This is a genomic window from Sphingomonas lutea (genome assembly GCF_014396785.1).
Lineage (GTDB): Bacteria > Pseudomonadota > Alphaproteobacteria > Sphingomonadales > Sphingomonadaceae > Sphingomicrobium > Sphingomicrobium luteum.
Genome location: NZ_CP060718.1, coordinates 392501 through 505355 on the forward strand (window position 1 = coordinate 392501; position 112855 = coordinate 505355).

The 112855-nt window shown below is 65.8% G+C and carries 104 protein-coding genes, 1 tRNA gene, 2 rRNA genes and 3 pseudogenes (2 of these 110 cut by a window edge); 64 read left to right on the top strand and 46 right to left on the bottom strand.

The features are described 5' to 3' along the window. From H9L13_RS02050 to H9L13_RS02065, 4 genes are all read left to right on the top strand, one after another. A 23S ribosomal RNA gene (locus tag H9L13_RS02050) occupies window positions 1-2692 on the top strand; it begins 101 nt to the left of the window's first position. Window positions 2693-2814: 122 nt separating this feature from the next. Continuing rightward, a 5S ribosomal RNA gene (gene rrf, locus H9L13_RS02055) occupies window positions 2815-2929 on the top strand. A gap of 206 nt (window positions 2930-3135) precedes the next feature. Continuing rightward, window positions 3136-3212: transfer RNA gene (locus H9L13_RS02060), tRNA-Met, on the top strand. A 218-nt stretch (window positions 3213-3430) separates the two neighbouring features. Then, on the top strand, window positions 3431-4189 hold the full coding sequence (locus tag H9L13_RS02065; protein WP_223176466.1) for a potassium channel family protein: 759 nt from the start codon (window positions 3431-3433) through the stop codon (window positions 4187-4189). Here the strand turns inward: H9L13_RS02065 and H9L13_RS13005 are convergent. The 3 genes and pseudogenes from H9L13_RS13005 to H9L13_RS02075 form a co-directional block, all read right to left on the bottom strand. Then, window positions 4186-4449: a hypothetical protein gene (locus tag H9L13_RS13005; protein WP_425326496.1), complete on the bottom strand. Its 264-nt coding sequence runs from the start codon at window positions 4447-4449 to the stop codon at window positions 4186-4188. The two genes, H9L13_RS02065 and H9L13_RS13005, sit on opposite strands and share 4 nt — an antisense overlap. 141 nt (window positions 4450-4590) lie before the next feature. Further along, window positions 4591-5588: pseudogene (locus tag H9L13_RS13010) on the bottom strand (RNB domain-containing ribonuclease); the annotation flags it as partial. Then, window positions 5567-6730, bottom strand: coding sequence for a M48 family metallopeptidase (locus H9L13_RS02075; protein WP_235091082.1), 1164 nt, complete (start codon window positions 6728-6730; stop codon window positions 5567-5569). The gene H9L13_RS02075 and the pseudogene H9L13_RS13010, both read right to left, overlap by 22 nt. A gap of 78 nt (window positions 6731-6808) precedes the next feature. Here H9L13_RS02075 and H9L13_RS02080 point away from each other — a divergent pair, with 78 nt between their 5' ends. Genes H9L13_RS02080 through H9L13_RS02100 form a run of 5 tightly spaced genes read left to right on the top strand, consistent with a single transcriptional unit; the run spans window position 6809 to window position 12128 of the window. Next, a complete protein-coding gene (locus tag H9L13_RS02080; RefSeq protein WP_187538588.1) occupies window positions 6809-7606 on the top strand; it encodes an N-formylglutamate amidohydrolase in 798 nt (265 codons plus the stop codon). Beyond that, a complete protein-coding gene (locus H9L13_RS02085) occupies window positions 7603-9459 on the top strand; it encodes a flavohemoglobin expression-modulating QEGLA motif protein (protein WP_187538590.1) in 1857 nt (618 codons plus the stop codon). Before H9L13_RS02080 ends, H9L13_RS02085 begins: the two co-directional genes overlap by 4 nt. 7 nt (window positions 9460-9466) lie before the next feature. Then, window positions 9467-10513, top strand: coding sequence for a glutathione synthetase (locus tag H9L13_RS02090; RefSeq protein ID WP_187538592.1), 1047 nt, complete (start codon window positions 9467-9469; stop codon window positions 10511-10513). A gap of 14 nt (window positions 10514-10527) precedes the next feature. Further along, window positions 10528-11541: an ATP-dependent DNA ligase gene (locus H9L13_RS02095; protein WP_187538594.1), complete on the top strand. Its 1014-nt coding sequence runs from the start codon at window positions 10528-10530 to the stop codon at window positions 11539-11541. Beyond that, window positions 11538-12128 (top strand): alpha-ketoglutarate-dependent dioxygenase AlkB, encoded by a 591-nt coding sequence (locus H9L13_RS02100; protein WP_235091085.1) that lies wholly within the window; start codon window positions 11538-11540, stop codon window positions 12126-12128. Before H9L13_RS02095 ends, H9L13_RS02100 begins: the two co-directional genes overlap by 4 nt. Here the strand turns inward: H9L13_RS02100 and H9L13_RS02105 are convergent. Beyond that, window positions 12113-12991 (bottom strand): arginase family protein, encoded by an 879-nt coding sequence (locus tag H9L13_RS02105; RefSeq protein ID WP_187538599.1) that lies wholly within the window; start codon window positions 12989-12991, stop codon window positions 12113-12115. The genes H9L13_RS02100 and H9L13_RS02105 overlap by 16 nt on opposite strands. Window positions 12992-13031: 40 nt before the next feature. On the opposite strand from H9L13_RS02105, the gene hutI reads away from it, so the two are divergent. The 6 genes from hutI to hutH all read left to right on the top strand — a co-directional run bounded on the left by hutI (window position 13032) and on the right by hutH (window position 19643). Continuing rightward, window positions 13032-14234, top strand: coding sequence for an imidazolonepropionase (gene hutI / locus H9L13_RS02110; protein WP_408022118.1), 1203 nt, complete (start codon window positions 13032-13034; stop codon window positions 14232-14234). Window positions 14235-14246: 12 nt separating this feature from the next. Further along, on the top strand, window positions 14247-14642 hold the full coding sequence (locus H9L13_RS02115; RefSeq protein ID WP_187538603.1) for an MAPEG family protein: 396 nt from the start codon (window positions 14247-14249) through the stop codon (window positions 14640-14642). Between the two features lie 75 nt (window positions 14643-14717). Continuing rightward, window positions 14718-16394, top strand: coding sequence for a urocanate hydratase (gene hutU, locus H9L13_RS02120; protein WP_187538606.1), 1677 nt, complete (start codon window positions 14718-14720; stop codon window positions 16392-16394). Between the two features lie 97 nt (window positions 16395-16491). Next, window positions 16492-17268 carry a hypothetical protein gene (locus H9L13_RS02125; protein WP_187538608.1) on the top strand — a complete coding sequence of 259 codons (777 nt, stop codon included), beginning with the start codon at window positions 16492-16494 and terminating at the stop codon, window positions 17266-17268. Between the two features lie 74 nt (window positions 17269-17342). Further along, window positions 17343-18053, top strand: coding sequence for a hypothetical protein (locus tag H9L13_RS02130; RefSeq protein ID WP_187538610.1), 711 nt, complete (start codon window positions 17343-17345; stop codon window positions 18051-18053). Window positions 18054-18134: 81 nt separating this feature from the next. Beyond that, window positions 18135-19643, top strand: coding sequence for a histidine ammonia-lyase (hutH, locus tag H9L13_RS02135; RefSeq protein WP_187538612.1), 1509 nt, complete (start codon window positions 18135-18137; stop codon window positions 19641-19643). On the opposite strand, the gene H9L13_RS02140 is transcribed toward hutH, so the two are convergent. The 9 genes from H9L13_RS02140 to serS form a co-directional block, all read right to left on the bottom strand. Then, the gene (locus H9L13_RS02140; protein ID WP_187538614.1) at window positions 19640-20047 is read right to left on the bottom strand and encodes a DUF2147 domain-containing protein; all 408 of its coding nucleotides are present in this window, start codon (window positions 20045-20047) and stop codon (window positions 19640-19642) included. The two genes, hutH and H9L13_RS02140, sit on opposite strands and share 4 nt — an antisense overlap. Window positions 20048-20118: 71 nt before the next feature. Then, complete coding sequence (locus H9L13_RS02145) at window positions 20119-20502, bottom strand: DUF2147 domain-containing protein (RefSeq protein WP_187538616.1); 384 nt, start codon at window positions 20500-20502, stop codon at window positions 20119-20121. 17 nt (window positions 20503-20519) lie between these two features. Continuing rightward, window positions 20520-24128 (bottom strand): error-prone DNA polymerase, encoded by a 3609-nt coding sequence (locus H9L13_RS02150; protein WP_187538618.1) that lies wholly within the window; start codon window positions 24126-24128, stop codon window positions 20520-20522. 98 nt (window positions 24129-24226) lie between these two features. Then, a complete protein-coding gene (locus tag H9L13_RS02155) occupies window positions 24227-25813 on the bottom strand; it encodes a Y-family DNA polymerase (RefSeq protein WP_187538620.1) in 1587 nt (528 codons plus the stop codon). Then, window positions 25737-26348, bottom strand: coding sequence for an ImuA family protein (locus H9L13_RS02160; RefSeq protein ID WP_187538622.1), 612 nt, complete (start codon window positions 26346-26348; stop codon window positions 25737-25739). Before H9L13_RS02160 ends, H9L13_RS02155 begins: the two co-directional genes overlap by 77 nt. 227 nt (window positions 26349-26575) lie before the next feature. Then, on the bottom strand, window positions 26576-26953 hold the full coding sequence (locus tag H9L13_RS02165) for a hypothetical protein (protein ID WP_187538624.1): 378 nt from the start codon (window positions 26951-26953) through the stop codon (window positions 26576-26578). Beyond that, a complete protein-coding gene (locus tag H9L13_RS02170) occupies window positions 26947-27384 on the bottom strand; it encodes an esterase/lipase family protein (RefSeq protein WP_187538625.1) in 438 nt (145 codons plus the stop codon). The genes H9L13_RS02165 and H9L13_RS02170 overlap by 7 nt, the downstream gene beginning before the upstream one ends. A 48-nt stretch (window positions 27385-27432) precedes the next feature. Continuing rightward, the gene (locus tag H9L13_RS02175; protein ID WP_187538627.1) at window positions 27433-28128 is read right to left on the bottom strand and encodes an alpha/beta fold hydrolase; all 696 of its coding nucleotides are present in this window, start codon (window positions 28126-28128) and stop codon (window positions 27433-27435) included. Between the two features lies 1 nt (window position 28129). Next, window positions 28130-29389: a serine--tRNA ligase gene (gene serS / locus H9L13_RS02180; RefSeq protein WP_187538629.1), complete on the bottom strand. Its 1260-nt coding sequence runs from the start codon at window positions 29387-29389 to the stop codon at window positions 28130-28132. 151 nt (window positions 29390-29540) lie between these two features. On the opposite strand from serS, the gene H9L13_RS02185 reads away from it, so the two are divergent. Continuing rightward, on the top strand, window positions 29541-30500 hold the full coding sequence (locus tag H9L13_RS02185) for a DUF808 domain-containing protein (protein ID WP_187538631.1): 960 nt from the start codon (window positions 29541-29543) through the stop codon (window positions 30498-30500). Here H9L13_RS02185 and H9L13_RS02190 read toward each other — a convergent pair. Next, window positions 30497-31012, bottom strand: a complete 516-nt coding sequence (locus H9L13_RS02190) for a flavin reductase family protein (protein ID WP_187538633.1) — start codon at window positions 31010-31012, stop codon at window positions 30497-30499. The two genes, H9L13_RS02185 and H9L13_RS02190, sit on opposite strands and share 4 nt — an antisense overlap. An 84-nt stretch (window positions 31013-31096) precedes the next feature. Next, window positions 31097-31759: a phenylalanine 4-monooxygenase gene (locus tag H9L13_RS02195; protein ID WP_187538635.1), complete on the bottom strand. Its 663-nt coding sequence runs from the start codon at window positions 31757-31759 to the stop codon at window positions 31097-31099. 375 nt (window positions 31760-32134) lie between these two features. On the opposite strand from H9L13_RS02195, the gene H9L13_RS02200 reads away from it, so the two are divergent. After that, the gene (locus H9L13_RS02200) at window positions 32135-32476 is read left to right on the top strand and encodes a PilZ domain-containing protein (RefSeq protein WP_187538637.1); all 342 of its coding nucleotides are present in this window, start codon (window positions 32135-32137) and stop codon (window positions 32474-32476) included. A 21-nt stretch (window positions 32477-32497) separates the two neighbouring features. Here the strand turns inward: H9L13_RS02200 and H9L13_RS02205 are convergent. Then, window positions 32498-32739 (bottom strand): annotated as a pseudogene (locus H9L13_RS02205) (4a-hydroxytetrahydrobiopterin dehydratase). A 171-nt stretch (window positions 32740-32910) separates the two neighbouring features. Here H9L13_RS02205 and hppD point away from each other — a divergent pair. From hppD to paaD, 3 genes are all read left to right on the top strand, one after another. Continuing rightward, complete coding sequence (hppD, locus tag H9L13_RS02210; RefSeq protein WP_187538639.1) at window positions 32911-34011, top strand: 4-hydroxyphenylpyruvate dioxygenase; 1101 nt, start codon at window positions 32911-32913, stop codon at window positions 34009-34011. A 153-nt stretch (window positions 34012-34164) separates the two neighbouring features. Next, window positions 34165-35367 carry a 3-oxoadipyl-CoA thiolase gene (pcaF, locus tag H9L13_RS02215; RefSeq protein WP_187538641.1) on the top strand — a complete coding sequence of 401 codons (1203 nt, stop codon included), beginning with the start codon at window positions 34165-34167 and terminating at the stop codon, window positions 35365-35367. Continuing rightward, window positions 35367-35804: a 1,2-phenylacetyl-CoA epoxidase subunit PaaD gene (paaD, locus tag H9L13_RS02220; RefSeq protein ID WP_187538644.1), complete on the top strand. Its 438-nt coding sequence runs from the start codon at window positions 35367-35369 to the stop codon at window positions 35802-35804. Before pcaF ends, paaD begins: the two co-directional genes overlap by 1 nt. On the opposite strand, the gene dgoD is transcribed toward paaD, so the two are convergent. The 3 genes from dgoD to H9L13_RS02235 are packed head-to-tail and all read right to left on the bottom strand — an operon-like array spanning window position 35805 to window position 39114. Beyond that, complete coding sequence (dgoD, locus tag H9L13_RS02225) at window positions 35805-36956, bottom strand: galactonate dehydratase (RefSeq protein ID WP_187538646.1); 1152 nt, start codon at window positions 36954-36956, stop codon at window positions 35805-35807. Continuing rightward, complete coding sequence (locus H9L13_RS02230; RefSeq protein WP_187538648.1) at window positions 36949-38211, bottom strand: family 1 glycosylhydrolase; 1263 nt, start codon at window positions 38209-38211, stop codon at window positions 36949-36951. The genes dgoD and H9L13_RS02230 overlap by 8 nt, the downstream gene beginning before the upstream one ends. A gap of 15 nt (window positions 38212-38226) precedes the next feature. Continuing rightward, a complete protein-coding gene (locus tag H9L13_RS02235; protein WP_223176467.1) occupies window positions 38227-39114 on the bottom strand; it encodes an SMP-30/gluconolactonase/LRE family protein in 888 nt (295 codons plus the stop codon). 73 nt (window positions 39115-39187) lie between these two features. Here H9L13_RS02235 and H9L13_RS02240 point away from each other — a divergent pair, with 73 nt between their 5' ends. From H9L13_RS02240 to H9L13_RS02255, 4 genes are all read left to right on the top strand, one after another. Next, a complete protein-coding gene (locus tag H9L13_RS02240; RefSeq protein ID WP_235091092.1) occupies window positions 39188-40087 on the top strand; it encodes a 2-dehydro-3-deoxygalactonokinase in 900 nt (299 codons plus the stop codon). Further along, the gene (locus H9L13_RS02245) at window positions 40084-40713 is read left to right on the top strand and encodes a 2-dehydro-3-deoxy-6-phosphogalactonate aldolase (protein ID WP_187538650.1); all 630 of its coding nucleotides are present in this window, start codon (window positions 40084-40086) and stop codon (window positions 40711-40713) included. Before H9L13_RS02240 ends, H9L13_RS02245 begins: the two co-directional genes overlap by 4 nt. Beyond that, a complete protein-coding gene (locus H9L13_RS02250; protein WP_187538652.1) occupies window positions 40710-41639 on the top strand; it encodes a Gfo/Idh/MocA family protein in 930 nt (309 codons plus the stop codon). Before H9L13_RS02245 ends, H9L13_RS02250 begins: the two co-directional genes overlap by 4 nt. A 63-nt stretch (window positions 41640-41702) precedes the next feature. After that, window positions 41703-42452 (top strand): Crp/Fnr family transcriptional regulator, encoded by a 750-nt coding sequence (locus tag H9L13_RS02255; RefSeq protein WP_187538654.1) that lies wholly within the window; start codon window positions 41703-41705, stop codon window positions 42450-42452. Here the strand turns inward: H9L13_RS02255 and pyrC are convergent. Next, window positions 42449-43471 carry a dihydroorotase gene (gene pyrC, locus H9L13_RS02260; RefSeq protein ID WP_187538656.1) on the bottom strand — a complete coding sequence of 341 codons (1023 nt, stop codon included), beginning with the start codon at window positions 43469-43471 and terminating at the stop codon, window positions 42449-42451. The genes H9L13_RS02255 and pyrC overlap by 4 nt on opposite strands. 23 nt (window positions 43472-43494) lie before the next feature. Between pyrC and ygfZ the strand changes: the two genes are divergently transcribed. Both ygfZ and H9L13_RS02270 read left to right on the top strand, forming a co-directional pair. Beyond that, on the top strand, window positions 43495-44217 hold the full coding sequence (gene ygfZ, locus H9L13_RS02265; protein WP_187538658.1) for a CAF17-like 4Fe-4S cluster assembly/insertion protein YgfZ: 723 nt from the start codon (window positions 43495-43497) through the stop codon (window positions 44215-44217). A gap of 2 nt (window positions 44218-44219) precedes the next feature. Beyond that, complete coding sequence (locus H9L13_RS02270; protein ID WP_187538660.1) at window positions 44220-45491, top strand: M20/M25/M40 family metallo-hydrolase; 1272 nt, start codon at window positions 44220-44222, stop codon at window positions 45489-45491. On the opposite strand, the gene H9L13_RS02275 is transcribed toward H9L13_RS02270, so the two are convergent. The 5 genes from H9L13_RS02275 to H9L13_RS02295 all read right to left on the bottom strand — a co-directional run bounded on the left by H9L13_RS02275 (window position 45488) and on the right by H9L13_RS02295 (window position 49982). Beyond that, window positions 45488-45775 carry a CBU_0592 family membrane protein gene (locus tag H9L13_RS02275; RefSeq protein WP_187538662.1) on the bottom strand — a complete coding sequence of 96 codons (288 nt, stop codon included), beginning with the start codon at window positions 45773-45775 and terminating at the stop codon, window positions 45488-45490. The two genes, H9L13_RS02270 and H9L13_RS02275, sit on opposite strands and share 4 nt — an antisense overlap. Beyond that, window positions 45772-46119: a GFA family protein gene (locus H9L13_RS02280; protein WP_187538664.1), complete on the bottom strand. Its 348-nt coding sequence runs from the start codon at window positions 46117-46119 to the stop codon at window positions 45772-45774. The genes H9L13_RS02275 and H9L13_RS02280 overlap by 4 nt, the downstream gene beginning before the upstream one ends. Further along, the gene (locus H9L13_RS02285; protein ID WP_223176468.1) at window positions 46119-46610 is read right to left on the bottom strand and encodes a GNAT family N-acetyltransferase; all 492 of its coding nucleotides are present in this window, start codon (window positions 46608-46610) and stop codon (window positions 46119-46121) included. The genes H9L13_RS02280 and H9L13_RS02285 overlap by 1 nt, the downstream gene beginning before the upstream one ends. Before the next feature lie 2 nt (window positions 46611-46612). Further along, window positions 46613-49291: an aconitate hydratase AcnA gene (gene acnA, locus H9L13_RS02290; protein WP_187538666.1), complete on the bottom strand. Its 2679-nt coding sequence runs from the start codon at window positions 49289-49291 to the stop codon at window positions 46613-46615. 97 nt (window positions 49292-49388) lie between these two features. Next, on the bottom strand, window positions 49389-49982 hold the full coding sequence (locus H9L13_RS02295) for a low affinity iron permease family protein (RefSeq protein WP_187538668.1): 594 nt from the start codon (window positions 49980-49982) through the stop codon (window positions 49389-49391). 41 nt (window positions 49983-50023) lie between these two features. On the opposite strand from H9L13_RS02295, the gene H9L13_RS02300 reads away from it, so the two are divergent. The 3 genes from H9L13_RS02300 to H9L13_RS02310 all read left to right on the top strand — a co-directional run bounded on the left by H9L13_RS02300 (window position 50024) and on the right by H9L13_RS02310 (window position 51389). Further along, on the top strand, window positions 50024-50221 hold the full coding sequence (locus tag H9L13_RS02300) for a hypothetical protein (RefSeq protein ID WP_187538670.1): 198 nt from the start codon (window positions 50024-50026) through the stop codon (window positions 50219-50221). Between the two features lie 63 nt (window positions 50222-50284). Next, window positions 50285-50839, top strand: a complete 555-nt coding sequence (locus H9L13_RS02305; protein WP_187538672.1) for a DUF2585 family protein — start codon at window positions 50285-50287, stop codon at window positions 50837-50839. 31 nt (window positions 50840-50870) lie between these two features. Beyond that, a complete protein-coding gene (locus H9L13_RS02310) occupies window positions 50871-51389 on the top strand; it encodes an acyloxyacyl hydrolase (RefSeq protein WP_187538674.1) in 519 nt (172 codons plus the stop codon). A 4-nt stretch (window positions 51390-51393) separates the two neighbouring features. Here the strand turns inward: H9L13_RS02310 and H9L13_RS02315 are convergent, their stop codons facing one another. The 3 genes from H9L13_RS02315 to H9L13_RS02325 all read right to left on the bottom strand — a co-directional run bounded on the left by H9L13_RS02315 (window position 51394) and on the right by H9L13_RS02325 (window position 53774). Further along, window positions 51394-51801: a hypothetical protein gene (locus tag H9L13_RS02315; RefSeq protein ID WP_187538675.1), complete on the bottom strand. Its 408-nt coding sequence runs from the start codon at window positions 51799-51801 to the stop codon at window positions 51394-51396. Window positions 51802-51808: 7 nt separating this feature from the next. Then, window positions 51809-53200, bottom strand: coding sequence for a class II fumarate hydratase (gene fumC, locus H9L13_RS02320; protein ID WP_187538677.1), 1392 nt, complete (start codon window positions 53198-53200; stop codon window positions 51809-51811). Window positions 53201-53291: 91 nt separating this feature from the next. Further along, window positions 53292-53774 (bottom strand): SspB family protein, encoded by a 483-nt coding sequence (locus H9L13_RS02325; protein WP_187538679.1) that lies wholly within the window; start codon window positions 53772-53774, stop codon window positions 53292-53294. A gap of 48 nt (window positions 53775-53822) precedes the next feature. On the opposite strand from H9L13_RS02325, the gene H9L13_RS02330 reads away from it, so the two are divergent. Next, a complete protein-coding gene (locus tag H9L13_RS02330) occupies window positions 53823-54200 on the top strand; it encodes a histidine triad nucleotide-binding protein (protein WP_187538681.1) in 378 nt (125 codons plus the stop codon). 78 nt (window positions 54201-54278) lie between these two features. Further along, window positions 54279-55883, top strand: coding sequence for an amino acid permease (locus tag H9L13_RS02335; protein WP_187538683.1), 1605 nt, complete (start codon window positions 54279-54281; stop codon window positions 55881-55883). Window positions 55884-55937: 54 nt separating this feature from the next. Here the strand turns inward: H9L13_RS02335 and H9L13_RS02340 are convergent, their stop codons facing one another. Next, complete coding sequence (locus H9L13_RS02340) at window positions 55938-56933, bottom strand: adenosine kinase (protein ID WP_187538685.1); 996 nt, start codon at window positions 56931-56933, stop codon at window positions 55938-55940. 96 nt (window positions 56934-57029) lie between these two features. On the opposite strand from H9L13_RS02340, the gene H9L13_RS02345 reads away from it, so the two are divergent. Continuing rightward, window positions 57030-57386, top strand: a complete 357-nt coding sequence (locus tag H9L13_RS02345; protein WP_187538687.1) for a hypothetical protein — start codon at window positions 57030-57032, stop codon at window positions 57384-57386. On the opposite strand, the gene queG is transcribed toward H9L13_RS02345, so the two are convergent. Next, entirely contained in the window at window positions 57347-58420 is a 1074-nt protein-coding gene (gene queG / locus H9L13_RS02350; RefSeq protein ID WP_187538689.1) for a tRNA epoxyqueuosine(34) reductase QueG, read from the bottom strand. The genes H9L13_RS02345 and queG overlap by 40 nt on opposite strands. Window positions 58421-58465: 45 nt before the next feature. On the opposite strand from queG, the gene H9L13_RS02355 reads away from it, so the two are divergent. Genes H9L13_RS02355 through H9L13_RS02365 form a run of 3 tightly spaced genes read left to right on the top strand, consistent with a single transcriptional unit; the run spans window position 58466 to window position 61325 of the window. Next, a complete protein-coding gene (locus H9L13_RS02355; protein ID WP_187538691.1) occupies window positions 58466-59431 on the top strand; it encodes an ABC transporter ATP-binding protein in 966 nt (321 codons plus the stop codon). Further along, window positions 59428-60642: an ABC transporter permease gene (locus tag H9L13_RS02360; protein WP_187538693.1), complete on the top strand. Its 1215-nt coding sequence runs from the start codon at window positions 59428-59430 to the stop codon at window positions 60640-60642. The genes H9L13_RS02355 and H9L13_RS02360 overlap by 4 nt, the downstream gene beginning before the upstream one ends. A 29-nt stretch (window positions 60643-60671) precedes the next feature. Next, window positions 60672-61325 carry a hypothetical protein gene (locus H9L13_RS02365; RefSeq protein ID WP_187538695.1) on the top strand — a complete coding sequence of 218 codons (654 nt, stop codon included), beginning with the start codon at window positions 60672-60674 and terminating at the stop codon, window positions 61323-61325. On the opposite strand, the gene H9L13_RS02370 is transcribed toward H9L13_RS02365, so the two are convergent. After that, the gene (locus tag H9L13_RS02370) at window positions 61322-62065 is read right to left on the bottom strand and encodes an isocitrate lyase/PEP mutase family protein (RefSeq protein ID WP_187538697.1); all 744 of its coding nucleotides are present in this window, start codon (window positions 62063-62065) and stop codon (window positions 61322-61324) included. The genes H9L13_RS02365 and H9L13_RS02370 overlap by 4 nt on opposite strands. A 139-nt stretch (window positions 62066-62204) precedes the next feature. Between H9L13_RS02370 and H9L13_RS02375 the strand changes: the two genes are divergently transcribed. The 11 genes from H9L13_RS02375 (at window position 62205) to H9L13_RS02425 (ending at window position 74028) form a co-directional block, all read left to right on the top strand. Then, complete coding sequence (locus H9L13_RS02375; protein ID WP_187538699.1) at window positions 62205-63248, top strand: substrate-binding domain-containing protein; 1044 nt, start codon at window positions 62205-62207, stop codon at window positions 63246-63248. A gap of 20 nt (window positions 63249-63268) precedes the next feature. Continuing rightward, window positions 63269-64648: a phosphate ABC transporter permease subunit PstC gene (gene pstC / locus H9L13_RS02380; protein ID WP_187538701.1), complete on the top strand. Its 1380-nt coding sequence runs from the start codon at window positions 63269-63271 to the stop codon at window positions 64646-64648. After that, on the top strand, window positions 64641-65894 hold the full coding sequence (gene pstA / locus H9L13_RS02385; protein ID WP_235091094.1) for a phosphate ABC transporter permease PstA: 1254 nt from the start codon (window positions 64641-64643) through the stop codon (window positions 65892-65894). Before pstC ends, pstA begins: the two co-directional genes overlap by 8 nt. A 221-nt stretch (window positions 65895-66115) precedes the next feature. Next, window positions 66116-66862: a phosphate ABC transporter ATP-binding protein PstB gene (pstB, locus tag H9L13_RS02390; protein ID WP_223176495.1), complete on the top strand. Its 747-nt coding sequence runs from the start codon at window positions 66116-66118 to the stop codon at window positions 66860-66862. Between the two features lie 13 nt (window positions 66863-66875). Continuing rightward, window positions 66876-67571, top strand: a complete 696-nt coding sequence (phoU, locus tag H9L13_RS02395) for a phosphate signaling complex protein PhoU (protein WP_187538703.1) — start codon at window positions 66876-66878, stop codon at window positions 67569-67571. Between the two features lie 3 nt (window positions 67572-67574). Continuing rightward, a complete protein-coding gene (gene phoB, locus H9L13_RS02400; RefSeq protein ID WP_187538705.1) occupies window positions 67575-68267 on the top strand; it encodes a phosphate regulon transcriptional regulator PhoB in 693 nt (230 codons plus the stop codon). An 85-nt stretch (window positions 68268-68352) separates the two neighbouring features. After that, window positions 68353-69000, top strand: a complete 648-nt coding sequence (locus H9L13_RS02405) for a DUF47 domain-containing protein (protein WP_235091095.1) — start codon at window positions 68353-68355, stop codon at window positions 68998-69000. Between the two features lie 12 nt (window positions 69001-69012). Next, window positions 69013-70026 (top strand): inorganic phosphate transporter, encoded by a 1014-nt coding sequence (locus H9L13_RS02410; RefSeq protein ID WP_187538707.1) that lies wholly within the window; start codon window positions 69013-69015, stop codon window positions 70024-70026. A 124-nt stretch (window positions 70027-70150) separates the two neighbouring features. Beyond that, window positions 70151-71185: a substrate-binding domain-containing protein gene (locus H9L13_RS02415; RefSeq protein ID WP_187538709.1), complete on the top strand. Its 1035-nt coding sequence runs from the start codon at window positions 70151-70153 to the stop codon at window positions 71183-71185. Between the two features lie 95 nt (window positions 71186-71280). Further along, on the top strand, window positions 71281-72888 hold the full coding sequence (locus H9L13_RS02420; protein WP_187538711.1) for an OprO/OprP family phosphate-selective porin: 1608 nt from the start codon (window positions 71281-71283) through the stop codon (window positions 72886-72888). Window positions 72889-72957: 69 nt separating this feature from the next. After that, window positions 72958-74028, top strand: a complete 1071-nt coding sequence (locus H9L13_RS02425) for a sensor histidine kinase (RefSeq protein WP_187538713.1) — start codon at window positions 72958-72960, stop codon at window positions 74026-74028. Here the strand turns inward: H9L13_RS02425 and H9L13_RS02430 are convergent. The 3 genes from H9L13_RS02430 to H9L13_RS02440 form a co-directional block, all read right to left on the bottom strand. Continuing rightward, complete coding sequence (locus tag H9L13_RS02430) at window positions 74025-74387, bottom strand: response regulator (RefSeq protein WP_187538715.1); 363 nt, start codon at window positions 74385-74387, stop codon at window positions 74025-74027. The genes H9L13_RS02425 and H9L13_RS02430 overlap by 4 nt on opposite strands. A gap of 61 nt (window positions 74388-74448) precedes the next feature. After that, the gene (locus H9L13_RS02435) at window positions 74449-74820 is read right to left on the bottom strand and encodes a VOC family protein (RefSeq protein ID WP_187538717.1); all 372 of its coding nucleotides are present in this window, start codon (window positions 74818-74820) and stop codon (window positions 74449-74451) included. Window positions 74821-74825: 5 nt separating this feature from the next. Next, window positions 74826-76502: a dipeptidyl-peptidase 3 family protein gene (locus H9L13_RS02440; RefSeq protein WP_187538719.1), complete on the bottom strand. Its 1677-nt coding sequence runs from the start codon at window positions 76500-76502 to the stop codon at window positions 74826-74828. Between the two features lie 82 nt (window positions 76503-76584). Here H9L13_RS02440 and H9L13_RS02445 point away from each other — a divergent pair, with 82 nt between their 5' ends. Continuing rightward, window positions 76585-78378, top strand: coding sequence for a M14 family metallopeptidase (locus H9L13_RS02445; RefSeq protein WP_187538721.1), 1794 nt, complete (start codon window positions 76585-76587; stop codon window positions 78376-78378). On the opposite strand, the gene H9L13_RS02450 is transcribed toward H9L13_RS02445, so the two are convergent. Continuing rightward, on the bottom strand, window positions 78375-79181 hold the full coding sequence (locus tag H9L13_RS02450) for a LytR/AlgR family response regulator transcription factor (protein ID WP_187538723.1): 807 nt from the start codon (window positions 79179-79181) through the stop codon (window positions 78375-78377). The two genes, H9L13_RS02445 and H9L13_RS02450, sit on opposite strands and share 4 nt — an antisense overlap. Then, complete coding sequence (locus H9L13_RS02455) at window positions 79178-80251, bottom strand: sensor histidine kinase (protein ID WP_187540069.1); 1074 nt, start codon at window positions 80249-80251, stop codon at window positions 79178-79180. Before H9L13_RS02455 ends, H9L13_RS02450 begins: the two co-directional genes overlap by 4 nt. 169 nt (window positions 80252-80420) lie before the next feature. On the opposite strand from H9L13_RS02455, the gene H9L13_RS02460 reads away from it, so the two are divergent. From H9L13_RS02460 to H9L13_RS12570, 5 genes and pseudogenes are all read left to right on the top strand, one after another. After that, window positions 80421-81791: an alpha/beta hydrolase gene (locus tag H9L13_RS02460; protein ID WP_187538725.1), complete on the top strand. Its 1371-nt coding sequence runs from the start codon at window positions 80421-80423 to the stop codon at window positions 81789-81791. A gap of 84 nt (window positions 81792-81875) precedes the next feature. Next, complete coding sequence (locus H9L13_RS02465; protein WP_187538727.1) at window positions 81876-83810, top strand: M1 family metallopeptidase; 1935 nt, start codon at window positions 81876-81878, stop codon at window positions 83808-83810. A gap of 845 nt (window positions 83811-84655) precedes the next feature. Further along, window positions 84656-86214 (top strand): annotated as a pseudogene (locus tag H9L13_RS12675) (putative bifunctional diguanylate cyclase/phosphodiesterase). 65 nt (window positions 86215-86279) lie between these two features. Further along, entirely contained in the window at window positions 86280-87824 is a 1545-nt protein-coding gene (locus tag H9L13_RS12565; protein ID WP_223176469.1) for a M16 family metallopeptidase, read from the top strand. A 44-nt stretch (window positions 87825-87868) separates the two neighbouring features. Continuing rightward, entirely contained in the window at window positions 87869-89104 is a 1236-nt protein-coding gene (locus H9L13_RS12570; RefSeq protein WP_244954831.1) for a M16 family metallopeptidase, read from the top strand. Between the two features lie 3 nt (window positions 89105-89107). Here H9L13_RS12570 and H9L13_RS02485 read toward each other — a convergent pair whose 3' ends face one another. From H9L13_RS02485 to H9L13_RS02500, 4 genes are all read right to left on the bottom strand, one after another. Then, the gene (locus tag H9L13_RS02485; RefSeq protein ID WP_187538734.1) at window positions 89108-89749 is read right to left on the bottom strand and encodes a response regulator; all 642 of its coding nucleotides are present in this window, start codon (window positions 89747-89749) and stop codon (window positions 89108-89110) included. Further along, window positions 89746-91329, bottom strand: a complete 1584-nt coding sequence (locus H9L13_RS02490) for a sensor histidine kinase (protein ID WP_187538736.1) — start codon at window positions 91327-91329, stop codon at window positions 89746-89748. The genes H9L13_RS02485 and H9L13_RS02490 overlap by 4 nt, the downstream gene beginning before the upstream one ends. A 251-nt stretch (window positions 91330-91580) precedes the next feature. Then, window positions 91581-91889: a hypothetical protein gene (locus tag H9L13_RS02495; RefSeq protein ID WP_187538738.1), complete on the bottom strand. Its 309-nt coding sequence runs from the start codon at window positions 91887-91889 to the stop codon at window positions 91581-91583. A gap of 65 nt (window positions 91890-91954) precedes the next feature. Continuing rightward, on the bottom strand, window positions 91955-94339 hold the full coding sequence (locus H9L13_RS02500; RefSeq protein WP_223176470.1) for a PAS domain-containing protein: 2385 nt from the start codon (window positions 94337-94339) through the stop codon (window positions 91955-91957). A gap of 44 nt (window positions 94340-94383) precedes the next feature. Between H9L13_RS02500 and H9L13_RS02505 the strand changes: the two genes are divergently transcribed. The 7 genes from H9L13_RS02505 to H9L13_RS02535 all read left to right on the top strand — a co-directional run bounded on the left by H9L13_RS02505 (window position 94384) and on the right by H9L13_RS02535 (window position 98530). Next, entirely contained in the window at window positions 94384-95358 is a 975-nt protein-coding gene (locus tag H9L13_RS02505; RefSeq protein ID WP_187538742.1) for a hypothetical protein, read from the top strand. Then, entirely contained in the window at window positions 95355-95561 is a 207-nt protein-coding gene (locus tag H9L13_RS02510; RefSeq protein ID WP_187538744.1) for a hypothetical protein, read from the top strand. The genes H9L13_RS02505 and H9L13_RS02510 overlap by 4 nt, the downstream gene beginning before the upstream one ends. A 64-nt stretch (window positions 95562-95625) precedes the next feature. Further along, on the top strand, window positions 95626-95919 hold the full coding sequence (locus H9L13_RS02515) for a type II toxin-antitoxin system RelE/ParE family toxin (protein WP_187538746.1): 294 nt from the start codon (window positions 95626-95628) through the stop codon (window positions 95917-95919). After that, complete coding sequence (locus tag H9L13_RS02520; RefSeq protein ID WP_187538748.1) at window positions 95919-96215, top strand: addiction module antidote protein; 297 nt, start codon at window positions 95919-95921, stop codon at window positions 96213-96215. The genes H9L13_RS02515 and H9L13_RS02520 overlap by 1 nt, the downstream gene beginning before the upstream one ends. Window positions 96216-96318: 103 nt before the next feature. Beyond that, window positions 96319-97650 carry a hypothetical protein gene (locus H9L13_RS02525; protein ID WP_187538750.1) on the top strand — a complete coding sequence of 444 codons (1332 nt, stop codon included), beginning with the start codon at window positions 96319-96321 and terminating at the stop codon, window positions 97648-97650. After that, window positions 97622-97984 (top strand): antitoxin Xre/MbcA/ParS toxin-binding domain-containing protein, encoded by a 363-nt coding sequence (locus tag H9L13_RS02530; RefSeq protein WP_187538752.1) that lies wholly within the window; start codon window positions 97622-97624, stop codon window positions 97982-97984. The genes H9L13_RS02525 and H9L13_RS02530 overlap by 29 nt, the downstream gene beginning before the upstream one ends. Further along, window positions 97985-98530, top strand: coding sequence for an RES family NAD+ phosphorylase (locus H9L13_RS02535; protein ID WP_235091100.1), 546 nt, complete (start codon window positions 97985-97987; stop codon window positions 98528-98530). A gap of 328 nt (window positions 98531-98858) precedes the next feature. Here the strand turns inward: H9L13_RS02535 and lepA are convergent, their stop codons facing one another. Continuing rightward, window positions 98859-100778, bottom strand: a complete 1920-nt coding sequence (lepA, locus tag H9L13_RS02540; protein ID WP_187538754.1) for a translation elongation factor 4 — start codon at window positions 100776-100778, stop codon at window positions 98859-98861. A 60-nt stretch (window positions 100779-100838) separates the two neighbouring features. On the opposite strand from lepA, the gene H9L13_RS02545 reads away from it, so the two are divergent. Continuing rightward, complete coding sequence (locus H9L13_RS02545) at window positions 100839-102050, top strand: hypothetical protein (RefSeq protein WP_187538756.1); 1212 nt, start codon at window positions 100839-100841, stop codon at window positions 102048-102050. A 393-nt stretch (window positions 102051-102443) separates the two neighbouring features. After that, window positions 102444-105236: a M16 family metallopeptidase gene (locus H9L13_RS02550; RefSeq protein WP_187538758.1), complete on the top strand. Its 2793-nt coding sequence runs from the start codon at window positions 102444-102446 to the stop codon at window positions 105234-105236. A gap of 120 nt (window positions 105237-105356) precedes the next feature. Here the strand turns inward: H9L13_RS02550 and H9L13_RS02555 are convergent, their stop codons facing one another. Continuing rightward, complete coding sequence (locus H9L13_RS02555) at window positions 105357-106421, bottom strand: 5-(carboxyamino)imidazole ribonucleotide synthase (protein ID WP_187538759.1); 1065 nt, start codon at window positions 106419-106421, stop codon at window positions 105357-105359. Then, window positions 106418-106900, bottom strand: a complete 483-nt coding sequence (gene purE / locus H9L13_RS02560) for a 5-(carboxyamino)imidazole ribonucleotide mutase (RefSeq protein WP_187538761.1) — start codon at window positions 106898-106900, stop codon at window positions 106418-106420. The genes H9L13_RS02555 and purE overlap by 4 nt, the downstream gene beginning before the upstream one ends. A 143-nt stretch (window positions 106901-107043) precedes the next feature. On the opposite strand from purE, the gene H9L13_RS02565 reads away from it, so the two are divergent. After that, the gene (locus H9L13_RS02565) at window positions 107044-107625 is read left to right on the top strand and encodes a GGDEF domain-containing protein (protein ID WP_187538763.1); all 582 of its coding nucleotides are present in this window, start codon (window positions 107044-107046) and stop codon (window positions 107623-107625) included. A gap of 106 nt (window positions 107626-107731) precedes the next feature. Here H9L13_RS02565 and gpmA read toward each other — a convergent pair whose 3' ends face one another. From gpmA to H9L13_RS02580, 3 genes are all read right to left on the bottom strand, one after another. Next, window positions 107732-108418, bottom strand: coding sequence for a 2,3-diphosphoglycerate-dependent phosphoglycerate mutase (gene gpmA, locus H9L13_RS02570; RefSeq protein WP_187538765.1), 687 nt, complete (start codon window positions 108416-108418; stop codon window positions 107732-107734). After that, window positions 108418-109587, bottom strand: coding sequence for a M14 family metallopeptidase (locus H9L13_RS02575; protein ID WP_187538767.1), 1170 nt, complete (start codon window positions 109585-109587; stop codon window positions 108418-108420). Before H9L13_RS02575 ends, gpmA begins: the two co-directional genes overlap by 1 nt. Window positions 109588-109663: 76 nt before the next feature. After that, window positions 109664-110935 (bottom strand): serine hydrolase domain-containing protein, encoded by a 1272-nt coding sequence (locus tag H9L13_RS02580; protein WP_187538769.1) that lies wholly within the window; start codon window positions 110933-110935, stop codon window positions 109664-109666. Between the two features lie 231 nt (window positions 110936-111166). Between H9L13_RS02580 and galE the strand changes: the two genes are divergently transcribed. Beyond that, complete coding sequence (gene galE / locus H9L13_RS02585; RefSeq protein WP_187538771.1) at window positions 111167-112165, top strand: UDP-glucose 4-epimerase GalE; 999 nt, start codon at window positions 111167-111169, stop codon at window positions 112163-112165. Then, window positions 112155-112855: the 5' portion of a glycerol kinase GlpK gene (gene glpK, locus H9L13_RS02590; RefSeq protein ID WP_235091102.1), read on the top strand. 778 nt of this gene lie beyond the right edge of the window; the window shows 701 of its 1479 coding nt (coding positions 1-701); its start codon is at window positions 112155-112157; its stop codon lies beyond the right edge, outside the window. Before galE ends, glpK begins: the two co-directional genes overlap by 11 nt.

A 112855-nucleotide genomic window follows, 5' to 3' on the forward strand; every position in this document is an offset into this window, starting at 1 on the left:
ACCCGCAGATTTCCGAATGGGGAAACCCATCCTCACTATTTACTCTCGCTGCTGAGCAGTCAGCATCGGGGCTAAATAGGAAGGATATCACTTTGCTGAATAAAATAGGCTTAGTGAAGCGAACCCGGGGAACTGAAACATCTCAGTACCCGGAGGAAAAGACATCAACCGAGATTCCGTTAGTAGTGGCGAGCGAAAGCGGACCAGGCCAGTGCCTGGTTGTTAGTTAGCAGAACAGTTTGGAAAGACTGGCCAGAGCGGGTGACAGCCCCGTATGCGAAAACAATCAATCAGGACTCGAGTAGGGCGGGACACGTGTAATCCTGTCTGAACATGGGGGGACCACCCTCCAAGCCTAAATACTCGTGTATGACCGATAGTGAACTAGTACCGTGAGGGAAAGGTGAAAAGCACCCCGATGAGGGGAGTGAAACAGTACCTGAAACCGGTTGCCTACAAGCAGTGGGAGGATCCTTGAGATCTGACCGCGTACCTCTTGCATAATGGGTCAGTGACTTAATGTATCAAGCAAGCTTAAGCCGATAGGTGTAGGCGCAGCGAAAGCGAGTCTGAATAGGGCGATTGAGTTTGATGCATTAGACCCGAAACCCGGCGATCTAGGCATGACCAGGGTGAAGGTGCGGTAACACGCACTGGAGGCCCGAACCGATTAACGTTGAAAAGTTACCGGATGAGTTGTGTTTAGGGGTGAAAGGCCAATCAAGCCGGGAAATAGCTGGTTCTCCGCGAAAACTATTGAGGTAGTGCCTCGGATGTTTTCCGATGGGGGTAGAGCACTGGATGGGCTAGGGGGTCGCGAGACCTACCAAACCTAACCAAACTCCGAATACCATCGAGTATAGTCCGGGAGACAGACGGCGGGTGCTAAGGTCCGTCGTCAAAAGGGAAACAGCCCTAACCTACAGCTAAGGTCCCCAAGTCATATCTAAGTGGGAAAGCATGTGGGAATCCCAAAACAACCAGGAGGTTGGCTTAGAAGCAGCCATCCTTTAAAGAAAGCGTAACAGCTCACTGGTCTAAATAAGGGTTCCTGCGGCGAAGATGTACCGGGGCTAAAGATATGCACCGAAGCTTAGGGTGTGCACTTTTGTGCACGCGGTAGCGGAGCGTTCCGTAAGTCAGTGAAGCCGAAGGGTAACCGACGGTGGAGATATCGGAAGTGAGAATGCTGACATGAGTAGCGATAAAGAGGGTGAGATGCCCTCTCGCCGAAAGCCCAAGGGTTCCTGCGCAAGGCTAATCCGCGCAGGGTGAGTCGGCCCCTAAGACGAGCCCGAAGGGGGTAGTCGATGGGAATCAGGTTAATATTCCTGAACCTGGTGATGTGTGACGGATCTCGTAAGTCGTCAGTCCTTATTGGATTGGTACTGGCGGCGAAGAGGTTCCAGGAAATAGCCTCACCATATAGACCGTACCCGAAACCGACACAGGTGGGCAGGTAGAGTATACCAAGGCGCTTGAGAGAAGGGTGTTGAAGGAACTCGGCAAATTGCCTCCGTACCTTCGGAAGAAGGAGGCCCCGGCTATGCGCAAGCACTGTCGGGGGCACAGGCCAGGGGGTAGCGACTGTTTAACAAAAACACAGGGCTCTGCTAAGTCGGCTTCAAGACGACGTATAGGGTCTGACGCCTGCCCGGTGCCTGAAGGTTAAGAGGAGGAGTGCAAGCTCCGAATTGAAGCCCAGGTAAACGGCGGCCGTAACTATAACGGTCCTAAGGTAGCGAAATTCCTTGTCGGGTAAGTTCCGACCTGCACGAATGGCGTAACGACTTCCCCACTGTCTCCAACACCTGCTCAGCGAAATTGAATTCTCCGTGAAGATGCGGAGTACCCGCGGTTAGACGGAAAGACCCCGTGCACCTTTACTGCAGCTTCAGAGTGGCTGTGGGAAACAATTGTGTAGAATAGGTGGGAGGCTTTGAAGCCCAGGCGCCAGCTTGGGTGGAGTCACCTGTGAAATACCACCCTGTTGTTTTCTACAGTCTAACCTCGCACCGTTATCCGGTGCAGGGACCCTCTGTGGCGGGTAGTTTGACTGGGGCGGTCGCCTCCTAAAGAGTAACGGAGGCGCGCGATGGTGGGCTCAGGACGGTTGGAAACCGTCTGTTAGAGTGCAATGGCATAAGCCCGCCTGACTGCGAGACTGACAAGTCGAGCAGAGACGAAAGTCGGTCATAGTGATCCGGTGGTCCCTCGTGGAAGGGCCATCGCTCAACGGATAAAAGGTACGCCGGGGATAACAGGCTGATAACCCCCAAGAGCTCATATCGACGGGGTTGTTTGGCACCTCGATGTCGGCTCATCACATCCTGGGGCTGGAGCAGGTCCCAAGGGTTTGGCTGTTCGCCAATTAAAGTGGTACGTGAGCTGGGTTCAGAACGTCGCGAGACAGTTTGGTCCCTATCTGCCGTGGGCGTCGATACTTGAGAGGAGTTGCCCCTAGTACGAGAGGACCGGGGTGAACATGCCTCTGGTGGACCTGTCGTGGCGCCAGCCGCGCAGCAGGGTAGCTATGCATGGACGGGATAACCGCTGAAAGCATCTAAGCGGGAAGCCTCCCTCGAGATAAGGTATCTTAGAGTCGTGGAAGACCACCACGTTGATAGGCCGGGTGTGGAAGCACAGTAATGTGTGGAGCTAACCGGTCCTAATTACTCATTTCGCGCTTGAGAGTCCCACCATCACCGACAGTCCTGCAAAGGAAGATCGGTTGGTTTGATCTCAGCTAGATGACGCTAAGAACAATGCCCAAGTGCACGATTTCTAGAATTTCGATCCGCGCCGTCACCATAGCTTGGTGACCATAGCGTCCGTGACCCACCCGATCCCATCCCGAACTCGGCCGTGAAACCGGACAGCGCCAATGGTACTTCAGCTTAAGCTGCGGAAGAGTAGGTCGTCGCCAGGCTTTGCTGGCGGCGTGGTTCGAAAACCCATTCACATGTTACGAAAAGCCGCTGCCGGCCTGCCGAGCGGCGGCTTTTTCGTTTACCGGGCAGAGGTCCCGAGGCCGCGAGGCTTCGCAAGGCCGAACGGCCGCCCGGACCGCCGCAAGGCGGGAGGAGCGCCAAGCCGGCGGATGCCGGCGCCGGCGCCTGAGGCCATCGTTAACGTCGCGGGGTGGAGCAGCCCGGTAGCTCGTCAGGCTCATAACCTGAAGGTCGTAGGTTCAAATCCTACCCCCGCAACCAACGCAATTTGTCGGCGCGCGCACTGGGCTTAGGGATTGCGCTGCCACCGCGAAGGCCGGCGCACCTTGCCGCCGACTTCAGCCGCGCCACCAGCAGCAGCCAATCAGCCCGCTTTCGAGCGGGCTTTTTTGTTGCCCCGGCCAGGCGCCAGCTTCCCGCGCGATGAACACTTCGACCCGTGCAAGCGTCTCCCTTCCGCATCAGGAATGGAGGGCGCGATGGCTTCGGCAAAGCTGCGATGGCGACTGCTTCGGGATCTCGACGAGTGGCTGGCCTGGCCGGCGGCTTTGCTCAGCCTCGCCTGGCTGGGGATTGTCATCTGGGAGCTCGTCTCGGGCACCAGCGCTTTGCTGGAAACGGTCGGCACCGCGATCTGGGCGATCTTCATCGTCGAATTCCTCGTCCGCTTTGCACTGGCGCCGGAAAAGCTCCCATTCCTCCGCTCGAACTGGCTGACGCTCATCGCGCTCGTCGTGCCGGCGCTTCGCCTGTTCCGCGCGGCGGCCTTCTTGCGCGTGGCGCGCGCCGCCCGCGGATTCCGGCTGGTGCGCATCGTCGGCACCGCCAATCGCAGCATGAACGCCCTTCAGGCGACCCTTGTCCGCCGCGGATTCGCTTACGTGCTGGGACTGACCTTGCTGGTCATCGCGCTTGGGGCAGCCGGCATGCTGAGCCTGGAGAATAGCAAGGAATCGACCGGCGGCTTTACCTCTTACGGGCATGCCCTCTGGTGGACCGGGATGCTCGTCGCCAGCCTTGGGACGGACTTCTGGCCGGTGACGAGCGAAGGCCGTTTGCTGGCCATGCTGCTCGCGCTCTACGGCCTGGCCGTGTTCGGCTACATCACCGCCACCTTCGCAAGCTTCTTCGTCGGCCGCGACGCCGAACGGCACAAGCGCACGACGCACGACGGCGATATGAAAGCGTTGCTGGATGAGGTGCGCGCGCTGCGCGAAGAACTCCGGCAGCGCGCCTAGCGCCGTGCGAAGAAGATGCGGCGCGTGCCCGGATCGGCCGACTGCAGAGCCACGTCGATCGCGTCCCCCGGGGTCACGCGCCCCGCCTCCAGCCGCGCGACCACCGGCAGCGCGCACAGCTGGATGCGGTCGCCGCGCGAATCCGCATCGGTGACCACGGCCGAGAAGGTGTCGCCGACGCGGTCCGCCAGCACTACCGCCTCGGCCAGGTCGATCACCGCACGCTCGATCTGGCCCGCCTGCGCCTCGGCGCGCGCCATGACCTTGGGCAGGCGTGCGAAGGCCTGTGCCGCGCCGTCCGGCAACGCTTGGCCATTCGCCAGCGCCAGTGCGGCCTCGATCACATAGCGGTCGGCCAGCCGCCGCAGCGGTGCCGTGGCATGAGCGTAGGTCGCAGCTACGGCCGCGTGCCATGGCGTGCGGTCCGCGACGAAGGGCTCATAGGCCGCGCCGCCGCCGGCGCGCCGGATCGCCGCCATCATTGCTGCCTGCTCGCGCACCTTCGGATCGAGCCCGCGTTCGAAGTCGACCAGCGACATCGTCTTGGGCCAGGCGATCCCGAACGCCTGCGCCGTGTGCCGAAGTCGTCGTACGGCGCCTTCATGCGGCTCGGAAAGCACCCGGAATAGCCCAGTCTGGTGCGCGACAAGCAGGTCCGCAACGGCGAGATTGGCGGCGAGCGACAGTGCGGCATTGCGATCCTCCGCCGTGCGGCGCGCGCGGAAGCGCAGGTCGAACCCGCCATCGGGGAGCGCGACCACCTCCTGCTCGGGCGGATCGACCCGTGCCGCACCGCGGCGCTGCTCGGCGGCGTTCAAGCGATCGGTCAGCTCGTCAAAGCCCGCTGGCAAGTCGTCATCGCGGACAGTCTCGTACGCCAGCTTGGCGCGGCTGCGGATGACCGCCCGCGTCACGCTGTCGAGCCGCACCTCCCCTTGCCGATCGACCCGCACGCTGAACACCACCGCCGGCCGCGGCACGTCGGGCAGCAGGCTCGCCGCGCCTTCGCCGAGCACGGGGGATAGAGCGGCGCCTTGCCGTCGGGCAGGTAGAGGGTCGTGCCTCGGTGCCATGCCTCCGCATCCAGCTGGCTGCCATCGGCCACGAACCAGCCGACATCGGCGATCGCATAATGCAGCACCATGTCCGGGCCGGCGCGCGCGATCGCGAACGCCTGGTCGAGGTCGGTCGCGCTTGCCGGATCGAGCGTGACGAAGGCGCGGTCGGTCCAGTCGGCATGATCCGTCGGCGGGCGCGCCGCGGCGCGCTCGGCCTCGGCGAGCACGTCCGCCGGAAACGTCGCCGGCACCTGATATTCGACGCGGATGTCCGCCAGCCCGCGGGCGAGGACGTTGGCGGGATCGGCAAGGACGCGCATCAGCGCTGGCGGAACTTCCATTCCATCGCCCGCCGCACGCGGCGCTCGACCGATGGGTGGGTGTAGAAGATCGCCTCCTGCACCGGGTTCGGCCGCGGGTAGCGATATTCGGCGGTCTTCACCAAGGCCGAGGACAGCGCGTCTGGCTTGTCCTCGGTACGCAGCGAATAAGCGTCGGCCTCGCTCTCGCTCATGCGGCTGAGCGTGTTCGTCACGGGCATGGCGATCAGCGCGCCCACGCCGACCATGAACATCAGCACCGGGACGCCGCGCGGCTCGCCGATCTTGGCGGTCGATCCAAAGGCACGGGCGAACACGGGAAACAGGCGGTCGGCGAGGAAGAAAAGGACGATCGCCAGCACTGACAGCACGATCAGGCTGCGCCAGATATGGCCCAGCACATAATGGCCGATCTCGTGCCCCGTGACCGCGCGCACCTCGTCGAGCGAAGCTTCCTTGAGCGCGACATCGGCGATGGCAATGCGCGCCGAGCCCAACACGCCCGAGACGTTGGCGGTGAAATTGTTCGACTGGCGCGATCCGTCGTACATGAAGATGCGGTCGCTCGGGATGTTCGCCTTCGCCGCCATCTCCTCCAGCGCGGCGCGCACCGGCCCCGCCGGCACCGGCTTATACTGATTGAACAAAGGTTCGATCAGGATCGGGGACAGCAGCATCATGAACGCGAAGGCGGCCGCGGTAAGGCCGCCGGACCAGATCCACCAGCGGCGCTCGGCGCGATTGATCAGCCAGTAGAGCGCGGCAAGGAACAGCCCGCCGACGACGACCGAAATGGCGAGCGAAATCGCGCCTTGCGAGAGGAAGTCGGCTAGCGGCTGGCTGGACCGGCCATATTCCTTCTCGCGCCACCAGTCGGTGTAGATCGCAAATGGCAGCGACAGCAGGCTGGAGATCAGCAGGAAGACCGCGGGGATGAGGAAGGTGCGCAGGAACCCGTTGCGACGCTCGAGCTTCGCCTGCATCCGGTCGAGCACGCCCGAACGAACAATCAGCCAGGTGACGATTGCCGAGACCACCAGGCTCCACAGCAGCAGCCAATGGTTGCCTGCGGTATAGGCTGCGGCCTTGGCCAGCGCCTCGGCGCCAAGGCCATCAATATAGCTTGCGGTTGCGGCGTCGACCTGCGGATTGGCTTGCATCATGTCCCCCTGTGGAAGCCGCCACCGTAACGACCCCCGGCCGCACGCAACCGAACCGCCCCCGGAACGCTTATCGTTTCGATGATTGACGCCACCCCCACCGAAAGCCAGCTGTGGACCGTCGCGCACGGTCCCGGACCGATCGTCGCGACCGCGATCCACGACGGGCACGACCTCAGGCCCGAAATCGCCGCCGCGATGAAGCTCCCCGACGCCGATCGCCTGCGGGAAGAGGACCCGTTCACGGGCCAGGCGGTGCTCGACGTGCCGACGCATGTCGTCGTCCACCGGTCGCGCTTCGAATTCGACCTCAACCGCGGCCCTGACGGCGCGGTCTATGAAACGCCCGAGCAATGCTGGGGCCTCGACGTCTGGCATCAGCGACCGGACAAGGCGCTCGTCCAGCGCTCGCTCGATCTTCACGCCAGCTACTATGCGATGCTCAAGGAATTGCTCGACGAGGTCGCCGCCGAACATCCGCGTTTCGTCGTGATCGACGTCCACAGCTACAACCACCGCCGCGACGGGCCCGATGGCGCCGCGACCCCGCAGGCCGATGCGCCCGACATCAACATCGGCACCTTCTCGATGCCGCGCGAGCAATGGGCGTTCCTGCTCGACCCGCTGATGGAGGCGATGCGCAGCTTCGACTTCAATGGCCGCCATCTCGACGTACGCGAAAATGTCGCCTTCCAGGGCAAGGGCGAGCAGACGCGCTTCGTCCATGAGACTTACCCGAAGCAAGGTTGCGCCGTCGCGCTCGAATTCAAGAAATTCTTCATGGACGAATGGTCGGGCGCGCCTCTGCCCGATGAGCTGGCCGCAATGCGCCGCCTAATCGACCATATCGCCAGGACGGCGGAGGGCTTGCTGGCGTGAGCACGCCCGCCGTGCTGCGCGAGGTGCCCATGGCGCTCGACATCGGGCCGGGCGGGGCGATCCGCCAGCAGATCGGCGAGGGCGGCCGGCTGCACATGGACCGGCACCTGTTTTTCCTGGTGCTCAACCGCACCGAGCGCGCCGGCGACAGCCTCGCGCGCAACGTCGCGCTGCACAGCTCCTCCTATCTCGTCTGGTCGCCGGCCGATGACGGCCCGGCGGAAGAGGCGCTGAAGCAGATTACCGAGGCCCTGCTGACGCGGTTCGACCGCATCATCCTCATCTCGCTCTACGATCAGCCGACGCCCGAATCGCGCAAGGAAGACGATCCCCACCTGCCGCCTTTCGTCGCCTGGATCGGCGCCAGCGACGACGCGCTGAGCGCCGACATCGCCGAGCATCTGGCGACAGCCATGAGCAAGATCGAGATCGACCTTCGCCATTGCGAGGTCGAGCATCGGTCGCGCGCCTATTTCGAGCCGGGGGTCGAGGCGCTCGTCGACCGCGACGACCGGGTGACGCAGATTTCGGTGGGATTGCCGCGCATCTATCTCTCGCCCGACGGCGACCTTTATCCGCAATTGTTCCGCGACCTGTCCGTTCGCACCGGCGATGCCTTGCTGCGCGCCGCTTGCGCCTTCGCCGACGAGACCGATCAAGGTCCGCCAGCCCATTATCGCTCGCTCGGCCGCAGTGCCTTCCTTGCCGCCGCGCTGGCCGCCGATCGCAAGCTCGATGCGGTCGCCACCAGCTTCGATTTCCTGCTGTCGGTGTCGCCGATCAACACCGCCGAGGCGCAGGCGGACTTCCTTGCGCAGGGCGCTCGGAAACCGCCGCGCTTCCGCTATCGCCCGCTGGAGGTCGACCCCGACGCCGCCAAGCGCCAGCTCTACGCCATCGACCTCGCCCAGCTCGAAGACCCCCTGCTCGAACATCTGTTCGCCGAAAAGCGGCAGGAGATCGAGCAGCAGCTGACGATGCTTGCGACCCGCAACACGCCCAGCTTCCGCGCGGCATCCATGCTGCAATATGGCGCGGTCGAGGAGGAGTTGTTGCGCGCCGCCGAAGCGATCCTCGCCGCGACGCCGCAACCGCGAAAATGCGGCCGCATGATCGGTGCCAGCGAAGTCGCCAAGGCCGCACAGCGCCTGATTCGCGACTATCGCAACGCGGGCGAAGGCTTCGATGCCGCGGTCGAGCTGCGCGACGATCTTGCCGCGGGGCTGATGGTATCGGGCGGGACGCTGATGATCTCGACCCACACGCGCATGGCCGATCATCGCCTCGATGCCTTGCTGTCGCACGAAGTCAGCATCCATCTGCTGACCTTCTTCAACGGCGCGGCGCAGGGGCTGGAGCTGTTCCGCACCGGCCTGGCGCAATATGAAGGGGTCCAGGAAGGGCTTGGCGTGTTCGCCGAATGGGCCGTGGGCGGCCTGACCGACGCGCGTTTCCGCCTACTCGCCGGCCGCGTGGTCGCGGTCGATGCCATGCTTCGCGGCGCCGACTTCATTGAAACCTACCGGCTGCTGCGCGACCGCGGCTTCCGCGAGCAGACCGCCTTCTCGATCACCGCGCGGGTGCATCGATCGGGCGGCCTGGCCAAGGACGCGATCTACCTGCGCGGCTTCAAGGCGGTGTGCGATTATGTCGCCGACGGCGTCCCGCTCGATCCCTTCTGGCTCGGCAAGATTGCGCCCGGGCACCTCGCGGCGGTCGAGGAACTGTTGCAACGCGGCCTCGTTAGCGCCCCGCGCCACCTGCCCGAATTCCTGGCGCGCCCCGATGCGCAAGCCAGGATCGCGCGCCTGCAAAGCGGCGTCCCCCTGGCATCAATGCTCAACATGGAGTGACGCCGCCGTGAACATCGCTTTCTTCGTCAACGATCTCGAGCGCGAATATGAGGGGTACACCACGACCATCCTCGCGCATCAGGCGGTCATCGCCGGGCACCGCGTGTGCTACATTACGCCATCGGATTTCGTCCTGACGCCCGACGACCATCTCCACGTCCACGGCCGCTTCCTGCCCAAGCGCAAGTACAAGGACCGCGCCGACTTTTTCGATACGCTGAAGTCGGGCAAGGCCAAGGTCGAACGCGTCGACATCGAGGAGATCGACGCGGTCATGCTGCGCAACGACCCTTCGCTCGACGCGCAAGCCTGCCCCTGGGCGGCGGAGGCCGGCATCCTGTTCGGGCGCGAGGCGACCAAGCGCGGCACGCTCGTCGTCAACGACCCCGACAGCCTCGGCCGCGCGGTCAACAAGCTCTATTTCCAGAGCTTCCCGGTCGAAGCGCGCGCGGAAACTTTGATCTCGCGCAACGAGGAGGACATCAAGGCCTTCGCGCGCGAGCATAAGGGCAACATCATCCTCAAGCCGTTGCAGGGCTCGGGCGGGTCGGGGGTGTTCAAGCTCGACGCCAAGACCAAGGCGAACATCAACCAGATCATCGAGGCGATTTCGCGCGACGGCTATATCATCGCGCAGGCCTATGTTCCCGCGGCCAAGAAGGGCGACATCCGCTTCTTCCTGATGAACGGCGAACCGCTGCAGATCGACGGCAAATATTGCGCGCTGCGCCGCGTCGCCTCGGCCGACGACATCCGCTCCAACATCCACGCCGGCGGCACCGCCGAATCGGTCGAGATCGGCGATGTCGAGCTTGCGGTGGCCGAACTCATCCGTCCCAAGCTCATCGCCGACGGCATGTTCCTCGTCGGCATCGACATCGTCGGCGACAAGATTCTGGAGGTGAACGTGTTCAGCCCCGGTAACCTGGGCAGCTGCTCGCGCATGGCCGGGGTCGATTTCTCGGTGCCGATCATCAAGGCGATCGAGCGCAAGGTCGAGATCGCGTCGCAATATGCGCAGACCTTCGACAACAAGCATCTGGCGGTGCTGTGACGCGTTAGCGGCGCATGGCGCCCACGCTCGCACCGATGGAAGCCCTGCTCGCGGCGGAATTGCCGAGCGGCGACGGCTGGCAGTTCGAGCCCAAGTGGGACGGGTTCCGCACCATCGCCCGGCGCGACGGTGACGCGGTCACGCTGACGTCCAAGTCGGGCAAGCCGCTCGCGCGCTATTTCCCTGAAGTGGTCGAGATGTTGCGCAGCGTGCGCGAGACAAGCTTCACGCTCGACGGCGAATTGGTGATCAATGTCGGCGACGCGCTGGCGTTCGACGCGCTGCAGATGCGGCTTCACCCCGCCGAGAGTCGCATCCGCAAACTATCCGCCGAGACGCCGGCCGAGCTGATGGCCTTCGACCTGCTCGAACTCGGCGGCAGCTCATTGCTCGACGACCCGCTGGCTCAGCGTCGCGACAAGCTTGAGCGTTTCCTCTCCAAGAACGCCGTCGATGGTCTGCACTTGTCGCCGATGACGCACGACCGCGACGCGGCGCTCGGCTGGCTCGCGCGCAGCGGCGGCGCGCTCGACGGCGTGATCGCCAAGCGCACCGACCAGTCGTACCGCGCCGGCGAGCGCGCAGTGGTCAAGGTCAAGCAGCAGCGCACCGCCGACTGCGTCGTCGGCGGCTTCCGCTACGCCGAAAAGCGCAAGGAGGTCGGCTCGCTTCTGCTTGGGCTCTACGACGACGGACTGCTGCACCACGTCGGCTTCACCTCCGCGCTCAGGGCAGAAGACCGGCCCGCGCTCACCGCGAAGCTCGAACAGCTCATCAAGCCGCCGGGCTTCACGGGCAACGCCCCCGGTGGGCCGAGCCGCTGGGCCAATGCGCGCTCCGCCGAATGGCAGCCGCTTGCGCCCAAGCTGGTGGTCGAAGTGCGCTACGACCAGGTCACCGCGCGCCGCTTCCGTCACGGCACCGGCCTCCTCCGCTGGCGGCCCGACAAGTCGCCCCAGCAATGCACCTTCGACCAGCTCGCGCCCGAGCTTCGCCCGTCCGAGCTCAAGGAGCTGTTCGGCACGTGACCGGGCTGTTCGACGCTCCGCTGATCCCCGGCCTCGACTATCGCGACGATGTCATCACCGCCGCTGAAGAGCACGCATTGATCGCCCACCTCGACACGCTCGACCTGTCGCCTTTCCGCTTCCAGGGCTGGCTCGGCAATCGCAAGACGATGAGCTTCGGCTGGTGCTACGATTTCGACGACGCCAGCTTCATGCCCACGGAGCCGATCCCGGACTGGCTCGAGCCGTTGCGGGACCGCGCCGCGGCGTTCGCCGGCGTCGGCCCGGACAGCATCCACCACGTGCTCGTCGCCCGCTACGATCCCGGCGCGGGGATCGGCTGGCACAAGGACCGCGACGTGTTCGACCAAGTGGTCGGCGTGTCGCTCGGCACGCCCGCCATGCTGAGATTTCGCCAGCGCACCGCCGACGGCTTCCGCCGCGCGGCGATCGAGGTCGCGCCGCGATCGGCCTATCTGCTGTCAGGCGAGGTGCGCCGCGATTGGGAGCATCGCATTACGCCGGGCGATCGGCTGCGCTTTTCGATCACCTTCCGCACGCTGTCCGACAAGGGGCGGCGGATCGCCGCTGTTCAGCGCGCCTCGTAACCGGCGATGCACTCGGCGACCCAACGCGCCGCGGTCAGCGCGCTGAGGTCGGTCGAGTCGAGCGGCGGATCCCATTCGGTGAGGTCGATCACGCGCACGCGTGGCTCGGCCGCCAGCCGGCGCGCGGCGGCGAAGAAATCATGCGCCGCCATGCCCCCGGCACGCCCGCCCGGCGCGGCGGGGAATTGAGCGCGGTCGATCACGTCGATGTCGCAATCGATCACCAGCGCCTGGCAATGCTCGACATGGCCGAGCGCGCGATCGATCGCCGCCGCGATTCCGTCACGGCGGACCTCGCCGATGCTCACCACCAGATTGCCCGCCGCTTGCGCATCGCGGTGCATGGCTTCGGTGTTGGCGAAGGGAGCAAGGCCGACTTGCGCGATGTTGGCGCCGGGCAGGCCATCCTCGATCAGCGCGCGCACGGGGTTGCCGTTGCTCAGGCCATCTTTTGTGTCGCGCATGTCGAAATGGGCGTCGAGCGTGATCAGCCCGACCTTGGCCAAATCACCGCCGAGCCCGAGCACCGCCGGCCGCGTGATCGCATTGTTGCCGCCGACCAGCAACGTCAGCGCATGCGCGGCGATGCTCGCCGCCACGGCTTCGGCGATGCGTGGGCTCGCTTCCTCGATCGACAGATCCTTGAGGTGGATGTCCCCGCGGTCGCAGATCGCGGTCGTCAGCTCGCGTCCCGTCTCGACATCATAGCGCCCGATCCGCCGCAGCGTCCGGTGCAGCAGCTCGGGCGCAAGATGGCACCCGCCGGGCGTCACCGATCCCGCGCCCAGCGGCGCGCCGAGGATCGCGACATCCGCATCGGGGTTGGTAGAAATCAGGTCGGTGATGTTGGGCCATCCTGCCATGCTTTGACCCTAGCAAGCGCCCTCGCCTAAGGCGATGTCCATGTGGGACCGCCTGCTCGTCGACTGCAACATCGCCACCATGGAGGGCGGCGGCCTCGGCGTGATCGAAAATGGCGCGATCGGCATATCCGACGGCAAGATCGTCCGCGCCGGCAAACGCACCGAACTGGCGGGCTATCGCGCGCGAAAAGTCGACGCGCTCGACGGCGCCTGGGTCACGCCCGGCCTGGTCGATTGCCACACTCACCTCGTCTTCGGCGGCACCCGTGCCGACGAACATGCGATGCGCCGCGCGGGGGCAAGCTATGAGGAGATCGCCAAGGCCGGCGGCGGGATCGCCTCGACCGTTGCGCGCACCGCCGCTGCCAGCGACGAGGGATTGCTCGCCCAAAGCCGCCGCCGCCTCCACGCATTGATGCGCGGCGGCTGCACCACGGTCGAGATCAAGTCGGGCTACGGCCTCGATCCGAAAAGCGAGCTGCGGCTGTTGCGGATAGCCAAGCAGCTCGGCGAGGACGAGGCGGTGCGCATCGTCCCCACCCTGCTCGCACTCCACGCCATTCCGGCCGACCAGCGCGACCGCCGCGCGCACTACGTGTCGGAGATGATCGACCAGCTCATCCCCGCCGTCGCCCGGGAAAAGCTCGCGATCAGCGTCGACGCCTTTTGCGAAGGCATCGCCTTCACTCCGGCGGAGGTCGATCGCCTGTTCAAGGCCGCCGCCGCGCACGGCCTCAGCGTCAAGCTCCACGCCGAGCAATTGTCGAATCAGAAGGGCGCGGCGCTCGCCGCGCAATATCGCGCGCTCAGCGCCGACCATCTCGAACATCTCGACGAAGCCGGCGCCAAGGCGATGGCCGCCGCTGGCACCGTCGCGGTGCTGCTGCCCGGCGCATTCTATGCGTTGCAGGAAACCCGCAAGCCGCCGGTCGACCTTCTGCGCAAGCACAAGGTGCCGATTGCGGTCGCGACCGACTGCAACCCCGGCACCTCGCCGATGCTGTCGCCGACGCTGGCGATCAACATGGCCTGCACCCTGTTCGGCCTGACCCCCGAAGAAGCGCTGGCGGGCATGACGATCAACGCCGCGCGCGCGCTCGGCCTCGCCCATGCCATCGGCAGCCTCGCGCCGGGCAAGGCGGCGGACCTCGCGGTGTGGCAAATCGAAAGCGTGTCCGAGCTCGCTTATTGGGTCGGCCTGCCCGGTCCCGAGCGACGCATTTTCGGCGGATCGGACGCGTAGGGGGAGAACACCATGCCAATCGAATTTATCTGCCTTGGCGCGCTCATCCTGCTCGCATTGGTCAACATCTTCTGGGCCGGGTCGACGCGCACGCGGCAATATGGGCGCGACTGGAACACCGGCGCGCGCGATGAGCAGATGCCGCCGCTCAACCCGCTCGCCGGGCGGCTTCTGCGCGCGCAGGCCAACCTCTTCGAAACGCTGCCGCTGTTCGTCGCCGCCTTGCTTGGCGCGGCTTTCCTCGACCGGCTGGGCTGGAAGACCGAGGTCGGCGCGCTGCTCTACGTGATCAGCCGCGCGATTTATCTGCCGCTCTACGCCGCGGGTACGCCGAAGGTGCGCACGCTGGTCTGGACCCTGGCGACCGCGGGCCTCCTGCTCGTCTGGTGGGCGTTGATGTTCGGCTGAGCCGCCCCCTTAACCTCCCCGCTCATCCTGAGTAGGGACGAAGCAAAGCGAAGGCCGCTGACGCGGCTACTCAGGATGAGCGGGGACGTTTTGACCACCGAACGACGCGACAACAGCCGCCGCATTCGCGCCCGCCGCGGGTCCGAGATCAAGGCGAAAGCCTGGACCACCGAAGCCGCGGTGCGGATGCTGATGAACAACCTCGACGATGAGGTTGCCGAGGACCCGCAGAGCCTGGTCGTCTATGGCGGCATCGGCCGCGCGGCGCGCAATTGGGCCTGCTTCGACAAGATCGTCGAGGTGCTCAAGCGGCTGGACGAGGACCACACCCTGCTCGTCCAGTCGGGCAAGCCCGTCGGCGTGTTCCGCACGCACAAGGATGCGCCGCGCGTGCTCATCGCCAACTCCAACCTCGTCCCCAAATGGGCGAATTGGGAGGTGTTCAACCAGCTCGATCGCGCGGGCCTCATGATGTACGGCCAGATGACCGCGGGCAGCTGGATCTACATCGGCACGCAGGGCATCGTCCAAGGCACCTACGAGACCTTCGCCGAAATGGGCCGCCAGCATTTCGGCGGCGACCTCACCGGCAAGTGGATCCTCACCGCGGGCTTGGGCGGCATGGGCGGCGCGCAACCGCTCGCGGCGGTCATGGCGGGCGCGCATTGCATCGCCATCGAATGCCAGGACAGCCGCATCGAGAAACGCCTCGAAACCCGATACCTCGACAAGCGCGCGACGAGCATCGACGAGGCGCTCGAGATCATCGCCGCGGCGACCGAACCGACCAGCGTCGGCCTGCTTGGCAACGCTGCCGAAATCCTGCCCGAAATGCTCAAGCGCGGGATCCGCCCCGACGCGCTGACCGACCAGACCAGCGCGCACGACCCCGCCAACGGCTATTGCCCCGCCGGATGGACCGTCGCCCACTGGCAGGACATGCGTGAGCGCGATCCCGCCGCGGTCGCCGCCGCCGCGCGCCAATCGATCGCGGTCCATGTCGAAGCCATGCTCGCCTACAAGGACATGGGCGTGCCCACCTTCGATTATGGCAACAACATTCGCCAGGAAGCCAAGGACATGGGCGTCGAACACGCGTTCGACTTTCCCGGCTTCGTCCCTGCCTACGTCCGCCCGCTTTTTTGCCGCGGCATCGGCCCGTTCCGCTGGGTCGCGCTGAGCGGCGATCCGGAAGACATCTACCGCACCGACCAGCGCGTGAAGGAGCTGATCCCCGACGATCCGCACCTCCACCGCTGGCTCGACATGGCGCGCGAGCGCATCGCCTTCCAGGGCCTGCCCGCGCGCATCTGCTGGGTCGGCCTCGGCCAGCGCCACCGCCTCGGCCTCGCCTTCAACGAAATGGTCCGCAACGGCGAAGTCAGCGCCCCGATCGTCATCGGCCGCGACCATCTCGACAGCGGCAGCGTCGCCAGCCCCAACCGCGAAACCGAAAGCATGGCCGACGGCAGCGACGTCGTCAGCGATTGGCCGCTCCTCAACGCGCTGCTCAACACCGCGAGCGGGGCGACCTGGGTCTCGCTCCACCACGGCGGCGGCGTCGGCATGGGCTATTCGCAGCACAGTGGCATGGTCATCGTCGCCGACGGCACCGACGACGCCGCGCGCCGGCTGGAGCGCGTGCTCTGGAACGATCCCGCGACGGGCGTCATGCGGCACGCGGACGCGGGCTACGGCATCGCCGTTGACTGCGCCAAGGAGCAGCGGCTGGATTTGCCTATGATCACCTAATGACCGGCGTGACGAGCCGTTCGACCCTCGACTTCAGGCGCTCTAGCGCAGTCGCCGCGAGGCGGTCATTATGCAGGTCTGAAGGAGCAGCGGCCCGATGGTCATTCGTCGCATTCGCGAGCATGCCGCGCAGCAAAATTGGTTCTCGGTCGCGATTGATCTCCTGATCGTCGGCGTTGGCGTCTTTCTTGGCATGCAGGCCAGCAACTGGAATGATGCGCGAATCGAACGCCAACAGAGTGAGAGCTACCGCATTCGGTTGGTCGAGGACTTGCGCGCCAACGAATCGGACCTTCAACAGCGCCGAGCCTATTATCGCCAGGTCAGAAGTCATGCGCTTGCCGCGCTTGAGGTGCTCGAGCTGCCGCCGCGGCCCGCGGGCGAGCAATTCTTGATCGACGCCTATCAGGCAACCCAGGTCGTTCCGCGCACTCTATCGCGGTTCACCTATGACGAGATGATCGCCGCTGGAGGTGTCGATCGGCTCGACGGCGCCGACCTGCGAAAGAGAGTGAAAAACTATTATTCCGGGATTGAAACGGCCGAGACGACGTTCCGGACGATCCCGCCCTACCGAGAACACCTCCGGCGGGTCATGCCCTACCTTTCGCAACGTCAAATACGGACCCACTGCCGTGAAGCCCTCGGAACAAGTTCCTCCGGCGAGCAAATGAACATCCTTCCAAAATCCTGCAGGCTTGCGCTCGATTCGTCTTCCATCAGCAAGGCCGTCGCTCAGGTCAGATCATCGCCCGGAATAACCGCTGACCTTACGCGCTATCTGATTGACCTCGAACTCAAGCTCGATCTCTTCGATTTGCTCGAAGGCCGCGCCCGGAATCTTCGGCAGGCGCTCCAGGAGCAGACAGCCTGACGGGCGCTGGTGACCTTACGCCGATTGGCGTGGGGCAATGCGTCTGGTAATCTGCGCGCCGCTTGGGGGCGCGAATGAGACTAGGCCTGCCAAAACCGCTGCGCGGCTGGCGGGCCTTCGCCGGCGAAGTGGGGATCATCGTTCTCGGCGTGTTGATCGCGCTGGGCGCGCAGGAGATCGCGGAAGACCTCAGCGACCGCGCCAAGGCCCGCGAGGCGCGCGAACTCATTCGCACCGAGCTTGCAACATATTTGGGACGGCTCGAATCGCGACTGTCCATCAACCAGTGCCTCACCAACCGGATCAACGAGATCCAGGCCTTGGTTGACACCGCCGCGCGTGGCGGACCGATCAAGCGACCGACATGGATTGGCCGCCCACAATTTTGGACGGCACTGTCGGTCAGCTGGGACGCCGCCGCGCAGTCGGGCCACGCGGCGCTGCTCCCGGCGGCGGAACTGGCTGAATATGCGACGATGTATGATTGGATGCAGAACAGCTATGATTCGATGCTGATCGAGCAGGCGAGCTGGGCGCGCATCCGCACGCTCGAACATCTCGACTATCTGACGCCCGAAACGGCCTTCCACATCAACGCCGCGCTTCAGGATGCCCGCTATCGCGCCTGGCGCATCCACAGTCAGACCAAGGATCTCCAACGGATCGCGAAGCGCGTGGGCCTACAGGCCAAGCGCAATGATATCGTCGGCACGCGGGGACCCTGCTATCCCATGACCACGCCGTGGGTGCAGGCGGCGCGGGTTAACCCGGCTGGGGAGCCCTAGTTCGTCCTGGACCGAGCGCGATTTCCGTCCGCCCTGAGCTTGTCGAAGGGCTGTTCTTGTCCGTAGGACAAACGCCACGGAATGACCCAGACACTCGACCCCCAAACAATCACCCTCGCCACCCTCCGCGAGCTCTGGTCCGGCGCACCCGCGCGTCTCGACGACGCGTCGATGCAGCGTGTCACGGAAGCAGCCGCCTCGGTCGACCGGATCGTCGCGGGCGGCGCCACCGTCTACGGCATCAACACCGGCTTCGGCCTGCTCGCCAACACGCGCATCCCGCACGACCGGTTGGCCGAGCTGCAGACTAACCTCATCCTGTCGCACAGCGCGGGGCTCGGCGAGCCGTTGCCGCGCCATGTCGTGCGGCTGATGATCGTCCTCAAATTGCTCGGGCTCGGGCGCGGCCATTCGGGCGTGCGCACCCTCGTCATCGACGCGCTGCAGCGGCTGCTCGATGCCGACGCGATGCCGCGCATTCCGAGCCAGGGAAGCGTCGGCGCCAGCGGCGACCTCGCGCCGCTCGCGCACATGATCGCCGCGCTGATGGGCTACGGCTGGTTCGACATCGCCGGGCAGGTCGTCGCGGCGAAAGACGCGCTGCCGCAACTCGGGCTCGATCCGCTCCAGCTCGCCCCGAAGGAAGGCCTCGCGCTCATCAACGGCACGCAGGCGAGCACGGCGCTCGCGCTCGACGCCTTGTTCACGGGTGAGCGCGTGTTCGCCGCCGCCATCGCCGCGGGCGCCATGTCGGTCGATGCCCTGAAGGGCAGCGCCAAGCCGTTCGATCCGCGCATCAGCGAACTCCGCGGCCAGCCGGGCCAGATTGCGGTCGCCGCCGCCATTTCCGGCTTGCTCGACGGCAGCGAGATCCTGACCAGCCATGTCGCCTGTGCCCGCGTGCAGGATCCCTACAGCTTCCGCTGCCAGCCGCAGGTGATGGGCGCCGCGCTCGACCTGCTGACCAATGCCGCACGCACGCTGACGATCGAGGCGGGCGCGGTGACCGACAATCCGATCCTCTTTCCGGATGACGACAGCGCGATTTCGGGCGGCAATTTCCACGCCCAGCCGGTCGCCTTCGCCGCCGACATCATCGCCATGGCGCTGTGCGAGGTCGGCTCGCTGTCCGAACGGCGCACCGCGGTGCTGGTCGATCCCAAGATGAGCGGACTGCCCGCCTTCCTGACGCAGGATTCGGGCGTCAATTCGGGGATGATGATCCCGCAGGTCACCGCCGCCGCTTTGGTTAGCGAGAACAAGACGCTCGCTTTCCCGGCAAGTGTCGATTCGATCCCCACCAGCGCTGGCCAGGAAGATCACGTGTCGATGGCCCCGATCGCCGCGCGCAAGGCGGCGCAGATCGCGCGCAACGCCGCTGGCGTCGTCGCGGTCGAGCTGATGGCCGCTGCCGAGGGCATCGAGTATCACGCCCCGCTCAAGACCTCCGCCGGGCTGCGGGCGATCCACGCCCGCATCCGCGAACTCAGCCCGCACTTCACCGCCGACCGCTATTGGGCGGACGAAATGGCGGCGTTGCAGACTGCCGTGCTGGCGGGGGAAATCGGCGCGGGGACGATCGCGCTTTAGCCGACGCGCGTCCAGCGCTGCGACTTGCACACGATCCCGCTGATCACGCAGCCCTTCACCGTAATCATGTTGGGGCCGACGACCTTGACCGTCGCGGGGGCGCGGATGTTGCGCTTGGGCTCGAACGCACGGCCCTTCCAGGTACCGCTGCCCGTGGGCTTGAGGTCGCTCAGGATCTGCGTTCCGATAAGGCGCGGGGTGCCGCCCTTGCGCGCGCCAGCCTTGGCCTTCTCCGACGCCTCGACGACCGTCGCGCAGTAGGCATTGCTGCCGCACGGCGTGACCTTGACGGTGACACTGCCCTTGGGGTTGCGCCATTGCCCCTCCAGCCCGCGCGCGTGCGCGGCGAGCGGCATGGCGGCAAGTGCCGCGACCATCAGGACTCGAGCGAGAATCCGTTGCATGTCACGGTGTTAGCCACAGTTTGCGGCAAGAATCGTGCAATTTCCTGTCGCTCAGATGAACGGAGCGCGGGTCATTGGCGGGTCCACACCTGCGTCTTGCACAGGGATTTGCCCAGCGCGCAGCCGGACACCTTGAGCTGGCCGGCATCGGTCAGCTGCAGCTTCGCCGTCACCCGCATCCGTTTGTCGGGCACGAACAACTTTCCCTGCCAGCGGCCGCTTGCGACGGGCCGGACCTCGGTCAACAACTGGGATCCGACCAGTTGCGCGGTGCCCTTGCGCGCGTCGGCCTTGGCCTTGTCGGACGCCTCTTCGACCGTGCCGCACAGCTGCGCGCCACATGGCGCGATGACCATGACCACGCTGCGCTTGGGGTTTGCCCATCGGCCTTCGATCCCGGGCGCGGCGGCCTGTGCGGCCAGCGCGAAAAGGTACGCGACAACCATGGCGGGCATCGTAGCGAAATCCGCGCCTAGTGAAAATCGCGGCTCTTGGGGATGATCTCGGCATCGCGCGGATGGCGCGCGGCGGGTGGGCGCCAACTGCCCCCGCCATCGCCGCGGCTGAGCGTCGAGGGCATCGAATCCTCGGCCAGGTGGCGCAGCATCCCGGTATCGTCCTCCAGTCCCGCGGCGACCACGTGGACCACCGCTTCGTCATGCTGGACCACGCCGTGCACGACCATCAGCCGCGCGCCCATTACGATCCGGCGGTTGGCGGCAAAGCGGTCAGGCCAGACGACGAGGTTGGCGACCCCGGTCTCGTCTTCCAGCGTGATGAAGCACACCCCTTTGGCGCTGCCCGGCCGCTGGCGGATCAGCACCAGCCCGGCCAGGCTGACGCGGCGGCCGTAGCGCATCTTGCGCAGGTCGCCCGCGGCGACGAACCCGCGCCGCGCATAATGATCGCGCAGGAACTGCATCGGATGGGCTTTCAGGCTGAGGCGCGTGGTCTGGTAATCGATCACCACCTGCTCGGCCATCGGCATGGCGGGCAGCCGCACCACCTCCGTCTCCCAGCCCTCATCGTCCATGTCGGCCTGCGCGAACAGCGGCAGGTCGGGCGCGCCTTTGAGCGCCCGTGCGTCCCACAGCGCGCCGCGCCGGTCGAGGCCGAGCGATCCGAACGCATCGGCTTCGGCCAGCCGCTCGATCGCCGCCACGCCCGCGCCCGACCGCCGCCGCACCTCCTCGATCCCGCTGTACGGCACGTCCCCACGCGCCCCGACGATCCGAGTGGCCGCATCCAGCCGCAGCCCCTCGACCATCCGCAACCCCAGCCGCAGCGCCATGCGCTTTTCGTTGGCGTCGGGCGGATGGACTTCGGCGGTCGCCGGCGCGGAGGTGGTCGCCCAGCCGTTGCGGCGGGGGGTTAAGGCAAAGTGCCCCACATCCGTTCGTCCTGAGCTTGTCGAAGGGCGCAGTTGAGACGGCTGTGCCAAGCGCCCTTCGACTTCGCGCTCTGCGCTCCGCTCAGGACGAACGGATGTCGGGTTGCTCTCAACCTCCTCCAACGTACAATCCCACTCGCTGCAATTGACGTCCACCGGCAGCACCTCGACCCCATGCGCCTCGGCATCGCGGACGATCTGCGCGGGCGCGTAGAACCCCATTGGCTGCGAATTGAGCAGCGCGCAGGCGAACGCCGCGGGGTAGCGCCATTTGATCCAGCTGCTGACGTAGACCAAATGCGCGAAGCTTGCCGCGTGGCTTTCGGGAAAGCCATATTCACCGAAGCCGCGGATCTGGTGGAAGCAGCGCTCGGCGAAGTCGCGGTCGTAGCCGCGCGTCACCATCCGCTCGACCATCTTGTCCTGCAGCAGGTCGATGTTCCCGCGGCTGCGGAAGGTGGCCATCGCCTTGCGCAGCTGGTTGGCCTCGGCGGGCGTGAACTTGGCCGCGTCGAGCGCGATCTTCATCGCCTGTTCCTGGAAGATCGGCACGCCGAGTGTCCGCCCCAGGATCCGCGCCAGCTCGTCGGGCTCGCCATGTTCGGGGTCGGGGCAGGGGAAGGTCACCGGCTCCTTGCCCTGCCGCCGCTTGAGGTAAGGGTGGACCATGTCGCCCTGGATCGGCCCGGGGCGGACGATCGCAACCTCGATCACCAGATCGTAGAATTCGCGCGGGCGAAGGCGCGGCAGCATGTTCATCTGCGCCCGGCTTTCGACCTGGAACACGCCCAGCGAATCCCCTTTGCACAGCATGTCGTACACTTGGGCGACCTCGCGCGGGACGGTCGCCAGTTCCCAGCGCGTATCGTGGTGCGCTTTGATGAGGTCGAACGCCTTGCGGCAGCAGGTCAGCATGCCGAGCGCGAGGACGTCGATCTTGAGGATGCCCAGCTCCTCGATGTCGTCCTTGTCCCATTCGATGAAGGTGCGGTCGTCCATCGCGCCATTGCCGATCGGCACCGTCTCGGTCAGCGGCCGCTCGGTGAGGATGAAGCCGCCGACATGCTGCGACAGATGGCGCGGCATGCCGATCAATTGTTCGGCCAGCTTCATCACCCGCTTGAGGTGCGGGTCGCTGAGGTCGAGCCCCGCGTCGGCGGCGCGCTCCTCGGCCACCTCGGCCTCCATGCTCCCCCAATAATTGGAAGCGATGGCGGCGCATACGTCCTCGCTCAGGCCCATCACCTTGCCCACTTCGCGGATCGCGCTGCGCGGACGGTAATGGATGACGGTCGCGGCGATTCCGGCACGGTCGCGGCCGTACTTCTGGTAGATGTGCTGGATCACTTCCTCGCGCCGCTCATGCTCGAAATCGACGTCGATATCGGGCGGCTCCTTGCGCTCTTCGCTGATGAAGCGCTCGAACAGCAGGTCGTTGACCGATGGGTCGACCGCGGTGATCCCCAGGCAGTAACAGACCGCGCTATTGGCCGCGCTGCCGCGCCCCTGGCACAGGATCGGCGGGTCGAGGCTGCGCGCAAACGCGACGATGTCGTGGACGGTCAGGAAATAGCGCGCGAAGTCGAGCTTGGCGATCAGCGCCAGCTCATGGCTGAGCTGGGTCAGCACCTTGTACGGCACCTTGTCGCCCCAGAAGCGCCGCGCACCCTCCCATGTCAGATGCTCCAGATGCTGCTGCGGGTTGCGCCCCTCGGGCACCGTCTCGCGCGGATATTCGTAGCGCAGCTCGTTCAAACTGAAGTGAAGCGCATCGGCGAACTCGCGAGTCGCCGAAATCGCGTGCGGCCAGCGCGCGAACAGCCGCATCATCTCGTCAGGCGATTTCAAATGCCGCTCGGCATTGGGGTTGAGCCGGTAGCCCGCGGTGACCAGGGTCACCTTCTCGCGGATGCAGCTCATCACATCCTGCAGCGGCCGCCGGTCGGGCGCGTGATAATGGACGTCGTTGGTCGCCAGGATGGTGCAGCCGTTCCGCTTGGCGATCCGGTCGAGCCGCTCGATCCGCGCCGCATCGTCACCGCGATACAGCCAACTCGCCGCGACATGGCCGAGCGAGGGCAGCGCCGCGCGCAACCGCGGCAGGTCCGCCTCGAATGCGTCGAGGTTGTCCTGCGGCCAAGCGATGAACGCGATGCCCTCCTGGTACATGGCGACATCGCCAAGCGACAGCAGGCATTCCCCCTTCTCCGCCCGCATCTTGCCCAGGCTCAGCAGCCGCGACAGCCGCCCATAGCCATCGCGGTCGATCGGGTAAGCGAGCAGGCTGACCTGACCAGCCTCATCACCCGTTGGTCCTGAGCTTGTCGAAGGGCCCTGGCACAACGTCGTTGCAGGACGCCCTTCGACTACGCGCTTTGCGCTCCGCTCAGGACGAACGAGTTCCAGCTCAATATCCAGCCGGCACCCGATCAGCGGCTTCAGCCCCGCGCCCTCACACGCGCTGTGCATCCGCACCACGCCGGCAAGCGTGTTGCGGTCGGCGATGCCGAGCGAATCATGCCCTTGGCGCAGCGCGGTCAGCGCCAGCTCGATCGCGTCCGACGCCCCGCGCAGGAAGGAGAATGGGCTGGTCACGCCCAGTTCGACATAAGCTGCGCGCGCGATGTCCGGCGCTGGCGCATCGGGGTCACGCTCCAGCTTTCGCCGCGCAAAGCCGTCATTCTGCGGCATCGCCGATCATCCTCCCCACGGGTTCGTGGGGAGGGGGACCGCACGCTTCGCGGCCACCTCCCCGGCAAAGGCCGGGGAGGATGTGATCAGGCGCCGCCTCACCCGAACAACCCATGGATGAACCAGCCGGGCAGGCCGCCGCGCCCGTCGCCGATCAGGCCTTCGCGATAGATCCAGTATCGCCGCCCGGCCTGGTCCTCGACGCGGTAATAATCGCGCAGGCGGCTGCTCGACGGCGCGCGCCACCATTCGGGCGCGATCCGCTCAGGCCCCGCGACGCGGATGATGTCGTGCACCGCCCGTCGCCACACGAACCGCCGCGGCAGGCCTTCGGGCGTGGCGTAGATGACGTCGATCGCCTCGGCCCGGTCGAGCAGGCGTTGGGGGCGCTCAAGCTCCTCCCCATCGCTGCGCGACAGGGGGGCGCTTATGGCAGCACCCCACCCGCTCGCGCGCTCGGGCATGTGGCTCTCGATCGCCACCGGCCGGCGCACGCGCTCGGGGCCGAGCTTGACCGTTAGCCGATCGACCAATCCGGCGAGCGCGCGCGTGCCCGATGGCGCCTCCACAAGCGAATCCTGGCCCGCGCGCAAATCCTCGGTCCAGTCGGCCTGCAACGCGAAAGCGTCGAATCCGAATTCGGGATTGAGCGCCGCCGCCTTGTCGGCGAGCAGACGGTGCAGATGCCTGGGCTCGCGGCTCGGGATCGAGGTTGCGACCGCGGCCACCGCCACGCTGCCGTCGACGCGATATCCCGCCAGCGACACCCGCCGCGCGCCGAGCCGCCGCTGCTCGAGCTGGCGGACGAGCGGCGCGATCAGCCGTTCGAGCGCTTGGCTCGGCGCCTCGGGGTGAGTCGCCGGCTCTTCCAGCCGAAGCAGCGCGCGCGGCGGCTGCTCGGCCGGCACCGCGGTCAGCGGCTCCGCCTTGCGGCCCAGCGCACGGTCGAGTGCGTCGACCGGATTGTCCGCCTCGCGAAACCGGCGCGCCAGGCTCCGCCGCTCGATTCCCGCGAGCTGGCCGATGGTCTTGAGCCCCAAGCGCTCAAGCGTCCGCACCGCCTCGGGCGGGAGGCGCAAGGCGGCGACGGGCAGCGGGGCGAGGGCGGCGCCAATTCCCCTCTCCCCGGCGGGGAGAGGGCGACTCGACGAAGCTGAGCGGGGTGAGGGAGAGGAAAATCTGGCGAGTGCCCATGCCGCGCCCGCCGTCGGCGCAATCGCCACCCGCGCCGTCAGCCCCGCTCCCGCGAACCGCTCGCGGATGTCTGCAACCAGCCCCGCCTCACCGCCGAACAGATGCGCGACCCCCGTGACATCCAGCCGCAACCCGTCCGCCCCGCCTGTCCCGAGCGAAGTCGAGGGGCCTGTCCCGAGCGAAGTCGAGGGCTCCACCTCGACCAACGGCGACCAGCGCCCCGCCCAGCGCGCCAGCCGCTCGAGCAAAGCCGCATCGCCCGCCGGATCCGCCAGCACCGCGACCAGTCCCGGGTCGATCGCCCGCGCATCGGTCAGCCGCGTTCCAGCATGCGCACCGCGCGCGGCGGCGGCGTCGGTGACGGCGTGGATGATCGGCCCGTGCGTGCCTTCGACGGTCAGGACGATCGGCTGGTCAGGCGCGGCGTCGCTCGTTTTCGCCCAGCGCTCGATCGCCAGGCGCGGCAACCAGATGGACGCGATCTGCCTCATGGAAAACGCTCCACCGCCCCGGCGGCGCCCCACGCGCGCGGAACAGCTCGGCGTCCCATGCCGGTGCGCCCGATGCCTTGGGGTCGAGCGGATTTGGCAGCGACGGCGCGCTCGCGATCCGCCAGCGCATGCGCGCCCCGCTGAGGTTGGCGGTGGCGCCCAGCCGGACCAGCCAGCACGGCACCCCGCTGCGTTCGGCCGCGACCGCCAGCCGGCGCGTGGCGGTGAAATCGAGCGCGCGCGGGTCGCCCCACAATTCGCCGATGACGCAGGACAAGGCCGCGCATCTTACGCCCTCCTCCATCGCCCACAGCGCGTCACGCGCATCGCGCGCCTCGACATGGAGCAGCGGGAAGCGCGGCAGCCCGGGCGGATAGATCCGCCCGCTTTCAAGGATCGCCATGCGGTCCTGCACCCACAGCACGGGCCGCGACTCATCGACCTGGGCGAGCAGGAACCCCGCCCACCCGCCGTCGCGCGGGTGAGCCGCGAACAGCTCGGACAAGGTTGGGCGCGGCGGCGAGGGCAGCACCATCCTCCCCACGAGTTCGTGGGAGGGGTTCTGTCGGCCCGCAAGATGGCCTCCCTCCCCGGCAAATGCTGGGGAGGATGAATCCGCCCATCCGGAGCGCGCCAAAGCACCTCCGCCGGCGACCAGGGACAAGCTTCCTGCCACACGACTCACAACGTTTTTGTTCTAGTTTTGTTCTTGTCTCTCGACTCCGCCTCGGGAGTCAATGGCGCGACTCGCGCCGCCCCAGATCAGCCGACGACGCGCGCTTCGGCGACCGGCATCGACGATGTCGGCCGCGTGACCGGCGGCTTGCCTTCCGCCTCGGTCAGGAAGGCCGAAATCTCCGCCACCACCCGGCTCAGCGCCGGGCGATAGACGGCAAATCCCATGTGATGGGTGTCGATCTCGACCGCCTTGTCGGCCTCACCCGGGCGCCCGCGCGCGGCGCTTGCGGCGACGATCCCGTCGCGCCGGCCCCACATTGCCAGCGTCGGCACCGGCGGCTTGTGCTGCAAATTGGGGAAGGGCGGCTCGTTGACGTCGTGCCCCGCGATCCGCTCGTACAATTGGCGCACGTTGGTGCTGGTCTTGAGGTCGCCGCTGAATGGCGATCCCAGTGTCACCACGCCGCGCACTTTCTGCGGGCAGCGATGCGCCACCTGGCGCGCGAACATGCCCCCAAGCTCCAGCCGACCACCAGCACGCCGCGCTGGTCGGCCAGCTCGTCAAGCCGCTTTTCGAGCAGTTCGAGCGTGTCGCGCTTGGCGCCGGTGTTGATGCCGAGCAACCACGGATGCGCGCACCAGCCTGCCCGGGCAAGCGCGCGGCGCAGCTCCATCGTCGTCCGGTCGGTCGCCAAGAAGCCGGGGATGACCAGCACGGGCGGCCCGTCTTCAGGGCCGCGCGGCCCCAGCGGACCAAGCCCCGACAGCAGCCGCGGAATGTGCCAAGCCACCTCGCGCAGGCGGTGCCATCCCGCCGGCGCCAGGTCGTCGGGATGAACGTCGTCACGGCCCGAGGCCGGGGCGCGCGCGGTGGGTGTCCGTTCCCACTTCATGACCGCAAAATGGGGTCTTTCCGTTGCCGGAACAATAACGTTCGGGAATCAGGCGTGATTTTTCAGGAAGCTATGGATTTCGCGCACCACTTCGCGCGCCGCTTTGGGCGACACCCCGAATGCCATGTGCGTGCATGTCAGCTCGACTTCGCAATCGCGCTCGTCGTCGAGCCCGCGCGCCGATCGCGGCGCGATCAGGCCGTCCTGCCGCGACCACAAGGCCAGGCATGGCACCGGCGGCTTGGCAGTGATCCGCGGCAGCGGCGGCTCATCGACCTTGTGGCCCGCGATCCGCTCGTACATCCGCCACACATTGTTCTGCTTGGGATCGCCGGAAAAGGGTGATCCGAGAGTCACCACCGCCCGCACCCGCTCGGGTGCCGCGCGTGCCAGCTCGCGTGCGAACAGCCCGCCCAAACTCCAGCCCACGACCAGCACCGGGTCCGTTGCGCCAATCGCGTCGAGCCGCGCCTTCAGCGTCTCGACCGTGTCGGCGCGCGCGCCCCAATTGATGCCATTCTCCCAGCCATGGACGCGGAAGCCCGCATCGGCCAGCGCGCGGCGCAGCGCCGCGGTCGACTGGTCGCGCGCCACCCAGCCGGGAATGACCAGCGCGGGCGCCCCGTCCTCGGGACCGCACGGCTTGGTCGATCCGAACGTCCGCCAGATGCGCGGCACGAACCACGCCGCCTCCCGCAGCCGCAGTCCCAGCGGCGGCGGCCGGTCGTCGCCCTGCCAGTCCATGTCAGAGGTACTCGCCGCCCATCAGCTCCTGCAGCGCCTTGGGCAATTTCACGCGCCCATCCGCCGTCTGGTGGTTCTCCAGCAGCGGCACAAGGATGCGCGGGCTCGCCAGCGCGGTGTTGTTGAGCGTGTGGGCGAACCGCACCTTGCCGTCGGCGCCGCGGTAGCGGATGTTGGCGCGCCGCGCCTGCCAGTCATGCAAGGTCGAGCAGCTGTGCGTCTCGCGATATTTGCCGAGCGAGGGCACCCAGCTCTCGATATCGTTCATGCGATATTTGCCCAGGCCCATGTCGCCGGTCGACGTCTCGATCACCTGATAGGGGATCTCCATCGCCTGCAGCAGCAGCTCGGCCTGTTGCAGCAATTGCGCGTGCCAATTGGCCGATTGGCCCTCGTCCGCCTCGCAGATCACATATTGCTCGACCTTGACGAACTGGTGGACGCGCAGCAGCCCGCGCACGTCCTTGCCCGCGCTTCCCGCCTCGCGCCGGAAGCAGGGCGAGTAACCCGCGTAAAGCACCGGCAGCTGCGCCCCGTCGATGATCTCGCCCGCGTGGAGCGAGGTCAGCACGACCTCCGCCGTCCCCGCCAGCCACGCGTCGTCATTGGGCAGCTCATAGGTCTCTTCGCGGTGACCGGGAAACTGGCCCTGGTTGAGGAACGCCTGTTCGCGCGCGATCGCGGGCACGGTGATCGGCGTGAAGCCCGCTGCCGCAATCCGCTCCAGCGCCCAGGCCATCAGCTTCATCTCGAGCAGCGCCAAGCGCCCCTTGAGGCAATAGGTGCGCGATCCCGACACCTGCGTGACGCGGCTGAGGTCCGCCCAGCCGTTCTTCTCGATCAGCGCGACATGGTCGATCGGTTCGAAGTCGAATTTCGGCGGCGCGCCCTCGGTGCGGATGACCGTGTTGAAGCTTTCGTCCGGCCCGACCGGCGCGCCCGCGTACGGAATGCCGGGCAGCTTCAGCATCAGCGCGTTGAGCTCGGCGCTTTTGGCGCCCAACTGTCCTTCCAGCTCGCTCGCCCGCGCCCCGGCGTCCTTCGCCTGCCGCCCCAGTTCGGCCTTCTCCTCGGGCGTTGCGTCCCTGAACCGCGCGCTGACTGCATTGCGTTCGGCGCGCAGGGCGTCGATCTCGGTCTTGAGCGCGCGCACCTCGCCGTCGAGGCCAAGCAAGGCGTCCAGATCAAGCTCGACCCCCTTGTCCCGAATCGCGCGCTCGACCGTTTCCCGGTCGCTCTTGATGAAGTCCATTGCCAGCATGGCGGGCTTGCTAGCGGAACCGACCAGTCGCGCAAACCTCGTTCGTCCTGAGCTTGTCGAAGGGCGCTGGCACGACGCCCTTCGACTACGCTGCGCTCCGCTCAGGACGAACGGGATTGTTCCTCCCGCACGGATCGGCCAAAGGCGCGCCATGCCCTCCGGCCTGATCGCGCTCCTCGACGACGTCGCCACCATCGCCAAGCTTGCCGCAGCGTCGGTCGACGACGTCGGCCTGGCCGCGACCAAGGCCAGCGCCAAGGCGGCCGGCGTGGTGATCGACGATACCGCGGTCACCCCGCGCTACGTCGTCGGCCTCGCACCCGAGCGCGAACTGCCGATCATCGGCAAGATCGCCATCGGCAGCCTGCGCAACAAATTGCTCGTGCTGCTCCCCGCGGCGCTGCTGCTGACCGCCTTCGCGCCCTTCCTGATCACGCCGTTATTGATGCTCGGCGGCGCCTATCTGGCGTTCGAAGCGACCGAGAAGATTATGGAAAAGCTGCTCCATGAAAGCCATCACGAGGAGGAGCTGGTCGATGCCATGGCCGACCCGGCCGAGCTCGAGAAGCTCCAGGTCAAGGGCGCGATCCGCACCGATTTCATCCTTTCGGCGGAAATCATGGCGATTGCGCTGGCCAGCCTCGGCCCGATGTCGCTGTGGACGACGGCCTTTGCGCTGTTCGTCGTCTCGCTGGGCATCACTGCGGGCGTCTATGGCGTCGTCGCGCTGATCGTGAAGCTCGACGACATCGGGCTGCACATGGCCGAGCGGCGCAATGCCGGCGCCCGTGCCTTCGGCAACGGCCTGGTCCACGTCGTCCCCAAGCTGCTCGCCGCTTTGTCGGTGATCGGCACCGCGGCGATGCTGTGGGTCGGCGGCGGCATCATCCTCCACGGCCTCGAAGAACTGCACCTGCTCGAAATCGTGCCGCACACCATCCATCACTGGTCGGAGGTTGCCGGCCATGCCGTGGGCCCGATTGGCCCGATCGTCGAATGGCTCGCTTACGCGCTCGGCTCGGCCGTCGCCGGGATTGTCGTCGGCGGCATCATCGTTGCCATCGTCCGCCGCTTCACCAAGCACCCCGAAGATCTGGTCGTCGACCTTTAGTCGAAGTGCAGCCGCCGGTACTTGCCGCGGAAATAGAGCAGGGGGTCGAGCCCGGCGTCGAAGCTCGCCTTGACCACGCGCCCGACGAGGATGTGGTGATCGCCACCGTCATAGACGGCGAAGCGCGCGCATTCGAACACGCCGAGCGATTCCTCCAGGATCGGCGCGCCGTCCTCGCCGCACGTCCAGCTGGTGGCGCCGAAGCGGTCTTGGTCGCGGGTCGAAAAGCGGATCGAATCGGGCTTTTGCCCGGTCTGCAGCACGTTGACCGCGAAGTGCGGCGCCGCGATCAGCGCCGCCGCGCTCGCAGCGGCCTTGGCCAGGCACACCAGCAGCAAGGGCGGGTCGAGCGAGACCGAAGTGAAGCTGTTGACCGTCAGCCCCGCCGGCTCTCCCTCGGGATTGAGGCACGTGGCCACCGTCACCCCCGTCGCGAAGCACCCCAGCGCATCGCGCAAGGTGCGCGGGTCGTGCCCGCTGCGATATTCCTGCCGGGTCGGCTGGTCGGCCATGGGAGGGCCTATAAGAGGCAAACGCCGCCGGAACACCCCTTCCTCAACGCTCGCTCGTCCCGGACTTCGCTCAGGACGAACGAATTAGAACGCGATCAAAGCTTCCGGCGTCAGCGCCATTACCTCGGCGATGGTCCGCTCGAGCGACTCCGACACCAGGTACAGCGGCTGGAAGACGTCATTGCGATAAGGCGTGGCCACCGCCCGCGCGACCGAGAAGGGCAGCCGCTCGACCTCGTCGCTCTCCAAACTGAAATGCGCCTCGCCAAGGCTCGAGGCGAGCCCCGCGCCGAGGATCTTGAGCTCGCCGCCTTCGCGCGCCAGCCCAAATTCGACGCTGTGCCAGTAGATACGGGACGCGCGCTCGCCCTGGCCCGCCGCGCTGCCCAGCTCGCCGATGTGCCGCGTCATCTCGGCAAAGTCGTGGTGCGCCAGCATCGGGATGTGCCCGAACATGTCGTGGAAGCAGTCGGGCGCCTCGAGATAGTCGAGCTGGTCGCGCGTACGAATGAAATTGCCGACCGGGAACACGCGCTCGCTGAGCATGGCGAAGAAGGTCTCGTCCGGCACCAGCCCCGGCACCGCCACCACGCGCCAGCCGGTGCGCGGGGTGAGGATCGCGTTCAGCCCATCGACATCGGGCACGCCCGGATGCGCCAGCTTGAGCAGGTCGATCCCGTCGAGGAACGGCGCCACCACGCGCCCGCCGAGCAGCTCGACCTGCCGCGCGAACAGCAGGTCCCACACCGCATGGTCTTCGGCGGTAAATGCCTCCCAATTCTGTGAAACGACGTAAGACGCCCACGCACTCCACTCCCCTTGATGGGAGGGGCCGGGGGTGGGGTGTGGTCTCCGCTTCGGTTAGGTTCGTCGAACATTTCTCATTCCTTCATCGAACAACAAAAAACCCGCCGAGCGGAAGCTGGGCGGGTCGAGGTCGGGTCGTCGTTTTATAACGCGCGCGTCAGCGTCTCCCAACCTCGTCGGGATAAGGATAAGCAAAGGTGATCGCGCGGCGCTTCATGTCGACCGTCCTATCTGCTGTTCCGCCTGAACGCGCAATGTCCGCCGTTCGTCCCGCGTTTACGCTATCGCAGCACCCTTGCGCCTAAAGGCTATGACATGGCCTCCGTCTCGCCTTCCGAAACCGCCTACGAGGATCGCCGCGCCTTCCCGCGCGTGTCGGTCGCCTTGCCGGCCTTCCTGCAGGCCAATGGCGGGCGGCATTCGGTCCAGCTGCTCGACCTTTCGGCCGGCGGCGCGAAGCTGGCCTGCGCCGCGCCCATCCCGGTCGGCACCGGCGTGATCCTCGACTGCGGAACGCTCGCCCTCGCGGCGGAGGTGCGGTGGGACGGTCCGGGGATCCTCGGCGTTGCCTTCGACCGGCCAATGGACGCGCGCGAAGTTGCCGCTATGGCCCGGCGCTCGACCGCGCTCGAAGCCCGGATGAACGCCGCGCGCTAAATCCGGTCAGCCCCCGGCTCGTCACAGCATTCCATTGATCGCTTGTGCAAGCTTCACGTCGCGCTCCGTCACGCCGCCTGCATCATGGCTCGTCAGCCGGAAATCGACGCGGTTCCAAACGCTCGTGAATTCGGGGTGATGATCGACCTTCTCGGCATGCATTGCGACGCGGGTCAGGAATGCAAACGCTTCGCTGAAATCCTGAACTTGAAGGTGCGGATCAGCGCCCTGTCGTCCAGCGTCCATCCGTCCGGCGTGTCCATGCCGATTCTCCTGTCCTACAGCCTTGCGATTCGTCTAGCGCAGCTTCGCGACGGCGTCGCCGCGCCCGCTTGGCGATCCTCGCGCGCATGATGAGCACGACCTTTTGTGACTTTCTGAACGGTTGAAATCACGAGCCGTCGAGCGCAGTTGGGCCGCAAAGGAGTTCTGACATGGCCACCGCAGTGGAAGAAAAGACCGTCACCGGCTTTGCCAACCCGATGGGCACCGACGGCTTCGAATTCGTCGAATATACCGCGCCGGATATCGAGCTTTTGCGCTCGCTCTTCACCAAGATGGGCTTCCCCGAAGTCGCGCGCCACAAGAGCAAGAACGTCACCCTTCACAAGCAGGGCGACTGCAATTTCATCATCAACGCCGAACCCGGCAGCTACGCCGAGGCCTATGCCCGCGACCACGGCCCCAGCGCCTGCGCGATGGCGTTCCGAGTCACCGACGCCAAGGCCGCGCACGCCCGCGCGCTCAGCCTCGGCGCCACCGACGTCCAGGTCGCCAAGGGCGATGGCGAACTCGACATCCCGGCGATCGAGGGCATTGGCGGATCGCGCCTGTTCTTCGTCGACCGCTATGCCGGCGCGAAGAGCGATCAGGGCAGCATTTACGACGTCGACTTCGACTTCCACCCCGATTGGCAGCAGCGGATGGCCGATGCCGACAGCAAGCTGACCTACATCGATCACCTGACGCACAATGTGAACCGCGGGCAGATGGCGACCTGGGCCGATTTCTACGAGCGGCTCTTCAACTTCCGCGAGATTCGCTACTTCGACATCGAAGGTAAGGTCACCGGCCTGTTCTCCAAGGCGATGACGTCGCCCTGCGGCAAGATTCGCATCCCGCTCAACGAAAGCCAGGACGACAAGAGTCAGATCGAGGAATTCCTGCGCGAATATAAAGGCGAAGGCATCCAGCACATCGCCCTCGGCACCACCGACATTTATCAGGCGGTCGACGTGCTGCGGGACCGCGGCATCCCTTTCCAGGACACGCCCGACACTTATTACGAGATGCTGCCCAAGCGCATCCAGGGCCATGACGAAAGCATCCCCGAGCTTGAGAAGCGCCGCATCCTGATGGACGGCGCCCCGACCGAAGGGCAGGGCCTCTTGCTGCAGATCTTCACCCAGAACGTGATCGGCCCGATCTTCTTCGAAATCATCCAGCGCAAGGGCAACGAAGGCTTCGGCGAGGGCAATTTCAAGGCGCTGTTCGAAAGCATCGAGCTGGATCAGATGCGGCGGGGCGTGATCTGATCCTTCGAGACGCGCTTTCGTCTCCGCTTCGCTCCGCTCAATCGCTCCTCAGGACGAGCGGAACATATTGATCTCATTCCCGCTCATCCTGAGGAGGGACTGAGCGAGCAAGGCGAGCCGAAGGCCCGTCTCGAAGGACGCACAACCTAAGCCATGACCGAAGCCTACGTCTGTAACGCCATCCGCACCCCCATCGGCCGCTACGGCGGGGCGCTCAGCAGCATTCGTGCGGACGACCTCGCGGCGATCCCGATCCGCGCGCTGATCGACCGCAATCCGGACGTCGACTGGGCCAGCCTCGACGACGTCATCCTCGGCTGTGCCAACCAGGCGGGGGAGGACAATCGCAACCTCGCGCGGATGGCGGGGCTGCTCGCGGGCCTGCCCGACAGCAGCGGCGGGGTGACCCTCAACCGCTTGTGCGGGTCGGGGCTCGATGCGGTGGCGATGGCCGCGCGCGCGATCCGCGGCGGCGATGCCGACCTGATCATCGCCGGGGGAAGCGAAAGCATGAGCCGCGCGCCCTTCGTTCTGCCCAAGGCGCAGAGCGCGTTCGACCGCAACGCCGAGATTTACGACACCACCATCGGCTGGCGCTTCGTCAACCCGAAGATGCGCGATGCCTATGGCGACGACACGATGCCGAGCACGGCGGAGAATGTTGCCGACGATTTCAACATCAGCCGCGCGGACCAAGACGCGTTCGCGCTGCGCAGCCAGGAGAAAACCGCCGCGGCGCAGGCCAGCGGCCGCCTGTCCGCCGAAATCGTCGCGGTCGAAATCCCGCAGCGCAAGGGAGATCCGCTGACCGTCGACAAGGACGAGCATCCACGCCTGACGAGCTTGGAAAAACTCGCCGCGCTCAAGCCCATCGTGCGAAAGGACGGCACGGTGACCGCCGGCAACGCCTCGGGCGTTAACGACGGCGCGGCGGCGATCATCGTCGCCTCGGAAGAGGCTGCCAAGCGCAATGGCCTGACGCCGCGCGCGCGCATTCTCGGCGGCGCGGTCGCCGGCGTTCCGCCGCGGATCATGGGCATCGGCCCCGCACCCGCGACCGAGAAACTGCTCAAGCGGCTCGGCATTGGCGTTGCGGACCTCGACGTCATCGAACTCAACGAAGCCTTCGCCGCGCAGGGCCTCGCAGTCCTTCGCCAGCTCGGCATCCCGGACGACGATGCGCGCGTGAACCCCAATGGCGGCGCGATTGCGCTCGGCCATCCGCTCGGCATGTCGGGCGCACGCCTCGCGCTGACCGCAACCGAGGAGCTTCAGAGGACCGGCGGCCGCTACGCACTCGCGACGATGTGCATCGGCGTCGGGCAGGGAATCGCGCTGGCGCTGGAGCGCGTGTGATGGATGAAGAAGCGATCTGGGCGCTGTTGAAAGGCGTTCCCGACCCGGAGATCCCGGTCGTGTCGGTGGTCGATCTCGGCATCGTCCGCGCGGTTGAAAAAGATCGCGTGCGGATCACGTCGACCTATTCGGGGTGCCCGGCCAGCGCCGTCATCGAACAGTCGATCCGCGATGCGCTCGACGCCGCGGGCTATCGCGACGTGACGATCGAAACGGTGATGTCGCCCCCTTGGACGACCGACTGGATCAGCGAGGACGGGCGCCAGGCGCTGCAACGCTACGGCATCGCCCCGCCCGACCTCGCCAAGGCCGCGACCTGCCCGCAGTGCGGATCGACCGACACGGAGGAGGTCAGCCGCTTCGGCTCAACCCCGTGCAAGGCGCAGTGGCGCTGCCGCAGCTGCCTGGAACCCTTCGACCGCTTCAAGTGTCACTAATCACCACTCGGCGAAGCAGCCGTCGTGTTGCCGCCACACGGGGTTGCGCCAGCGATGGCGGTCCTTGTCGGCGGCGCGTACCGCATCTTCGTCGATACTGATGCCGAGCCCCGGCCGGGTCGGGATCGGCAAATAGCCGTCCTGCGGCGTCAACACCTCGGGCGTCGTGGTGAAGTTCAGCAGGTCGTGCCCGCCGGCATTGTAATGGATGCCCAGGCTCATCTCCTGGATCGCGACATTGGGCGTGCACGCCGCGAGCTGCAGGCAGGACGCCAGCGCCAGCGGCCCGAGCGGGCAATGCGGCGCGACCGCGACGTCATAGGCTTCGGCCATCGCCGCGATCTTGCGGCATTCGAGCAGCCCGCCGGCATGGCTGAGGTCGGGCTGGATGATATCCACCGCGCCCATTTCGAAGAAGGGCTTGAAGTCCCAGCGGCTGAACAATCGCTCACCGAGCGCGATCGGCGTGCTGACCAGTTCCGCGATCTGCTTCAACCCTTCGGGGTTCTCGCTGAGCAGCGGCTCTTCGATGAACAGCAGGCCGAGGGGCTCGAGCACCTTGGCCAGCTGCTTGGCCATCGGGCGGTGCACCCGGCCGTGGAAGTCGAGCCCGACGTCGAGCCCCGCGCCCTGCGCCGCCTCGACGCGCTTCACCACCTCGTCGAACAGGCGCGGCGTGCCGATCCAGTCGAGTTCGGCAGTGGCGTTCATCTTGACCGCGGAAAAGCCCTGGCCGGCGCGCGCCTTCGCTGCCTCGGCAATCTCGTGCGGCCGGTCGCCGCCAATCCAGGCGTAGGCTCGCACCCGGTCGCGGACACGCCCGCCCAGCATCTCCCACGCCGGCACGCCCAGCGCCTTGCCTTTCAGGTCCCACAGCGCCTGTTCAAACCCGGCAAGCGCGCTCATCAGCACCGGCCCGCCGCGGTAGAAGCCGCCGCGATAGGCGATCTGCCAGATGTCCTCGATGCGGTTGGCGTCGTGGCCGATGAAGCGGTCCTTCAGCGCCTCGAACGCGCCCTCGACCGCTTCGGCATGGCCCTCCAGGCTGGGCTCGCCCCAGCCGACCGCACCATCGCTGGTCTCGACCCGGCAGAACATCCACCGCGGCGGGACGAAGAAGGTCTCGATCCTGGCGATCTTCAGCTCAGCCATCGGTCAGCGCCCGTTCGTTGAGGTCCCGTCCCGCGGCGTCATGCTCGTCATGTTCGGACAGTTTCTTGATCGGCACGACCAGGCACACGCTCTGCGCCGGAAGCACGTTTCGCCAGTCGGCGATGAGCTGCTTGTACGCCCGTCCAACGTTGCGGATCTTGCGGTCGAGATCGAACAGGCCGAGCGGGTTGACGTTGCCGTTCCGCTCCCGAAGCGCGGTGTCCCAGTCGACCTGGTCGGTCAGGCTGTACCAGGTGAAGCCGACGGTGGGGATGCCGACGTTGCGCAGGCGCAGCACGTTGGCCCATTCCTTCCACAGCCACTTGACCGCTTCGTCGCCGTGCGGGCCTTCGACCAGGTTGGTTTCGGTATGCATGACGGGCAGCTGGTAACGCTCGTAATATTGGCGCGTGATCTCGGAATAGCCGAAGGTTTCGCCGGCGGCGACGGTGTGGCCGTCTTCGAACACGCGATGCTCATTGGTCCGGTAATAATCATTGCCGAGGATACAGTGCTGCTTCAGCCGGTGCTCCAGGAACCACTCATATTCCTCCCGAGTGAAACCGTGGTCGAGCAGGTACTGGTACATCCCGCTGTCGACGCGCCGGCCGTAATTCAGGTCGAGGCTGAGAAAGCGCATCTGGTTGAGCACTTCGGCGCGGCCGATCGCGCCAGGGCTGTCGGCATGGAAATATTCCGAGGATTCGGACTGGATGAAGATGGCGTCGTGGCGGCGCTTGAGGATTTCGATCATCCCCATGACATTGGCTTTGACGATGTGCTTCAATGCGGTGACGAAGGATTTGTCGTCCTTCTTCTGCTCGTTCCACCAACCGTATTTCGCCGAGAAGACCGCGCAAATGAACATCTCGTTCATTGGGGTGTAGAGCTGGACCCAGGGGAAGCGCTCGGCGAATTCGCCGCAATAATGGGCGAACAGGCGCGGGAAATCGGGGTTCTGGAAGTTGCCGATCCAGTCGGGGACGCCGAAGTGGCACAGGTCGACGATCGGCGTGATGCCGCGGCGCTTCAAGTCGGCGAAGGTGAGATCGGAAAATTCCCAGTCGAATCGGTTGGGCGCAAGGAACGTGCGGTGCAGCGGCGGGCCGTAGCGCAGGTAGTTGATGCCGATCTCCTGGACGCAGTCGAAATCCTCGCGCCAGCGCTCGTAGTGGCCGCACTCCGCCATTTCGTCGCGGCGGGTCTTGCCATGGTCGATGGTCGGGATGCTGTTTTCGATCCCGGTCGCAAACATGAAGTTGGCGATGAGTTACTCTCCCAAGGTCTCGTCAGCCCGCGAAGGGGATGTCGGGCAACCCGCGCACGCCCGGCACGCACATAAACAACCCCCGGCATTTGGTTGCATCACACGAGCTTCGGCATCGAGCCCGATGCTTGCGGAAGTGATGTAGAGATTCTCGAAGTTCGGTCCGCCGAAGGCACAGCTGGTCGGGCGGGCGACGGGCGTGCGGATGGTCTCCAGCCACGCGCCGCCCGGTGAATAACGCCGGACGCACCACCCGTCCCAGAAAGCGACCCACAGGCACCCTTCGGCATCGACCGTCATGCCGTCGGGATAGCCTTCGCCGGGCCCGAACTGAAGGAAGCTGCGGCGGTTGGCGACACCGCCGTCGGCGCCGATGTCGAAGGCATAGGTCACCGCACGTGCCGAATCATTGTGGTACATGACGTTGCCCGCCGGGCTGAACGCGGGGCCGTTCGTCACCTGATATTCACGGTCGATGGGGACGGGAGCGGAATCGCCGCCGAGAACATAGAGTGTCCCGGTCGCGGCGGCTTCGCGGTCGTCCATCGATCCGGCCCAGAAGCGCCCGCGGCGGTCGACCTTGCCATCGTTGAAGCGATTGTCGGGCAAATGCGCTTCGGGATCGTGGAGGATGTCGTAGCGGCCGGCGGCCGGGTCGATCAGCGCGATCCCGTCCTCGGTGCCGCCGATGAACCCACCGTTGGCGCAGGGGGCCAGCGACCCGACGCGGAGCGGTGTCTCCCACGACGTCAGTTCGCGGTCGCCGGTCAGCCGGAAAATCCTGCGGCCCTTGATGTCGACCCAGTAAAGCGCGTTCTCGCGCGCGACCCACACCGGGCCTTCCCCGAGCACGGCATGGACATCGGCAACGCACTGAACCTCGATCGGCATCGCGGCGACGTTAGTGAGCGCGGGCCAAAAGAAAACCACGGAGCTAACTTGCGCGGCTTCGGTTGTACCGCGCATGGGCGACACGATGCGCTGGGCGGACGGCTTGATCGCGGTGGATTGGGGCACGAGCAATCGGCGTGCCTATCTGCTCGATGCCTCGGGCTCATGTGTCGATGAACATGAAGACAGCCAGGGCATCCTGTCGGTCCCGGCCGGCGGCTTCCCCGCCGCGATTGCCGAGATCCGCCAACGGTTAGGCGATCAGCCGCTGCTGCTTGCCGGCATGATCGGCTCCAACCGCGGTTGGGTCGAGGCGCCCTACGTGCCATGTCCCGCGGCCATTGACGATCTCGCGGCGGCGCTGGTGCGGCCCAGCGACCGCGAAGCGATCGTCCCCGGCGTTTCCTACGTCGGCGAAGGCCGCGCCGATGTGATGCGCGGCGAGGAGGTGCAACTGCTGGGCGCGGTCGCTGACGAGACGATTCCGCCCGACGCCCTGGTCTGTCATCCGGGCACGCACAACAAATGGGCGCGGGTCGCGCGTGGCAGGATCGCCGAATTCCGCACCGTGATGACCGGCGAGCTGTTCAACCTGCTCAAGGAACACAGCATCCTCGCCGACTTGCTCCAGCCCGATGTCGAGCCCGATGACGGTGCCTTCCGCACCGGGGTCGATCACGGCCTCACGCATGACGACATCCCCGCCGAGCTATTCGCGGTCCGCGCCCGCACCCTTCTCGGCCAGGCGCCGCACTCGTCACCGGCATCCTTTACCAGCGGGCTGCTGATCGGCGCCGACCTGCGCATTGGCCTGGCGGGGACGGTCCCTGCTGAGGTCGTCGTCATGGGCCGCCCCGAGTTGACCGAACTTTACGCCGCTGCCCTTGCCCAGGCTGGGATTCAGGCGCGCGAGCTCGACGGCGAACGCTGCTTCCTTGCCGGAATAAAAGCTATTGCGGAGCGCATCGAATGACCCCCGCCGAAATCTTCCGCCTGTACCTCGACGCTTGCCCGCTGATCGCAATCCTGCGCGGCGTCACGCCGGACGAGGTCGAGCCCATCGGCCAGGCGCTTTTCGATGCAGGCATTCGCATCATCGAAATTCCCGTCCAGTCGTCGGAAGCCTTGCCGGGCGTGGAGCGCCTTGTCGCGCACTTCGGGAATGATGCGCTGATCGGCGCCGGCACCGTGCTCACCGAGCAGGTCATCGCGCCCGTCGCTGCGGCGGGTGGGCGCCTGATCATTTCACCGGCGTTCGACCCCTCGGTTGTCAGCGCGACGGTCGCGGCCGGCCTGATTTCCTGCCCCGGCTACTTTACCCCGTCGGAGGCGGTTGCCGCGCTTAAAGGCGGCGCGCATGCACTCAAGTTCTTCCCGGCCGAGGGGGGCTCGCCGGCAGTGCTGAAGGCGCAACGCGTGATCCTTCCCAAGAAAGTGCCGCTAATCGTCGTTGGAGGGATCACTCCGGGCGACATGGCGCAGTGGCTCGACGCGGGGGCCGATGGATTTGGCCTTGGATCCGCGCTCTACAAGCCGGGACAGTCCGCAGCTGAAACGGGCGAAAAGGCGCGGGCCTTCATCGAAGCACTGCCCGCATGACGCCGATCCGCACGGCGATTCTTGGCTTCGGCAAGATCGCGGCGGACCAGCATGTGCCGGCTATCACCGCCAACCCGCGCTTCGATCTGGTCGCATCGTCGAGTCGCTCGGGACAGGGCGTGGGCCAGACCTTCACCGATTGGCGCAAGCTCATCCGCGAGGTTGACGGACTCGAAGCGGTGGCGATCACTACGCCGCCCGGCCCGCGCTATGAAATTGCGCGCGAATGCGTGCTCGCCGGGCTCCACTGCCTGCTTGAAAAACCGCCGACTGCAACGCTGACCGAAATCGCCGACCTCGCCTGCCTGGCCGAAGCGCAGCGCGTCAGCCTGTTCGCCACCTGGCACGCACAGCACCATCGCACGGTCGATGCCGCAGCGCGGGCGCTCGCCGGCAAACGCATCGCACGGCTCGACATCCGCTGGCACGAGGACGTCGACAAATGGCATCCGGGCCAGGACTGGATCTGGCAGCCCGGCGGCTTTGGCGTGTTCGATCCCGGCATCAACGCTTTCTCGATTCTCACGCGGATCTTTCCCGGGTCCTTGTTCGTGCGCAGCGCGGAGCTCCACGTCCCGCACGGCGCGCAAACCCCGATCGCGGCCGACATCGCTTTCTCCAGTCCGCAGGCCGACGGGCCGCTTCGCTGCAGCCTCGACTGGCGACGCACCGAGGGTGAGGAATGGACGATCGCGGTCGACACCAGCGACGGTACCCGCGTCAGGCTGGAAAACGGCGGCGCCCGGCTGGCGATCGACGGCCAAGCAAGCAACGACGAAGGTCCTGGCGAATATCCCGACATCTACCGCACGTTCCTCGACCTGATCGATGCCCGTGACAGCAGCATCGACGTGGCGCCGCTGCGGCTGGTCGCCGATTGCCTGCTGCTCGGTACGCGGCGCGAAGCGGATCCGATCAAGCGTTGAACTCTGCCGCGCGGGAGGGGTAAGGGCGACAAGAGGGGCAGCGCCCGAGTCTGGAGGGAACAGATGGACGTGCTGGCTGACGATCACGCCACTGTCGACGACGCCTTCCTCGGCAATCGGCTGCTTTCGACGTTCACCGGCGAATCCCGCGCGCTGATCGAAACCGCCGCGACGATGGTTGAGCTCGACGCGGGCGCGCTGGTCCTGCGGCGTGGCGAGCAGGTCACCGACAGCCTGTTCCCGATTGGCGAAACGATGGTCTCTCTTGGCGTTGCCCTGTCCGGCAACCGATCGATCGAGGTCGCCTCGATCGGCCGCGAAGGCGCCGTCGGCGGGATTGTCAGCTGCGGCCAGGCGCCGGCTTTCTCACGCGCCGAGGTGCTGGTCGGTGGCGCTGCGCTCAAGGTGCCGATGGACGCGCTCGAAGGGGCCAAGCGGCGCTCGGGGTTCGTCGCCAACATTTTTTGCCGCTATTCGGATTACCTGCTGTCGCAAGTGATGCAGTCAGTGGCGTGCAACGCCTTCCATTCGATCACGCAGCGTGCCGCGCGCTGGCTGCTGCACGCGCAGGATCGCGCGGGCAGCCGGCTCGAATTGACCCAGGAAGCGATGGCTGGACTGCTCGGCGTGCAACGGACGACGGTCAACGCCGTCATTCGCGAGCTTCAGGACGACGGACTGATCACCACCCGACGCGGGATCATCCACGTCATCGACCGTGCCGGGCTCGAAGCGCGGGCGTGCGAATGTTACGACGCGATCGAGCGCCATTTCGCTGACGTGATCGGCGACACCGGGCATGGCGGAATTTAGCCGGCATAACTCCAGCGCAACGTCGCGCCAGCATGGAACGGGACGACGCCGGCGATGTCTTCCGGGACGTGGGCCTCGCGCTGTTCCAGCGTTACCGTGCCATCGTTGAGCTGCAGACCGTAGAAACGCGCGCCATGTTCAGCGGCGAACCCCTCGAACCGGTCAAGCGCATCCTCCTCGTCGAACACGGCGACGTAGCTTTCCAGCGCGAAAGGGGCGTTGAAGATGCCGGCGCAGCCACACGATGATTCCTTGGCGTCGCGGCTGTGCGGCGCGCTGTCGGTACCCAGGAAGAATTTGGGTGATCCCGACACGGCAGCGGCGCGCACCGCCAGCCGATGCTCCTCGCGCTTGGCCACCGGCAGGCAATAAGCGTGCGGGCGAAGGCCCCCGGCGAACAGGGCGTTGCGGTTGATGATGAGGTGCTGGGGCGTCACCGTCGCGGCGATATTGGCGCCGCTATCGGCCACGAACTGCGCTGCATCCCGGGTCGTAATATGCTCGAACACGATCTTTAGCGCGGGGAAATCGCGCACGACGCCCGTCAGCACGCGGTCGATGAACACCGCCTCGCGGTCGAACACGTCGACGTGCGGGTCGGTCACCTCGCCATGGACGCACAACACCATGCCGATCCGCTCCATCCGCTCGAGCGAGGGCGCGATGCGGCGGATGTCGGTGACGCCGCTGGCGCTGTTGGTCGTAGCGCCGGCGGGGTAGAGCTTGGCGGCGATCCACACGCCTTCCTCATGGCCGCGCGCAAGCTCGCCGGGATCGCTCTCATCGGTCAGGTAACAGGTCATGAGTGGGGTGAAGCCGCCGCCCGCGGCAGCGATGATCCGCTCGCGATAGTCGCTCGCCGCGTCCATCGTCGTCACCGGGGGGGCCAGGTTGGGCATGACGATCGCCCGCGCAAACTGCCGCGCGGTATAGGGCGCTACCCGCCGCAGCATCTCGCCGTCGCGCAGATGTACGTGCCAGTCGTCGGGGCGGCGGATGGTCAGCGTTTGCGAAGCCACGGTGCGCTCCCTAACTGATGATCATGCCCGCAACCACCCTCACCGAGCGCGCCCTCATCCGCTTGTCGGGCGAGGACGTGCGCGGCTTCCTCAACGGCCTCGTCACGCAGGACGTTAGCGGCGCCCTGCCGGTCTGGGCGGGCTTGTTGACGCCGCAGGGCAAGTGCCTGTTCGATTTCCTCGTGTGGGAGGACGGCGACGACCTGCTCATCGATTGCGACCGAGACTGTGCCGGCGACCTCGCCAAGCGGTTGACGCTGTACCGCTTGCGCCGCCCGATCCGCATCGAACGCGAACCGACGTTGTGCGTCCACTGGTCGGCGGACGGCGAGGAGGGCATCGAGGATCCGCGGCTTGCTTCATTGGGCCGCCGATGGATGGCGCCGTGGGGCGGGGATGACGGCGCCGATGACGCCTGGCGCGCGCACCGCCTGAGTCATGGCGTGTGCGAGGGCCGCGCCGAGCTGGGCGACATCCTCTGGCTCGAATGCAATGCGGCCGAACTGAACGGCGTCAGCTTCACCAAGGGCTGCTTCATCGGCCAGGAGAATACGGCGCGGATGAACTGGCGGAGCAAGGTCAACCGCCGTCTGGTCGTGGTCGACGCCGCCGAATCCGGCCCGCGCACCCGGGCCCATTATCCCGACCTCGGCCTGGCGGTTGAGCATCGCCGGGTTGACGACCTCACGGGCGTCCGTATCCCCGAATGGCTCGAAGCTTCGCTCATCCCCGCCGCATCGGAGTAAACATGCGTCCTTTCCTGCTTTCCGCGCTCCTGCTTGGCCTAACCGTCCCCGCGTTCGCGCAATCTGCACCCGACGCGGCGGTTCGCCAGATCGTCGCGGGGGTGCCGTTCAAGCGCGCCGCCGCCGCGCTCGATGCGGGCCACGACCAGTGGATTGCGGATACCATCACGCTGACCGAAATCCCGGCGCCGCCGTTCAAGGAAGCCGCGCGCGCCAAGGCCTTCGCCGACATGCTCCGCGCGCGCGGCCTGTCCGATGTCGAGATCGACGCCGAGGGCAACGTCCTCGGCTTGCGCAAGGGCACTGCGGCCGGTCCCGTCGTGGTCGTCTCGGCGCACCTCGACACCGTCTTTCCCGAAGGCACCAACGTGAAGGTCCGGCGCGAGGGCGAGAAGCTCCACGCACCCGGCGTCGGCGACGACAGCGCGGGCCTTGCCACCATCCTCTCGCTGATCGACGCGATGAAGGCGGGCGATATCCGCACGCGCCGCGACATCTTGTTCGTCGGCACGGTGGGTGAGGAAGGGCCGGGCGACCTGCGCGGCGTCCGCCACTTGTTCACCAAGGGCAAGTATCAGGGCCGGATCGGCGCCTTCTTCTCGATCGACGGCGGCGGTCTGCAAAGCGTCACCACGGCGGGCACCGGCTCAAAGCGCTACCGCATCACCTACAAGGGGCCGGGCGGTCACAGCTATGGCGCGTTCGGGCTGGTCAATCCGATGGGTGCGCTCGCAGGCACGGTCACCGGCCTTTATCAGATCAAGGTACCGGCCAAGCCCAAGACGACCTACAGCGCCAGCGTCGTCGGCGGCGGAACCTCGGTCAACTCGATCCCGCAGGAGGTCTGGCTCGAAGTCGACATGCGCTCCGAATCCGCGGCCGAACTGGCGAAGGTCGAGCGCCAGTTCCTCGACGTCGTCGCGCGCTCGGTCGCGGCGGAGAATGCCGCGCGCGACACGCGTGAAGGCAAGGTGACGGCGGACACCAAGAAGATCGGCGACCGGCCGGCCGGACAGACCCCCGCCACATCGGACATCGTCCGCTTCACCGAGGCCGCGTACCGCACCGAGGGCATCAACGTCCGGCAGAGCGCATCCTCGACCGATTCCAACCTGCCGATGAGCCTTGGCATCCCCGCGCTCACCCTGCCGCGCGGGTCGAGCGGGAATCGTGCCCACGCCCCCGACGAGTGGATCGGGATCGAGAAGGCCGACAATGTGAAGGTGCGGCGGATCGTCCTCGCGGCGATCCTGGCGACTGCCGGCGCGAACTAGTCGGTCGCGGGCGGGCGGACCGCCGGGTCGGCGCGCCGCCTAGCCATGATCCGCCACAAGGCGATGGCGCCGATCAGCATCCAGACGACGTTGAGCGTCGCCGAGGGAATGGCCCCGTGCCACCAGCCGTTGACGATGAAGCCCGCCGCGCCGACGACGTTCATCGCCTGATAGGCGATCGACTGGCCGGTGAGCTTCCCCGCCGAGAGCAGGAGGTAAGCGAGCAGGATCAGCGCCGCACCGCCCCAGCCGACGATCTCGACGACAAGCTCGACCGCCGTCACCAGCTCGCCCCGTCAACGTGGCGAACGGGCAATCCCGCGATTGCAGTGGGGTCGAGCATGTTGGCGTTGACGCCCATCCGCTCATGCGGCGGCGCGGTCAGGGGCTCCCAGTGCGTCGCCATCCCGCAATTGCTGCAGCGGAAGTTGCGCAGGAAGGCTTCGCCGATGTCGCTGCGCACATAGCTGTCGAAGTCGCCCGCGATCTCGATCTCGTCCGAACGGAAATAGACCCCGCGGAAGCCGGTCGCGCGGCACAGGCTGCAATTGCACTCAGTGACGCTGTCGGGAAGGCGCGGCAGCCGCACGGTGCACGCCCCGCAATGGCAGCGGCCGTCGATGCTCATCAGTTCAACTCCCGCTGGTAGACGGCGTAGGGAACGCCGAAGCGATCGGGCAAGGTGCGCACCTCGCGAAAGCCCACGCGCTGGTACATTGCCAAGGCGACCGCCATCGCCGGGCTGGTGTGCAGGCTGATGGTCGGCGCACCATCCGCTTTCGCCCGTTCGATGCAGGCGTCGGTCAGCGCGCGGCCGATCCCGCCGCCGCGCGCCTTAGGCGCAACCGCGAGCATGCGGATGACGGCGGTATTGGGTGCGAAGCATTCGGGCCGCGGCGTTCCCGGGCCGAAATAGCCAACCGCACCCAGGATCGCGCCCGAATGATCGCGCGCCACCAGCACTTGGCCTTCGATGTCCAGCGCGGCCAGGTTCGCCGCGCCCGCGTAGAAGCGAGCCCAATCCGAGTAAACGCCCTCGAACTGCGCGTAGGCGGCGGTGCCGACGGCATTGACCGCGTCGCGCTCAATAGCGGTCATGCGGCCGATGCGGGCGCCCATGGTCAGGACGCGAGCCGCCGCAGCACGTAGTGCAGGATGCCGCCCGATCGGAAATATTCGAGCTCGTTGAACGTATCGATGCGGCAGCGTGCGGTCATCGTGAACTCGCTCTTGTCGGCTCGGATGACGGTGACCTCGACATCCTGCCGCGGCTGGATGCTCGCAACGCCGGTGATGGTGAACTTCTCGTCGCCCGTGAGGCCGTGCGTCTCGGCATTCTCACCATCGCGGAATTGCAGCGGCAGGACGCCCATGCCGACCAGGTTCGAGCGGTGGATGCGTTCATAGCTTTCGGCGATGACCGCGCGCACGCCGAGCAGGACCGTACCCTTGGCCGCCCAGTCGCGCGAACTGCCCGTGCCATATTCCTTGCCGGCGATGACCACCAGCGGGCGGCCGTCCTGCTTGTACAGCATCGCCGCGTCGTAGATCGCCATCGTCTCGCCGGTCGGCGCATAGCGGGTGAAGCCGCCCTCCACGCCCTCCAGCATGCGGTTGCGGATGCGGATGTTGGCGAAGGTCCCGCGCATCATCACTTCATGGTTGCCGCGCCGCGCGCCATAGCTGTTGAATTCCCCGCGCGGCACCTGATGCTCGAGCAGGAAGCGTCCCGCGGGGCTGTCGGGCTTGATCGCGCCGGCGGGCGAGATGTGGTCGGTCGTGATCGAATCGCCGAACACCGCCAGCGCGCGGGCGCGCTCGATGTCGCCCGGCGCCACCGCCTGCATCGTCATCCCGGTGAAATAGGGCGGGTTCTGGATATAGGTCGATTCCGCCGGCCAGGCGTAGGTCTCGCCGCCGGTGATCTCGATCGCCCGCCAGCGCTCGTCGCCGTGATAGACGTCGGCGTAGCGCCGCCCAAACATCTCCGAATGGACGTGGGCGTCGATCAGCGCGCGGATTTCGGCGTTCGAAGGCCAGATGTCCTTGAGGAATACCGGCTGGCCGTTGCTGCCCGTGCCGATCGGGTCGTTGATCATGTCCGACCGCACCGTGCCCTTGAGCGCATAGGCCACCACCAGCGGGGGCGAGGCGAGGTAATTGGCGCGGCAATCGGGCGACACGCGCCCTTCGAAATTGCGGTTGCCGCTTAGGACACTGACCGCGACCAGATCATTGTCGTTGATCGCCTTGCTGATCGGCTCGGGCAGCGGGCCCGAATTGCCGATGCAGGTCGTGCAGCCGTAACCGACCAGGTCGAAGCCGAGCGCGTTGAGATCCTCGCTCAGCCCGCTCTCGTTGAGGTAGTCGGTGACAACCTGGCTTCCGGGCGCAAGGCTGGTCTTGACCCACGGCTTGCTCGTCAGCCCCTTCTCGCGAGCTTTGCGGGCGACGAGGCCGGCGGCGATCAAGACCGACGGGTTGGATGTGTTGGTGCAGCTGGTAATGGCGGCGATCGCGACATCGCCATTGCCGAAGTCGTAATCGGCGTCCGCGACCGGCACGCGCGGGTCATTGGCCTTCTTGTAGGTGCCATCGAGCTCGGCATTGAACTGGTCGTCGACCTCGCTCAGCAGGACGCGGTCCTGCGGACGCTTGGGCCCTGCCAGCGAAGGCTCGATACTGCCCATGTCGAGCTCGAGCGTATCGGTGAACACCGGCTCGGGCGCGTTCGCATCGCGCCACAGGCCCTGCGCCTTGCAATAAGCCTCGACCAGCGCGATCCGCGCCTCGTCGCGCGCGGTCAGGCGAAGATATTCGATGGTCCGCTCGTCGATCGGGAAGAAGCCGCAAGTTGCGCCATATTCTGGGGCCATGTTGGCGATCGTCGCGCGGTCGGCGACGCTCATGCTGTCGAGGCCGGGGCCGTAGAATTCGACGAAGCGGCCGACGACGCCCTTGGCGCGCAGCATCTGGGTCACGGTCAGCACCAGGTCGGTCGCGGTGATCCCTTCCTTGAGCTCGCCCGAGAGGCGGAAACCGACGACTTCGGGAATCAGCATGCTGACCGGCTGGCCGAGCATCGCCGCCTCGGCCTCGATCCCGCCGACGCCCCAGCCGAGCACGCCCAGGCCATTGACCATGGTCGTATGGCTGTCGGTCCCGACCAGCGTGTCGGGATAGGCCAGGGTCTCGCCATTCGCGTCGGTGTCGGTCCACACGCATTGCGCGACATGTTCCAGATTGACCTGGTGGCAGATGCCGGTGCCCGGCGGCACGACCTGGAAATTATCGAACGCCTGCGTTGCCCACTTCAGGAATTCGTAGCGCTCGCCGTTGCGGGCATATTCAAGCTCGACGTTGCGGCCGAAGCTTTGCGGCGTGCCGAATTCGTCGACCATCACGCTATGGTCGATGACCAGATGGACGGGGACGAGCGGGTTGATCTTCTGCGGGTCGCCGCCAAGCTTGGCCATCGCATCGCGCATTGCGGCAAGGTCGACCACTGCGGGCACGCCGGTGAAATCCTGCATCAGCACGCGGGCCGGGCGATATTGGATCTCGCGTGCGATTTTGCGCTCCTTGATCCAGTCGAGCATCGCCTGAAGGTCGTCGCGGGTGACCGTTTCGCCATCTTCGAACCGCAGCAAATTCTCCAGCAGCACCTTCATTGAGAAGGGCAGGCGGCTGACGTCGCCGAGTGCCTCGGCCGCCTTGGCCAGCGAGAAATAGGTGTAGCTCTTGCCGCCGGCGTCGAGCGTTGTGCGAGTGCCGAGGCTATCCTGGCCGGTGGGGATCATTGGCGTCCTTATGTGCATTGCGGTGGCGGCAAGACCCGCCGGGGTGAAAGCCGCTGCGCCTTAGCAACCCGCGCACCGCCCCGCAAAGGCCGCCGTGCTAGGGCCGCGCCTTGCGCGGGGAAGCGCTCTTTTCTTCGGCATCCTCAAGCTCGTCCTTGGCGCGCTCGGCTTCCTCCAGCGCGTGTCGGCGCTCTTCCGGCGTGCGCGCCTCTGTCGACTCCTCGATCGCGTCCTTCACTTCTTCCTTGAGTTGGACGATTTCGTCCTCCTCGCGCTCCTCGATCCCGATGAATTCGTTCTTGGCGCGGCGCGACACGGCAATGAGTTCATCGAGCTTGGCGTGCATCGCCACGTCTCGGCGATGAATGTCGATCTCGCGCTGCGCCTGATTGTTGAGCACCATCTGGCTGAGCGTGATTGCCAGGATCGACAGGATCGCGGTCAGCAGATCGGTGGCGAATCCGCCGAGGAACCAGAAGGCGCAAATGAGGATGACCCCGATCTGCGCAAAGGGGTGGCCGGCGATGTCCGCGACCCATTCAGAGACTTGGCAACCAAGCCGCTCGAACCAGTTTTTTTCGGTTTTTCCGCTCATTTCGCGGCACAAACGGCCCGAATGCCCGTTCCGTTGCGTCCAATCGAACAGCGGTTGCGGCGGGACGACGCGAGCCGACTTCAAATCGTCACGCACAACTTTTACCTTTCCGGACAGTGAACGAGGAATTGAACCAAGTGACCCCCGACGTGCACGACAGCGAATATTTCCGCCGCCGCGCCGCCGAAGCGCGCGCCGCCGCTTTCTGCAAGGACCGTGACGAAGCGGTCGAGGTGAACGGCGACCTTGCGCTGGCCTATGCCGCCCTTGCGCGGCGCCGCGCGGTCACGGCCGAACGAACGGTCGAAACGCCGGCGATCCCACTCGCCGAATAAGTTCGGCCCGAGGCGAATTCTCCCGGCTTTCCAATAGCATCAACGCTGCCTAGGCTGCCGGCCATGACCCGCCGTGCCGCCTTGACATCCATCCTGATCGTCATTGCCGCCGGCGTCATTTTGCTGGCGATGGGCCGCAACGCCATCTGCACCTGCGGAACGGTCGACCTGTGGGTCGGCACGCGTGATGGGCCGACGACCAGTCAGATGCTTAGCGACTGGTACAGCCCAAGCCATGTCGCCCACGGCCTCCTTTTCTACGCGGGTCTTTGGCTCGTGGCGCGCCGCTGGCCGATCGAAACGCGCTTTCTCGTCGCGCTGCTGATCGAAGCGGCGTGGGAGATAGCCGAGAATACGCCGTGGATCATCGACCGCTATCGTGAGCAGACCGCGGCGCTGGGCTACACCGGCGACAGCATCGTCAATTCGTTGTCCGACATCGGCATGATGGCCCTTGGCTTCCTTGCCGCGCGCAAGCTGCCGCTGTGGCTATCGCTGGGATTGCTCCTTGCCCTGGAGCTGGTCCCGCTGTTCGTCATCCGCGACAACCTGACCCTTAATGTCTGGATGCTATTGGCGCCCAACGAATCGCTGCAGGCCTGGCAGTCTGCGCTTTGAACCACCCCTGCCCTGAGGATGAATGCCGATCATGACTCATCGCCTTTCCTGCGTACTTGCCGCCGCTTTACTGACGGTCCTGCCAAATACGGCCCACGCCGGGGAGGTCTTCGGCGGCCTTTACGTCCACGACGTCAAAACCCCTCTCAACCTTAGCGGGATCGAAAGCGGCGCCGACGTCCAGCTGGGCTGGCGCGGCGGGCGCATCGGCAAGAGCCGCTTCCAGCCATATGTCTTCGGCGCGCTCAATACCGCAGGCGAGACGAGCTACGCGGCCGCCGGCATTTCCGCCATGTTCGGCGACAGGATCTTCATCCGCCCCGGCCTGGGGCTTGCCATCCACAATGGATCGACCGACGATTTCATGCGCACCGACCGTATCGCCTTCGGCAGCCGGATCCTGTTCGAACCCGAACTCGGCATCGGCGCGCGCATCGGCAACCGTGCGACCATCGAGGCGAGCTGGGTTCACATGAGCCACGCGACCCTGTTCAGCGGGCAGAATCCCGGCATCGACAACCTCGGCGTACGGCTCAGTTTCGGCCTCTAGTGGCTTACAGGCAGCGCAATAGGTTGGGCTCGGCGTTGCGCGTCAGCCGAGCGCTGCGCACTGGATAGGAATCGCGCAGCGCGATATCGAGCCACAAGGTCTCGCGGCCGTCGACCCGGCCGCTGATCGTCGCCGGCACCCATTCCGGGCCCTCCCGGGTCGCGACGCCCGTCCCGCGCGCAAAGCGGCCGTCGGTCAGGAAATGTCCGCCGACATCGACCTTCACGGGCCCGGCGAACTCGGCGGTGGCACACGACATCTCGATTCGGCCGCTGCCGTCGGCGGAAATCTCCAGCGCGACCTGGTCACCGCCCCACCGGCCCGACGGCAGGTTGCCGCCGACGTGCGATGGCTGCGGCGCAGATGCGCAGCCGCTGGCAATCAGGCTGAACAGAATGAGGGCGTTACGCATGACCGTGTTAACGCCCGATCATCGTCTCCGGCTTCACCACGCGGTCGAAAGTCGCTTCGTCGACCAGGCCGAGCTCGAGCCCGGCCTCCTTCAACGTCAGCCCCTTCTTGTGCGCATGCTTGGCGATGGTTGCGGCATTATCGTAGCCGATTTCGGGCGCGAGCGCGGTGACCAGCATCAGCGATCGGTTCATGAGGTCGCCGATCCGCTGCTCGTCGGGCTCGGTGCCGTCGAGCATGCGGGTGGTGAAGCTTTCCATGCCGACGCTGAGCAGGTTGATCGAACGCACCACGTTGGCGCCAATGAGCGGCTTGAACACGTTCAGCTCCATATGGCCCTGGAGCCCGCCGACCGTCACCGCCATGTGATTGCCCATAACTTGCGCGGCGACCATCGTCAGCATCTCGGCCTGGGTCGGATTGACCTTGCCCGGCATGATCGAGCTTCCGGGCTCATTCTCCGGCAGCTTCAATTCGCCAAGGCCGCAGCGTGGACCCGAGCCGAGCAGCCGGATGTCGTTGGCGATCTTGCTGAGCGCGACCGCAATCACGTTGAGCACGCCCGACAGTTCGACCATCGTATCGTGCGCGCCCATTTCGGCGAACTTGTTGGGCGCCGAGGTGAACGGCAGCCGCGTCAGGTTGGCCACCTCGCGCGCGAAATCCTCGGCAAAGTCCTTGGGCGCGTTGAGCCCGGTCCCGACCGCGGTCCCGCCCTGCGCCAGCCGCATCAGCCGCGGCATCGTGCCTTCGACGCGGGCAATGCAATCCTCGACCTGCGCCGCATAGCCGGAAAATTCCTGCCCCAGCGTGAGCGGGGTCGCATCCTGCAGGTGGGTGCGCCCGATCTTGACGATCGAATCCCAGCGCTTGGCCTGGTCGGCCAGGCGCGTGTGCATGGACTTCAGCGACGGCAGCAGCCGATAATGAACGGCGCGTGCCGCGGCGATGTGCATCGCGGTGGGGAAGCTGTCATTCGACGACTGGCTTTTGTTGACATGGTCGTTGGGGTGAACCGGGTCCTTGCCGCCCCGCTTGCCGGTCAGGATTTCGTTGGCACGGCCGGCGATCACCTCATTGGCGTTCATGTTCGACTGGGTGCCCGATCCCGTCTGCCAGACGACCAGCGGAAATTGCCGGTCGAGGTCACCGCGCGCCACTTCCGCCGCCGCCTGCTGGATCGCCTCGGCAATCTGCACGTCGAGGCCCGCGACGCGCGCATTCACCCGCGCCGCCGCCTGCTTGATGAACCCCAGCGCGTGGACGATCTCGATCGGCATTTGTTCGCGCGGGCCGAACGGGAAATTGCCGATCGACCGTTCGGTCTGCGCGCCCCAATAAGCGTCGGCGGGCACCTGGATCGGCCCGAAGCTGTCGGTTTCGGTGCGGGTATTCGGCATGGAGTTCCTCAGGTCGTCATACGAGGCGCGTAGCGGCGCGGAGATCCACAGGGTGGATCGCTCCGCTCCGCTCGCAATGACCGGGCTACTGTTACTTTTTGCGCGTGAAGTCCACGCTGACGACGTTGGATCCGTCCTCGACCGGCTCGGCCGCTGGGGCGTCGTTCTGGGCGTCCTCATGACCCTCGCGCGGCGCGTCGGTTTCATTGGCGTGAAAGGTCAGCGCGAATTCGACTGCGGGATCGTGGAACTGCGTCACCGCGGCAAAGGGCACGACGAGCGTCGCCGGAACGCCGCCGAACGACAGGCCGACGGTAAAGCCGTCCTCTTCCACCTTGAGGTCCCAGAAGCGGTTCTGGATGACGATCGTCATTTCTTCCGGGAATTTTTCGGACAGGTGCTTCGGGATCGACACCCCCGGCATGCGCGTGTTGAAGGTGATGTAGAAATGGTGGTCGCCGGGCAGGTCGCCAGTCGCTTCCACCTCACGCAAGACCCGTCCGACCACCGCGCGCAGGGCCTCCTGCACGATCTCGTCGTACGGAATCAGACTTTCCGGTGCCTCGTCGCTCATCGCCTGTCGTGGTAGCGGGCGGCTCAACGCGGTCAAGCGGAGTCGTCCATGCCCATCGATCCCATGCAACCCTATGACGATGACAACATCTTCGCCCGCATCCTGCGCGGGGAAATCCCGGCCAGGCGCGTCTACGAAGACGATCACGCACTGGCCTTCCACGACATCAATCCGCTCGCGCCCAGCCACATCCTGGTGATTCCCAAGGGGCGCTACGTGTCCTGGGACGACTTTTCCGCGCGCGCTTCGGATTCGGAGATCGCGGGCTTTGTCCGCGCGGTAGGGAAGGTCGCCCGCGACGCCGGCCTGGTCGCTGCCGGATATCGCGCGCTTGCCAACGTCGGCGGCCACGCGGGGCAGGAGGTGCCGCACCTCCACGTCCACGTCTTCGGCGGGCGTCCGCTCGGGCCGATGCTCGCCTCCTAGGGCGATCATCGGGGATTGCCCTCAAGGATTCAGCCGCTAGGCTCCGCCCCGAACCAGACATCAGGGGAAGTTCGGATTATGGCGACAAGGGCACCGCGGGGCGGTTTGTTCGGCCGGGTTAAGCCGCTGGATGCGATTCTCGCGACAGCCGAGAAGAAGTCCCTCCACCGCTCGCTTGGCGCGCTTCAGCTGACCTTGTTCGGCGTCGGGGCGATCATCGGGACCGGCATTTTCGTCCTCACCTCGGTGGGTGCGCAGAAAGCCGGGCCGGGCACCTTGATCAGTTTCATCATTGCCGGTGCAGTCTGCGTCGTCGCCGCTTTGTGCTACGCCGAAATCTCCTCGATGATCCCGGTCGCCGGATCGGCCTACACCTATTCCTACACTGCGCAGGGCGAGTTCCTGGCATGGACCGTCGGCTGGGCGCTGTTGCTCGAATATGCCGTCGGCGCCTCTGCCGTGTCCGTCGGTTGGTCAAACTATTTTATCGATACGGTCATGGAGCGAAGTTGGGGAATAGACTTCCCCGACTGGCTAAGTTCCGGGCCGGTTGTGCTCGGCGGCAAGGCCGGCGGACTTCTCAACCTTCCTGCACTTGCCATCGCCCTTGTGGTTACTGGCCTGCTCGTCATCGGCACGTCGGAAAGCGCCAAGGTCAACGCGATCCTGGTTGCGATCAAGGTCACCGCGCTGACGGTCTTCTGTGCGCTGACGCTGCCGGTGGTTCAGGCCGCCAATTTCGAGCCCTTTGCACCTGCCGGCATGTTCGGCGGCTTTGGATCGGGCGTTGGCGTGGTCGGCGCCGCGGCGACCATGTTCTTTGCCTATGTCGGCTTCGACGCGGTCTCGACAGCCGCGGAAGAAACCAAGAATCCACAGCGTAACGTGCCCATCGGGCTGATCGGCTCGCTTGCCATCTGCACCGTGTTCTACATGCTGGTAACGGCGGGCGCGGTCGGCGCCATCGGCGGTCAGCCGGTCATGGGTGCCAACGGCGCGCCGCTGCCGGCGGGCGAAGCGCTGTCGCTGCAGTGCGCAACTCCGCAATATGTCGATGCCCTGGTCTGCTCGCGTGAGCCGCTGGCGCACGTCCTCCACACCATCGGCTATGGCACCATCGGAAACATGCTCGGCTACGCGGCTTTCATCGCGCTGCCGTCGGTGATCCTCATCCTGCTGTTCGGCCAGACGCGCATCTTCTTCGTCATGGCGCGCGACGGCCTGCTTCCGGAAGCTCTGTCGAGGGTTCACCCGAAGTGGAAAACCCCTCACGTCGTGACCATCATCACGGGCCTCATCGTTGCGGTCGCGGCGGCCTTCTTCCCCGTCGGAGCACTGGCGGACGTCGCCAATGCAGGAACGCTCTACGCCTTCCTCATGGTCGCGATTGCGGTCTGGCAATTGCGCCGGACTGAACCGAACCGGAAGCGCGCCTTCCGGGTGCCGGCGCTCCCGCTAGTGGCCCTGCTGACCATCGGCGGCTGTCTCTTCCTGTTCTTCAACCTTCCGCTGGAAGCGATGTTGGTGCTGCCGCTCTGGACGATCATCGGCTTCGGCATCTACTTCCTCTACGGCCGGCGCCACAGCCACCTTGGGCGCGGCCTGGTGGAAGTCCATGAGGGTGAAGCGCACGACCTCGCGCCGCACGTCCCGGGGATCAACGACCCCGATCACCGCCACTAAGCGGCGGTCGAATCGAAGGACACGGCCTCGCGGCGACGCGGGGCCGTTTTCTTGTTAGTCGAGGAGGTCGCCGACGAGCGTCTTCAGGTCCGCTTCGGGCCGGGCGCCGAAATGCTGGATCACCTCAGCCGCGCAGATCGCGCCCAGCTTGAGCGAGGTCTCTAGGCTTGCGCCGCGCGCTTCCCCGGCAAGGAAGCCGGCGGCGAACAGGTCGCCCGCGCCCGTGGTGTCGACCAACGCATGGATCGCGGCCGCCGGAACCTCGGCCCGCTCGTCCCCCCGACGTGCGACCGCACCATGCTCGCTTCGGGTCACCACCAGGGTCGCGACCTGCGGCGCGATCGCGTCGAGCGCGGCATCGAGGTTCGCGCCGCCGGCGAGCATCAGGATTTCCGCCTCGTTGGCGAAGAGGATGTCGATGCGCCGCTCCTCGAGCAGCTTGAGCACGTCGCCGCGATGGCGGTCGACAACGAAGCTGTCGGAAAGGGTGAAGGCGACCTGCGTTCCCGCGTCGCGCGCCGCGTCCATCGCTTTGTACATCGCCGCGCGCGGATCGGCGGGATCCCACAAATAGCCTTCGAGGTAGACAATTCGCGCGTCGGCGACCGCAGCTGGATCGACCGCGTCGGGCGACAGCATCTGCGCTGCGCCCAGGAAAGTGTTCATCGTCCGCTGGGCATCGGGCGTGACCAGGATCAGGCAACGGGCGGTGGCACCGACATCGCCACGCGGCGGCGTGTCGAACGCGACGCCAAGGCTGCGAATGTCGTGGGTGAAGATTTCCCCCAGCTGGTCGTCGCCAAGCTGGCCGATGAAGCCCGCCGACAGCCCGAGCGACGCCAGCCCCGCCACGGTGTTGGCGGCCGACCCGCCGCTGGCCTCACGCGCCGGGCCCATCGCATCGTACAGCCGCGTCGCCTCGGCTTCGTCGATCAGTCGCATCGCACCCTTGTGCATGCCTTCGCGGTCGAGAAAGGCGTCGTCGGCGTTGGCGATGACATCGACGATGGCATTGCCGATGGCGAGCACGTCGAGGCGGCGGTCGGGCATAGGTTCTCCGGATGCGGGGATGAAGGCGGGCGCGTAGCGACGCTGGGGCGCACTCGCAACCTTGCGTCGGCCGCTGCGCGTCGGCATCGTTCCATCATGCGTTACCTTGTGCCCGCCGTAATCCTTCTCCTGTCCGCCTGCGCCACTGCGCCCGAGACCGAAACGCCGATGCCTACCCTTCCCGTCACGCCGTCGACGCATGTCTATTCCAGCGTCCTGGGCCTGACTTCGGCGGAGCTTATCGCGCAACTCGGCAGTCCCGCGCTGCAAGTGCGTGAAGGCGTCGGCCTGAAGATGCAGTTCCGCCGCCCGCAATGCATCTTCGACGCCTATCTCTATCCGCCGCCAAGCGGGCAGGGGGTGACCCGTGTCGCGCATAGCGACGCGCGCTTGCCGTCCGGCGCGGATACCGATCAGGCGGCCTGCATCTCCGCGATCCGCGCGACGAGGTGATCGTGCGCCCAGCGCGCCGCTTCCGCGATCACGGGATTGGCGTCGGAAAGGTGTCGTTCGACGGGGCCTAGAAGGGTCGCATCGCTGCTGTTTCCGGCGGCAACCAGGCAATTGCGGATCATGCGATCGCGGCCGATGCGCTTGATCGGCGATCCCGCGAACATCTCGCGGAAGGCGGCGTCGTCGAGCGCGAGCAAGTCCGCCAGCCGCGGCGCGGCGAGCTCGGCGCGGGGCAGGAAGGCGCGGTTTGCCGCGGCGGCATCGGCAAAGCTGTTCCACGGGCATACTGCCAGGCAGTCGTCGCAGCCGTAAATACGATTGCCCATCGCCGCGCGATATTCCTCGGGGATCGGCCCGTCATGCTCGATCGTCAGATAGGAAATGCAGCGCCGCGCATCGATCCGGTGCGGCCCGTCGAAGGCGCGTGTCGGGCAAGCGTCGAGGCAGCGCGAGCAGCTGCCGCAATGCTGCCCGGCCGTTGCCGGCGGGTCCGGGGTGAGCTCGAGGCTGGTGAGGATGACGCCAAGGAACAGCCAATTGCCATGCTCACGGCTGAGCAGGTTGGTGTGCTTGCCCTGCCAGCCGATCCCCGCCGCCTGCGCCAGCGGCTTTTCCATCACCGGCGCAGTATCGACGAACACCTTGAGTTCGGACGGCACGGCATCGACGATGAACCGCGCCAGCGCTTTCAGCGCCTTCTTGACCGTCTTGTGATAATCGCCGCCCTGCGCATAGACCGAGATGCGGCCAAGGTCGGGCCGCGCCGCCAGCGCAAGTGGGTCGGACGCGGGCGCATAGCTCGTCGCCAGCGCAATCGCCGACCGTGCCTCGGGCCACAACGCCTGCGCCGACACGCGGTGGTGCGCGCGCGCCGCCATCCAGTCCATGCCGCCGTGGCGCCCGTCGCCGATCCATTCGAGCAGGTCCTGGCCCGCCACGTCCGCCGCATCCGCGCGCGTGAAACCGCAGGCGACGAAGCCCAGCCGCGCCGCTTCCGCCCTTATTGCTTCCTCAAGGCTTTGCCCCGTATTCACGCGCGGGCCTGTACACCGGGGCGGGCGGATTTCGTAGGAATTTCAGTGCACCAGCAGCTCCGGCAAGATGAGGTCAGAAGCCCGCCGCCCGCGGTGCTGGCGCGCGACCTGGTCAAGGATTTCGGTGACACGCGCGCCGTCGACGGTGTCAGCCTGGCCGTCCCCGCTGGCACGATCTACGGCCTGCTCGGCCCCAACGGCGCGGGCAAGACGACGACGCTGCGCATGCTGCTTGGGATCATCGACCCGTCCAGCGGCACGCGCCGTGTGCTCGGCCACGACCGCCCGATCGATGCCGCTCCCGAAGTCGGTTATCTGCCCGAGGAGCGCGGCCTCTACCCGGCGATGATGGCGCGGGACGCGATTGCCTTCGTCGGTGCGCTGCGCGGCCTGCCGATGGCCGAAGGCCGCCGCCGCGCCGATGCCCTGCTCACCGAATATGGACTGGGCGATTGGGCGCGGAAGCCGATCCGCACCTTGTCGAAAGGCATGGCGCAAACCGTCCAGCTGCTCGGCACGTTGGTCCATCGGCCGCGGCTGATCGTACTTGACGAGCCCTTTTCGGGTCTCGACGCGATCAACCAGGCGCGGCTGGAGGAGATGATCCGCGGCCAGGCGCGCGACGGCGCGACGATCATTTTTTCCACCCATGTCATCGCTCATGCAGAGCGGCTGTGCGAGCGGATCGCGATCATCGCCGGGGGCAAGGTCGCGTTCGAAGGCAGCGTCGATGCCGCGCGCGGGCGACTGCGCCCGATCGTCCGCCTGTGCACCCGCGCCCACGACGGCCCGTGGCGCGCAGCGATTCCCGCCGGGGCAAGGCGCGAAGGACGGTCATGGGTATTCGAACTTCCCGAAAGCGGTCCCGAACCCTTGCTCAGGGCGCTGATCGACGGCGATGCGGGCATTGAGACGCTGGCGATCGAGCGACCCGGGCTGCACGACGCTTTCGTTGCTATCGCCGGCGATGCGGCGGCGGCCGCCATGGGTTCGCAGGAGGCGGCGGAATGATGCGCTTCCTGCGCTCGGCGCTCGTCATCGCGCGGCGCGACTTCGCCGCCACCGTGCTGTCGAAGACCTTCATCTTCTTCCTGCTCGGGCCGCTGTTCCCGCTGCTCCTGGGCGGCATGTTCGGCAGCATCGGCGCACGCGTCGCGACTCAGACGCAGCAGCCGACCGTCGCCGTCATCATGTCGCAGGCGGAATATGAAGCGCTCCACCGGGCGCGCGAGGCGCTCGTCCGCGCCACCGGCGAAGGCCATGTCGTCAAGATCGTCGGATATCCGCGCGGGGCGGACGACGCGGAGCTCGTCCAGCGCTTGCTCACCAGCGAGCAGCGTCCGGCCCGTGCGGTGCTCACCGGCTGGTTCGGCGCCCCGCGTCTCATCGGCAACATCAAGCCTGGAGACCAGATTTCGCAGCAGGTCGAATATCTCCTCGACCGCGCGATCATGCCCGGCGGGGGATTGCGGGCGCCGTCACTCGACATCCGGACGACCAGCCAGACGCCCGCGCACGTCACGCGGGACCGCGCACTCACCGCCCAGCTCGGCCAGATGGCGCTGTTTTTCCTCACTATCCTGCTGTCGGGCATGTTGCTGTCGCAGTTGGTTGAGGAGAAATCGAACAAGATCATCGAAGTGATCGCCGCCGCCGTGCCGATCGATGCCCTGTTCGTCGGCAAACTGTTCGCAATGCTTGCCGCCTCGGTGATTGGGATCATCGTGTGGATCGGCGCGGGTGCCGTGCTGATCGACCTGATCAAGCAAGGCGGGGTTGCTACCCTGCCGCCCCCCGCGACCGGCTGGCCGACTTTCCTAGGCCTCGGCGTCGCCTATTTCGCGATGAACTACCTGCTTCTTGGCGCGGTCTTCCTGACCATCGGCGCGCAGGCCGCGACGGTGCGCGAAGTCCAGACCATGTCGATGCCCGTCACATTTCTGCAGGTTCTCGTGTTCGGCTTCGCGGCGACTGCGATCGGCGCGCCGAGCAGCGGCGAGGCGCTGCTTGCAGCACTGTTCCCCTTGTCCTCGCCGATGGCCATGATCGCCCGCGCCGCCGAGCGGCCCGACCTGTGGCCGCACGCCCTCGCGCTCGGCTGGCAGCTCTTGTGGGTCGTGATCATCCTGCGCCTCGGCGCAAGGCTATTCCGCAAGACGGTCCTCAAGTCGGGTCCGCGCGGAAAGTCGTGGTGGCGATTGCGCCGACCGAGCGTGCAATAGGGAGCGGCGAGCGTATGCGGAGGGGTTGCATGGTCATCGTAATCTGCTTGGTCGCGGCGTTTGCGCTGCTGTCCTGGGTCTATGGGCCGGTGCGATACAAGTATCGGTTGACGGTTGACGTCAGCACGCCGTCAGGGGCGAAAAGCGGATCGGCGGTGCAGCAGATCGTGGTGCGCCCGACCCTGCCGTTGCTCGCCGCGAGCCAGTATACGACCACCCAGGAAGGGGATGCCGTGGCCATCGAACTTCCCGACGGATCGACCCTATTCGTCCTTCTCAATCAGGAGATCGTCCGCTCGGCGCTAGCCGAAGGGCGATCCACCGACATGAAAACACCGCTCGAGGAAGCCGAGCGCGGAAGGGTCTATGAATATTCGCCGCCTCCGCCGCGGAAAGATGGCCTGATCTACCTTCCAAATTACGTGAAGTTTCGCGACCTTGCGGACCCAGCCAGCGTCTATGCAGTCGATCCGTCGGATGTCGGCGGTGGCGCCGCGATCAGCCGGATCACCGTCGAACTTACCCGGGGGCGGCTGACCCGCACCATCCACCGGCGACTCCCCTGGCTGGCGAACCACTACGGCAAGAATTTGAGGGGCGTCAGATCGATCGTCGCGATCGATCCCCGGAAGGACCTTGCGGGCGCCATGGGTTCGGGCGCGTTCCGGATGCCTCGGCCCTAAGAAATCGCCGCGCGCGCCATCTCTTCAAGCTTGGCCATCAGCGCCTTGTGTGGGAATGGTCCGTGGCTGATCCGCGCCACACCCGCTTCCGCCCAGACGGTCTTGTCCGGCGCGCCGGGGAAGGCGATGGCGTTGAGCGGGAGCGGCACTTCGCGCACGACGCGTTCGATATCGGCGGGATCGGCGATGCGCGGCACGAAGAAACCGCTTGCCCCGGCATCGGCGAAAGCCCTGCCGCGTTCGATCACCCGGTCGATCACATCGTCGCCTTGCTCGCTCTCCTTGAGCAAGAGGTCGGTCCGCGCATTGATGAAGAAATCGCTGCCGACGGCCTCCCGGATCGCGGCGATCCGCCGCACCTGCAGGTCGAGCGGATGGACGCCTTTCCCGCCAATCACCTGGTCCTCGAAATTACAGCCGACGGCACCCGTCTCCTTCAGCCGCGCGACATTGGCCGCGCCTTCCGCGGGATCATCCGAATAGGCGCCCTCGAAATCCACGGTCAGTGGCAAATCGACCGTGGCCATGATCCGCCGCGCATTGTCGAAGACGAAGTCGATCGGCACCTTCTGGCCGTCGCCGAACCCCGCCGCATCGCCGACCGGATGGCTTCCCGTGGCAAGCGCCCGCGCCCCCGCCTTGGAAACCGCCAGCGCGCTGCCGCTGTCCCAGATATTGTAGAGGATGACGGGGTCGCCGGGCACGTGCAGCGCGGCAAAGGTTTCGAATGTACTGGGCATGCGCGGCACCTACGCCCGCCCACCGTCCGGCGCAATCGCGCTCCGATTGTCATAAAACTGCAATGAAGCCGTCACACAGGCTTCGCCGAACAACCGCTAGGGCCGGGACCGAACAATCCCGACAAATGGAGTTTCACCGGTGAGGAAAGTCATTTTCGCGCTGCCGATCGCCGCCCTTCTGGCGGCCTGCGGCCAAGGATCCAGTGGCGGCAGCGGCGGCGGATCGGGCCAGATCAAGATCGTCGGCTCCTCGACCGTTTATCCCTTCGTCAAGGCCGTGGCCGAAGATTTCATGCGCGCCAACAGCGGCACCAGCGTCATCGTCGAATCGACGGGCACGGGCGCGGGCATGAAATTGTTCTGCAGCGGAGTCGGCACCCAGTTCCCCGACGTTTCGAACGCGTCGCGCCAGATCAAGAAGAGTGAATATGACGCCTGCGTCGCGGCCGGCGCCAAGAACGTCATCGAAGTGCCGATCGGGATCGACGGCCTGACGCTGATCGAATCGAACAGCGGCCCGGCGATGAACCTGACCCAGGCCGACATCTACAAGGCGCTTGCCGCCAATCCGTTCGGCAAGGGCGCCAACACCGCGCAGACGTGGCGCGACGTGAACCCGTCGCTTCCAGCGCTCAAGATCCGCGTGCTCGGCCCGCCGCCGACCTCGGGCTCGCGCGACAGCCTCGCCGAGCTCATCCTGACCCCCGGCTGCGAAAGCGATCCGGCGATGAAGGCGCTGAAGAAGAGCAATGAGGATAAGCACAAGGACGTCTGCACCAAGATCCGTGAGGACGGCCTGTTCGTCGAAGCGGGTGAAAACGATAATCTGATGGTCCAGAAGGTGTCGGCCGACGTGGGGACACTGGGCGTGCTCGGCTATTCCTACCTGGAACAGAACGCCAATTCCGTACGGCCGGTGCGGATCAACAACGCACTCCCAACCGAAGCAACGATCGCAGACCTCAGCTACCCCGGGGCGCGCAAGCTCTTCATCTATCTGAAGGGCGAGCATATGCAGGCCAAGCCGCTGCTGCGCGACTTTGTCGCGGCCTTCGCGCGGATGTGGGGCAAGGGCGGGGCGCTCGAGCGTCGCGGCCTGGTGCCCTTCGCCGGTGCCGAGGCCGAAGCCGCCGCGACCCAGGCGCGTGAGCTCAAGCCGCTCGACCCAAGCACGCTGAAGTAGCGGCAAGCGCGGCAAACGCCATGAGCCTGACCCTAGCGTTTGCCGCGATCCTGATCGTGGCGCTGGCGGCCGGATATGCCGGTTACGCCCGCGCGCGGGGGCTGCGGACCGCGGGGCGGCTGCATTCGCTGCCGTCCTACCACGGCATCCATGCGCTTCTGTGGGCCGCGATTCCGGCGCTGCTCGTGCTTGCGGCGTGGACGCCGGTGCAAACGCGGCTGGTCAACCAGGCCGTGATGGCGAGTCCGGAAGGCCAAGCGCTCCCGGACTTCGACATGCAGCGCGAAGCGATCTTCACCGAAGCGCGGGAGATTGCGCGCGGTGAGCGCGAAGCCGGCTTCAATCCCGAATCGAGCGCGCTCGCGCCGCGCATTGCCGAAGCGGAAACGCGCTATGCGCTGGCGGGCGGGCTCGCGGCGGTCATGGTCGCCCTGCTGGCGGGCGTGGTCGCGGTCCGCCGCAGCTCAGTGACATTCCGCGCGCGGCATGGCGTCGAACGTTGGTTGATGGGCCTGCTCATCGGCGCATCGCTGATCGCCATCCTGACCACGCTCGGCATCTTGCTGTCGCTGATGTTCGAAAGCCTGCGCTTCTTCGAAAAGGTCCCGCCGGCGAGCTTCCTGTTCGCCACCGAATGGAGCCCGCAGACGGCGCTTCGCGCCGATCAGGCCGGCTCCTCGGGCGCATTCGGGTCGGTCCCATTGTTCTGGGGTACGATCTTCATCGGCGCGATCATTGCCATGATCGTCGCCGTGCCGCTCGGCCTGATGTGCGCGATCTACCTCACGCAATATGCACACCCGCGCGTGCGCTCGTGGCTCAAGCCGATCCTCGAAATCCTCGCCGGCGTTCCGACCGTGGTCTATGGTTATTTCGCCGCGCTGACCGTCGCGCCCGCGGTGCGCGACTTCGGCCTGTCGATCGGGATCAGCAACGCCAGCAGCGAAAGCGCGCTCGCCGCCGGCCTCGTCATGGGCATCATGATCATCCCTTTCATCAGCTCGATGGCCGACGATTCCATCGCTGCGGTGCCCCAGGCGATGCGCGATGGCAGCCTGGCGATGGGCGCGACCAAGTCCGAAACGATCACCAAGGTGCTGCTGCCCGCCGCGCTCCCGGGCGTCGTCGGCGGCGTCCTCCTCGCGGTCAGCCGCGCGATCGGCGAGACCATGATCGTGGTCATGGCCGCGGGGCTTGCCGCCAACCTCACCGCCAACCCGTTTGAAAGCGTGACCACGGTGACGACGCAGATCGTCCAGCTTCTCACGGGCGATCAGGAATTCGACAGCGCCAAGACGCTTGCCGCCTTCGCGCTCGGTCTTGCGCTGTTCCTGATCACGCTGTTCCTCAACCTCATCGCGCTGCACGTCGTGCGCAAGTACCGGGAACAATATGAGTAGCGCGACCAACGCCCGCTGGACCGACGGCTCGATGGAGCGCCGCGTTCGTCGCCGCTATGCCAAGGAGCGCCGCTTCAAGCTGCTTGGCTTGGGCGCGGTGACCTTGTCCGTCCTGTTCCTAGCCTTCCTGCTTTATTCGATGGCGTCGCGCGGGCTGAGCGGATTCGTCCATTACGAAGCCGCTGTCCCAGTCGATTTTTCGAAGACCGACCTGTTCCTCGATCCCGCGGCGCTGCGCGGCCCCGATGCGGCGCAGGCGCTGGCCGACGCCAATCTTGGCGGCGCGATCAGCCAATCGGCATCGGCCGTGTACGGCCAAGGCGCAGAAGACATGTTCGCGGAAGCGGCAACCCGCGATCTCGCCAAGCAGATTCAGGCCAATCCCGACCTCCTGGCGAGCCCGACGACGCTTTGGCTTCCGGTGTCGAGCCGGATCGACATCGCCGCCAAACAAGACACGGAGCCGGCCGCCGAACGCCTGGTCGCGGCGCTGGAAAGCCGAGACGCCCTGCGCCGGACGTTCAACGCCGACTTCCTCTCGTCGGCGGACGCCACCGATCCGTCCTCGGTCGGCGTATGGGGCGCGCTCAAGGGCAGCTTCCTGACCATCGTCATCACCATGCTTCTGGCGTTTCCCGTCGGCGTGCTGGCCGCGGTCTATCTGGAGGAATTCGCGCCGCAGAACCGCTGGACCGACGCCATCGAAGTGTCGATCAACAACCTCGCTGCAGTGCCGTCGATCATCTTTGGCCTGCTCGGCCTCGCCGTGTTCCTCAACGTCATGCACTTGCCGCGATCCGCGCCGCTGGTTGGCGGGCTGACGTTGGCGCTGATGACCATGCCGGTGATCGTCATCGCCGGGCGCAACGCGATCAAGTCGGTACCGCCGTCGATCCGCGACGCGGCGCTGGGCGTCGGCGCGTCGAAGATGCAGGTTGTCATGCACCACGTCCTGCCTTTGGCGATACCCGGCATTATGACGGGCACGATCATCGGCATGGCCCGCGCCCTTGGCGAGACCGCGCCGCTGCTCATGATCGGCATGCGCGCCTTCATCGCCGCGCCCCCGGGCGGGTTCGTCGACCCGGCGACCGTTTTGCCGGTTCAGATCTTCCTTTGGTCCGACGAGGTCGATCGCGGCTTCGTCGAGAAGACCAGCGCGGCAATCATTGTCCTGCTGCTGTTCATGCTCCTCATGAACGGCCTCGCCATCTATCTTCGCAACCGCTTCGAGCGCCGCTGGTGATCCTGATGAAAGAAAAGACTCCACTCACGCCTGTTACGCCGGTGCCTGCACCCTCCGCAGCCATCGCGGCAGAGGCCAAGCGCAAGGGGCCGTCGACGACGGAGCCGCCGATCGGCGACATCCGCGAGGAGACCGAGGCGTTCGAACCGAAGGCCGACGTTGCCGAGGTCACGAAGCAGGACAAGACCGAGGAGCGGGCGGCGCCAGGCCGCAAGCCGAAGATGCTGACCCGGGACGTCAGCGTCTTCTACGGCGAAAAGCAGGCGCTTAAGGACGTCTCGATCGAGATTTACGACGACCTCGTCACCGCCTTCATCGGCCCCTCGGGTTGCGGCAAGTCGACCTTCCTGCGCTGCCTCAACCGCATGAACGACACCATTCCTTCCGCGCGGGTGACGGGCACGATCGAGCTTGACGGGGAGGACGTGAACGCATCGGCGATGGACGTCGTCCAGCTGCGGGCCCGCGTCGGCATGGTGTTCCAGAAGCCCAATCCCTTCCCCAAGTCGATCTTCGAGAACGTGGCGTACGGGCCGCGCATCCACGGGCTCGCGAGCGGCAAGCCGGAGCTTGAGCAGATCGTCGAAAAGTCGCTCAAGCGCGCGGGCCTGTGGGAAGAGGTCAAGGACCGCCTGCAGGAAAGCGGCACCGCCTTGTCGGGCGGTCAGCAGCAGCGACTGTGCATTGCGCGCGCGATTGCCGTCGATCCGGAGGTGATCCTGATGGACGAGCCGTGCTCGGCGCTCGATCCCATCGCCACCGCGAAGATCGAGGAGCTGATCCATGAACTTCGCGGCCGCTACGCCATCGCCATCGTCACCCACAACATGCAGCAGGCGGCGCGTGTGTCGCAGCGCACTGCCTTCTTCCACCTCGGCGAGCTGGTCGAATACGGCAAAACGTCGGAGATATTCACCAATCCGAAGCGCCAGCGAACCACCGACTATATCACCGGCCGCTACGGCTGATCCGGAGCAACCCATGCAGCAGAACACCAGCGGACACACTCTCAAGGCCTTCGACCAGGACATTGATCGGCTGCGCGCGTTGATCAGCCAGATGGGCGGCCTTGCCGAGCATGCCATCGGCGAAGCGATGCGCTGCCTGATCCAGCGCGATGTCGAAGGCGCCGAGCGCGTCATCCGCGACGACAAGAAGCTCGACGCGCTGGAAATGGAGACCGAGCGCCGCGCGGTACAGCTGATTGCGCTCCGCGCGCCGATGGCCGGCGACCTGCGCGATGTCGTTGCGGCACTCAAGATCTCGGGCGTGGTTGAACGCATCGGCGATTATGCCAAGAACATCGCCAAGCGCGTCCACCTGCTGGAGAACGTCGGCAAGATCGAGCCGATCTCCCTCCTCCCCGAAATGGCGCGCATCGCCACGAGCATGCTTCACGACGTTCTCGACGCCTTCGTCGAGCGCGATGCCGAAGCAGCAGTCCGCGTCTGCGAACGCGACCAGGCGGTCGACGATTTCTACGATTCCATCTTCCGCACCTTGCTGACGCACATGATGGAAAATCCGCACACCATCGGCCATTCGACGCAGTTGCTGTTCGTCGCCAAGAACCTCGAGCGCGCGGGCGATCACGCCACGAACATCGCGGAGATGGTCTATTACGCGGCGACTGGCCAGCACATGGCCGACCGGCCGGGCAAATCGCCGAAGGAATAGGCCATGGCCAACGCGCGCCTGCTGTTGGTCGAGGACGACCGTGCGCTCGCCGACCTCGTCACCTTTCATTTCGAACGCGCCGGTTACGACGTGACGCGCACCGGCGATGGCGAAGAAGCCCTGATCCTGGCCGACGAAGTGCGGCCGGATGTCGTCTTGCTCGATTGGATGATCGAAGGGATCAGCGGGATTGAAGTGTGCCGGCGCCTGCGCCGTAGAACGACCACGGCCAACGTGCCCATCATGATGCTGACCGCGCGCGGCGAAGAAAGCGATCGGATCCGCGGGTTCGAAACCGGCGCCGACGATTACGTGACCAAGCCATTCAGCCCGCGCGAGCTGGTGGCCCGTGTCGGCGCCGTGCTGCGCCGTGTCCGCCCCGCACTTGCCGGCGAGCAATTGGGCTATGCCGATGTTGAAATGGACGTTGCCTCGCATCGCGTCCGGCGCGGTGGCGACCAAGTACCCCTCGGTCCGACCGAATTCCGCCTGCTCAAGCACTTTCTCGAGCATCCCGGCCGGGTCTTCTCACGCGAACGCCTGCTCGACGCCGTCTGGTCGCACGATCCGGACATCGACGCGCGTACGGTCGACGTGCACGTCCGCCGGCTACGTCAGGCGCTGAATGCCGGGAATCGGGTCGATCTGATCCGCACTGTCCGCTCGGCCGGCTATTCGCTCGATGCCGACGGCTGAGCGCGCTTCATTGTAACAAAAGTGTCATCTATCCGCGGCGACTGTGAGCCGCTATTGCGGCGTTGGTTATCGACCGACGAGGGGCATGATGTTCGCCTGGTTTCAGCGGCTGTTGCCCCAAAAGGGCGACTTTTTCGGCATGTTCGAGGCCCATGCGGCGACCCTCGTCAGCGCCGCTGAAGCGTTGCACCAGCTGGCCGAAGACGGCACGTCCCCGCAAAAACTGCTCGGGCAGATCCGCCAGCATGAGCATCGCGCGGACGAGATCATCCGGGACGTTCTGACCGCCGTCCGCAAAACCTTCCTGACCCCATTCGACCGCGGCGCAATCACCGGCCTGATCGTGGCGATGGACGATGCCATCGACGAGATGCTGGCCGCGGCCCGGTCGATCGACCTGTACGAGCTTCGGCAGCTGAGACCCGAGATGAAGCAGGTTGTCAGTCTGATCCTGGAATGCGCGGTTCTGACGTCGCAGGCCTTGGGGCTATTGCGCGACGTCAGCGGGAACGGCGCCAAACTGCACGAAATCACCGGGCGAATGGTTGCGCTTGAAGGCGAAGCCGACGAAATTCATGCCGCTGGCCTCAAGCGCGCTTTCCAGGAAGTCGGGACGATCGGCCCGCTGAATTTCGCGGTCACGCGCGAAGTTTTCCGTAACCTGGAACATGTGGCGGACGCCTTCGAGGATGTCGCGAATCAAATCGATGGCATCGTGATCGATCACGCCTAGGCCGCCACGGGGATGCACGAGCTCGCCCTACCGCTGCTGATTGGACTGATTGCGCTCGCGCTGGCGTTCGATTTCCTGAACGGCCTGCACGACGCGGCCAATTCGATCGCGACGGTCGTCGCCACCCGGCTGCTTAGTCCGGGCAAGGCCGTGGCCTTCGCCGCATTCTTCAACTTTGCCGCTTATTTCCTGTCCCTCGCGATCCCGCAGCTGCACCGGGTCGCCGACACGATCGGCAAGGGGCTGATCGACAAGGACCTGGTCACGCCCGCGGTCGTATTCGGCGCGCTCATCGGCGCGATGTTCTGGAACGTCGTCACTTGGTTGAAGGGGATTCCGTCATCGTCCAGTCACGCCTTGGTCGGCGGGATTGTCGGGGCCGGCGTGGCGCATGCGGGAATGACCGGGATCCAGTGGACCGGGCTGAACAAGACATTGGTTGCGATCGTCCTGTCGCCAACGCTGGGCATGATGCTGTCGATGATGATCATGTTGCTGACCAGCTGGCTTGGCGTCCGCGCCACAGCAAGCGGTGCGGAGCGGACCTTTCGCGCGCTTCACCTGGTTTCTTCGGCCACCTACTCGATCGGGCACGGCCTCAACGACGCGCAGAAGACGATGGGGATCATCGCCGTCCTGCTTTATTCGACCGGTTACCTGCAGGGCGAATTCCACGTGCCCCACTGGGTGGCGATCAGCTGCTACATCGCCATCGGTCTCGGCACGCTTTGCGGCGGCTGGCGGATCATCGAAACGATGGGCACGCGCATCACCAAGCTTTCACAGCACCAGGGGTTCAGCGCGTCGACCGGCGGCACGGTGATGCTGATCACCGCCTCTTGGTACGGCATTCCGGTGTCGACCACGCACACCATCACGGGCTGCATCATCGGCGCCGGCGCGGCGCGCCGTGCATCGGCAGTGCGCTGGCAGGTGGCCAAGAACGTCATGACCGCCTGGGTCATCACCATTCCCGCCTCGGCCAGCGTCGCGGCCCTGTTCTATTATATGACCACGTTCTTCTAGGCCGCGCGACGGTTCGGCGCCGTCACGAAACTGCAACACGAGCGTCAACGCCTTGTCGCCGCTGCCGCTTAGCACCCGAATCAACGGACGCGGATCGTCGTCCGTCCATCGGGGTAAGAGAAACATGAACCTGAAGTCGTTTGGCCTGGCCGCCACCGCAGTGACGGCGCTCACCATTTCCGCAGGCGCCGATGCGCGTTCGTTGCGCGCGGTCGGATCTTCGACCGTCTATCCGTTCGCCAAGATGGTGTCGGAACGCGTCGCCCGCGCCAATCCGCGCCTCGGCACGCCGATCGTCGAATCGACCGGCACCGGCGCCGGCTTCAAATTGTTCTGCGCTGGAGTCGGGGAGCGCTTCCCGGACATCTCCAATGCGTCACGCCGGATCAAGGCGTCGGAAGCCAAGCAATGCGCCGCCAACGGCGTCACTCAGGTGACCGAAATCCAGGTCGGCCTCGATGGCCTTGCCGCCGCCACCGCGCGGTCCAGCGCACTGTCGAACCTGACCCAGCGCGACATCTATCTGGCGATCGCCAAGACGCCGTTCGGCAAGCCCAATCGCGCGAAGACGTGGAAGGACGTCAACGGCAAGCTGCCGGCGGTTCCGATCCGCGTCTATGGCCCGCCGCCGACCAGCGGCACGCGCGATTCGCTCGTCGAACTGTTCATGACGCCGGCGTGCGAAGCCAATCCGGGCATGGCCGCGATGAAGAAGACCAACGAAGCCAAGTTCAAGGCGATCTGCGGCGGCGTGCGTGAAGACGGCGCCTTCATCCAGGCCGGCGAAAACGACAATCTGATCGTCCAGAAGATTGCCGCGACGCCCAACACCGTCGGTATCTTCGGCTACAGCTTCCTTGAAGAGAATGGCAACAAGGTGAAGGGCATCGCGATCAACGGTGTCCAGCCCAGCTATGCGTCGATCAGCAGCTTCAAATATCCAGGCGCGCGTCCGCTCTACATCTACGTCAAGAATGCGCACGCCCGGGCGATCCCGGCGATCCGGGCCTTCGTTGCGGAATTCACCAAGGAAAGCGCGATGGGCCCCAAGGGCTATCTCGCTGGACATGGGCTTATCGCATCACCCAACATCATCCGCGCGCGCAGCCAGCTGGCGGCGCGCAATCTGGTGCCGCTCAACATGGCGAGCGTCAAATAGTCGAAAAAGCATTGAACATGGCAGCTCCCGCCTGGACACGGGCGGGGCTTGGCCTCACCAGAACTGGCGAGGCGGGGGAAGAAGGATCATCTGACATGAAGTTGAAGTTCGCTGCCGTGCTCCTGGCGGGAAGCGCCCTGGCCGTTTCGGCACCCGCGCTCGCGCAAGGGCAGCTGCCCGAGGCGCAACAGGAGCCGACCCAGCCCGACGCGTCGGACGCGACCGCCGATGCGGCGATTGCCGCCGCCGCGCCGGTCGACGATGCGCAGGCCAAGATCGAGCTGATGCAGGCGCAGATCGAGGCGCTGCAGGAATCGATTGAAGCCCTCAAGTCCCAGGTCACCAAGGCGACCCCGTCGTGGAAGGGGATGCCGCAGTGGGAAGACAAGGATGACGGCTGGTCGTTCAAGCCGCGCGGCCGCATCCAGTGGGACGCGGGCTACGTCAGCAACCCGGACGATGAGCCCAACGGCGGCCTCCTCACCCGCAACCTCGGCTGGAACGAGCGCGCGCGCCGCATCCGCCTCGGCGCCGAAGGCACCATCCCCGGCGGCTTCGGCTACAAGTTCGAAATGGATTTCGCTAATGCCGCGGTTGGCTTCGGCGACGTGCTGCTGACCTACGCGCCTTCAGGCAAGCCGTTCAACGTGTCGATCGGCAACCATGAAACGCTCAACGGGCTCGAGCAGATGACCAGCTCGCGCTTCACCTCGTTCATCGAACGCGCGGCGTTCGACGATGCGTTCATCAACACGCGCCGCATCGGCATCTCGGCCGGCTTCGTGAACGCGGCCGGCAACATGCGCATCAACGGCGGCCTGTTCGCCGCGCATTCGATCGACTCCAGTCTCGACAATGACGGTTGGATCGGCGCCGCGCGCGCGGTCTATTCGCCGCTGATGGGGGCCAACCAGCTCCACCTCGGCGCCAATCTCCAGCATCGCCGCTTCTCGCAGAACAACGGTGCGACGGCGAGCAGCTCGTCGGGCGCGCCGTCGAGCAACCGCCTCGCGCGGTATCGCGCCCGGCCGTTCTCGCAGCTCACTGACGTGCGCTTCGTGGACACCGGCAATTATGCCGCCAAGAGCGACACCATCTTCGGGCTCGAAGCCGCGGGCATCTTCAAGTCGCTGCACGTTGCGGCGGAAGGCCAATATCTCAAGTCCAACGCTTATGGCGCGGGCGACACGTTCGACATCGCCGACGATCCGCTCGACCTGTTCCCGACCGGCGCCACCGCGCTCGTCCCGGGCGGCAACCCCAGCTTCTGGGGCGGCTACATCGAAGCGGGCTATTTCTTCACCGGTGAAACGCGCGGCTACAAGAACGGCCTGTGGGACCGCACCAAGGTCTTGAAGCCGTTCAGCAAGGGCGGCTGGGGCGCGCTTCAGGGCAACGTCCGTCTCGATCACCTCGATCTCGACGATTCCGACTTGAAGGCCGGCTTCAACAATAATTTCGAAAACGGCACGTCAGCGGCTTCGGCCGGGCTCACGCGCGGCGGCAAGCAGACCGGCCTCCTCGCCAACCTGATCTGGATCCCGGAAGATTATGTCCGCTTCCTGTTCCAATATTCGCATGCCTGGATCAGGGGCGGCCCGCTGGTCGATGAAGTCGAAGGCGTGGGCAGCGGAACCGCCGGCCTCGACGAGGAAAAGTACGGCGTCGATGTCTTCATGACCCGCGCCCAGATCGACTTCTAGCGCGTGACACCCGGGCAAGCCTTTCGCGCCCTCACTCCCCTTTGGTCCGAAAGGCGGCCCCCTCGTCGAATGGACAAGGGGGCCACGCCCGTTGCGGCGGTGGCGAGCGTCGCTCCATCGGCTACACAGGACAGCATGAGCGAAGGCATTGGCGAACGCGCGGTGGTGGATGCGCTGGATGAACCGGCGATCATCGTCGACCGCGGGGTCGTGCGCGTCGCCAATGTTCGTGCGCGTGAGCTGCTCGGGGCACGCATCGAGGGCCGCGACCTGCGCCTCGCGATTCGCCATCCACAGGCGCTCGAACGAATCCTGTCGGGCAAGGGCGGCGACCTCGATGTCACGGGGCTGGTCGAACCTGGGCGCTCGTGGCGCCTCATCGTCCGCACCTTGTCGGCGGGATTCACCCTGGTGCGACTGATGGACCGGTCGGATTCGGTGTCGGCCGAGAAAATGCGCGTCGATTTCGTCGCCAATGCCAGCCACGAATTGCGCACGCCGCTGTCGACCATCATCGGCTATGCCGAAACGCTTGCCGACGATCCCGATCTGCCGGCGGACATGCTTGCGCGCCTCGGCGCCACCGTCCGCGGCGAAGCGCGCCGCATGCAGCGGATCATCGAAGACCTCATGAGCCTGTCGCGCATCGAAGCCGACCGCTTCGTCGCGCCGGATGAGCTCGTTCCGATCGCCGAGGTCGTACGCCTTGCCGTGGCGAATGCCGAACATCTGCGCGGGGCGGCGACGTGCGACTTCCTGGTGGACATTGCCGAGGACCTGCCGCCGGTTCGCGGCGACACCGCGCAGCTGCAGCAGGTGCTCGACAATTTGCTCAGCAACGCGGTGCGCTACGGCTGCGATGGCGCCCATGCCACGATCGCGGTCGCCGTGACGTACACGCGCTCATGGGTGACGTTGAGCGTCAAGGACCACGGCCCCGGCATCGCCCGCGACCATCTTCCGCGCGTGACCGAGCGCTTCTACCGCGTCGACGAAGCCCGCAGCCGGGAAACCGGAGGCACCGGCCTCGGCCTGGCGATCGTCAAGCATATCGTCGAACGGCATCGCGGCATGCTGGAGATCAAAAGCACGCTCGGCATCGGCACGACGGTCACCATTCGCCTGCCCGCTGCGCCTTAGTCCTCGAACAGCTTGGCGAGCGCCGCCTCGACATCCGCGATCGCATACGGCTTGGGCAATCGCGGCCGGTCCGCCCACTTGGGCGGCACTGCGAGCCCGCTATATCCGCTGGTCAGGACGAACGGGATTCCGCGCGCCTCCAGCAGCTCGCACATCGGGAAGACACGTTCGCCGCGGATGTTGATGTCCATGATCGCGGCATCGATCTTCGCCGTCTCGATCAGCTCGCGCGCGGTGGCGATATTGGGCGCCGGCCCGACGACCACGCAGCCCAACTCGCCAAGCAGCTCCGCCGTGAACGGTGCAACGACCGGCGAATCTTCGACAATCAGGATGTTGCGGCCATCGAGCGTGCTCATGCGCGCACCTTAGCGAACGCCGAAGGTTGTCGCACTTGCAGAAAGTTAAGGGTGCGCGGGACTATTCGGGCGCGGGTCCCAATTGCTGCCACAACTCGACCTTCACACCGTCGCAGTCGAGGATCCAGGCAAAGCGCCCATAATCCTCGTCCTGCCGGCCGAGGATCGCAACGCCCTTGCCCTCCAGGTCGGCGATCATGGCGTCGAGATCGTCGACGCGCAGGTTGATCATGAACGGCAGCTCGCTCGGCACGAAATAGTCGCTTGTCGCCTTGAACGGCGACAGCAGCGCATAGCCGTCGGCATCGCCTTTGAACGGGAACATCGCACCCCATTCGCCGCCGATGCCGAGCGTCTCCTGGTACCAGGCGCGCGTCCGCTCCGGGTCGGCCGCTTTGTAGAAAATACCGCCAAGCCCCGTGACCCGCGCCATCGCGCTCAGACCTTTGCCGGATAGATGGGGCGAATGTCGGTCGGGATGTGCGTCATGGTGCCGATCACCTGCCGCGCCTCGGCGTCGAGCGCGCCCCATTTGTCGAGGAACGCCTTGGTCCCGGCATAATCGCCATTGCCCTGCAGCCGGACGATATCGCCGACGAGGTCGCGGATCGCGCCGTCGATCTTGGCTTCGTCGATTCGGAAGCGCTTGGCGCCGGCGTCCCACGTGATCGCGCCCTTGTCGCGCAGATAGCGGTACTGCATCGCCGCGCCCTTGCCGTGCGCCTCGTTGATGCCGAAGCGCATCGCGCGGAACAGGCCGGCGACATAAGTGGTGCGGATCTGGGATCGCTCGGCGTTGGGGATCACGCCTTTGTCCATCATGTGCATGACGTTGTAGGCGCCCATGACGTCGGCCTTGGCTTCCTCGAAGCCGCTGGCGATGTCCTGCAATTCCTTGTCGACAGTGGTCTTGCGCCCGTTGACGACGATGCTGCCCGGCCCAAGGCTGTGCGACAATTCGTGGAACAGCGTCTCCATGAACATGTAGCGCGCCGTGACATTCTTGGCCTGGTCGGGCACCAGGATCAGATCGCCCATCGGCTTCAGGATGCGCTCGTACTTGGCGTTGAGGACGTTGCGCAGGATGACCTTCTTGGCGCCCTTGGCCTCGCGCACCCGCTCATCGTTGGGCAGGTTGAAGGCGACCGTCTGCACGCCCGGCACATTGTCGCCGCCGCCGCGCACCTGGTCGGCGACCACGATCGGCGATTCGAAGCCGCGCTGGAAATTCTTGTACTTCTCCTCGACCGGCAGATTGGCTTCCATGCCGCGCAGCTCGCCCTTGTAGATATCGAGCGCCTGGCTTTCCTTCGGGTCCTTGAGCGTGACGAACGTCTCGAACGCCGTCTTCCGGCCGTAAAGGCCGTCGGTGTAAACCTCGTACGGCCCGATTGCGACTTCGATCGGGGTGTCCTTGAGGTCCATCCACGCCAGCTCACTGTCGAAATAATCGTCGGTGCGGAAGGCCTTGGCGCGCAGGATCAGGAAGGTCTTGAGGCTCTGGTTGCTGGTTCTTGCCGCGGCCTGTTCGAGCAGCTTGGCGGCGGGCTCGAGCCATTGCTTATACTCCTGGCTGTACGGCACCGCGACCAGCTTGTCCCCCTGGCGCTTGACCACCGTATAGGGGCTGGTCAGCGCTTCGCGCTCGCCGGGATTGGCGGCAAGATAGGTATCGAACTGGGCCTTGGTCAGGTCGGTCGGATAGAAGCCGGCGCCGGGCGGCATCGGCTGGTTGCCGAAGAAGGGCTTGTCCTCGTCCAGGCTGTCCCACGGGCCGAAGAAGGTGTCGAACCGGTCGAGCAACGCGGGATCGTTCGTGGCCACCACCTGGGCGCGCAACGCGTCGTAATTGGGCGTGTGCTGGCGCTTGTAGATTTCGCTCATCAGGTCGGCCGCCTGGATGAGCAGATTGACCACCTCGCGCTCCTCGGCGGTGAGGAAGCTGGTGTCGGGATTCATCTCGATCCGAGCCAGCTTCTCCGTCGCTTCCGCCGCCGCGGGCGTGCCGGACGTGGCGGCATTGCCGGCGGCGTTGTTGGGGGCCGACATCTCGCACGCGGAGAGGGTCAGGATCGAAAGCGCGGACGCGGCCGCGAGCCAATGTGTCTTGGTCATGGGCCAGCCAAGTAGCAGTTCCGGCGCGAACGCAAAACGCCCCGCGATTGTCACGCCGGCCGGCGCTGCTAGGCTCCAGCGCATGCGCAGAGTCCTGACCGCCTTCGCCGCCGCCGTCTTCGCCACGCCGCTCGCGGCGCAAGCGCCGGTCGTCCCGGCTCCCTTGCCGCCCCTGATCCCGTGGTCGGGGGCAAGCGAACGGCTGATCGTCCCCGCGGCCGATCCGTGGGTCACCCACGCCGAACGCGCCGGCTTCGCGACAACGCCCGATTACGCCCAGACTCGCGCCTGGCTCGACCGGTTGGTCGCCGCCTCGCCGCTGCTTAAGCTCGAAGTGTTCGGCCGGACGCCCCAGGGGCGGGAGCTGTACGCGATCCGTGCGTCGAAGCCGGGGCCGGCGCGCAAGCCCCTGCTGGTCGCGCAGGCGGGCATTCACGCAGGCGAGATCGACGGCAAGGACGCTGGCATGATGCTGCTCCGCGATATCGCGCTCCGCGGCAAGGATCGGCTGCTCAACAATGCCGACCTCGTCTTCGTGCCCATCTTCAACGCCGATGGCCATGAACGATCGGCGGCAACCAACCGCCCCAACCAGCGCGGGCCCGACAATCAGGGTTGGCGAACCACGGCGCAGAACCTCAATCTCAATCGCGATTATCTGAAGGGCGACACGCCCGAAATGCGCGCGATGCGGGCATACCTCAACCGCCTCGACCCGACGTTGATCCTCGACCTCCATGTCTCGGACGGCGTCGATTACGAATATGATATCACTTTCACCTTCCCGGGCTGGATGGGCTCGCCCAGTCATTCGCCCGCGATCGGCGGTTGGCTCGATGCACATTACCGGCCGGCGATCACCGCAGCGTTGGCCAAGGCTGGGCATGTCCCCGGCCTGTACGTCGAGGCGATCGACCCCCGGAACCTTGCTAAGGGCGCGACACTCAGCCCCGACCAGCCGCGTTATTCCACCGGTTATGGGGAGCTTGCGCGCCAGCCGACGGTGCTGGTCGAAACCCATTCGCTCAAGCCTTACCGCCAGCGCGTTCTCGGCACCTACATCCTGGTCGAAGAATCGCTCCGGCTGCTCGGCGCGAAGGGCGCGGGGCTCGGCCAGGCGATTGCCCAGGATCGTGCTTCGCGCCCGTCCACCAGTGTCCTCACCTGGAAGCCGCTCGACAAACCCTTGTTCACGATCCGCAACTTCCGCGGTGTCGCGCAAGACACCTACCGCTCGGCCGCCTCGGGCCGCGACGAGGTGCGGTGGCTCGGGCGCCGGGCAAGCTTCGACTTGCCGGTGTACATTGCGCAACCCGATTTCGTCGCGACCCTGCCCGCCGCCTGGTGGGTGCCGGCGACCAAGCCCGAAGTCATCGACCTGCTCAAGCTGCACGGCATTGCGTTCGAACAAATTGCCGCGCCGCGCACCGTGACGCTCGACATGGTGCGCTTGTCCGGGCCCAAGCTCGGCGCCGCCAATGAAGGACATGTCCCGCTATCCGCCGCCGCCTACGTCCATGCACCGCGTACAGAAACCTATCCCGCAGGATCGGTGCGCGTGCCCTCGGACCAGCCGCTCGGCCTCCTCGCCGCAGCCATGCTCGAGCCCGAGAGCCCCGACTCCCTGCTGGCGTGGAATTTCTATCCCGAAATCCTCCAGCGCACCGAATATATGGAAGGCTATGTGATCGCGCCCTTGGCCGACGCGATGCTGGAAGCGAACCCGAACTTACGTGCGGAATTCGAGGCCAAGCTCGCCGCCGATCCCAAATTCGCCGCAGACGGCAACGCGCGGCTCGCCTGGTTCTACGAGCGCACGCCTTATTATGATGCGCGTTTCCTGCTCTACCCGGTGGGGCGCGAACTCAAGCCTTAGTGGACGAAGCGCGCGACGACGTCGCGATAGGACCGGCTGACTTTCACCTGCGCGCCTGAATCGAGCACCAGGAAGCATTCGCCGTTGGTGTGCGGCTTGACCTGGCGGACGAGGTCGAGGTTGACGATGGTCGAGCGGTGGACGCGCTGGAAGCGGCGCGGGTCGAGGCGCTTTTCCAGGTCCTTCATCGTCTCGCGCAGGATGAGCGTGTTGTCGCCGGTCTGGATGCACATGTAATCGCCCGCGGCGTCGATCCGCTCGATCGTGTCGACGTCGACGCGGAAGATCTGGCCCTGGTCCTTGATGTTGATCATCTTTTCGTAGCGGTTGGCGGCATGCTGCGCGTCGGGCGATGCGTCGGCCATTTCCTCCGCCGCTTCGGGCGCATGTTCGGCCAGCGCTTCCTTCAAGCGGCCGACTTCCTCGACCCCGCGCTTTTCGGCCAGCCGCTGGCGCACGCGGTCCATCGTCGCCGCAAGCCGGTCCTCGTCGACCGGCTTCATCAGATAATCGACCGCCTGCGCGTCGAACGCGCGCAGCGCATGGTCGCCATAAGCGGTGACGAATACGAACATCGGCGGTTCGACGTCCATCAGCCCCTGGATCACCGAAAAGCCGTCGAAGCCCGGCATCTGGATGTCGAGGAAGACGAGGTCGGGCTTGTTGGTCTTGATCTGGCGGATCGCCTCGCGGCCATTAGCGGCGGTCGCGATTACCTCGACATCTTCATGCGCCTGAAGCCGCAGCTGCAGGCCTTGCGTTGCCAAGGTTTCGTCGTCGACCAAAATGGTCCGGATGCTCATCGCGCTTGTTCTCCGGTTTCAAAGGGGATTTCGATGATAACGCTGAACCCCCCTTTATCGTTCTGCTTGCTGTCGAATCGGTGTGCCGCGCCATAGGCCTGCGACAGCCGGTCCCGAATGTTCGCCAGGCCGACGCCGGTCGACGGGCTGGCGGCAATTTCGCTTGCCTGTCCGGTGCCGTCGTCGGCCACTTCGATCCGCACTGCCTGCCCCTCGCGCTTGGCGGTGATCCAGATGTCGGCGCCCGTTTCGCTCGGCGTCACTGCATATTTGATCGCATTCTCGATCAGCGGCTGAAGCAATAGCGAGGGCAGCCGCGCGCCGATCGTCTCCGCCTCGATCCGGAAATGCGGGCGCAGCCGGTCCTCGAAACGCATTTTCTCGATCTCCAGGTAGAGCTTCAGCGTCTCCACTTCCTGCGCCAGCGTGACCTTGGCGGTCGGCTCGTTGGCAAGCGTGTAACGCAGGAAGGACGACAGCCGCGCCAGCATCGCATTTGCGCGCTCGGTCTGTTTCAGCAGCACCAGGGTCGAGATCGAATTGAGCGTGTTGAACAGGAAATGCGGGTTGAGCTGATAGCGCAGCATCGCCAGCTGCGCGCTCGACGCCTGCCCCTCGAGCTTCTCGCGCTGGTCGATCTGCTCTTCCAGCAGAAGGAAGTAATTGATCCCGTAATAGAGCGCGGCCCAGGCGGCGAGCAGCGAGAAATTGAGCAGGATCGCGCCCATATATTCGACGCCCGCGGGCTTCGAATCGGGCTTGATGAAAGTCGCATAGCTCCACGTCTCGATGATCGAAAAGGCGCTCGACGCAAGCAGCACGGCGGACAGCGACAGGATCAGTGTCAGCACCGGGCGCATGCGGATCAGGCGCCGGAACAGCGACGCCATCAGCAAGGTCAGCGAATAGCCGGTTGCGGTGAGGAGGAGCGTGTGGACGATCCACATCCACCCCATCGAATTGGCGAATCCCGACAGCGAGCGAAGGAAGAAATAGCCGCTCCACCCAATCGACTGGAGGATCCAGAAAGCGCGATTCTTGTCGTCGAAGAAGGGCTGGTCGAGCCCCATGCCGCGCGCGATGGGCGCCGCGGGCGAACGGATGTCGGGCTGAACGGCGCGCCTGTCGTCCGCCGATCGCCGGTCCAAGGTCACGCTGTCGGTCGCCATTGCCACCGATATAGGCGAGGCTTGCGGCAAGCCCAAGCCGCACTAGGCTGCAGGCAGGGGGATGCCGAAAATGATGATGTCCGTGCTTGTCTTGGCCGCCGCGCTCGCCGCTCCGTCCGCCTTGCCTGCGGCGCCGCACTTCGAAACCCGGCCGTGCCTAGCGCCTGCCGTGCCGCGCGCGGTCTGCGGAACAGTCGTCGTGCCGGAAGATCGCGCCCGCCCCGATGGCCGCCGCATCGCGCTCAACGTGATCGTGCTCAAGTCGGCCACGCCGGCGACCCTGCCGCCCTTGTTCGACATCGAAGGCGGCCCCGGCCTGCCGAGCACGCGCAGCCTTGGCTTCTACGCCGGCAATGGGGTCGCCAAGGGCCGCGACGTGGTGCTGGTCGACCAGCGTGGCACTGGCCGGTCGAATGGCTTGCTGTGCCCGAAGCTGCAGACAGGTCCCGACGTGCCGATGCTTCCGCTTGCCGCGGTCGCCGAATGCCGCAAATCGCTCTCGGCCAAGGCCGACCTGCGCTTCTACGGGACGCGCGATGCGGTGACCGACCTCGACGACGTTCGCCGCGCGCTTGGATACCGGCAGATCGACCTGTTCGGCCTGTCCTATGGGACGACGGTCGCGCTGCGCTTCATGCATCGCTACCCGGACACGGTGCGCGCCGCGGTGCTGATGGGCGTCGCACCGCCCGACCTCCTTCCGCCGCAGCACCATGCCACGGCTGCGGACCGAACGCTCAAGGCCGTGTTCGCCGATTGCGCGGCCGATGCGCGATGCCGCGCCGCCTTTCCCGATCTCCCCGCCGAACTCGCCCAGGCGCGGGCCAAGGCGCGCCGCCCAGGCGCCAAGCTGGCTGACGAATTGCTGATGGAGCGGCTGCGGGCGCTGACCTACCGGCCCGCGAGCCGCGTCACGCTGCCGCTGGCGATCAAGCGGGCCGCGGCGGGCAATGTCGCCGAACTGGTGGCGACTCCGTCGGAAAACCTCGCTAACCTCGTCGCCGACGGCATGTTCCTGGCGGTAACCTGCGGCGAAAGTTTTCCGCTGATGGATTACGGGGCGGCGGTCGCCGCGGCCCGCCGCACGCCCTTTGGCGACTACCGCTTGCGCCGCCAGAAGGCCGCATGTGCCGGCTGGCCGGTCGTTGCGCGCGATCCCGATCACCTCGCGCTGCCGACGCGGACCAGCGCCGCCATCCTGCTTGTCTCGGGGGAGCTCGACCCCGTGACCCCATCCGATCTGGCCGACAGGATCCTGCCCAGCCTGCGCCGCGCGCGCCATGTCGTCGTCCCCGACGGCGGCCATATCCCGGACGGGGTCAGCGGCGTCGAAACCTGCCTCGACCCGCTGATGATCGCTTTCCTCGACCATGCCGACCCAAGCCGCCTCGATGTCACCTGCATCGCCGCGATGAAGGGACCGCCTTACGCGATGCAGTAACTTGCCCAACCATCACCTGACCCTCTAGCGGGGGTGATTGTGACAGTTCGGCGTTGTCGTGCCGGACGTTGGGAAGGGTTGAACATGAAACTGGCGCGTAATCTTCTGGTCGTGGCGGCGCTCGGCCTCGCTGCGTGCAAGGTCGCCACGCAGGATTCGAACAGCGCCCAGCCGCAGGCCGCGGCGGCGATCGCGCCGATCCTGACCACCCCCGACGCCAAGGACGACGCCAGCTACGCTCGCCCGCTCGAAGCGCGGGTGCACCATGTGAAGCTCGACCTTGCCGTCGATTTCAACGCCAAGCGCGTCGGCGGCACCGCCACGCTCGACATCGACCGCAAACCCGACGCCAAGGAAATCATCCTCGACGACAAGGGGCTGGAAATCGCCAGCATCGCCGACGGCGCTGGCCAGCCGCTCGACTATAAGGTCGGCGCGGCGGACGAGAAGCTGGGCGCGCCGCTGGCGATCACCCTGCGGCCGGACACCAAGCGCTTGGTGATCAAGTACAAGAGCGCGCCCGACGCCGGCGCGCTGCAGTGGCTGACGCCCGAACAGACGGCCGGGAAGAAGCGGCCCTATCTGTTCAGCCAGGGTCAGGCGATCGAGAACCGCAGCTGGATTCCGACGCAGGATTCGCCCGGCATCCGCCAGACGTGGGAAGCGACGATCCGGGTCCCCGCCGGCCTGACCGCGGTGATGAGCGCGCCCAAGTCGGCCGAGCCGATTACGCAGGGCGGCGAAAGCATCTTCAGCTACAAGATGCCGCACAGCGTCGCGCCTTATATGATCGCGATTGCGGTCGGCGACCTTGCATTCAGGGAACTTGGCCCGCGCACCGGCGTGTGGACCGAACCCGTGATGCTCGACCGCGCCGCGGCCGAGCTCGCCGATACCGAGAAGATGGTCGAGGCTGCGGAGAAACTCTACGGCCCCTATCGCTGGGGCCGCTACGACGTGATCGTCCTGCCGCCCGCGTTTCCCTATGGGGGCATGGAAAATCCGACGCTGACCTTCCTCACGCCGACCTTTATCGCGGGCGACAAAAGCCTGGTCGGCTTGGTCGCGCACGAACTGGCGCACAGCTGGTCGGGCAATCTCGTCACCAACGCGACCTGGGCGGACAGCTGGCTCAACGAAGGCTTCACCTCCTATTTCGAAAACCGCATCATGGAGGCGCTCTACGGCACCAAGCGCGCGTCGCAGGAAGCGGCGCTCAGCTTCGACGACCTCAACGACGCGTTGACCGAAGAGGGCGCGACGGCTCCGATCACCCGGCTCAACCTGCCGAAAGAACAGGCCGTGGCCGATGGTGGATCGACCGGCATCGTCTACGACAAGGGCGCGGTCTTCTTGCGCACGATCGAACGGACCGTCGGACGCGAAAAATGGGACGCTTATCTGCGCTCCTATTTCGATCGCCACGCTTTCCAGCCCATGACTTCGGCCCTGTTCCTCGCCGACCTGCGCAAGAACCTGATCAAGGGCGACCAGGCGCTCGAGGCCCGGCTCCAGCTCGACCGCTGGGTCTATCAGCCTGGCCTGCCCGATAACGTCGCGCGTCCCGATCCGGCGGCCTTCGCGGCGATCGACCAGGCCGTCGCGCAATTTGCCGGCGGCGGGCCTGTGCCGACTGCCTTCGACCAGTGGACGACCGCGGAAAAGCTGCGTTTCCTCAATAAGCTTCCGCGCAAGATGGATAAAAGCCGGCTCGACGCACTCAACGGCACCCTGCGGCTTAACCAGGCCGCCAATCAGGAAGTGTTGTTCGCCTGGCTCAGCCTGGCGGTCGCAAACCGCTACGATCCGGCATTGCCCCCGCTCGAACAATTCCTGTCCGCGCAGGGGCGGGGCAAATTCGTCCGGCCGCTGATCCAGGCGCTGGCCAAGGACACGCAATGGGGCCGTCCGATCGCGGCGCGAATCTATGCGAAAACGCGGCCACTCTATCACTCGATCGTGACCCGCGATCTGGACGAATTGGGGCTCTTGGGCGCCGCGCCGCAACCCGCCGGATAACGGGCGACCTTAACCCGGCTTAAACGCTCTTGGGATATCCCGCGTGCTGAACCTGGGACGGCGGGCGGATGTACGAAGCACCTGATCGTTATAAGCGTTTGATATCAGCCCGGCTTCCGGGCGGAGAATCGGCGGGCCTCACGGCTCGCGGCGCCGATTCCGAAAGCTCGCCCCTGCGCGATGTCCAGCTCATATCGCGCGCCCAGCTCGCGCCCTTTTTCGCTGCCGCCAACATCTGCGCTGCCTTCATGATGGTGGCGAACCTGTGGGGGATTGTCGCGCCGGGGCTGCTGCTGCCATGGGCGCTGGGCATCAGCGCCATCAACTTCGGTGCAATGCGACTGGCGCGTCATCAATCGATTACCTGCGTCGGCCGTTCCGGCCGTCGCGTTCCGATGGTCCTCCTGGTCGGCGACGTGGCACTGCGCGCGGGGGTGTGGCTCTCGCTGCCGCTTCTGGTCTTCGCCTCGCTCGACGTCGGCACGCAGGTGATCGCCGCGTCGATCATGGCCGGCCTTGGCATTGGCGCACTTGGCCTGGTCGTCATTCCGCCCTGCGCCACTGCGTGGATGATCGCCTTCACAGGTGGCGTATGCGGCGCGCTTCTGCTTGGCCGCAGCACCATTCCGTTTCCCCACGTCCTGTCGATCCTGTTCACCATCGGCGTTGCCATTTTCGGTGTCCTGACGGTCGCGCGCTGGGCCTTCCACCAGCTCAAGACCAACGCCGACGTCAGCGGCCAGAGCGAGGGCGCCAGCCTTCTGCTCCAGGAATATGAGCAGCGCGGCGTGGGTTGGCTGTGGCAGGTCGATCCCGAAAACCGCGTTACCTACATCAGCTCGCGCATGAGCGCGCTGCTTGGGCGCCCGGGCGGCCAGCTGATCGGACACTCATTGCCCTCTTTGCTCGGCGGCCATGCCGAGCTTGGCCGAGTCCTGCTGGAGCGCAAGGCATTCAATGCTCTGGAAATGGAGCTCAGCACTGCCCACGGGACGCGCTGGATCTCGATCGCCGGCGATCCGATTGTCGATACCGCGGGCCGGTTCGAAGGCTTCCGCGGCGTCGGCTCCGACATCACCGAAATTCGCCAGACGCAGGAACGGCTGACGCATCTCGCCAATGTCGACGTGCTGTCCGGCCTGCCCAACCGCGGGCGCGTGCGGCAATTGCTTGGCGAGGCGCTGCGCGGCGCCACCACAGGCAGCGTTCCGTGCGCGATCATGTTCCTCGACCTCGACGGGTTCAAGCCGGTCAACGACACCTTCGGCCATCCCAAGGGCGATGCGGTGCTCCGCGCGGTGGCCAAGCGCCTGATCGACCAGGTCGGCCCGGACGGCCATGTCGGGCGCATGGGCGGTGACGAATTCGCCATCGTCATTCCCGATGCGCAGGCGCGCAAGCAGGTCGAACATCTCGCCGACCGCATCATCGCGTCAATCAAGGAACCCTATATGATCGACCAGACCGAGATCCGCATCGGCGTCTCGGTTGGTTGCGCCTTCGGCCCGATCGACGGCGCGACGGTCGACGACCTGATCCTCAAGGCGGACCTTGCGCTGTATCAGGCGAAGGACGCCGGCCGCGGCTGCGCGCGCTATTTCAGCAGCGAGCTCCAGTCGGAACAGGACGATCGTGTCCGCCTCGAAAGTGACCTTCGCGCGGCGATCGTCTCGAAGCAGTTCCACCTCGTCTTCCAGCCTTTGGTCAACGCCAAGTCGCAGCAGTTGGTCGGGTTCGAAGCGCTCATCCGCTGGAACCATCCGCAGCGCGGCTTCGTGCCCCCAACGTGTTCATCCCGGTGGCCGAGGAAGCTGGCCTGATGCCGGCGATCGGCGAATGGGTCATCGACGAAGCCTGCCGCGCCGCGGGGACCTGGCCCGAAACCGTCTCGGTGGCGCTCAACATCAGTCCCAAGCAGATCGTCCTGCCCAACCTGCCCAACGTCGTCAGCGAAGCCATCGCGCGCTACAAGCTCGCCGCCAACCGGCTCGAGCTCGAGGTTACCGAAGGCGTGTTCCTGGGCGAAAATGGTCCGACGCTCGACGTGCTCAAGCGCCTGCGCCAGCTTGGCGTCGGAATCGCGCTCGACGATTTCGGAACCGGCTATTCCTCGATCGGCTATTTGAACAAGGCGATCTTCCACAAGCTGAAGATCGACGGCAGCTTCGTGCGCGAAGCGGGCTCGCGGCCGGAAAATGTCGCGATCATCCAGTCGATCGTGCAACTCGCCAAGAGCTTCCGCATGACGATTACCGCCGAGGGCGTCGAAACCGCCGAGGATTTCGAGCGGATGCGCGACCTCGGCTGCGACATCATCCAGGGCTATTTGTTCGGCAAGCCCTTGAGCTACGAACGCGCCAACCAGATGGTCGTCGGCCTCGGCGCGCAGCGCAAGGCTGGCTAACCGCCGTCATTTGACAGCAGCATCCGCGCCGGTCAGGCTCCCCATCCGACTTGGGGGAGTATGTTGTGCGTCATCATCTGTTCGCGGTCCTGCTGGCGCTGTCCCCGCTCTCGCTCTCGCTCGCGCCGCCAGCCGCTGCACAGCAAGCCGCTGCCGTCCCCGCGCTCGAATATCGCGAACGCACGCTCGCCAACGGTCTTCGCGTCTATGCCATCAAGGATGAATCGAGCCCCAACGTCTCGGTCCAGGTGTGGTACGACGTCGGCTCCAAGGACGATCCGCGCGGCCGTTCGGGGTTCGCCCATCTGTTCGAGCACATGCTGTTCAAGTCGACCCGCAACATGGTCGACGAACAGTTCGACCGGCTGACCGAGGACGTCGGTGGCTTCAACAACGCCAGCACTGCCGACGACTACACCAATTATTTCGAGGTCGTGCCCGCTAATCACCTCCAGCGCATGCTGTGGGCGGAGGCCGAGCGCATGGGTTCGCTGGTCGTCGACCCCAAGGTGTTCGCGTCCGAACGCGACGTGGTGAAGGAGGAGCTGCGCTCGCGCGTTCTCGCTTCGCCCTACGGCCGGCTGTTCTACCTCTATCTGCCGCAGGTGTCGTACAGCGTGCATCCTTATGCGCGCCCCGGCATCGGCAGCATCGAGGAGCTCGACGCCGCGACGATCGACGATGTCCGCGCCTTCCACGCGACTTACTATCGTCCCGACAATGCCGTTCTGGTCGTCGCCGGCCGCTTCGACGATGCCCAGCTCGACGCCTGGGTCGATCAATATTTCGCGCCCATCGCTCGTCCCGCGACCGCGATCCCGCGCGTCACCGTGGCCGAGCCGCGCCGCACCGCCGCGCGCAGCTACATTGTGCACGAACCCAATGTCCCGCTGCCCGCGGTGCTGTTGAGCTATCCTTCCCCGCCGGCCTCGGCGCGCGATTCGGCGGTGATGGAGGTGATCGACGCGATCCTCTCGGGCGGCGACAATTCGCGCCTCTACCGCGAACTGGTCCGCACCCGCATCGCCAGCGAGGCCGACACCTATAACGACACCAAGCAAGGGCAGGGCGTCTATGCCGTCTATGCCATCCTCGCCGGCGGCAAGACCGCCGCGGAGGGCGAAGCCGCCCTCAAGCGCGAGATCGCCAAGCTCGCCACCACGCCCGTGTCCCAGGCCGAGCTGGCCGAAGCCCGCAACGAGCTCGTCACCGCGGCGCTGCTCGAGCGCGAGACGCCCGACGGCAAGGCCGGCGCGCTGGCCGAAGCGATCATCGTCGGCGGCAATCCGCGCGCCGCGGACGAGCGCCTGGCGCAGATCGCCGCGACCACCCCGCGGATATCCAGCGCGTCGCCCGCCAATATTTGTCCGCGCGCAACGTCGCCGCCGTGCGTTACCTGCCCGAGCCCAAGGGCGGCACCCCGCGCGAGGACCGGATTGCCACCGCCGCGACCGTCCGCACCATCGCGCTCGCCACCCCGCCGAACATCCGCATCGTCGAACCGGCCCCGGCGGCCGAGCGCGTCGTCCCGCCGCCGGTCGGCCCCGAAGTCGTCGCCGCGCTGCCCGCCGCCGACATCCAGAAGCTCGCCAACGGCCTCACCGTGGTGACCGTGCGCCGCGCCGAACTGCCGCTCGCCAGCGCCGCGCTGGTGGTGCCGAGCGGCGCCTCCGCCGATCCGGCGGGCAAGGCCGGGCTCGCCGGTCTTACCACTGCGCTTCTGTCCAAGGGCACGAAAACGCGTTCGGCGACCCAGATCGCGCAGGCGGTCGAAGCGCTCGGCGGCGCGCTCAGCTCCTCGGCCGATCTCGACGGGGCCAACGTCGCCCTCACCGTGAAGTCCGACCAGCTCGCGCCGGCGATCGAAATCCTCGCCGATGTCGCCCGCAATCCAGTCTTCGCCGCCGACGAGCTCGATCGGCAGCGCGGCATCACGACCGACGAATTGGCGGTGGCGATGCAGGATCCGGGCGCGCTGGCGCCGATGGTCGCCAATCGCGCGCTCTATGGCACCGGCGCCTACGGCCATCCCGCCGACGGCACGCCCGGCGCGCTCAAGGGCCTGACCCGTGACGATGTGCTCGCGCATTACCGCCGCAGCTTCGCGCCCGCGCGCGCCACGCTGGTCCTGACCGGCGACGTCACGCCGCAGGCGGCGCGCGACCTCGCCAACCGCTATTTCGGCGATTGGGCGGCGACTGCCGACCCGCCGCCCACGCGGCCGATCGCGGCGGATAGCGCGCGCGGCCGCACCATCGTCATCGACCTGCCGGATTCGGGACAGGCCGCCGTCGCGGTGATCAAGGAGGCGATCCCGCGGTCCGACCCGCGTTATTATGCGGCGCTCGTCGCCAATGCTGTCCTTGGCACGGGCTATTCCTCGCGCCTCAACCAGGAAATCCGCATCAAGCGCGGGCTGTCCTATGGCGCGCGCAGCACGCTTGAAGGACGCCGCCAGGCCGGCCCGGTGTTCGCGGTCACGCAGACCAAGAACGAGTCCGCGCCCGAAGTGCTTGCGCTCGTCCTCGCCGAAATGCGCCGCCTGGGCACGGAGCCGATCCCGGTGGCGGAAATGGCCACGCGCCAGGCCGTGCTCAATGGCGGCTTCGGGCGCACGCTTGAAACCACCTCGGGCCTCGCCGGCCTCATCTCCAACTACATCATCGACGGCCTCGGCGTGGAGGAGATCGCGCGCTACCAGAAAGCGGTGTCGGCGATCACCCCGGCGCAGGCGGGCTCCGCCGCCGCGTCCTTGCTCGCGCCGCAGGGCAGCACGATCGTCATCGTCGGCGATGCGCGCAAGTTCCTCGACCGCCTTCCGCGCGATGGCGGGGCGCCGATCGTCATCCGCGCCAGTGATCTCGATCTCGACAAGGTGCCCGGCCGCTAGGCCTCAGTTGACGTCGCGCGAATAGCTTTCGGCGAGGAATTCGTCGGCACGCACCGCCAGTTCGGTGCGCGTGCTCACGCTCAGTTTCTCGAAGATGCCGTGGAGGTAGACCTTCACCGTGCCTTCGGTCACCCCGAGCTCGCTGGCGATCTCCTTGTTGCGCAGCCCCTGGCGGACGAATCGGATCAGCTGGCGCTCACGCGGCGCCAGCGCCGGGCGCCGCGCATCGCCGAAGCTTTCGTTCAGCGCCTGGATCCGCTCGGCCAGCTCCGGGTCGATCCACGTTCCCCCCGACTGCACTCGGTCCAGGCAGTCGATCAGAAAAGCGGGGTCGGAGCTTTTGAGCACCATGCCGCGAACCCCAAGCGTGCGCGCCTCCATCAAGGTCGCATCGTCGATCGCCGCGGTCAGAAGGACGATCTTCTGCCCAACCCGGTCGTCCTTCAGCTTGCGTACGACCGACATGCCGCCGCCGGGCATCGCCAGATCGAGCAGGAGGATGTCGGGTTTGACAGCCTCCAGCTGGTCGAGCGCTTCGGTCGCCGATGCGGCCGTCGCGGCGACTTCGTGCGGCGTGTCGCGCAACAGCACTTCGATCGCGGTTCGGATCATCGGATGATCGTCGGCCATCAGGATCCGGCTCATGCGGCGCGCCCGCCCAGCGGCAATGAAATCGACAATCTCGTCACCCCCATGCCGCGCGACAGGTCGAGCGCACCGCCCGCCGCCTCCACCCGCTCGCGCAACGTCATCGGCATGCGCGCGCCCTCGCCGCTTTTCGGAAAGGCCGTGCCGTCGTTGATGAAGTCGAGCCGCAACGCGTCGTTCGCGGCGCGCAGCCGGATGCTGACGTTCTTGGCGCCCGCATGACGCACGGCATTGGCGACTGCCTCGCGCACCAGCTGCTGCGCGTCCAAATGCAGGCGCGTCGGCACGGCGACGTCCGCGTCTTCGGCGGAAAAGGTGCACTGGACGTGCCACTGCCGCCCCAGCCGGTCGGCCAAGCCTTTCAGATCCTTGGCGACCTCTTCGACCTCGACCTGCGATGCATCGCGAAGCGCCGCGATGAAGCCGCGAAGCTCGACCTGCTCCTGCAGCATCAATTGCTTCAATTCGTCGAGTTCGGGGGTGAGGTCGCGCTCCGATGAGCGCTTCATGGCTTCGAGGCGGAAGGCGGCCCCTGCAAGGAACTGGACGACGCTGTCGTGAAGGTCGCGCGCAATCGCCAGCCGCGAGCGCGATTCGGCGCTTTCCTCGGCCGCTTTCATCAGGGCGCGCCGATGCATTTGCGCCGCGACATGCGCGCCGACCTGGGTGCCAAGATCGAGCGAGTCGCTCGACAATGCCGGCATGCCCTCCAGAAACAGCTGACCTTCCCCGGCTTGGCTGAGCAGGGGCACTGCCAACCCCTCGCGAAGTCCCAGCCTGTCGATGACTCCGGTACCAAGCAATGGGCCGAGCTTTTGGGCCTGAAGGTTGCCGTCCGCATCGCGGCGAAGGGCGCGGTGATGGGCGACGTCATAAAGAAAGGGGGCGTCTGCCAGCTTGCTGAAATCGGCCGCTTGGGCCTGGTCGACATTGCCGGCCCCGTCGCGTTCGGTGGCGACGATCGCTTTGCTCCCACCGGACCGGACCCAGACCAAGGCGCCGCCGGCGGCGCGGGTGACGACGATGGCATCGTGCAAGGCGGCCTCGATCGTCGGCACGCCCGCCGACCCCTCGGCAACCAGCGTGCTCGCAGTCTCGCTCGCCCGCGTTTGCCAGCGGTGGACGCCGAACCAGATCAGGATCAGTGACAGGATGACCAGATGGCCGGTGCGTCCGACGAAGCGGCCCAGTTCCAGGTCCGGCCCCGGCGTGGCCAGGCCAGCCATCACGTAAAGCAAGGTCAGGAGGACCGCGGTCAGCGCGGTGGCGCGCCAGCCCCAGCGGATCGCCGCGGCCAGCAGGACGAACACGAAGAAGGTGAAGAAGGGGCTTTTGTCGCCCTCGGTCAAATAGACCACGGACGTGAACAGCGCGATGTCGACCGCATGCGCCGGCCCGCCCGATTGCGCGTCGAGCCACCAATTCTTCCAGGTGAGGCAGGTGATGACGACGGCGAACAGCAGATAGCCCCACAACAGGGGGTAGGTCGCGGGCGGCACCTGGCGCGGGTGCGACCAGTCGATCCACACGACGACCAGGAACAGCGACGCCAATAGCAGCCGCCCCAGCGCGATCACGCGTCCCGACGCTAGTTGAACCCCGCTCCCCACGGCGGCGATGGTATCGCATCGGACGCGCCGCGCCCACCCGCCCGCGCTGCGACCGTCGGGCAACACTAACCTTGGACAAGGTGAACTTTGGATATCTTGTCCGGTTGCCGCCGCGTGGCTAGTTCGGACGGGTCTTCAATCGGACCTTCTGGAAAGGAGCGCGGCCAGCGAACCCGCGCTCCTTTCTTTTTGTGCGGACTTTATGCGTGGGCGCGCGCTTAGTAGCGGGCGAGGATGAATTCGCGCGCCGCGCGATATTCGGTGGGCGTTACGCGGCCATCCTCGTCGCCGTCGGCAATCGCCCGGAAGGCGTCGGCGGCGGCCTGCGCCTCGCGCGCCGACAACAGGATGTCCCGATCCGTGTCGTGGGTCTTGAGCGCCCAGTTCATCAGCACCCAGTCGCGCTCGAAAATCTGCGCCGCGGCAACGCCGATCGGCGCGCTCGCCTGGGTCGCTTCGGTGGGAACGGGGCGCGCCGCGGCCGGGGTCGCGACCAATGCGGCAAGCAGCAACGAAGACCAACGCATCGCAACCTCCATCCACCCGCGCATCGCCAAACGCGTAAGTGCGCTTTGGGTTCAGGAGCGAACCGTCAGGACTTCGACAGCGCCCCGCGCACCGCCTTGTCGAGTGCGTCGGCGCGGAACGGCTTGGCCAGCAGCGGCGCATCGGGCGCGACGCGCTTGACCGCGTCGGTCTCGCTGTAGCCGGACACGAACAGGATCGGCTGGTCGGGTCGCTGGCTGAGGATGCGGCTGGCGACTTCGGCGCCGGACAGGCCGGGCATGATGAAATCGAGCACCACCAGGTCGGGCGCCTCGCGATCCATCTCGGCCAGGCCGGCGCGGCCGTCGGCGGCCTCGCGGACGCTGTAGCCTTGCTCTTCCAGCGTGGCGACGACGAAGCCGCGCACATCGGGGTCGTCGTCGATCACCAGCACCGATGCGCTCATCCGTTCGGACGGCGTCGCTAGTCCGTCGACCGGTGCCGCGGCCTCGGCTTCGCTTGCGCCTTCCGCCGCGCGGAACAGCAGCTCGACCGACGTCCCGTGGCCGGGCCGGCTTGCGATCCGCGCCGCGCCGCCCGACTGGCGGGCCATGCCATAGACCATCGACAGGCCAAGCCCCGTGCCCTTGCCGACGTCCTTGGTCGTGAAGAAGGGGTCGAACGCGCGCGCGGCGACGTCTTCGGCCATGCCCTCGCCGGTGTCGGTGATGGTCAGTGCGATATAGGTGCCGTCCTCAAGGTCGGGGTCGTCGCGGACCTCGACCTTGCGCGTGGCGAAGCTGAGGATTCCGCCGTCCGGCATTGCGTCGCGCGCATTGATCGCCAGGTTGAGCACCGCGACCTCGAGCTGGGTCGGGTCGGCCATCACCGGTATCGCGTCGCCGTCGAGGTCGAAGCGTTTCTCGATCCCCGGGCCAAGCACGTTGCGCAAGAGCGGGCGCATGTTCTGAATGAGCGGCGCGACCAACGTCGGCCGAACCTCGAGCCGCTGCACCCGGCTGAACGCCAGCAGCTGTCCTGTCAGCCGCGCCCCGCGCTCGGCCGCCGCAAGCGCATTGTCGGCATAGCGCTTGAGCTTGTCATCCTCGGTCCGCTTGGTGATCACGTCGAGGCCGCCGACGACCACCGTCAGCAGATTGTTGAAATCGTGCGCGATGCCGCCCGTCAGCTGGCCCAGCGCTTCCATCTTCTGGCTCTGGCGCAATTGCTCCTGCGCGGTCTTGAGCTCGGTCAGGTCGCGCGCTTCGAACAACAGATAAACGACCTCGCCGTCGGACCCGCGCACGGGCTGCACGGACACGTCGAGGAAGGCGGTCGGAACGCCTGTCCGTTCCATCTTGACCTCGGTCGTGAAGACCTCGCCCCGCGCCGCCGCGGCGATGCCCTGCTTCATATGCTCGCGATGCTGCGGATAGGCCGACAGCGTCGGCGCATCCCATAACTTCTGGCCGATCGCCTCGTCGGGATGGGGGTGGCGCCACACCTCCCGCCGGTTGTTGACCGCAATCACCGTGCCGTCGGGCTTGAGCAGCACCATGACCTCGAGCGCGGCTTCGAACACCGCGCGGAACTGCGCTTCGGACGCGGCCAGCTGTGCAGTCTGCTCCGCCACCTGGCGGCGAAGCTCGAGCTCGGCTTCCTTGGCAAGCGTGATGTCGCCCGCCACGCCGATGAAGCCGACCAGCTCGCCATCGGGCGAGAAGCGCGGCTGCGACACGCTGCGCAGCCAGCGATATTCGCCGTCGTGGCGCAGGTAGCGCCCCTCGAGCGTGAAGCTTTGCAGCGATGCCTCGCCGGCCAGGCTTTCGGCGACGATGCGGTCGACGTCGTCGGGGTGGATGCGCGCGCGCCAGTCGGTCGTGCGCGCCGTCTCGCGCTCGGCGTCCGACGTGCAGTGCGGCCCGCACACGAACTCGACATAAGCGTCGTTGACGAAGTCGCGCACGCGGTCGATCCTGGTCACCCACATCAGCGCCGGCGCGCTGTTGGCGATGCGCCGGAAGCGCTCCTCGCTTTCCTTGAGCGCGCGTTCGGCGGCGCGCTGCTCGGTGACGTCGGTGATCAAGGCGACGATGCCGTGCACTGCGCCGTCGGGCCCCGGCTGCGGCACATATTCGGCCTGGAGCGCGAGCGGCCCGCGCGTCGGATGGTCGAAGTCCGCCGCGAACCACTGCCGCTCGCCGCCGAACGCCGCTTCGAACATCGGCTTGCGCACCGCATAGACCTCGGGCCCGAGCAGTTCCTCGACCGTAAGGCCCAGCAGCTCGCGCCGCGGCCGCTCGAAGAATTCGGCGAAGGCGCGGTTGATGAAGGTGTAGCGTCGCTCGCGGTCGATATAGGCGATGGGGTTGGGCAGGGCATCGGCGATCCCGCGGATCCAGCCGAAGTCGAAGCCCGGCGGCACGCTGCGCCCCGTCACGTCCGAATCGTCCCTGCCGCGATCGCCCATGCGCCCGACGCTACAGGCCAAATTTTCGCTTTCCTATTAGGATTTCGCTTGCTCCATCCTCATCGATGAGCAGCATCCCCGTCATCTGCGACCGTTGTCGCGCCACCGGATTCGCCGGCGAATCCGATTTCACCCACCTTGGCGATCTCCTCGCCTTCACCCCCGTCCCGCGCTTGACCAAGCGCGCCGACGGCTGGACGCCCGAGCGTCAGCGCGCCTTCATCGCCGCGCTCTCCGCCACCGGCTCGAAGCGGCAGGCGGTGCAGGCCCTCGGCATGGCCGCCTATGGCGTGGATCAGCTGCTCAAGGCCGACGGCAGCGACAGCTTCAAGGCCGCAGTCGACCGCGCCATGCTGATCGCCCAGGCCAACGGCAGCATGAAGATCGCGCAAGGCGTGGCCGACGCCGCGGCCCGCAATGCCCAGCTCACCCCGCCCTCGCGTCTCCGCGGCCTCCCCCCGCCCGAAGCCGAAGAGCCGGAGGAGGATGAGGACCGCAAGTGGGAATTGCTTGAAGGCATCGGCGTCAAGTTCATGCGCAAGGTCGCGGCCGAACGGCAGGCGCGCCTGGCGGGGGAGATTGTCGCCGCCGATTTCTATCTGCGCCAGATCACGGTGATGGAAGTCATGCTCGACCTCCTGTCGGCCAAGCTCGGCTTCGACGCGAATGAGGTGCTGCGGGATCTGCGGCGCGGCGATCACGCCCTCGTCCAGATCGCCGCGACCACGTTCAGCGACTCGCTCGATCGGGCCCGCCGCGCCTGGTGGGCGGACGAAGGCGCGCCCAACCGCCCGCCTTATCCCGACCCGCGCTTCCTGACGCAGCACCGCCACCGCGACGGCAATTATGCGGTCGCGGTGGATCAGAGCGCGACCGGCGCCACCACGACCCCGGCGCGCGGCTACACGCAGGAAGAATGGGCGGCTATGGGCGCCGACGCGCAATGGGCGGCGCGGGAAAAGCAGTTCGAGGAGGACGCCGTCGCGCAAGCCCAATGGGAACGGCGCGCCCATGCCGAATGGGAGGAGCGCCAGGGATGAGCAAGCCGGAAGACGACCAGCAACCGACCGCCCCGAACATGCGTACCTTCTCGCTCAACAGCCAGGCGTTCTACGAAGCCGTCCGCGAACCCCGCGAGCGCCCGTGGATCCCCAACGGCGCGCTCCCGCGGGAGCCGAAGGTTTGGGGGCCGAGGGTGATTGTGGAGCAGCGCGATGGGCCGGCGCGGAGGAGAAAAGGTTGACAGGGGAGCCGACCCTGTCAACCACAGTTGACATCGCGACAGCTGTAAACTATAGGAGACAGGATTGATCGAGGTTCGGCAGACCACCCGCTTTTCGACTTGGCTGGCGGGTCTGCGGGACGAACGCGCCCGAGCCCGCATCCTGAAGCGGCTTGATCGGGCCGGGCAGGGGAATTTGGGCGACGTCGCTCCGGTTGGGGAAGGCGTCTCGGAGATGAGGATTTTCTATGGCCCAGGCTACCGCGTCTATTTCGTCCAGCGCGGGTCGGCGCTGATCGTTCTGCTGTGCGGCGGCGACAAGGCGACGCAAAACGCGGACATCGCGGAAGCGAAGGCCATGGCGGAGGAGTTGGACTGATGCCGAAGATCGAAACCACGAAGTTCGACTCCGCCGATTACCTCAACACCGCCGAAGCCATCGCCGCTTATCTCGACGCCTATCTCGAAGACGCCACCCCCGAAGAGCTGCGCGGCGCACTCGCCACTGTCGCGCGCTCCCACGGCATTTCGGATCTGGCGCGGCGCAGCGGCGTCAGCCGGCCGGGAATTTACAAGGCGCTGGGCGAGGACGGGAACCCGTCGTTTGAGACGATCCGCTCGATCTTGGGGGCAATGGGGTTGCGGTTGACGATTGAGCCTGCCGAGATGGGTTAAGTTCAGCAAAAAACTCCGGCCGCATTATACTGTTAGTTACGTTTTTGTTTCAAAGTTGACATTCGTGAAACCGTTTCGTAATCGCGGTAGCACGGAGGCCGGCATGAACGACAACGTTGTGTATCTTCATGGAAAGCCGCGAGAGGTCGCGCAGGTGACTCGGGTTGGATACCGAGAACATGCCCTTTGCGAACAACTGCTAAGTGCAAACAAATTGGGAACTCGACGCTTTGTATTGGAAGCGGCCACAGAAAGCACGCGTCGACACAAAAGCTTAGTCAGATCGCTCAAAGACCGGAAGGCAGAGATAGTCCTCGATACGAATTGCGCTGAACTAAGCGTCAAGGGTCGCTTTGCCGGTTCAGTGAAATCAGCTCCATGGTCAGCGGAAGGCCGCGCACTTGAGGCCGAAGATTTTGTCCCCGGCACGAACAGGAGCGTGATTGAGCCCATCGCCCGATATGCGGTGAAGAATGAGATAACAGCCTTGCTCTCGCCCTCGCACTTACTGACCGAAGGCGGGCCTGATTGGCTGCCAGTTGATCTCAAATCATGTGAGGCGCTCAGAGTAGCGCTCGATCGCTATGGTGGAGGCCACATACCGATCGATTACCCGTTACTCATTTCGTACACGCAGTTTCGCGATCCAAGCGTCCGCAAGAACCTTCGCGAGGCGCTCCGCGACTTGCCCGTGGATCGAATTTGGCTTCGCATCGCAGGCTTCGGTGTGGATGCAACCGGCGTGGGCATGTCGCGCGTTGTGGAAGGCTCACGCGATTTCCACGAATTGGGTATCCCGATAATCGCCGACCAGGTCGGCGGCGTTGCAGCCATCGCCATTTCAGCGATGGGCGGCGTCAGCGGCTTCGCTAGTGGCATTGAGGGCAAGCAACGTTTTGATGCGTCAACTTGGTTGCGCCCAGCAGCAAGCGGCGGCGGCAGCGGCGCTAAGCGCATATTTATTGCAGGATTGGATCGGTTTCTTTCGACGGGGGAAATGCGGACATTTTTCGATGACACAAGGACCTCGCGCCATCTTTTCGGATGTTCTGATCCATCTTGCTGCGGCGACGTCGACAAGATGCTTCGGAATCCCGCTGCTCATTTGGCTGTCCAGAGCGGCCGGCTGGTTTCAAGCCTTTCCGAAACACCGGAGGCGATCCGTGCCGAACAGTTCTTGGAAAATCATCTTCGCGAGCACGTAAAGACAGCGGCAAGGGCGAGTAGAATTCGAAACATGGATTACGAATTACGACGGAAGGTTGCGTCATCAGTAAAGCGGCTCGAACTCGCCTTCGAGGCGCTGTCCGGCCTTCACGACGGCCTGGGAACCGTCGAGCTTCCCGCAGAAGCCAAGTTCCGTAGCGGATCGCGTCAAACCGAATTGAATCTAGAAGAGAAGAATCATGAATTCCGTCGCACTCAAAACTCGTGAAACTGCCGTCTCCCGACTTGTTGGTGAACTCAAGACCATCGGTGGGCTCAAGGGACGCGACTTGGCGAACATCCTCGGCGTCTCGCCACCAACCGTTACTCGGTGGTCCAAGGGCGAGGCAGATCCGACAATAGACAAGCAGACTGCGATGGCGCAGTTGCGTTGGGTCGCTGAGCGGTTGGCAGATTTTTATGAGCCAGACGAAATTCGTTTGTGGCTTCAATCACCCCATCCTCAACTGTCGGCTCTTCGACCCTACGATCTGATCGTCGAGGGCCGCACCGCTGACGTACTCGAGGTAATCGAGCGACTTGATAGTGGGGTGTATCTCTAAGTGACACGTCAGCGCGGGCTGGACGATCGACTACTTGATCTTGTGGGGGCCGTGGATGGGCAGGCCTTCGATGGAACGATGTGGCGCGTTGTCAGAGCTGGGCGAAATGCCTTCGACGGATCACGTGGCTCAGGACGCTGGAATACCGCGCAAATGTCGGTGCTCTACGGGGCGGCTGAACCTGATGGCGCGATTGCCGAAATCCACTTCCATCTTAATCGGGGGCAATCGGTGTTTCCGTCGCGGATGGCGCACAATTTGTACGAGCTTGAGGTCAGGGCAAATCAGACGCTCGTGCTTGCCGATATGGATCAACTCCGGTCGCTCGGCGTCGACGACGATCGTTACCGCGAGTTGCTGTATGTGCGTACGCAGGAGATAGCCTCAGCAGCCGCATTTCTGGGATTCGATGGATTAGTAGTTCCATCTGCACGCTGGGACTGCCGGAACATCGTCCTCTTCCTCGATGTGCTCGACTTGGAAGAATTGCGTGAGGTATCCGTCCGGCCAGTGGATTGGACGGATTGGCGGCGCCAGAACAAATAGAACGCTTTCGGGAAGGACGCCCGCAGATAACATCCGTAGCGCCGCGACAAACGCCTCCTGCGGGATGTTCACATCCCCGTACTCCCGCATCTTCGCCTTTCCCTGGCGGCCTCGGTCAGTCCCCCGGACTAAGCTCCGGGGTCCATTCTGCTTATCGAGGAGCTAGCTTCCGCTACAAGACGCTCCCGGTCCTCACTTTCCTTACGGAAAGCTGCGGTCTTCGCTTCGTGTCGTCGAACGGGTTCGGCATTGCCGACCCGCCGGCCGGGTCGTCGTAGTCTCTTCGCGCTGCTTCGGCGACGCTGCGCGTCGGCGGCGCTGCGCTCGGCTACTCCTCCCCCATCCTCAGCGCAGCAATAAACGCCTCCTGCGGAATGCTGACATTCCCATACTCGCGCATCTTCGCCTTCCCCTTCTTCTGCTTCTCGAGCAGCTTCCGCTTGCGCGTCGCATCGCCGCCGTAACATTTCGCCGTCACGTCCTTGCGCATCGCGCTGATGGTTTCGCGGGCGATGACCTTGCCGCCGATCGCGGCCTGGATGGGGATTTTGAAGAGGTGGCGGGGGATGAGTTCCTTTAATCGCTCGCACATGCCGCGGCCGCGGGCTTCGGCGGTGCCGCGGTGGGTGATCATGCTGAGCGCATCGACCAGCTCTTCATTGACCAGGATGCTCATCTTGACCAGGTCGCCCTCGCGGTGGCCGATCTGCTCGTAATCGAATGACGCGTAGCCGCGGCTGATGCTTTTCAGGCGGTCGTAGAAGTCGAACACCACTTCGTTGAGCGGGAGTTCGTAGGTCAGCTGGGCGCGCTGGTGGCTGCCGCTGCCGACATAGGTCAGGCCCTTCTGGATGCCGCGGCGGTCCTGGCACAATTTGAGGATCGCGCCGAGATATTCGTCGGGGGTGTAGATGGTGGCACTGATCCACGGCTCCTCGATCATCTCGATCCGGTTGGGGTCGGGCATGTCGGCGGGATTGTGCAGCTCGATAATCTGGCCACCACTTCCGCTCTCCCCCTCCCGCTCATCCTGAGGAGGGACTGAGCCCCGTCGAAGACCCGTCTCGAAGGACCGGCCACCCGACGTCGCATCCTTCTTACTCCGCGTCAGGTGCATCCGGTACACCACGCTCGGCGCGGTGGTGATGAGGTCGAGATCATATTCGCGGGTCAGCCGCTCCTGGATGATCTCTAGGTGGAGGAGGCCGAGGAAGCCGCAGCGGAAGCCGAAGCCGAGCGCGGCGCTGCTTTCGGTCTCGAAGCTGAACGACGCATCGTTGAGGCGCAGCTTGTAGAGGGATTCGCGCAGCTTCTCGAAGTCCGCGGCGTCGACCGGGAACAGGCCGCAGAAGACCACCGGCTGGACTTCCTTGAAGCCCGGCAGCGCGGTCGCGGTGGGGCGCTTGGCGTCGGTGATGGTGTCGCCGACGCGGGTTTCGGCGACCTCCTTGATCTGCGCGGTGATGAAGCCGATTTCGCCCGCGGCGAGCTCGGGGAGCTGTTCGATCTTGGGGCGCATGCAGCCGACGCGGTCGACCAGGTGCGTGGTGCCCGCGGCCATGAACTTGACCTGCTGGCCCTTCTTGAGGACGCCTTCGATCACGCGCACCAGGATGACGACGCCGAGATAGGGGTCGTACCAGCTGTCGACGAGCATCGCCTTCAAGGGTGCGGTGCGGTCGCCCTTGGGCGGCGGGATGCGGTCGACGATCGCCTGGAGGATGTCGGGGATGCCGATGCCGCTCTTGGCGGATGCGAGCACCGCCTGGCTGGCGTCGAGGCCGATGATTTCCTCGATCTCCTGCTTGACGCCTTCGGGGTCGGCGGCGGGGAGGTCGATCTTGTTGATCACCGGCACGATTTCATGGTCGTGCTCGATGCTCTGGTAGACGTTGGCGAGCGTCTGCGCTTCGACGCCTTGGGCGGCATCGACCACCAGCAGCGCGCCTTCGCACGCGGCGAGGCTGCGGCTGACTTCATAGGCGAAGTCGACGTGGCCGGGCGTGTCCATCAGGTTGAGCTCGTACGTCTCGCCGTCCGCGGCCTTCCAGTTCAGGCGCACGGTCTGGGCCTTGATGGTGATCCCGCGCTCCTGCTCGATCTCCATATTGTCGAGCACCTGGCCGTGCGTCATCTCGCGCTCGCTGAGGCCGCCGGTGGCAAGGATCAGGCGGTCGGCCAGCGTGCTCTTGCCGTGGTCGATGTGCGCGATGATCGAAAAATTCCGGATTCGAGAAATATCGTCCATTTTGCCGATTTTTTAGAGGATTTGGGGCGCTATAGTGGCTGCGTCGAAGGGGGCAATCGTATGAAGCGAGCGAGCGTGGCGGCGGCGGCCGCTTTGGTGGTGATGGGTGCAGCGCCGGCCAAGGGCCCGCCGCCGCCGGTCGCCAATTACTGGATGGACGTGACGACCACCAGCGGATTCGGCGCGGGCATGGCCGGCGGCGGCGCGCAGCCGGACATGGCGCAGGTGATGGCGATGCTGTCCGGCCGCGGGGGCGGCGTCGGGCATACCATCGACCTCCGGCTTGCATCGAAAACCAAGGCGCCCGCGGCGGCGAGTGCCGACCATTGGATCCCGCCCGCGCTACAGATGGGGCTGAGCTTGCCGCTGGTGACTCCGGCGCGCCCCGCAGCCGAGCCGCGCGCCGACGGCCTGCCCGCGCAATGGCAGCAGCCCAAGGGGCGGATGCTGATCTACTGGGGCTGCGGCGAGCATGTGACCGCGGGCCAGCCGACGGTGATCGATTTTGCCAAGATGGTCGCGGGCAAGATGCCGCCCGGAATGGCGGCCATGGCTAGCGCGGCCAGGGTGGTCAGCGGGCCGTATAACGCGCCCGGCTTCGGCAAATGGCCCAACGACCGCGACAGCCGCGCCGTCCCGGCCACCGGGTCGCTGATCGGCGCGCACAGGATCGCCGGCAATTATTCGCCCGAGATCGCGTTCAGCCTTGGTGCCGGCCAGGATTTCATGGGCGGGCTGAACCTCACCGAGGCGGGAACGCTGCCGTCGGGGGCGGCGCGGCTGGCGTGGCAGGCGGTGCCCAATGCCACCGGCTACGCACTGGCGATGTTCGGCGCCAACCCGAATGGCGACATGATCATGTGGAGTTCCGCCAAGACGGCGGGCATGGCGACCCTCGATTATCTCGCCCCCGCCGAAGTGAAGCGCCTGATCGGCACGGGCGCGGTGCTGCCGCCTTCGACCAATCAGTGCGTGCTCCCCGCCGAGGTCGCGGCGGCGGTCCCGACTGGGATGATCACGATGATCGGCTACGGTCCGGAAGCCAATTTCTCGGATGATCCCAAGGCGCCGAAATGGACCGCCAAGGTGCGCTACAAGACGACGGCGAGCCTGATGCGCGGGATGCAGGGCATGATGGGCAGCGCAGGCATGGGCCAAGCCGAAGCGATGCCGCCGCCCCAAGTCCAGCCGCAACAGCCTCGGCGCAAGAGAAAGCGCAGCCTGCTCGGCGACATCATCGAGGGGGCGACGGGGATTCCGACCGGGCAGTGACCCGGTTGGGGGCAGCGTGAACTTTTATCCGAGCGGCCAGCTAAACGCACGCCTGGTGCGGCTCGACTTTGCTGCAGCCAGCTCAAGCGTCCGCGCGTCTTCCTCATATTGTAGCGCCATCTCGTTCAGCACCACGCGGGCGTCGCTTGTAAGCGCGTCGGTGGCGAGGTCGCGACATTTCGAGGCTTTGAAGCGAAGGGCGTCAACATCGGACTGCATGGGCCGACTCGCTGTTTGTGAGCACGCCGCGCGCTTTTACCCGACGCGCGGCGAGCGCGGCAAGCTGCGCCGCCGTTCATCGATGAGCCAGACCGCTTGCGCGACGGTCGTTGCGCACCAGCGCGTCGCCGTTAAGGTCCGCGCCGACACAGATTCGCAGGAGAATTCAAGCCCATGCGCCTGCTGCGCCATCTCGCCCTCCTCACCGCCTTCGCCTGGACACTGCCGCTCGCCGCCGCGCCAGCGAACAAGTCAGTGCCGATCCCAAGTCTGGTGCGGCAGGTCGCGATCCCGCATTCGAGCTTCACCTTGGCCAACGGCCTCAAGGTCATCGTCCACGAAGACCGAAAGGCGCCGATCGTCGCGGTCAGCATGTGGTACAATGTCGGGTCGAAGGACGAGCCGCAGGGCAAAACCGGCTTTGCGCATCTGTTCGAACATCTGATGTTCAACGGCACCGAGAACATGCCGGGGGACTTCTTCGAATACCTCCAGCAGATCGGCGCGACCGACTATAACGGCACCACCTCGTTCGACCGGACAAACTATTTCCAGACGGTGCCCAAGGGTGCGCTCGACCGGGCGTTGTTCATGGAAAGCGACCGCATGGGCTATCTGCTCGGCGCGGTGACGCAGGGCGTGCTCGATAACCAGCGCGGCGTCGTCCAGAACGAGAAGCGCCAGCGCGATACCGCGCCCGGCGGGTTGATGTATTACGACGTGTTCGCGACGCTGTTCCCCAAGCCGCACCCCTACAATCACATGTCGATCGGTTCGATGGCCGATCTCGACGCGGCGAGCCTCAACGACGTCAAGCAGTGGTTCCGCGACAAATACGGCCCCAACAATGCCGTGCTGGTGCTGGCGGGCGATATCGATGCCGCCGAGGCGCGGCCGCTGGTCGAGAAATATTTCGGCGCGATCCCGCGCGGGCCGGTCAACCGGCCGGCGATGGCGCGGGTGCCGACTCTGCCCGCGGCCAAGACGATCGAGATGAAGGACCAGGTCGCGGCGACCAGCATCCAGCGCTTCTGGACGGTGCCCGGCCTACTCGATCCGCAGCTTGCCGCGATCGACATCGGCGGGTCGGTGCTCGGTGGGCTTGCCAGCTCGCGCCTCGACAAGATTCTCGTGCGCGACGAGAAGATCGCGCTGGCGGTCAGCGCGTCGATGACTCCGCTGCAGCGCGCCGGCCTGTTCCAGATGGGCGCTACCGTTACGCCCGGCGTCGACCCCAAGCTGGTGTCGAAGCGCCTCGACGAGGTGCTGGCGCAATTCCTTGCCGAAGGGCCGACGCCCGACGAAGTGCAGCGCGCGGTGATGCGCGAAGTTTCCGGCCGCGTCCGCGGTCTCGAGCAAGTCGGCGATTTCGGTGGCAAGGCCGTCAATCTGGCCGAGGGTTGGGTCTACGCCCAAGACAGCAATTTCTACAAGAAGACGCTCGACGCCTACGCCGGGATCACGCCCGCCAAGGTGCGCGCGGCGATGCAGACATGGCTGCGCCGCCCGGCGCTGACCGTGATCCTTTCCCCCGGCGAGCGGCCCGCATATACCGAAGCGCAACCCGCCGCCCCGGCCAAGACCGCCGATGCCGCGCCAAAGCCGAACATAACGCGGCAGATTCCGCCCGTCGGCCAGCTCGCCGAGCTCGATTTCCCGACGATCGAGCATGCGCGCCTCGCGAACGGTATCCCGATCAAATATGTCCGCCGCTCGGCCGTGCCCGTGACGCAGATGGCGATCGCGTTCGATGCTGGCGATGCCTCCGACGACCCCACAAAGCGCGGGCTTGCGGGCATCGCCATGACCTTACTTAACGAGGGCACGGCGAGCATGAGTTCGCAGGAGTTCGCCGAAGCCGAAGAGCGGCTGGGTGCGAATGTCAGCGCGAGCAATTCGGCCGACCGGTCGTACACCATGCTCAATGCGCTTTCGGCCAATCTCGCGCCGTCGCTCGACCTCTTGTCCGAATTCCTGCGCCGGCCGGCCTTCGCGCCGCCCGAGATCGCGCGGATCAAGAAGCAGGCGCTGACTGGCATCGAACAATTGCAGAAGGACCCGACACGGGTTGCGTCGCGCGTCATGCCGACGGTGCTTTACGGCGCTTCGCATCCTTATGGGTCGCCGGCCGGCGGCGATCCCAAGGCGATCGCGGCGCTGACTCGCGACGACCTGGTCGGCTTCCACCAGCGCTGGCTGCGGCCCGACAATGCGCGCATCTTCATCGTGTCGAGCCTGCCGCTGAGCGAGGTCATGCCGATGCTTGAAGCGCGGTTCGGCTCTTGGGCGCCGCCCAGCGTCGCGCGTGGGGTCAAGGCGTTTCCAGCGCCCAATCCGCGGCCGACCGCGCAGAAGATCCTGTTGATCAATCGGCCCGGCGCGCCGCAGGCGAGCATCGCCGGTGGTCAATTGCTCCCCCTCGATCCGAAGAGCGACATCCTGCCGCTGAGCGCGGCCAATCGTGCAATTGCCGGCGACTTTTTGTCGCGGCTCAACATGAATCTGCGCGAGACCAAGGGCTGGTCCTACGGCGTCGGCGGGCGTGAGGGGGTGAGTGCCAACGCGGTCAGCTATTCGATCAGCGCGCCGGTGCAGGTCGACCGCACGGGCGAGGCGCTGGCAGAGCTCAACCGCGAAGTCGGCGAGTTCCTGACCGCGAAGGGCGTGACCGACGCCGAGCTGGCGCGGATCAAGGCGCGCGGCGTGGCGGAGCTTCCCGGCCAGTTCGAAACGGCGGGCGCGGTGATCAGCGCGATGATGAGCATGGACCTGCTCGGACGCCCCGACGATTATTACGAGCGGCTGCCGGGCAAGTATCGCGCGCTGACGACGGCCTCGGCCGACGCCGCGATCCGCGCCGCGGTCGATCCCAAGGGCTTCGTGTGGATCGTTACCGGTGATGCCGCCAAGATCCGGCCGCAGCTCGAGAAGCTGAACTTGCCGATCGAGATGGTTGAGGCGCCTTGATAGCAGCTAGGCAGTCACGGGAGTGAATCCCGTGACGTCAGTCGGGTTCGCCTTGCGACCCGCTGGCCGGCTTTCGCCCTCTCTTCGACATAAGCGCTCGTTCGCAGCGCGAACGCGCTCTTATGCTCGGCGGCTTAAGCGCGTGACGTGGCCCATTTTGCGGCCGGGGCGGGCCTCGCCTTTGCCGTAGATGTGGACATGGGCGCCGGGCTCGGCGACCAGTTCGGGCCAACGGTCGAGGTCGTCGCCGATGAGGTTGTCCATCGCCGCGCCACCCGAGACAAGGTCGGTTGACCCGGGGGGCAAGCCGCAGATGGCGCGGATGTGTTGCTCGAACTGGGAGGTGACCGCGCCCTCAATCGTCCAGTGGCCGCTGTTGTGGACGCGCGGCGCGATTTCGTTGACCACCGGGCCATCGGCGCCGGCGAAAAACTCGACGGTCAGCACCCCGATATGGCCGAGCGCCTCGGCGATGCGCTGCGCGGCCGACCGCGCCTCGTCGATCTGCCCGGCGACGAACGCGCCGCACGGCACGGTCGAGGTCCGCAGGACGCCCTCGCGGTGGACGTTCTCGGACGAATCCCAGATCGCGTGGCGGCCGTCCGCCCAGCGCGCGATGATCACCGAATATTCCGCGTCGAACGCGACTCCGGCCTCGGCCACGGCGGGTTCTTCGCCGATCGCTTGCCACGCGGTACGCGCTTCATCGGGCGAGTGGATCCACGCCTGGCCCTTGCCGTCATAGCCGTAGCGGCGGGTCTTGAGCACGATCGGCACGCCAAGCTCGGCAACCGCCGCATCGACGTCGGCCAGGGTCGCCACGGCGCGCCACGGCGCCACCCGCGCCCCGCAGCGCTCCAGGAAATCCTTTTCGGTGGCGCGGTCTTGCGCGACGGCCAGCGACTTCGTGCCGGGGCGCAATTTGTCGCCGAGCCCTTCGAGCGGCGCGACCGCAAGATTCTCGAATTCGTAGGTGGCGACGTCGACGTCGGCCGCGAACCGATCCAGCGCCGCGCGGTCGTCGAATGCGGCGCGGGTGAAGGCCGCGGAAACATCCGCCGCTGGCGGGCGCTCGTGGGGGTCGAAGATGTGGCAGCGATACCCAAGCTGCGCTGCGGCAACCGACAGCATGCGGCCCAGCTGGCCGCCGCCAATGATTCCGATCGTCGACCCCGGCTCAATCATTCGGGCGATTCGGCCACCGCGCCGGTCTGGCTTTCGCGCCACGCATCTAGCCGGGCGGCAAGGGCATCGTCGCCGTTGGCAAGGATCGCAGCGGCCAGCAGTGCCGCGTTCACCGCCCCCGCCTTGCCGATGGCCAGCGTGCCTACCGGGACGCCTGCGGGCATCTGGACGATCGACAGCAGGCTATCCATGCCCTTCAGCGCCTTGCTCTCCACCGGAACGCCAAGCACGGGAAGTGCGGTCATCGACGCCGCCATGCCCGGCAGATGGGCCGCGCCGCCTGCGCCGGCGATGATCACCTTGAGGCCGCGGCCGCGCGCCGACTGGGCGTAATCGAACAGACGCTTTGGCGTGCGATGCGCGGAAACGACCTTGCTCTCATGCGCGACACCCAGCTTTTCGAGCGTTTCGGCGGCATGGCGCATCGTCTCCCAATCGGAGGTGCTGCCCATGATGATGCCGACCAACGGCTCGCTCATTGTCCCGCCTTGGAGCAGTGGAAAGAGCAAGCTCGTTTAGGGGGCGGATTCGTGGCAGGCAATCGGTGGATTAGCATGCCGCATTTTCAAGCGCGCGATTCCGCGCTATCGATAGGAGTTCCACAGGAGGCATGACGGGGGCCATGTCTGACCAAGTGATTGACGAGGACGCCGACGCCGCGCGCCTGATCGAGGAGATCAGCCGGCTGCGTGCACTCGTCGCGCAACTGGAGACGCGCGTCGAGCAGTTGGATGAGCTGGCGCACCAGGATAGCCTCATTCAACTTCCCAACCGGCGCGGGTTCATGCGCGAGCTGGAACGGTTGGTCGACCGCGGCAACCGCTACGGACACAGCGCAGCCATGCTTTACGTCGATCTCGACGGATTGAAGATGATCAACGACACCTTCGGCCACCTGGCAGGCGACGAAGCGCTGATCCAGGTCGCACAATTGCTGAGCGGCGGCGTTCGCCGAAGCGACATCGTCGCACGCATCGGAGGCGACGAGTTCGCCATCCTGCTCGAAAATGCCAACGAGGCCATTGCGCAGGAAACAGCGGCACGGCTCGAGAACATGGTGTGCGATTGCGACTTCACCCACGACGGCGACGTGCTTCCGCTCAGCGTCGCGATCGGGGTGGCGATGATCGATGGCGACGATACGCCGCAGTCGGTGATGGATCGGGCCGACGAGGAAATGTACCGGCGGAAAGACGCCGCTTAATCTTGGCGCCCAACCTTCCTTCGTCCTGAGCGAAGTCGAAGGGCGTATCTCCAAGACCTTTGTGCCAGCGCCCTTCGACAAGCTCAGGACGAACGACTCTCGGGACTTAGGCTTCGTCTAGGTAAAATCGGCGCTCGACCGTCAGGTCGTCGGCAAGTTCGTAGACGATAGGCCGCCCGGTCGGGATCTCCAGGCTGACGATCTCTTCATTGCCGATGTTGGACAGATGCTTTTCCAGCGCGCGCAGTGAATTGCCGTGCGCGGCGACGAGGACGCGCTTGCCGGCAGTCAGCGCCGGCGCGATCTCTGCATCATAATAAGGCAGGACGCGGGCGATGGTGTCCTTCAGGCTTTCGGTATCGGGCACCGCGACCCCGGCATAGCGGCGGTCGCGCGATACGTCATACTCGCTGTCGGCAGGCAGGGGCGGGGGCGGAATGTCGAACGACCGACGCCAGATCTTGACCTGTTCTTCGCCGACCTTGTCGATCATCTCCTGCTTGTTGAGGCCCGTCAGCCCGCCATAGTGGCGCTCGTTGAGCAACCAGCTCTTGGTCACCGGCAGCCACAGCCGGTCCATCTCGTGCAGCGCGAGGTGCAGGGTGCGGATGGCACGGGTGAGGACGCTGGTGAAGCAGCAATCCAAGTCGAGACCGCGTTCGCGCATCAACGCGCCCGCGGCGCGCGCCTCCTCGATCCCGCGCGGGCTGAGGTCGACGTCCCACCAACCGGTAAAGCGGTTTTCAAGATTCCACTGCGACTGGCCGTGGCGCAGCAGGACAAGGGTCGGCATCAGGCGTCGACCCGCTCGGCGGACGCGCTGCGCTCGGCCGCCGCGGACTTGAGGGCGGGCAGGATGGCGTGGAGCGCGTCGAGGCAGGCGTAGGCGAGATATTTCGAGCGCTGCGGCGACCAGCCATACACGTCGTCGGGTAGGTTGGCGTTGTCCTTGAACGGCATTTCAAGCGTCATCGACACGCAGCCGAAACGCTCCGCCAGCTGGGTCGTCGACATCGACATGTTGGCCTGGCCCGGCGCGGCAAGTTCATAGCCCTGCTCGCGCTGGAAATCAGGCGAGATTCGCTCGAGCGTCTCGCCGAACAGGTTGAACAATTTAAGCTGCCGGTCGGTGATCGAGGGGATGCCTTCGAACCCGGCGAGGAAGTTGGCGGGAATGGCCTCGTCGCCGTGGACATCCATCGCGAAGTCGACCCCGGTCTTGTCCATCGCGTTGCGGACGCACAGCACTTCCGGGCTCTTTTCCGCGGTTGGCGCGTGCCACTCGCGGTTGAGGTTCACGCCCGCAGCATTGGTGCGCAGGTGGCCGCGGCGGGAGCCGTCGGGATTCATGTTGGGGACGATCCGGAAGGTGCATTCGCGACGCAGGACGCGGGCGACGGGGTCGTCCTCGTCGGTCAGCTTTTCGAGCGCGCCTTCCATCCACCATTCGGCCATCGTCTCGCCCGGGTGCTGGCGCGCGTACAGCCAGACGCGCAGCGGCCCGTCGCCGATCGTCAGGCAATCGAGGTCCTGGCCGTCGAGGGTCTTGCCGAGCGATTCGTAACCGACGTCGGGAAGCGAGGCGATCGCGGTGACGAGGTCGTGGTGACGCTCCATCGAATATGGCGCGAAATACGCCAGCCAAACGACGTCCTGCGGCGGGGTCAGCCGGATCGTCAGCACGCCATCGTCATAGCTGGTTTCCGTCACGCGCACCCATTCCTCGCGGTCGAGCGAAAGGCAGGCTTTGTAGCCGGGCCAGCCGCCGGGATAGGCCGCGCCGCCGCAATTGGTGATGCGCAACGTCACCTCGCGCCCCGCCGCGCCGGCGAGGCGGAAATGGAACCATTGGTAGAAATCGGACAAATGATCGTTGACGATTTCAAGATCGACGGTGTCGCCCTCAAACCTGGCGACGCGGATATTGCCCGCGTCGAACGCGCTCGAAATCGTGATGGTCATGAATGCCTTCGATTGATGATCGGTATGGGCGGCGCTGATAAAGCGGCGCCCGCGATCAGGCAAACCGGATCACGCGTTATTCCTCGCGAACACCACGGAAGCCATCGATGGTCAGCGTCGCAGCGTTGCCATCCGACCCGATGGTGAACTCTGCTTTCGACCAGAACGGCCGCACGATGAAGCTCGTGGGGCTGACGGGTACATAGGGGGAAGGCGTATAGCCGCTGGGATATTCCGCCTGAATGCGCCCGCCGCGCGCGGTGATCGTGATAGTGCTGTTGGGCACATAATAGTCAGCGCCGAAGCGATAGGTGCCTACCAGTCGGGCGGTCTCGCCCGCGCTCAAGGGTTCGGCGCGCAGGGCCGGCATGGCTTCGGGAACAAGACCGAAGTGCATGGCGCCAATGGCTCTGGCGATCGGTGTGGTCACTGATGAATAGAGGTTCGAGAGGACGACGATCGTCACATCCTCCTTAGGATAGTGATCGAGCTGTGCCGCCCATCCGGGGGAGCGTCCGTTGACGTGGTGAAGCTCCCGACCGTTGGCTTGGGTGAGAAACCATCCGTAGCCGGCGTTCTCGCTGTGCTTGGCGAACATCCTCGTGCGCGATTCGGGAGACAACAGCGCGTCGCCATGCGCGGCGCAGACAAAACGTATGAGATCCGCCGCGGTGGAATAGAGCGAGCCGTTGCCCGTCTTTGCCGTCCAGTCGAGGTAAGCCGCGCGCTCAATCCCCATCGTGCCTTGGGGCGCATAGCCGTCGGCCAAGGCCGGCACGATCATCGCCATGTCACCTCGATGCCCGGTGTGCTGGAGCGCGATAGGCCGGAGGATTTCTTGAGCGATGAACGCGCCATAAGTCTGCCCCGTAACCCGCTCGATAATGTGGGCGAGCAGATTGAAGTTCGAGTTGCTGTAGGCGTAACGCTCGCCCGGGGAGAACTCGAGCGGCTTGTCCTTGAACTGGGCGACCAAGCTCGCCGTCGTCTGCGGACGGAGCTGCATCTCCTGATATGCGTCGAAATCATTTATGTTTGGGATGCCCGATCGGTGCGACAGCAGCTGATGAATCGTGAGGCGATCTCCTCCCGGATAGTCAGGAAGCAGCTTGGATAGCGGCTGATCGAGATCCAGGCGCCCGCGTTCGGCCAGCAGCAGAATTGCCATCGATGTGAAGGGCTTGGACAGGGACGCGATGTGGAACACCGTGCCGGGGCTATTCGGTACGCGTTGCTCCGCGTCCGCCAGTCCATAACCCTTCACAAAGGTGACTCGACCTTGCTTGGCCACGGCGACGACGCCGCTGAAATTGTTGGTGCGGAGGAGCGGCGCGAGATACGCGTCCACTCTACCCTCAAGACGCGGATTCAACGTTTTTGCATCGGCCAACGCCGACCAAGACAAGGATGACAACGAAAGCACGAGGTAAAACCCGACCAACGCCCAAATACGACTTAAAGAATTCATTCCCATCGCCCCCGGCAGATATACGCTACATATGTAGTGCTACATTTGTAGCTACGACGCAAGGGCGTGGCGGTCTGGCGTGGGACGCCGACCTTCGCTAGCCGCAACGCTATGACCAAAGTTCCTGTGCTTGTGACCGGCGGTGCCGGCTATATTGGAAGCCACGCCGTGCTCGCGTTGAAGGACGCCGGCTGGGCGGTGTGCGTGATCGACAATCTTTCGACCGGCGCGCGCGGCGTGGTGCCAGGCGACGTGCCCTTCTTCGAAGGGGACATCGCCGATGGCGCTCTCGTCGCCCGAATCATTGCCGAGCAAGGCGTTGCGGCGATCATGCATTTCGCGGGGTCGATCGTGGTGCCGGAATCGGTCGAACAGCCGCTCGAATATTATCGCAACAACACGGTGGCGAGCCACGCCCTGATCAGCGCCGCGGTCGCGGGCGGGGTGAAGCATATCCTCTTTTCCTCGACCGCCGCGGTCTATGGCGCGCCCGACAAGGTCCCGGTCGAGGAGGATGATTCCAAGCAGCCGATCAACCCCTATGGCGCGTCCAAGCTGATGACCGAGCGGATGCTTGAGGATGCGTCGGCGGCGCATCCGTTCAACTATGGCGCGCTACGTTACTTCAACGTGTCGGGCGCCGACCCGCAAGGGCGTACGGGGCAGATCGGCAAGGGCGCGACCCACCTTATCAAGGTCGCGGTCGAGGCGGCGGTGGGCAAACGCGACCAGGTCGCGGTCTATGGCACCGATTACCCGACCCCCGACGGCACCTGCGTCCGCGATTATATCCACGTCAGCGATCTGGCCGCGGCGCACGTTGCTGCGCTCGAGTGGCTGATCGCGCATCCGGACGAAAATCTGGCGATGAATTGCGGCTATGGGCGCGGGCTCTCGGTGCTCGAGGTGCTGGATGCGATCGACAAGGCCAATGGCCAGCCGCTCAAGCGCGAGATGGGCCCGCGCCGAGCGGGCGATCCGCCGATGCTGGTCGCCGGCAATGCGCGCTTGCTGAGCACGCTCGACTGGCGCCCCGCGCATGCCGACATCGACACGATCGTCGGCCATGCGCTGGCATGGGAGCGCAAGCTGGCGGGCCGTGGCGACTGACCATATCCTCGCCATCGACCAGGGCACGACGTCGAGCCGTGCGATCCTGTTCGATGCAGCGGCGCGGCCGGTGGCGAGCGCCCAGGCCGAGCTGACGCAGCATTATCCGCAGCCCGGGTGGGTCGAGCATGATGCCGAGGAGATTTGGGCCGGCGTCCTTTCGACCGCGCGGGAAGCGATCGCGAACAGCGGGATCTCGCCCGAGCGGATTGCCGGCATCGGCATCACCAACCAGCGGGAGACCGCGCTGGTCTGGGACCGCGCGAGCGGTGCGCCGATCCACCGCGCCGTCGTCTGGCAAGACCGGCGGACGGCGGAGGTTTGCGATGCGCTCAAGGCGCAGGGGTTGGAGACGCTCGTTCGACAGCGCACCGGCCTTCTCCTCGACCCCTATTTTTCGGCGACGAAGGTGGCCTGGATCCTCGACCAGGTGCCCGGCGCCCGGGACCGCGCCGAGCGCGGCGAACTTGCCTTCGGGACGATCGACAGCTTCCTGTTGTGGCGGCTGACCGGCGGCGCGGTGCATGCGACCGACGTCACCAACGCGTCGCGCACCCTGCTCTACGACATCCGCGCCAATCGTTGGGACGAAGAATTGTGCGCGCGGCTGCGCGTGCCCGCGGCGATGCTCCCCGACGTGCGCGACAACGCCAGCGCCTTCGGGATGACCACATTGTTCGGCCCGCCCAT

What these genes read in the sequence shown, in the direction of transcription:
- H9L13_RS02065 (WP_223176466.1), top strand. Translation starts at nt 3,431, where the DNA reads ATGGCTTCGGCAAAGCTGCGATGGCGACTGCTTCGGGATCTCGACGAG.
- H9L13_RS13005 (WP_425326496.1), bottom strand. Translation starts at nt 4,449, where the DNA reads ATGGCGCGCGCCGAGGCGCAGGCGGGCCAGATCGAGCGTGCGGTGATC.
- H9L13_RS02075 (WP_235091082.1), bottom strand. Translation starts at nt 6,730, where the DNA reads ATGATGCAAGCCAATCCGCAGGTCGACGCCGCAACCGCAAGCTATATT.
- H9L13_RS02080 (WP_187538588.1), top strand. Translation starts at nt 6,809, where the DNA reads ATGATTGACGCCACCCCCACCGAAAGCCAGCTGTGGACCGTCGCGCAC.
- H9L13_RS02095 (WP_187538594.1), top strand. Translation starts at nt 10,528, where the DNA reads ATGGCGCCCACGCTCGCACCGATGGAAGCCCTGCTCGCGGCGGAATTG.
- H9L13_RS02105 (WP_187538599.1), bottom strand. Translation starts at nt 12,991, where the DNA reads ATGGCAGGATGGCCCAACATCACCGACCTGATTTCTACCAACCCCGAT.
- hutI (WP_408022118.1), top strand. Translation starts at nt 13,032, where the DNA reads ATGTGGGACCGCCTGCTCGTCGACTGCAACATCGCCACCATGGAGGGC.
- H9L13_RS02115 (WP_187538603.1), top strand. Translation starts at nt 14,247, where the DNA reads ATGCCAATCGAATTTATCTGCCTTGGCGCGCTCATCCTGCTCGCATTG.
- hutU (WP_187538606.1), top strand. Translation starts at nt 14,718, where the DNA reads ATGAGCGGGGACGTTTTGACCACCGAACGACGCGACAACAGCCGCCGC.
- H9L13_RS02125 (WP_187538608.1), top strand. Translation starts at nt 16,492, where the DNA reads ATGGTCATTCGTCGCATTCGCGAGCATGCCGCGCAGCAAAATTGGTTC.
- H9L13_RS02130 (WP_187538610.1), top strand. Translation starts at nt 17,343, where the DNA reads ATGAGACTAGGCCTGCCAAAACCGCTGCGCGGCTGGCGGGCCTTCGCC.
- hutH (WP_187538612.1), top strand. Translation starts at nt 18,135, where the DNA reads ATGACCCAGACACTCGACCCCCAAACAATCACCCTCGCCACCCTCCGC.
- H9L13_RS02140 (WP_187538614.1), bottom strand. Translation starts at nt 20,047, where the DNA reads ATGCAACGGATTCTCGCTCGAGTCCTGATGGTCGCGGCACTTGCCGCC.
- H9L13_RS02145 (WP_187538616.1), bottom strand. Translation starts at nt 20,502, where the DNA reads ATGCCCGCCATGGTTGTCGCGTACCTTTTCGCGCTGGCCGCACAGGCC.
- H9L13_RS02150 (WP_187538618.1), bottom strand. Translation starts at nt 24,128, where the DNA reads ATGCCGCAGAATGACGGCTTTGCGCGGCGAAAGCTGGAGCGTGACCCC.
- H9L13_RS02155 (WP_187538620.1), bottom strand. Translation starts at nt 25,813, where the DNA reads ATGAGGCAGATCGCGTCCATCTGGTTGCCGCGCCTGGCGATCGAGCGC.
- H9L13_RS02160 (WP_187538622.1), bottom strand. Translation starts at nt 26,348, where the DNA reads ATGGTGCTGCCCTCGCCGCCGCGCCCAACCTTGTCCGAGCTGTTCGCG.
- H9L13_RS02170 (WP_187538625.1), bottom strand. Translation starts at nt 27,384, where the DNA reads ATGAAGTGGGAACGGACACCCACCGCGCGCGCCCCGGCCTCGGGCCGT.
- H9L13_RS02175 (WP_187538627.1), bottom strand. Translation starts at nt 28,128, where the DNA reads ATGGACTGGCAGGGCGACGACCGGCCGCCGCCGCTGGGACTGCGGCTG.
- serS (WP_187538629.1), bottom strand. Translation starts at nt 29,389, where the DNA reads ATGCTGGCAATGGACTTCATCAAGAGCGACCGGGAAACGGTCGAGCGC.
- H9L13_RS02185 (WP_187538631.1), top strand. Translation starts at nt 29,541, where the DNA reads ATGCCCTCCGGCCTGATCGCGCTCCTCGACGACGTCGCCACCATCGCC.
- H9L13_RS02190 (WP_187538633.1), bottom strand. Translation starts at nt 31,012, where the DNA reads ATGGCCGACCAGCCGACCCGGCAGGAATATCGCAGCGGGCACGACCCG.
- H9L13_RS02200 (WP_187538637.1), top strand. Translation starts at nt 32,135, where the DNA reads ATGGCCTCCGTCTCGCCTTCCGAAACCGCCTACGAGGATCGCCGCGCC.
- hppD (WP_187538639.1), top strand. Translation starts at nt 32,911, where the DNA reads ATGGCCACCGCAGTGGAAGAAAAGACCGTCACCGGCTTTGCCAACCCG.
- pcaF (WP_187538641.1), top strand. Translation starts at nt 34,165, where the DNA reads ATGACCGAAGCCTACGTCTGTAACGCCATCCGCACCCCCATCGGCCGC.
- paaD (WP_187538644.1), top strand. Translation starts at nt 35,367, where the DNA reads ATGGATGAAGAAGCGATCTGGGCGCTGTTGAAAGGCGTTCCCGACCCG.
- dgoD (WP_187538646.1), bottom strand. Translation starts at nt 36,956, where the DNA reads ATGGCTGAGCTGAAGATCGCCAGGATCGAGACCTTCTTCGTCCCGCCG.
- H9L13_RS02230 (WP_187538648.1), bottom strand. Translation starts at nt 38,211, where the DNA reads ATGTTTGCGACCGGGATCGAAAACAGCATCCCGACCATCGACCATGGC.
- H9L13_RS02235 (WP_223176467.1), bottom strand. Translation starts at nt 39,114, where the DNA reads ATGCCGATCGAGGTTCAGTGCGTTGCCGATGTCCATGCCGTGCTCGGG.
- H9L13_RS02240 (WP_235091092.1), top strand. Translation starts at nt 39,188, where the DNA reads ATGGGCGACACGATGCGCTGGGCGGACGGCTTGATCGCGGTGGATTGG.
- H9L13_RS02245 (WP_187538650.1), top strand. Translation starts at nt 40,084, where the DNA reads ATGACCCCCGCCGAAATCTTCCGCCTGTACCTCGACGCTTGCCCGCTG.
- H9L13_RS02250 (WP_187538652.1), top strand. Translation starts at nt 40,710, where the DNA reads ATGACGCCGATCCGCACGGCGATTCTTGGCTTCGGCAAGATCGCGGCG.
- H9L13_RS02255 (WP_187538654.1), top strand. Translation starts at nt 41,703, where the DNA reads ATGGACGTGCTGGCTGACGATCACGCCACTGTCGACGACGCCTTCCTC.
- ygfZ (WP_187538658.1), top strand. Translation starts at nt 43,495, where the DNA reads ATGCCCGCAACCACCCTCACCGAGCGCGCCCTCATCCGCTTGTCGGGC.
- H9L13_RS02270 (WP_187538660.1), top strand. Translation starts at nt 44,220, where the DNA reads ATGCGTCCTTTCCTGCTTTCCGCGCTCCTGCTTGGCCTAACCGTCCCC.
- H9L13_RS02280 (WP_187538664.1), bottom strand. Translation starts at nt 46,119, where the DNA reads ATGAGCATCGACGGCCGCTGCCATTGCGGGGCGTGCACCGTGCGGCTG.
- H9L13_RS02285 (WP_223176468.1), bottom strand. Translation starts at nt 46,610, where the DNA reads ATGGGCGCCCGCATCGGCCGCATGACCGCTATTGAGCGCGACGCGGTC.
- acnA (WP_187538666.1), bottom strand. Translation starts at nt 49,291, where the DNA reads ATGATCCCCACCGGCCAGGATAGCCTCGGCACTCGCACAACGCTCGAC.
- H9L13_RS02305 (WP_187538672.1), top strand. Translation starts at nt 50,285, where the DNA reads ATGACCCGCCGTGCCGCCTTGACATCCATCCTGATCGTCATTGCCGCC.
- H9L13_RS02310 (WP_187538674.1), top strand. Translation starts at nt 50,871, where the DNA reads ATGACTCATCGCCTTTCCTGCGTACTTGCCGCCGCTTTACTGACGGTC.
- H9L13_RS02315 (WP_187538675.1), bottom strand. Translation starts at nt 51,801, where the DNA reads ATGCGTAACGCCCTCATTCTGTTCAGCCTGATTGCCAGCGGCTGCGCA.
- fumC (WP_187538677.1), bottom strand. Translation starts at nt 53,200, where the DNA reads ATGCCGAATACCCGCACCGAAACCGACAGCTTCGGGCCGATCCAGGTG.
- H9L13_RS02325 (WP_187538679.1), bottom strand. Translation starts at nt 53,774, where the DNA reads ATGAGCGACGAGGCACCGGAAAGTCTGATTCCGTACGACGAGATCGTG.
- H9L13_RS02330 (WP_187538681.1), top strand. Translation starts at nt 53,823, where the DNA reads ATGCCCATCGATCCCATGCAACCCTATGACGATGACAACATCTTCGCC.
- H9L13_RS02335 (WP_187538683.1), top strand. Translation starts at nt 54,279, where the DNA reads ATGGCGACAAGGGCACCGCGGGGCGGTTTGTTCGGCCGGGTTAAGCCG.
- H9L13_RS02340 (WP_187538685.1), bottom strand. Translation starts at nt 56,933, where the DNA reads ATGCCCGACCGCCGCCTCGACGTGCTCGCCATCGGCAATGCCATCGTC.
- H9L13_RS02345 (WP_187538687.1), top strand. Translation starts at nt 57,030, where the DNA reads ATGCGTTACCTTGTGCCCGCCGTAATCCTTCTCCTGTCCGCCTGCGCC.
- H9L13_RS02360 (WP_187538693.1), top strand. Translation starts at nt 59,428, where the DNA reads ATGATGCGCTTCCTGCGCTCGGCGCTCGTCATCGCGCGGCGCGACTTC.
- H9L13_RS02365 (WP_187538695.1), top strand. Translation starts at nt 60,672, where the DNA reads ATGGTCATCGTAATCTGCTTGGTCGCGGCGTTTGCGCTGCTGTCCTGG.
- H9L13_RS02370 (WP_187538697.1), bottom strand. Translation starts at nt 62,065, where the DNA reads ATGCCCAGTACATTCGAAACCTTTGCCGCGCTGCACGTGCCCGGCGAC.
- pstC (WP_187538701.1), top strand. Translation starts at nt 63,269, where the DNA reads ATGAGCCTGACCCTAGCGTTTGCCGCGATCCTGATCGTGGCGCTGGCG.
- pstA (WP_235091094.1), top strand. Translation starts at nt 64,641, where the DNA reads ATGAGTAGCGCGACCAACGCCCGCTGGACCGACGGCTCGATGGAGCGC.
- pstB (WP_223176495.1), top strand. Translation starts at nt 66,116, where the DNA reads ATGCTGACCCGGGACGTCAGCGTCTTCTACGGCGAAAAGCAGGCGCTT.
- phoU (WP_187538703.1), top strand. Translation starts at nt 66,876, where the DNA reads ATGCAGCAGAACACCAGCGGACACACTCTCAAGGCCTTCGACCAGGAC.
- phoB (WP_187538705.1), top strand. Translation starts at nt 67,575, where the DNA reads ATGGCCAACGCGCGCCTGCTGTTGGTCGAGGACGACCGTGCGCTCGCC.
- H9L13_RS02405 (WP_235091095.1), top strand. Translation starts at nt 68,353, where the DNA reads ATGATGTTCGCCTGGTTTCAGCGGCTGTTGCCCCAAAAGGGCGACTTT.
- H9L13_RS02410 (WP_187538707.1), top strand. Translation starts at nt 69,013, where the DNA reads ATGCACGAGCTCGCCCTACCGCTGCTGATTGGACTGATTGCGCTCGCG.
- H9L13_RS02415 (WP_187538709.1), top strand. Translation starts at nt 70,151, where the DNA reads ATGAACCTGAAGTCGTTTGGCCTGGCCGCCACCGCAGTGACGGCGCTC.
- H9L13_RS02420 (WP_187538711.1), top strand. Translation starts at nt 71,281, where the DNA reads ATGAAGTTGAAGTTCGCTGCCGTGCTCCTGGCGGGAAGCGCCCTGGCC.
- H9L13_RS02425 (WP_187538713.1), top strand. Translation starts at nt 72,958, where the DNA reads ATGGACAAGGGGGCCACGCCCGTTGCGGCGGTGGCGAGCGTCGCTCCA.
- H9L13_RS02430 (WP_187538715.1), bottom strand. Translation starts at nt 74,387, where the DNA reads ATGAGCACGCTCGATGGCCGCAACATCCTGATTGTCGAAGATTCGCCG.
- H9L13_RS02435 (WP_187538717.1), bottom strand. Translation starts at nt 74,820, where the DNA reads ATGGCGCGGGTCACGGGGCTTGGCGGTATTTTCTACAAAGCGGCCGAC.
- H9L13_RS02440 (WP_187538719.1), bottom strand. Translation starts at nt 76,502, where the DNA reads ATGACCAAGACACATTGGCTCGCGGCCGCGTCCGCGCTTTCGATCCTG.
- H9L13_RS02445 (WP_187538721.1), top strand. Translation starts at nt 76,585, where the DNA reads ATGCGCAGAGTCCTGACCGCCTTCGCCGCCGCCGTCTTCGCCACGCCG.
- H9L13_RS02450 (WP_187538723.1), bottom strand. Translation starts at nt 79,181, where the DNA reads ATGAGCATCCGGACCATTTTGGTCGACGACGAAACCTTGGCAACGCAA.
- H9L13_RS02455 (WP_187540069.1), bottom strand. Translation starts at nt 80,251, where the DNA reads ATGGGGCTCGACCAGCCCTTCTTCGACGACAAGAATCGCGCTTTCTGG.
- H9L13_RS02460 (WP_187538725.1), top strand. Translation starts at nt 80,421, where the DNA reads ATGATGATGTCCGTGCTTGTCTTGGCCGCCGCGCTCGCCGCTCCGTCC.
- H9L13_RS02465 (WP_187538727.1), top strand. Translation starts at nt 81,876, where the DNA reads ATGAAACTGGCGCGTAATCTTCTGGTCGTGGCGGCGCTCGGCCTCGCT.
- H9L13_RS02485 (WP_187538734.1), bottom strand. Translation starts at nt 89,749, where the DNA reads ATGAGCCGGATCCTGATGGCCGACGATCATCCGATGATCCGAACCGCG.
- H9L13_RS02495 (WP_187538738.1), bottom strand. Translation starts at nt 91,889, where the DNA reads ATGCGTTGGTCTTCGTTGCTGCTTGCCGCATTGGTCGCGACCCCGGCC.
- H9L13_RS02505 (WP_187538742.1), top strand. Translation starts at nt 94,384, where the DNA reads ATGAGCAGCATCCCCGTCATCTGCGACCGTTGTCGCGCCACCGGATTC.
- H9L13_RS02510 (WP_187538744.1), top strand. Translation starts at nt 95,355, where the DNA reads ATGAGCAAGCCGGAAGACGACCAGCAACCGACCGCCCCGAACATGCGT.
- H9L13_RS02520 (WP_187538748.1), top strand. Translation starts at nt 95,919, where the DNA reads ATGCCGAAGATCGAAACCACGAAGTTCGACTCCGCCGATTACCTCAAC.
- H9L13_RS02525 (WP_187538750.1), top strand. Translation starts at nt 96,319, where the DNA reads ATGAACGACAACGTTGTGTATCTTCATGGAAAGCCGCGAGAGGTCGCG.
- H9L13_RS02530 (WP_187538752.1), top strand. Translation starts at nt 97,622, where the DNA reads ATGAATTCCGTCGCACTCAAAACTCGTGAAACTGCCGTCTCCCGACTT.
- lepA (WP_187538754.1), bottom strand. Translation starts at nt 100,778, where the DNA reads ATGGACGATATTTCTCGAATCCGGAATTTTTCGATCATCGCGCACATC.
- H9L13_RS02545 (WP_187538756.1), top strand. Translation starts at nt 100,839, where the DNA reads ATGAAGCGAGCGAGCGTGGCGGCGGCGGCCGCTTTGGTGGTGATGGGT.
- H9L13_RS02550 (WP_187538758.1), top strand. Translation starts at nt 102,444, where the DNA reads ATGCGCCTGCTGCGCCATCTCGCCCTCCTCACCGCCTTCGCCTGGACA.
- H9L13_RS02555 (WP_187538759.1), bottom strand. Translation starts at nt 106,421, where the DNA reads ATGATTGAGCCGGGGTCGACGATCGGAATCATTGGCGGCGGCCAGCTG.
- purE (WP_187538761.1), bottom strand. Translation starts at nt 106,900, where the DNA reads ATGAGCGAGCCGTTGGTCGGCATCATCATGGGCAGCACCTCCGATTGG.
- H9L13_RS02565 (WP_187538763.1), top strand. Translation starts at nt 107,044, where the DNA reads ATGTCTGACCAAGTGATTGACGAGGACGCCGACGCCGCGCGCCTGATC.
- gpmA (WP_187538765.1), bottom strand. Translation starts at nt 108,418, where the DNA reads ATGCCGACCCTTGTCCTGCTGCGCCACGGCCAGTCGCAGTGGAATCTT.
- H9L13_RS02575 (WP_187538767.1), bottom strand. Translation starts at nt 109,587, where the DNA reads ATGACCATCACGATTTCGAGCGCGTTCGACGCGGGCAATATCCGCGTC.
- galE (WP_187538771.1), top strand. Translation starts at nt 111,167, where the DNA reads ATGACCAAAGTTCCTGTGCTTGTGACCGGCGGTGCCGGCTATATTGGA.